The sequence below is a fragment of the Alkalimarinus coralli genome, assembly GCF_023650515.1.
Classification (GTDB): domain Bacteria; phylum Pseudomonadota; class Gammaproteobacteria; order Pseudomonadales; family Oleiphilaceae; genus Alkalimarinus; species Alkalimarinus coralli.
Genome location: NZ_CP096016.1, coordinates 2,466,032 through 2,581,374, shown reverse-complemented (window position 1 = coordinate 2,581,374; position 115,343 = coordinate 2,466,032). Strand labels below are relative to the sequence as shown.

General features: G+C 45.6%; 96 protein-coding genes (2 of these 96 running past the window's edge). 56 read left to right on the top strand and 40 right to left on the bottom strand.

Annotated features, from left to right (window positions below; all coding sequences use genetic code 11):
* The 8 genes from cysM to MY523_RS11390 all read left to right on the top strand — a co-directional run.
* On the top strand, positions 1-104 hold the 3' portion of the coding sequence (cysM, locus tag MY523_RS11425) for a cysteine synthase CysM (protein WP_250654831.1). The gene continues 787 nt to the left of window position 1, outside the view; the window shows 104 of its 891 coding nt (coding positions 788-891); the start codon falls outside the window, past its left edge; it ends in the stop codon at positions 102-104.
* A gap of 384 nt (positions 105-488) precedes the next feature.
* Positions 489-1,826 carry a 23S rRNA (uracil(1939)-C(5))-methyltransferase RlmD gene (rlmD, locus tag MY523_RS11420; RefSeq protein ID WP_250654830.1) on the top strand — a complete coding sequence of 446 codons (1,338 nt, stop codon included), beginning with the start codon at positions 489-491 and terminating at the stop codon, positions 1,824-1,826.
* A gap of 68 nt (positions 1,827-1,894) precedes the next feature.
* Positions 1,895-4,132 (top strand): GTP diphosphokinase, encoded by a 2,238-nt coding sequence (gene relA, locus MY523_RS11415; protein WP_250654829.1) that lies wholly within the window; start codon positions 1,895-1,897, stop codon positions 4,130-4,132.
* A gap of 11 nt (positions 4,133-4,143) precedes the next feature.
* Positions 4,144-5,046 (top strand): nucleoside triphosphate pyrophosphohydrolase, encoded by a 903-nt coding sequence (gene mazG / locus MY523_RS11410; RefSeq protein ID WP_250654828.1) that lies wholly within the window; start codon positions 4,144-4,146, stop codon positions 5,044-5,046.
* 584 nt (positions 5,047-5,630) lie between these two features.
* Entirely contained in the window at positions 5,631-7,355 is a 1,725-nt protein-coding gene (locus MY523_RS11405; RefSeq protein ID WP_250654827.1) for a thiamine pyrophosphate-binding protein, read from the top strand.
* On the top strand, positions 7,355-8,188 hold the full coding sequence (locus MY523_RS11400) for a citrate synthase family protein (RefSeq protein WP_250654826.1): 834 nt from the start codon (positions 7,355-7,357) through the stop codon (positions 8,186-8,188). Before MY523_RS11405 ends, MY523_RS11400 begins: the two co-directional genes overlap by 1 nt.
* Positions 8,185-8,976 (top strand): citrate synthase family protein, encoded by a 792-nt coding sequence (locus MY523_RS11395; RefSeq protein ID WP_250654825.1) that lies wholly within the window; start codon positions 8,185-8,187, stop codon positions 8,974-8,976. Before MY523_RS11400 ends, MY523_RS11395 begins: the two co-directional genes overlap by 4 nt.
* A gap of 18 nt (positions 8,977-8,994) precedes the next feature.
* Positions 8,995-9,753 (top strand): glucose 1-dehydrogenase, encoded by a 759-nt coding sequence (locus MY523_RS11390; RefSeq protein WP_250654824.1) that lies wholly within the window; start codon positions 8,995-8,997, stop codon positions 9,751-9,753.
* Positions 9,754-9,805: 52 nt separating this feature from the next.
* On the opposite strand, the gene MY523_RS21810 is transcribed toward MY523_RS11390, so the two are convergent.
* The 6 genes from MY523_RS21810 to MY523_RS11350 all read right to left on the bottom strand — a co-directional run bounded on the left by MY523_RS21810 (position 9,806) and on the right by MY523_RS11350 (position 17,054).
* Positions 9,806-12,013, bottom strand: coding sequence for a TonB-dependent receptor plug domain-containing protein (locus MY523_RS21810; protein ID WP_256470527.1), 2,208 nt, complete (start codon positions 12,011-12,013; stop codon positions 9,806-9,808).
* A 385-nt stretch (positions 12,014-12,398) separates the two neighbouring features.
* Positions 12,399-12,671, bottom strand: a complete 273-nt coding sequence (locus MY523_RS11370) for a type II toxin-antitoxin system Phd/YefM family antitoxin (RefSeq protein ID WP_250654823.1) — start codon at positions 12,669-12,671, stop codon at positions 12,399-12,401.
* 107 nt (positions 12,672-12,778) lie between these two features.
* Positions 12,779-14,512, bottom strand: a complete 1,734-nt coding sequence (locus tag MY523_RS11365) for a GGDEF domain-containing response regulator (RefSeq protein WP_250654822.1) — start codon at positions 14,510-14,512, stop codon at positions 12,779-12,781.
* On the bottom strand, positions 14,487-14,921 hold the full coding sequence (locus MY523_RS11360; protein ID WP_250654821.1) for a response regulator: 435 nt from the start codon (positions 14,919-14,921) through the stop codon (positions 14,487-14,489). The genes MY523_RS11365 and MY523_RS11360 overlap by 26 nt, the downstream gene beginning before the upstream one ends.
* Positions 14,922-14,982: 61 nt before the next feature.
* Entirely contained in the window at positions 14,983-16,518 is a 1,536-nt protein-coding gene (locus tag MY523_RS11355; protein WP_250654820.1) for an ATP-binding protein, read from the bottom strand.
* 11 nt (positions 16,519-16,529) lie between these two features.
* Entirely contained in the window at positions 16,530-17,054 is a 525-nt protein-coding gene (locus MY523_RS11350) for a YfiR family protein (RefSeq protein WP_250654819.1), read from the bottom strand.
* A gap of 331 nt (positions 17,055-17,385) precedes the next feature.
* Between MY523_RS11350 and MY523_RS11345 the strand changes: the two genes are divergently transcribed.
* A complete protein-coding gene (locus MY523_RS11345; protein ID WP_250654818.1) occupies positions 17,386-19,893 on the top strand; it encodes a DUF748 domain-containing protein in 2,508 nt (835 codons plus the stop codon).
* Between the two features lie 192 nt (positions 19,894-20,085).
* Here MY523_RS11345 and MY523_RS11340 read toward each other — a convergent pair whose 3' ends face one another.
* Entirely contained in the window at positions 20,086-23,631 is a 3,546-nt protein-coding gene (locus MY523_RS11340) for a hybrid sensor histidine kinase/response regulator (protein WP_250654817.1), read from the bottom strand.
* Between the two features lie 281 nt (positions 23,632-23,912).
* On the opposite strand from MY523_RS11340, the gene MY523_RS11335 reads away from it, so the two are divergent.
* The 3 genes from MY523_RS11335 to MY523_RS11325 all read left to right on the top strand — a co-directional run bounded on the left by MY523_RS11335 (position 23,913) and on the right by MY523_RS11325 (position 26,786).
* Positions 23,913-24,176, top strand: coding sequence for a DUF4212 domain-containing protein (locus tag MY523_RS11335; RefSeq protein ID WP_250654816.1), 264 nt, complete (start codon positions 23,913-23,915; stop codon positions 24,174-24,176).
* Between the two features lie 14 nt (positions 24,177-24,190).
* Complete coding sequence (locus tag MY523_RS11330) at positions 24,191-25,966, top strand: sodium:solute symporter family protein (protein ID WP_250654815.1); 1,776 nt, start codon at positions 24,191-24,193, stop codon at positions 25,964-25,966.
* Between the two features lie 214 nt (positions 25,967-26,180).
* A complete protein-coding gene (locus MY523_RS11325; RefSeq protein WP_250654814.1) occupies positions 26,181-26,786 on the top strand; it encodes a hypothetical protein in 606 nt (201 codons plus the stop codon).
* Between the two features lie 229 nt (positions 26,787-27,015).
* Here MY523_RS11325 and MY523_RS11320 read toward each other — a convergent pair whose 3' ends face one another.
* Positions 27,016-27,183 (bottom strand): type II toxin-antitoxin system prevent-host-death family antitoxin, encoded by a 168-nt coding sequence (locus tag MY523_RS11320; RefSeq protein ID WP_440201515.1) that lies wholly within the window; start codon positions 27,181-27,183, stop codon positions 27,016-27,018.
* Positions 27,184-27,435: 252 nt separating this feature from the next.
* On the opposite strand from MY523_RS11320, the gene MY523_RS11315 reads away from it, so the two are divergent.
* Positions 27,436-29,007 carry a BCCT family transporter gene (locus MY523_RS11315; protein ID WP_250654813.1) on the top strand — a complete coding sequence of 524 codons (1,572 nt, stop codon included), beginning with the start codon at positions 27,436-27,438 and terminating at the stop codon, positions 29,005-29,007.
* A 66-nt stretch (positions 29,008-29,073) separates the two neighbouring features.
* Here MY523_RS11315 and MY523_RS11310 read toward each other — a convergent pair whose 3' ends face one another.
* Positions 29,074-29,817, bottom strand: coding sequence for a 3'-5' exonuclease (locus tag MY523_RS11310; RefSeq protein WP_250654812.1), 744 nt, complete (start codon positions 29,815-29,817; stop codon positions 29,074-29,076).
* Positions 29,814-31,715: a DUF294 nucleotidyltransferase-like domain-containing protein gene (locus MY523_RS11305; protein ID WP_250658810.1), complete on the bottom strand. Its 1,902-nt coding sequence runs from the start codon at positions 31,713-31,715 to the stop codon at positions 29,814-29,816. The genes MY523_RS11310 and MY523_RS11305 overlap by 4 nt, the downstream gene beginning before the upstream one ends.
* Before the next feature lie 395 nt (positions 31,716-32,110).
* Between MY523_RS11305 and MY523_RS11300 the strand changes: the two genes are divergently transcribed.
* Together MY523_RS11300 and chrA are read left to right on the top strand one after the other, a co-directional pair.
* Positions 32,111-32,776, top strand: a complete 666-nt coding sequence (locus tag MY523_RS11300; RefSeq protein WP_250654811.1) for a trimeric intracellular cation channel family protein — start codon at positions 32,111-32,113, stop codon at positions 32,774-32,776.
* 69 nt (positions 32,777-32,845) lie between these two features.
* A complete protein-coding gene (gene chrA, locus MY523_RS11295; protein WP_250654810.1) occupies positions 32,846-34,045 on the top strand; it encodes a chromate efflux transporter in 1,200 nt (399 codons plus the stop codon).
* A 15-nt stretch (positions 34,046-34,060) separates the two neighbouring features.
* On the opposite strand, the gene MY523_RS11290 is transcribed toward chrA, so the two are convergent.
* The 4 genes from MY523_RS11290 to MY523_RS11275 form a co-directional block, all read right to left on the bottom strand.
* Positions 34,061-35,098 carry a GGDEF domain-containing protein gene (locus tag MY523_RS11290; protein ID WP_250654809.1) on the bottom strand — a complete coding sequence of 346 codons (1,038 nt, stop codon included), beginning with the start codon at positions 35,096-35,098 and terminating at the stop codon, positions 34,061-34,063.
* Positions 35,099-35,199: 101 nt separating this feature from the next.
* Positions 35,200-35,685 carry an asparaginase domain-containing protein gene (locus tag MY523_RS11285; protein ID WP_250654808.1) on the bottom strand — a complete coding sequence of 162 codons (486 nt, stop codon included), beginning with the start codon at positions 35,683-35,685 and terminating at the stop codon, positions 35,200-35,202.
* 56 nt (positions 35,686-35,741) lie between these two features.
* Entirely contained in the window at positions 35,742-36,518 is a 777-nt protein-coding gene (locus MY523_RS11280) for a 3'-5' exonuclease (RefSeq protein WP_250654807.1), read from the bottom strand.
* Entirely contained in the window at positions 36,508-38,562 is a 2,055-nt protein-coding gene (locus MY523_RS11275; RefSeq protein ID WP_250654806.1) for a DUF294 nucleotidyltransferase-like domain-containing protein, read from the bottom strand. Before MY523_RS11275 ends, MY523_RS11280 begins: the two co-directional genes overlap by 11 nt.
* A 356-nt stretch (positions 38,563-38,918) precedes the next feature.
* Here MY523_RS11275 and smrA point away from each other — a divergent pair, with 356 nt between their 5' ends.
* Positions 38,919-39,500, top strand: coding sequence for a DNA endonuclease SmrA (gene smrA / locus MY523_RS11270; protein WP_250654805.1), 582 nt, complete (start codon positions 38,919-38,921; stop codon positions 39,498-39,500).
* Positions 39,501-39,537: 37 nt separating this feature from the next.
* Here smrA and MY523_RS11265 read toward each other — a convergent pair whose 3' ends face one another.
* On the bottom strand, positions 39,538-40,308 hold the full coding sequence (locus MY523_RS11265; protein WP_250654804.1) for a PEP-CTERM/exosortase system-associated acyltransferase: 771 nt from the start codon (positions 40,306-40,308) through the stop codon (positions 39,538-39,540).
* A gap of 452 nt (positions 40,309-40,760) precedes the next feature.
* On the opposite strand from MY523_RS11265, the gene MY523_RS11260 reads away from it, so the two are divergent.
* The 14 genes from MY523_RS11260 to MY523_RS11195 all read left to right on the top strand — a co-directional run bounded on the left by MY523_RS11260 (position 40,761) and on the right by MY523_RS11195 (position 62,792).
* Positions 40,761-41,312 (top strand): 1,2-dihydroxy-3-keto-5-methylthiopentene dioxygenase, encoded by a 552-nt coding sequence (locus MY523_RS11260; protein ID WP_250654803.1) that lies wholly within the window; start codon positions 40,761-40,763, stop codon positions 41,310-41,312.
* A 280-nt stretch (positions 41,313-41,592) separates the two neighbouring features.
* Positions 41,593-43,029: a type VI secretion system-associated FHA domain protein TagH gene (tagH, locus tag MY523_RS11255; protein ID WP_250654802.1), complete on the top strand. Its 1,437-nt coding sequence runs from the start codon at positions 41,593-41,595 to the stop codon at positions 43,027-43,029.
* Positions 43,030-43,084: 55 nt separating this feature from the next.
* Positions 43,085-43,537: a type VI secretion system lipoprotein TssJ gene (tssJ, locus tag MY523_RS11250; RefSeq protein WP_250654801.1), complete on the top strand. Its 453-nt coding sequence runs from the start codon at positions 43,085-43,087 to the stop codon at positions 43,535-43,537.
* Positions 43,538-43,650: 113 nt separating this feature from the next.
* The gene (tssK, locus tag MY523_RS11245; RefSeq protein WP_250654800.1) at positions 43,651-44,976 is read left to right on the top strand and encodes a type VI secretion system baseplate subunit TssK; all 1,326 of its coding nucleotides are present in this window, start codon (positions 43,651-43,653) and stop codon (positions 44,974-44,976) included.
* Positions 44,977-45,079: 103 nt separating this feature from the next.
* Complete coding sequence (gene icmH / locus MY523_RS11240) at positions 45,080-46,225, top strand: type IVB secretion system protein IcmH/DotU (RefSeq protein ID WP_250654799.1); 1,146 nt, start codon at positions 45,080-45,082, stop codon at positions 46,223-46,225.
* Positions 46,226-46,319: 94 nt separating this feature from the next.
* Positions 46,320-49,709: a type VI secretion system membrane subunit TssM gene (gene tssM / locus MY523_RS11235; protein WP_250654798.1), complete on the top strand. Its 3,390-nt coding sequence runs from the start codon at positions 46,320-46,322 to the stop codon at positions 49,707-49,709.
* Between the two features lie 37 nt (positions 49,710-49,746).
* Positions 49,747-50,517 (top strand): PP2C family protein-serine/threonine phosphatase, encoded by a 771-nt coding sequence (locus tag MY523_RS11230; RefSeq protein ID WP_250654797.1) that lies wholly within the window; start codon positions 49,747-49,749, stop codon positions 50,515-50,517.
* Positions 50,518-50,597: 80 nt separating this feature from the next.
* Positions 50,598-52,589, top strand: coding sequence for a serine/threonine-protein kinase (locus MY523_RS11225; protein ID WP_250654796.1), 1,992 nt, complete (start codon positions 50,598-50,600; stop codon positions 52,587-52,589).
* 199 nt (positions 52,590-52,788) lie between these two features.
* Complete coding sequence (locus MY523_RS11220) at positions 52,789-53,304, top strand: Hcp family type VI secretion system effector (protein WP_250654795.1); 516 nt, start codon at positions 52,789-52,791, stop codon at positions 53,302-53,304.
* Positions 53,305-53,449: 145 nt separating this feature from the next.
* Positions 53,450-55,048 carry a toxin VasX gene (locus MY523_RS11215; RefSeq protein WP_250654794.1) on the top strand — a complete coding sequence of 533 codons (1,599 nt, stop codon included), beginning with the start codon at positions 53,450-53,452 and terminating at the stop codon, positions 55,046-55,048.
* Between the two features lie 11 nt (positions 55,049-55,059).
* Positions 55,060-56,034, top strand: a complete 975-nt coding sequence (locus MY523_RS11210; RefSeq protein ID WP_250654793.1) for a hypothetical protein — start codon at positions 55,060-55,062, stop codon at positions 56,032-56,034.
* A gap of 13 nt (positions 56,035-56,047) precedes the next feature.
* The gene (locus MY523_RS11205) at positions 56,048-57,070 is read left to right on the top strand and encodes a TolB-like translocation protein (protein ID WP_250654792.1); all 1,023 of its coding nucleotides are present in this window, start codon (positions 56,048-56,050) and stop codon (positions 57,068-57,070) included.
* Positions 57,071-57,084: 14 nt separating this feature from the next.
* Positions 57,085-58,110, top strand: a complete 1,026-nt coding sequence (locus tag MY523_RS11200) for a hypothetical protein (RefSeq protein ID WP_250654791.1) — start codon at positions 57,085-57,087, stop codon at positions 58,108-58,110.
* 14 nt (positions 58,111-58,124) lie between these two features.
* Complete coding sequence (locus MY523_RS11195; protein ID WP_250654790.1) at positions 58,125-62,792, top strand: OmpA family protein; 4,668 nt, start codon at positions 58,125-58,127, stop codon at positions 62,790-62,792.
* Between the two features lie 74 nt (positions 62,793-62,866).
* Here MY523_RS11195 and MY523_RS11190 read toward each other — a convergent pair whose 3' ends face one another.
* Positions 62,867-63,592, bottom strand: a complete 726-nt coding sequence (locus MY523_RS11190; RefSeq protein WP_250654789.1) for a hypothetical protein — start codon at positions 63,590-63,592, stop codon at positions 62,867-62,869.
* A 237-nt stretch (positions 63,593-63,829) separates the two neighbouring features.
* Here MY523_RS11190 and MY523_RS11185 point away from each other — a divergent pair, with 237 nt between their 5' ends.
* A complete protein-coding gene (locus tag MY523_RS11185; protein WP_250654788.1) occupies positions 63,830-64,711 on the top strand; it encodes a hypothetical protein in 882 nt (293 codons plus the stop codon).
* Between the two features lie 31 nt (positions 64,712-64,742).
* Here MY523_RS11185 and istB read toward each other — a convergent pair whose 3' ends face one another.
* Together istB and istA are read right to left on the bottom strand one after the other, a co-directional pair.
* Entirely contained in the window at positions 64,743-65,528 is a 786-nt protein-coding gene (istB, locus tag MY523_RS11180; protein ID WP_250654787.1) for an IS21-like element helper ATPase IstB, read from the bottom strand.
* Complete coding sequence (gene istA, locus MY523_RS11175) at positions 65,525-66,547, bottom strand: IS21 family transposase (RefSeq protein WP_250654786.1); 1,023 nt, start codon at positions 66,545-66,547, stop codon at positions 65,525-65,527. The genes istB and istA overlap by 4 nt, the downstream gene beginning before the upstream one ends.
* A gap of 178 nt (positions 66,548-66,725) precedes the next feature.
* Here istA and MY523_RS11170 point away from each other — a divergent pair, with 178 nt between their 5' ends.
* From MY523_RS11170 to MY523_RS11155, 4 genes are all read left to right on the top strand, one after another.
* Positions 66,726-67,295: an OmpA family protein gene (locus MY523_RS11170; RefSeq protein ID WP_250654785.1), complete on the top strand. Its 570-nt coding sequence runs from the start codon at positions 66,726-66,728 to the stop codon at positions 67,293-67,295.
* Positions 67,296-67,411: 116 nt separating this feature from the next.
* Positions 67,412-67,783 (top strand): hypothetical protein, encoded by a 372-nt coding sequence (locus MY523_RS11165; RefSeq protein WP_250654784.1) that lies wholly within the window; start codon positions 67,412-67,414, stop codon positions 67,781-67,783.
* 31 nt (positions 67,784-67,814) lie between these two features.
* A complete protein-coding gene (locus tag MY523_RS11160; protein ID WP_250654783.1) occupies positions 67,815-68,186 on the top strand; it encodes a hypothetical protein in 372 nt (123 codons plus the stop codon).
* A 214-nt stretch (positions 68,187-68,400) separates the two neighbouring features.
* Positions 68,401-70,143 (top strand): carboxypeptidase-like regulatory domain-containing protein, encoded by a 1,743-nt coding sequence (locus MY523_RS11155; protein WP_250654782.1) that lies wholly within the window; start codon positions 68,401-68,403, stop codon positions 70,141-70,143.
* Positions 70,144-70,254: 111 nt separating this feature from the next.
* Here the strand turns inward: MY523_RS11155 and MY523_RS11150 are convergent, their stop codons facing one another.
* The 6 genes from MY523_RS11150 to arsC form a co-directional block, all read right to left on the bottom strand.
* The gene (locus MY523_RS11150; RefSeq protein ID WP_250654781.1) at positions 70,255-71,043 is read right to left on the bottom strand and encodes an outer membrane lipoprotein-sorting protein; all 789 of its coding nucleotides are present in this window, start codon (positions 71,041-71,043) and stop codon (positions 70,255-70,257) included.
* Positions 71,044-71,067: 24 nt separating this feature from the next.
* The gene (locus MY523_RS11145; protein WP_250654780.1) at positions 71,068-73,491 is read right to left on the bottom strand and encodes an efflux RND transporter permease subunit; all 2,424 of its coding nucleotides are present in this window, start codon (positions 73,489-73,491) and stop codon (positions 71,068-71,070) included.
* A 170-nt stretch (positions 73,492-73,661) separates the two neighbouring features.
* Positions 73,662-75,431: a type IV pilus assembly ATPase TfpB gene (gene tfpB / locus MY523_RS11140; protein WP_250654779.1), complete on the bottom strand. Its 1,770-nt coding sequence runs from the start codon at positions 75,429-75,431 to the stop codon at positions 73,662-73,664.
* Between the two features lie 143 nt (positions 75,432-75,574).
* Positions 75,575-75,940, bottom strand: a complete 366-nt coding sequence (locus tag MY523_RS11135; protein WP_250654778.1) for a DUF2069 domain-containing protein — start codon at positions 75,938-75,940, stop codon at positions 75,575-75,577.
* A 29-nt stretch (positions 75,941-75,969) separates the two neighbouring features.
* Positions 75,970-76,575 (bottom strand): NAD(P)H:quinone oxidoreductase, encoded by a 606-nt coding sequence (wrbA, locus tag MY523_RS11130; RefSeq protein ID WP_250654777.1) that lies wholly within the window; start codon positions 76,573-76,575, stop codon positions 75,970-75,972.
* A gap of 108 nt (positions 76,576-76,683) precedes the next feature.
* On the bottom strand, positions 76,684-77,037 hold the full coding sequence (arsC, locus tag MY523_RS11125; protein WP_250654776.1) for an arsenate reductase (glutaredoxin): 354 nt from the start codon (positions 77,035-77,037) through the stop codon (positions 76,684-76,686).
* Positions 77,038-77,135: 98 nt separating this feature from the next.
* On the opposite strand from arsC, the gene MY523_RS11120 reads away from it, so the two are divergent.
* Positions 77,136-77,591, top strand: a complete 456-nt coding sequence (locus MY523_RS11120; protein WP_250654775.1) for a TlpA family protein disulfide reductase — start codon at positions 77,136-77,138, stop codon at positions 77,589-77,591.
* On the opposite strand, the gene MY523_RS11115 is transcribed toward MY523_RS11120, so the two are convergent.
* The 7 genes from MY523_RS11115 to MY523_RS11085 all read right to left on the bottom strand — a co-directional run bounded on the left by MY523_RS11115 (position 77,537) and on the right by MY523_RS11085 (position 83,200).
* Positions 77,537-78,313: an NRDE family protein gene (locus MY523_RS11115; RefSeq protein ID WP_250654774.1), complete on the bottom strand. Its 777-nt coding sequence runs from the start codon at positions 78,311-78,313 to the stop codon at positions 77,537-77,539. The genes MY523_RS11120 and MY523_RS11115 overlap by 55 nt on opposite strands.
* Entirely contained in the window at positions 78,301-78,924 is a 624-nt protein-coding gene (locus tag MY523_RS11110) for a DinB family protein (RefSeq protein WP_250654773.1), read from the bottom strand. Before MY523_RS11110 ends, MY523_RS11115 begins: the two co-directional genes overlap by 13 nt.
* Positions 78,925-78,928: 4 nt before the next feature.
* Positions 78,929-80,221: a hypothetical protein gene (locus MY523_RS11105; protein WP_250654772.1), complete on the bottom strand. Its 1,293-nt coding sequence runs from the start codon at positions 80,219-80,221 to the stop codon at positions 78,929-78,931.
* On the bottom strand, positions 80,221-81,129 hold the full coding sequence (locus tag MY523_RS11100; protein ID WP_250654771.1) for a cyanophycin synthetase: 909 nt from the start codon (positions 81,127-81,129) through the stop codon (positions 80,221-80,223). The genes MY523_RS11105 and MY523_RS11100 overlap by 1 nt, the downstream gene beginning before the upstream one ends.
* Entirely contained in the window at positions 81,116-81,922 is an 807-nt protein-coding gene (locus tag MY523_RS11095; RefSeq protein WP_250654770.1) for a D-alanine--D-alanine ligase family protein, read from the bottom strand. Before MY523_RS11095 ends, MY523_RS11100 begins: the two co-directional genes overlap by 14 nt.
* Positions 81,923-82,086: 164 nt before the next feature.
* On the bottom strand, positions 82,087-82,614 hold the full coding sequence (locus MY523_RS11090; RefSeq protein ID WP_250654769.1) for a hypothetical protein: 528 nt from the start codon (positions 82,612-82,614) through the stop codon (positions 82,087-82,089).
* Positions 82,615-82,735: 121 nt separating this feature from the next.
* On the bottom strand, positions 82,736-83,200 hold the full coding sequence (locus MY523_RS11085) for a YHS domain-containing (seleno)protein (protein ID WP_250654768.1): 465 nt from the start codon (positions 83,198-83,200) through the stop codon (positions 82,736-82,738).
* A 562-nt stretch (positions 83,201-83,762) separates the two neighbouring features.
* On the opposite strand from MY523_RS11085, the gene MY523_RS11080 reads away from it, so the two are divergent.
* The 20 genes from MY523_RS11080 (at position 83,763) to modC (ending at position 106,483) form a co-directional block, all read left to right on the top strand.
* The gene (locus MY523_RS11080) at positions 83,763-84,728 is read left to right on the top strand and encodes a sensor domain-containing diguanylate cyclase (protein ID WP_250654767.1); all 966 of its coding nucleotides are present in this window, start codon (positions 83,763-83,765) and stop codon (positions 84,726-84,728) included.
* Between the two features lie 48 nt (positions 84,729-84,776).
* On the top strand, positions 84,777-88,253 hold the full coding sequence (dnaE, locus tag MY523_RS11075) for a DNA polymerase III subunit alpha (protein WP_250654766.1): 3,477 nt from the start codon (positions 84,777-84,779) through the stop codon (positions 88,251-88,253).
* A 184-nt stretch (positions 88,254-88,437) separates the two neighbouring features.
* Positions 88,438-89,391: an acetyl-CoA carboxylase carboxyl transferase subunit alpha gene (accA, locus tag MY523_RS11070; RefSeq protein ID WP_250654765.1), complete on the top strand. Its 954-nt coding sequence runs from the start codon at positions 88,438-88,440 to the stop codon at positions 89,389-89,391.
* A complete protein-coding gene (tilS, locus tag MY523_RS11065; protein WP_250654764.1) occupies positions 89,375-90,907 on the top strand; it encodes a tRNA lysidine(34) synthetase TilS in 1,533 nt (510 codons plus the stop codon). The genes accA and tilS overlap by 17 nt, the downstream gene beginning before the upstream one ends.
* A gap of 197 nt (positions 90,908-91,104) precedes the next feature.
* Positions 91,105-92,730 (top strand): CTP synthase, encoded by a 1,626-nt coding sequence (gene pyrG, locus MY523_RS11060; protein ID WP_250654763.1) that lies wholly within the window; start codon positions 91,105-91,107, stop codon positions 92,728-92,730.
* Positions 92,731-92,751: 21 nt separating this feature from the next.
* Positions 92,752-93,600 (top strand): 3-deoxy-8-phosphooctulonate synthase, encoded by an 849-nt coding sequence (kdsA, locus tag MY523_RS11055; RefSeq protein ID WP_250654762.1) that lies wholly within the window; start codon positions 92,752-92,754, stop codon positions 93,598-93,600.
* A gap of 221 nt (positions 93,601-93,821) precedes the next feature.
* Entirely contained in the window at positions 93,822-95,123 is a 1,302-nt protein-coding gene (eno, locus tag MY523_RS11050; protein WP_250654761.1) for a phosphopyruvate hydratase, read from the top strand.
* Between the two features lie 288 nt (positions 95,124-95,411).
* Positions 95,412-95,687: a cell division protein FtsB gene (ftsB, locus tag MY523_RS11045; RefSeq protein WP_250654760.1), complete on the top strand. Its 276-nt coding sequence runs from the start codon at positions 95,412-95,414 to the stop codon at positions 95,685-95,687.
* A gap of 116 nt (positions 95,688-95,803) precedes the next feature.
* Positions 95,804-96,535 carry a 2-C-methyl-D-erythritol 4-phosphate cytidylyltransferase gene (gene ispD, locus MY523_RS11040; RefSeq protein ID WP_250654759.1) on the top strand — a complete coding sequence of 244 codons (732 nt, stop codon included), beginning with the start codon at positions 95,804-95,806 and terminating at the stop codon, positions 96,533-96,535.
* 10 nt (positions 96,536-96,545) lie between these two features.
* The gene (gene ispF / locus MY523_RS11035) at positions 96,546-97,028 is read left to right on the top strand and encodes a 2-C-methyl-D-erythritol 2,4-cyclodiphosphate synthase (RefSeq protein ID WP_250654758.1); all 483 of its coding nucleotides are present in this window, start codon (positions 96,546-96,548) and stop codon (positions 97,026-97,028) included.
* Between the two features lie 50 nt (positions 97,029-97,078).
* Positions 97,079-98,038 (top strand): tRNA pseudouridine(13) synthase TruD, encoded by a 960-nt coding sequence (truD, locus tag MY523_RS11030; RefSeq protein ID WP_250654757.1) that lies wholly within the window; start codon positions 97,079-97,081, stop codon positions 98,036-98,038.
* Between the two features lie 129 nt (positions 98,039-98,167).
* Positions 98,168-98,917, top strand: coding sequence for a 5'/3'-nucleotidase SurE (surE, locus tag MY523_RS11025; protein ID WP_250654756.1), 750 nt, complete (start codon positions 98,168-98,170; stop codon positions 98,915-98,917).
* A 29-nt stretch (positions 98,918-98,946) separates the two neighbouring features.
* Positions 98,947-99,576 (top strand): protein-L-isoaspartate(D-aspartate) O-methyltransferase, encoded by a 630-nt coding sequence (locus tag MY523_RS11020; RefSeq protein WP_250658809.1) that lies wholly within the window; start codon positions 98,947-98,949, stop codon positions 99,574-99,576.
* A 56-nt stretch (positions 99,577-99,632) separates the two neighbouring features.
* Positions 99,633-100,556: a polyprenyl-phosphate transporter gene (locus MY523_RS11015; protein ID WP_305883233.1), complete on the top strand. Its 924-nt coding sequence runs from the start codon at positions 99,633-99,635 to the stop codon at positions 100,554-100,556.
* 191 nt (positions 100,557-100,747) lie between these two features.
* Positions 100,748-101,575, top strand: a complete 828-nt coding sequence (locus MY523_RS11010; RefSeq protein WP_250654755.1) for a peptidoglycan DD-metalloendopeptidase family protein — start codon at positions 100,748-100,750, stop codon at positions 101,573-101,575.
* A 167-nt stretch (positions 101,576-101,742) separates the two neighbouring features.
* Complete coding sequence (gene rpoS / locus MY523_RS11005) at positions 101,743-102,726, top strand: RNA polymerase sigma factor RpoS (protein ID WP_250654754.1); 984 nt, start codon at positions 101,743-101,745, stop codon at positions 102,724-102,726.
* Between the two features lie 513 nt (positions 102,727-103,239).
* Positions 103,240-103,797, top strand: coding sequence for a chalcone isomerase family protein (locus MY523_RS11000; RefSeq protein ID WP_250654753.1), 558 nt, complete (start codon positions 103,240-103,242; stop codon positions 103,795-103,797).
* A 102-nt stretch (positions 103,798-103,899) separates the two neighbouring features.
* On the top strand, positions 103,900-104,730 hold the full coding sequence (gene modA / locus MY523_RS10995) for a molybdate ABC transporter substrate-binding protein (RefSeq protein ID WP_250654752.1): 831 nt from the start codon (positions 103,900-103,902) through the stop codon (positions 104,728-104,730).
* Positions 104,727-105,410, top strand: coding sequence for a molybdate ABC transporter permease subunit (modB, locus tag MY523_RS10990; RefSeq protein ID WP_250654751.1), 684 nt, complete (start codon positions 104,727-104,729; stop codon positions 105,408-105,410). The genes modA and modB overlap by 4 nt, the downstream gene beginning before the upstream one ends.
* Positions 105,407-106,483, top strand: coding sequence for a molybdenum ABC transporter ATP-binding protein (gene modC / locus MY523_RS10985; RefSeq protein ID WP_250654750.1), 1,077 nt, complete (start codon positions 105,407-105,409; stop codon positions 106,481-106,483). The genes modB and modC overlap by 4 nt, the downstream gene beginning before the upstream one ends.
* Positions 106,484-106,617: 134 nt before the next feature.
* Here modC and MY523_RS10980 read toward each other — a convergent pair whose 3' ends face one another.
* From MY523_RS10980 to metG, 9 genes are all read right to left on the bottom strand, one after another.
* Positions 106,618-107,187, bottom strand: coding sequence for a phosphoribosyltransferase (locus tag MY523_RS10980; RefSeq protein ID WP_250654749.1), 570 nt, complete (start codon positions 107,185-107,187; stop codon positions 106,618-106,620).
* Positions 107,188-107,272: 85 nt separating this feature from the next.
* Positions 107,273-107,908, bottom strand: coding sequence for an endonuclease III (nth, locus tag MY523_RS10975; protein WP_250654748.1), 636 nt, complete (start codon positions 107,906-107,908; stop codon positions 107,273-107,275).
* On the bottom strand, positions 107,908-108,621 hold the full coding sequence (locus tag MY523_RS10970; protein ID WP_250654747.1) for an electron transport complex subunit E: 714 nt from the start codon (positions 108,619-108,621) through the stop codon (positions 107,908-107,910). Before MY523_RS10970 ends, nth begins: the two co-directional genes overlap by 1 nt.
* Entirely contained in the window at positions 108,611-109,276 is a 666-nt protein-coding gene (gene rsxG / locus MY523_RS10965) for an electron transport complex subunit RsxG (protein WP_250654746.1), read from the bottom strand. The genes MY523_RS10970 and rsxG overlap by 11 nt, the downstream gene beginning before the upstream one ends.
* Positions 109,276-110,313: an electron transport complex subunit RsxD gene (gene rsxD, locus MY523_RS10960; protein WP_256470526.1), complete on the bottom strand. Its 1,038-nt coding sequence runs from the start codon at positions 110,311-110,313 to the stop codon at positions 109,276-109,278. Before rsxD ends, rsxG begins: the two co-directional genes overlap by 1 nt.
* A gap of 13 nt (positions 110,314-110,326) precedes the next feature.
* Positions 110,327-112,390, bottom strand: a complete 2,064-nt coding sequence (gene rsxC, locus MY523_RS10955) for an electron transport complex subunit RsxC (protein WP_250654744.1) — start codon at positions 112,388-112,390, stop codon at positions 110,327-110,329.
* Complete coding sequence (gene rsxB, locus MY523_RS10950) at positions 112,390-112,986, bottom strand: electron transport complex subunit RsxB (protein WP_250654743.1); 597 nt, start codon at positions 112,984-112,986, stop codon at positions 112,390-112,392. Before rsxB ends, rsxC begins: the two co-directional genes overlap by 1 nt.
* Before the next feature lie 15 nt (positions 112,987-113,001).
* Positions 113,002-113,583 carry an electron transport complex subunit RsxA gene (gene rsxA / locus MY523_RS10945; protein ID WP_250654742.1) on the bottom strand — a complete coding sequence of 194 codons (582 nt, stop codon included), beginning with the start codon at positions 113,581-113,583 and terminating at the stop codon, positions 113,002-113,004.
* Between the two features lie 146 nt (positions 113,584-113,729).
* Positions 113,730-115,343, bottom strand: partial view of a methionine--tRNA ligase gene (gene metG, locus MY523_RS10940; protein WP_250654741.1) — the 3' portion only. It continues 450 nt past the right edge of the window; 1,614 of the gene's 2,064 nt are visible here — the last part of the coding sequence; its start codon lies beyond the right edge, outside the window — the gene reads right to left on this strand; the stop codon is at positions 113,730-113,732.

Here is a 115,343-nt window from a genome sequence, read left to right as displayed (position 1 = left end):
CTGGTGCGCTTCGTTTATCGCAAAGGGTTGAAAATGCAGTAATCGTCGCCATTATCTGTGACCGAGGAGACCGATACCTTTCTACAGGGGTGTTTAATCAATAATGACGTCCCGGTTTACATATAAAGGTTGTTAAAACGCTATGTCATCCTCGCGAATGCGGGGAACCAAGGTTTTGGTTTTTTGGCATAGTGGATTCCCGCCCACCCCAGGGTGCTCTCTCTTGCAGAGCAATTCACCTTGTTCGCGGGAATGACAGGTTTAAAATGGTGAGAGTGAATATCAAGGCTGCTACATCGATATATCATTAAGCCTACATGTCATCCTCGCGAATGCGGGGAACCAGCTTTTGACTAAAGGTACTTGTTACAAATTTGCAGCGGTCATTGTCCTCAAAATCGCGTATTCTGCTTGGTTAAAAAGCAGTATCACACTTACTTTTGTGCTGAATCATTCAAGGCACCGCGTAGCCAAGGCTGTAACGATTAATGGCAAGAAGACCTCAACAAAAAAAGAAAAAAGTACCTTCTGGGTTAGTTGAGTTGACCATTGATTCTCTGACGCACGACGGGCGTGGCGTTGCTCGCCTTAATGGCAAAACCCAATTTGTAGAAGGCGCGTTGGTTGGTGAAACGGTGCGTGCGCGCTACACCAATACGCGCAGTAAATTTGACGAACTAAAAGCAGAAGAGATACTTGTTGCCTCTGATGACCGCGTTAAACCCCCTTGCCCCCATGCGCCGCTTTGTGGCGGATGCAGCTTGCAGTATATTGAACCCGAAGCACAAATAGCGTTTAAACAGTCTGTTTTGGAAGGACAGCTTCGTCATTTTGGCGAAATCACTGCTACGTCATTCCTTGAGCCAATGACAGGCCCTTCAGAAGGATATCGCCGAAAGGCCCGATTGGGTGTCCGCTATGTCGGCCGTCGAGATGAAATGCTGATTGGCTTCCGCGAAAAACGCAGTGGGTCAATTACCGATATTAACCAGTGTATGGTTATGGATGAGCGCATTGGTCGCCATATTAATGCTATCCGCGAATTGGTTCGAGGGTTGGCTGGGCGTCGCGATATTACACATATTGAAGTGGCTGCGGGTGATTCAGATCTCGCCCTGGTTTTCCGTAATATAAACCCTCTCAGTGATGCAGATGTAGAAAAACTGACTCATTTTGGCGAGTCGCACCAACTTCATATCTATCTTCAACCAAAAGGCCCTGAATCGGCGCACAGAATCTATCCGGTAAGTGGAGAGCAACGTTTATCCTACCGTTTAAATGAATTTGACCTGAAGATGAGCTTCCACCCTTTGGACTTTACCCAGGTGAATGCCGATATAAATAGCCAAATGGTGAGTCGAGCCGTTGAATGGTTAGCGGTATCCACTGAAGACAGAGTGCTTGATCTTTTTTGTGGGTTAGGGAACTTTACCCTGCCTTTGGCTCGAAAAGCCCGTGAAGTCATTGGCGTAGAGGGTGATGAGGCGATGGTTGTACGAGGGCGAGAGAATGCCCGCGACAATAACTTCACCAACATAACGTTTTGCGGGGCAGATCTACATTTGGACTTCACCCGTGCTGAATGGGCGAAAGAAGGTTTCGACAAGATATTAATCGATCCGCCTCGTTCGGGGGCCTTTGAAGTGGTTCGATATTTGCCTAAGTTTGGTGCAAAGAGAATTGTATATGTTTCATGTAACCCCGCGACACTGGCGCGGGATGCAGGGGTCTTGGTTGAGCATGGTTACCGAATGGTCAAGGTGGGGGTTATGGATATGTTCCCTCATACCACGCATGTTGAATCAATCGCTCTATTCGAAAAATAACGGTATCGGAATATGTGCCATAACAGAGCAAAATTCCGATTATTTGCGTACTAACGCTTGGACTAGGTATGGTTAAGGTTAGAGAAGATCATCATATTTCGGAAGAAGGTAATGTTGACATCGAACGCTGGATTCAACACTTCTCAGAGCTAGTTAAACTAGATGATATTGAGGTCGTTCGGGAGGCCTGTGAGTTAAGCCTTGAAATTGAGCAGGAAGCTGTAAGGGAAGACCGCCTCTGGGCCAAGGGGCACAATAGTTTTCAAACGGGCCTTGAAATGGCTCAAATTCTGGCGGAGTTAAACCTCGACCAGGAATCAATGGTGGCCGCAATTCTCTATCGCGCAGTCAGAGAAGAACGCCTCTCAAATGCGAGTGTTAAAGAAAAGTTTGGAGAGGATGTTGCCAAGCTAATAGACGGTGTGCAGCAAATGGCCGCCATATCTGCAATCCACACACCCTACAAAGGGTCGGTATTGGGTCAAAATCAGGGGCAGCTTGATAACGTTCGTAAAATGCTGGTGACCATGATTGATGATGTTCGTGTGGTGCTGATTAAGCTGGCAGAGCGAACTTGCGCAATCCGGGCGGTGAAAAATGCCCAGCCAGAGAAAAGACAACGAGTGGCCCGCGAAGTCTTCGATATATACGCACCTCTAGCCCACCGTTTGGGGATAGGTCATATTAAGTGGGAGCTTGAAGACCTCTCATTCAGGTACCTCCACGATACCGCCTATAAAAAAATAGCCAAGCAATTGCGTGAGCGCCGAGTTGACCGGGATGAATTTATTCGTGAGGTGCTCGACACCTTACAGCAAGAAGTTTCAAGATTTGGGATAAAGTCCGAAATTACCGGAAGATCGAAGCACATTTACAGCATTTGGCGAAAGATGCGCAGAAAGAATCTGGACTTTTCACAAATATACGATATTCGGGCGTTCCGCATTTTAGTGCCAAAGGTAAGAGACTGTTACGCGGTGTTAGGCATCGTCCACTCTTTATGGCGCCATATACCGCACGAATTTGATGACTATATTGCCAACCCCAAGGGCAATGGCTACCGTTCGTTGCATACCGCAGTGGTCGGGCCGCATGGTAAAGTCATGGAAGTGCAGATTCGAACCCATGATATGCATGAAGAGGCTGAGCTAGGGGTCTGCGCGCACTGGTTATACAAAGGCACAGACGTTAAGAACAAGTCGAGCGGTTATGAAGACAAAATAAACTGGTTGAGGCAGGTGCTGGAGTGGCAAGAGGAGATCGGCGATGTTTCAGGCCTGGTTGATCAGCTTTCAACTGAGGCCAGTACCGACAGGGTTTACGTGTTTACACCCGAAGGCCATGTGGTAGATCTCAGGCAAGGGGCCACCCCGGTCGACTTTGCATACCGGGTACACACCGAGGTAGGGCATAGCTGTCGTGGCGCCAAGGTTAATGGTCGTATTGTCCCGCTGACTTACCCACTTAAGACGGGTGAGCAGGTGAGTATACTGACTTCAAACAACCCCGCACCGAGCCGTGACTGGCTCAATAGCGGGCTGGGATATATACAGACCTCCCGTGCCAGAGCCAAAGTTGCACACTGGTTTAAAGAGCAAAATCGTGATCAGAATATTATTGATGGTCGTGCCATTCTGGAAGATGAGTTTAAGCGGCTCTCTATTGGTGATATTGAGCTAAACGAGCTGGCAGAGAAGGTGAATTACAAAAGCGCAGCAGACATGTTTGCCGCAGTTGGTGCGGGTGATTTGCGTGCGACTCATGTTGCCAATGTCGCACAAAAGCTTATTGAGCCTCAAGAAGAGCAACTGAGCTTACAACTCAATGTTTATCAGGACGATAAGCCAGCCGACTCGGATATTCAGATCAGAGGGGTTGGTAAGTTAATGACCACCGTTGCCCAATGTTGTCAGCCTGTCCCTGGCGACGCTATAACAGGCTATATCACTGTGGGCCGGGGCGTTTCCATTCATCGGGACGACTGTATCAACCTGCTGCAACTTCAAGATAAAGACCCGAATAGAATTATCGAGGTTTCCTGGGGTAAAAAATCGGAATCCACCTACGCAGTTGATATAGAAATACAAGCTTATGATCGGGAAGGCCTGATACGGGATGTAACCATCATCCTCGCCAACGAGCGTGTTAATGTTATTGGTATGAACACCTATACCGACCGGATGAATAGCACCGCGACGCTGGTGCTAAAAGTAGAGATTAACAGCCTTGATAGCCTGGGGCGGCTGTTATCCAAAATCAAACAACTACCGAACGTTATTGAAGCACGTCGTAAACGAGACAGTTAGGAACAAGGTTCATGAGTAAAGACTACAACATCGAAGACCTTCTTTATCTAATGAACCGCCTGCGGGACCCTGAAAAAGGCTGCCCATGGGATATTAAACAGACATTTGACTCGATACTCCCTCATACCCTTGAAGAGGCGTATGAAGTGGCTGATGCCATTGAGAGAAAAGACTATGATCACCTTAAAGATGAGTTAGGAGACTTACTGTTTCAAGTCATTTTCTATGCTCAAATGGGCAAGGAAGCGTCTCATTTTGATTTTTCAGATATTGTCTCGAATCTGGTGGCCAAACTGGTGCGCCGTCATCCTCACGTATTCCCTGATGGAACCTTACAAAGCGAGTTGGGGGAGGGTGAGAGCATCTCAGAAGCAGAGATAAAACAAAATTGGGAGCGCATTAAAGCCGAAGAGCGGGCACTAAAAGCAAAAAAAGATGCGTTGCTGGCATTGGAGTCGACCCGGCGAGAGTCATCATTTCGCAGTGTTTTAGATGATATACCCACAAATCTACCGTCATTGGCACGGGCAGAAAAACTACAGAAACGTGCTGCTCATTATGCGTTCGACTGGCCTTCAATTGAGCCTGTGTTTGATAAAATACAAGAAGAGCTGGATGAGCTCAAAGAAGCGCTGGCACACCCGGAAAGTGACGCACCAATGCAGCAGAAACACATTATGGAAGAGATGGGGGATGTGCTTTTTTGCTGCGTCAATCTAGCACGTTTCATCAAGGTAAACTCAGACACCGCCCTTAGAGCCACCAATCAGAAGTTTATTAACCGGTTTCAGTTCATCGAAAAAGCACTGCACCAGCAAGGTAAAGTGCTTGGAGAGGTCACGTTAGATGAGCTTGATGAGCTTTGGGATGAAGCCAAAGGCTCTTTTCAAACGCCTCTTAAACGCTCTATTTAGTTCCAGATCAACCCCTGATTCCGCTTCGCTGTACCAAAGCTACAGTGGCGCATAGTAGAGGCTTTCGTAGCCGTGATGAAAGGAGGTACGACTGGAATCAAGGAAGATTGTCCTAGATAAAGAGCAAAAACTATAAATGCGTTATTGATGTAGCGAATCATCCGGATTTAGTAATATTTCTACCCAAAATGCTCTATTTGTGTAGCGCCTTATTTTAGCCCCCACTTTATAGACTCATTTTGAGTTTCCCCAATAAATAGACTTTATAGCAGTTCTTTAACTCCCTTCGTAATCAGAGAACAGCTGTAATCTCAATGTAAAATTGTGTTTCATAACCTACTGATAATAAGTTTTTTAAAACAGATCTTTTGTGTTCAAAAAGATGCCCTCCTGTTGAAATCAGGGCACCTTAAAATTTTCCTCCAAATGTAAAATGTGTAATTTGAGTGTGATGAAGTTGGCATGGCATGTGTGAACTAGTTCTGTTCAAACGGGCGTTTGACATTCGTTTACAACTGACCTGTATCTTTAAATACTCTAAAACTATAAAAAGGCGCCAAATTATTTTTATATAGGTGCGAGCGATGATTGAAAACGGTGATTTAATACTTAATTATCTTGAGCGTTTAGGTGTCGAATACGTCTTTGGGGTTCCTGGAGGAAGTATAGAGCCTCTTTATAACGCCCTGGCAAGGAGCGAACGGAAAGGCGGCCCTAAGGCAATAATCGCAAGACACGAAACGGGCGCGGCGTTTATGGCAGATGGCTATGCCCGTGAGACAGGAAAAATAGGGGTTTGTTGCGCAACTGCAGGCCCTGGGGCAACTAATTTAATTACAGGTGTTGCGTCCGCTTACGCAGATGGAATACCAATGCTTGTTATATCAGCACAAACATCCATAGAAAAGTTTGGTATGGGCTCTCTTCAAGATGCCTCATGTACAGGTATTAATACGCTAGAGATGTTTGAGCACTGCACTCGGTTTAACACTTTAGTCTCGCATTCCGCCCAACTTGAGTCTAAGTTACTTCAGGCTATAAGTTATGCCACTAGTAACCGGCCAGGGCCTGTTCACTTGAGTATACCGCTGGATGTGATGAGAGCTAAGGTAGAAGAGCACCGTATAAATGGCGCTATGCGTGCGTTTATTAACCATGAGGTTGTGCCTAGTCAGCACGCACTGCAACTGGTGCTCAAAGAGTTAGCAACCAAAGAAAAAGTGACAGTTGTTATTGGTGAAGGTGCTGCTGGTGCAATAAATGAAATACTGGCCTTGGTTGAATCTAGAAACTGGCTGTTTGTGACCACGCCAAGAGCAAAAGGGCTGGTCAATAGCTTTCACCCGCAATATCGAGGCGTGTTTGGTTTTGCCGGACATGAAAGTGCACATGAGGCATTACAACCCGAAAATGCAGAGCGGGTGGTGGTAGTTGGAACTGCTCTGGATGAGGTATCGACCAGTGGTTGGGATGAAAGCGCAATTATGTCTGAAAGGCTCATACACTTGTCAGGTAATTCTGAGCACCTGAGCCGCTCATTTATGGCAAAACTGTGTGTGTTAGGTTCTTTAGAGCTAATGCTTAAGCCATTTGCAAACCTGCTTAGAGACCGCCCCAATAAAAAGGAAATCCTTCCATTACAAGATGACATGGGGCTACCCAAGTTTATAAGTATAGAAAAGCGCGATAAGTGCATTAGTACAGATGGCCCAGTTAAGCCGCAGCGGTTTATGAGCCACATGAGTGCCGTATGCCCAGATAACACACGAGTGGCTTTAGATAGTGGTAATAGTTTCTTATGGGGCATTCACTATTGGAACTGTAAACGTCCTTTAGATTTTGACCCTCAGAAGAGTTTATTTCATATTGGTATTGGTTTCGCCTCCATGGGGTGGGCCATTGGCTCGTCGGTGGGCATGGCTGCGGGGGCAAAAGAGAACCCGGTTGTTTGTGTGACAGGTGATGGCAGCATGCTAATGAGTGGGCAGGAAATTACAACGGCACTACAGGAAGATCTTAACCTGTTGTTTGTTGTATTGAATGACTCTGCGCTAGGCATGGTAAGGCATGGCCAAAAGATTGGTGGAGCTGAGAAAATCGGTAATGAATTACCCAATATTAACTTTGCCCAGATGGGGGAAGCGATGGGTATTGAGTCTTATCGTATTGAAAATATGGCTCAACTTGAAGCGCTTGATATACCTGAAATCTTAAGTAGACCAGGCCCTTGCCTGTTAGACGTTATCGTTGACAGGGATGAAATACCGCCGATGGGGGCGCGAATGAAGATTCTTACGGGGGCGGTTTAATGGCTGAAAAAGAACCGGTATTTCATAGTGATATTTGGAACGAAGAGGCTGAACCAAATAACCCTTTTGAGGCCAAATCATGCCATTGTCATGGTTATGATGTTTATGGCGATCTTTTAGGAAAGGCGAGTTGGATAGAGTACCTATTTTTAATGTTTAAAGGTGAGCGTCCTTCAGCTTCTCAGGCTCAGTTACTTGAACACCTTGCGGTTGCTTTTGCCAATCGAGGGCCTCGTGATAATAGTGTTCGGGCCGCCATGAATGGTGGTGTCGGAGGAAGTGTGGCTGCGGGTTCTTTAATGGCAGCTCTGGCGGTCGGAGCAGGGCAATATGGTGGTGCACATGAGGTATATATAGCTGTTAATTTGTGGAAGCAATGTGGGAAGGATATAGATACATGGAAAGAGGGAATTGGCGCTGTACTTGCTGACGAAGAGGTCGACATTTGGTTGCCCATGGAGCACGCGCCAGGTTTTGAGCCTAATGGTTTGACTTGCCCTACACCCGTTCTGAAAACGTTGAACCTATTGTCTCAATATAGTGATGGTGGCGTGCTTAGCTGGCTACAAAAAAATAGGGGGGAGCTAGAAGCATTTACAGGAATTCCATTGGCAATGACTGGGGTTGCTGCAGCGGCATTGTTTGACCTTGGGTTTACTGCTCAGCAGGCAGAAATGCTTTTTCTATTATTTCGGTTGCCGGGGGCTGCTGTGCATGCATTAGAGCAGCAGAAGTTAGGGTGGAAGAAATTTCCATTTTATGGCAATTCGATACATCTAACTGATGATCCTGGGTTTAAAGGGATGCCCAAGATTAAGGGGATCAATATATGACAATTGAAGACTTGGCCCTTAGTGAAAATAAACTTGTCACGAGTATGGGTAAGGCTTATTTATGTGATCGAGTTGTAATGCGTGGTAAAGATTTACATAACGAGCTAGGTCAGCTTGATTGGTTTAGCTTGTATTTCTTTAGTATTACTGGGCGAATGTTAAAAGAGAGTGAGCTTAAACTGCTGAACTTCTTTTGGGTTGGTACGAGCTATCCAGATTCCAGTATTTGGCCAAATCATATTAGTGCGCTAGCAGGGTCATCTAGAAGCACTTCTTCATTATCGTTAATGGCAGGTATGGCTGTATCTGAAGCGTCAATTTATGGTAGACGTCCTGAGAGAAAAGCGCTCGACTTTTTTTATCGGGCCGGTAAAGCTGTTGATAATGGCGTTTCTGTTGAAGATTTTGTGGATGAACAGATAAAACAAAAAAAGACTATTTATGGTTACGGCAGGCCATTGGCAAGAATTGATGAAAGAGTTCCGCATACATTAAAACTGGTTGAAGAACTTGGGCTTGATAAAGGAAAGCATTTAGCCATTGCGCTCAAAGTGTATCATTACCTGAATGATACAAAAGGACTATCAATGAACATCGCTGCAATTGATGCAGCACTAGGAGCAGACTTAGGGCTTTCTCCTGAAGAGTATCAATTGTTCATGAGCCCTTGTTTTATAGCGGGTATGGTGCCTTGCTATCAAGATACTAGGGATAGGGCTGAGGGTAGCTTTTTTCCTGTGAGGTGCGAAAAAATTATTTACAGCGGGCACCCTATTCGAAAGTGGTAATTTTGTGGAGAATGCAAGATGAAAAGGTTTACAGACAAAGTCGTAATTGTAACGGGGGCTAGCTCTGGGATTGGTCGGCAGGCAGCGATTGAGTTTGCGAGAGAAGGTGCAAAAGTTGCTGTCGTTGCGAGGCGTGAAGCTGAGGGCACAGAAACGGTTGAAATAATTGAGCAGAATGGAGGTACTGCTATATTTATAGCTGCTGATGTCTCAAATTCGAGCGAAGTCAAGAATATGGTTAGCTCAGTGGTTGAGCAGTTTGGGCGGCTGGATATTGCATTTAATAACGCGGGCGTCGCTGAGGGAATTGCCAATACTGTTGACCTTAGCGAAGATGAGTTTGATCGGGTAATCACCAGCAATTTAAAGTCAGCATGGCTGTGTATGAAATACCAGATTCCTGCTATGTTACAAACCGGTGGAGGAGCTATAGTAAATATGGCATCTGTTTGGGGGGTGTTGGGTACTTCCATGGGGGTTCCAGCATACGTGGCAAGCAAGCATGGAATTATTGGCCTGAGTAAAGCAACGGCATTGGAGTTTGGTCAACAAGGTATTCGTGTAAACTGCATAAGCCCTGCATGGGTGCCTACAGAAGCAAATTCTCCAGTGCTAGATAATCCAGATATTTACCCACAAATACTTGCTCAGCACCCAATTGGGACTTTGGGTACCACTTCAAATGTAGCTGACGCTGTAAAATGGATGTGCTCAGAAGAGGCATCTTGGTATACGGCACAAAACTTGATCTTGGATGGTGGCTACAGCGCACAGTAAAGAAGTTGGATGCGAAGGAAGAGAGATACTGTCCTTCGCATCTCCAAATAGCCTAGAAGTTGTAAGCTATCTCTCCATATAGACTTATACCCGCCATGGGGTAATCGCTAGGTATTCCACCAACGGCACTAGGCTCTACTACGCTTTCATCAAAAATATTCTTCACCATGAGCGTAGCATCTAATTTATCAACCACGTTTTGTTTGCGCAGTGTGACGTCTACAGTAATGTAATCATCTACTGGAGTATTTCGTGTGTCGCTTGCCGCGCGCTTTTGCTCTCCAACCCAGTTTATCTGTAACGATGATTGCCACTGAGGCATGAATGACCACTCAGTTCGACCATAAACTTGGTTATTTGGGGCTTCTCCCACAAGCTTATCGGTGTTGTCATCTGTTGCTCTTTGGTATGCGTAGTTAGCAATGATTCTTAGTTCAGAGGTAGGGTCATACTGGAGTTCAAATTCACCGCCTTTTCCGGTTCGCTCACCAATATTCTGTGCGATATTGCCTCCTGTACTTGGGACAAAATCTATATAGTCATCAATTGAATAGTAGAATAAATTCACACTGTATAGCCACTCGCGGTTAACTTGCTGTGATAGTGCAAGTTCATAGGTGTCGATTGTTTCTGGTTCTAGGTCTGAATTGCCCAATGCAACTGGATTCGCAGTCGCAAATAGTTCAGCAATACTTGGTGCGCGGAAAGCTCTGCCATAGAGTAGTTTAGTGGTAATACTATCTGTAGTCGCCCAGATTAGTGCTGCACGAGGATTTACCGTATCGCCAAAATCGGAATAATCATCATAGCGGACACCGGTCACCAACTGCCAATTATCGGCGACCTGCCATTCATCTTGAATAAACAGGTAGTAACTGGTGCGATCTTTTTCAGGGAGAAAGACCTCACTTGTATCGCTAACATCGGTTAATCCACTGGCTTTAGGTTGAAGCAGAGGGCCGGCTGGGGTGAAAGCAACGTCAAAGTTCTTGCTTTCTTTCGTTTCGTAAAGATCTCCCCAAAAGAAACCGGTTCCAATGCGAAGGTGATGATTGTCTATACCCCGATAAACACTGCTAAGGTCGAAGCGAGCTTGTTCTTCTTTGTACTCTGGTTCACCAATGATGCCATTATTGAATGTTGCAAGTGTACTGCCCGGAGGAGAGGCCGATAAATCTGGCCAAGCAGTACCCGCTGGAAAAAGCACCGAACCCTTTTCTACCTCTTGTGTGTTGTAGAAATAGCTGGCCCTTGATTCAACATCAAAGCCGGGAGCAACGTCTTTAAACAAGTAAGAGATATCTGTATTAATACGATTACTTGCAAATTGGCCTACGGGGTCAAGAGATTCAGAAACGCCTGGACCGGTTTCGACATTGAAACGGCCTTGGTAGCCTACCCGAAAGCGCAAGTCATCCTTCTTAATATCCAGCCGCATATCGGTGCTCTTTACGCCAGTATTTACACCACCAGGAGCAAGAGAAGCATTTGTCCCAAATGCGCTATCTAAGTTGGATTGAATATCTTGGTCAACTTGTTCGTGTTGGCCGTCTGTTGTTTGGTACTCCAAGACAAAGCCAATGTCCAAATTGCGATCTGTGGTAAAACCTGTCTGCACCCAACCCGCTTGGGTGTTGAAACTACCTGCTCGTAGGCCTGCCTGAGTGCCGTTAATATTATTTCGGTCTTTGGTGACAATATTGATGACACCTGCAAAAGCGTCTGCACCATATAGAGCAGACCCAGGCCCTCGAATCACTTCGATTCTTGAAATGGTTTTAATCTGCATACCTCCCCACACATTACCCCGGTTACCAAATGCAGCTGATGTGACTGGTATGCCGTTAACGAGCATCAATGCCTGTGGATTTAGTAGGGAGGTAATGCCGCGAAAGGTGTATTTAGGGGTGTATGTTTGGTTTGAACGGTTTACATGTAGGCCGGGTACTGTTTCGAGTACCTGATCAATATCCGTTGCCCCCATGGCAATAATATCGTCTTCGGTAATAACGGTCGCCACTGCTGCTGCTTTATCAAGGGGGGTTTCTGTACCTGTTGCCAGGCTGGTAACTCGCACCTGTCCAAGTTCGTCTAACGGTATATCCCACAAACTATCACTTCCACCAAACGGGTCGTCATTGGCGGTAGCGACTCCGCTGGCCAGCGCTATAGAACAAGCCAAAAGCCTGGGAAGGGGTGAAAAAGAAACAAAAGGGGAGGGCGTTCGACCAACGGAAGGAGTTACAGGCTTTTTAATCATTGCTACACCGCTATACACACTAAGTCGTTATCAAAAGCATTGTGGCGCTGTTATGGCTATTGTTTCACAATACTTTTTTATTATTGTTTTATATTCCATTACTACTGAGTATATCGGTTTTTTTATATTTGGCTATGCTTGTAGTGTGCTAATTTAATGATTTTGCGGGTTTTTTTATAACGTTTAGAAATATGACTTCGGAGTGATTAAATTATTAGTGCTATATGTATGGGGCGGTGTTGGTTGTATCTTCATGACAATGTGCTAGGTCTGTGTAGCATTGTATGTCAAGTTTGAGGCTAAATCGAGAGCTTTTGTCTCCCCAATAAATTCTGACATGTAACGCGTGAGTATTATGAGGGTTTCAAAGCCCGTGCTGGTAATCTCAACGTTGGTCATTCGTTTCTATATTTCCGGCTTTAAAACGCTCTCTAAGAGACGATTTTGCTTTTTCAGTGCTCATTGTTTTTCCGCTTTTGATGTCCCTTTCGGAAAAATTCATTAACTTTAGCAAAGCAATGCCTTCGTCGCGGAGTTGTGCCTGTTTTTCGGACTCGATTCGGTATACAGGTTTTCCGCTTTGCGTAATTACCATGGGTTCATCAAGCTCAAGGTTTGCTGCGTTTTGTTTCAAGTAACTAATAGTTTCTACTCTCATAAGACAAGGCCATCCACTTTGCTGTGTAGTTTTATTATAGACTATGAGCAGTCTGCTTTGGAATGCATTTAAAGGGGAGGGAGGCGCTCAAAAAGCGCCCTTAACGATTACCGGCCTCTTTTGAGAGGGCCGGGTTTGGCTATGCCAAAACCTTGTCCAAAATCGACGCCCATGGCTTTTAGTGCATCTTCTGTTTCCTGATTCTCAACAAACTCTGCAATAGTCTGAAGGCCTGCCGCGTGGCTGATGCGGTTGCACGCCTCAACAATGCCTTTGTCGATAGGGTCATTTAACAGGTTTTTGACAAAGCTGCCGTCAATTTTCAAGTAGTCAACCGGTATGGTTTTAAGGTACGAGAATGAACTCATACCTACACCGAAGTCATCCAGTGCAAACTTAAAGCCTTCATCCCGGATTTCGGCGATGAACTCCACGGCGTCGGTGAGGTTGTCAATCGCTGCGGTTTCGGTGATCTCAAGGCAGATACGATTAGGCTTTATATCGTACTCTTTCAGCATTTTCCGTATATCATTGAAAAATGCATTATCACTTAGCGATGTGCCCGATAAGTTGATAAAAAATGTGCCTTCATCTTTTTTGCCTAAGCCGGACTCTGACAGGTACTTAAACACATTTTCGACCACCCAGCGGTCAATTAGGGGCATCAGGTTATAGCGTTCGGCAGCCGGTATAAACGCACCAGGGGGGACCAAACCGCCTTCTTCATAAAGCCTTACAAGAAACTCCCCATGCTCGCCTACACAGCTTGGCTGCAGGCCTTTCATGGGCTGAAAGTAAAGCATAAAACGATCTTCTTCGAGCGCCTGCTTTATTTTGCTGGCCCACTGCATTTCGTTTCGACGCTGGTTGTATTCTGCATCGTCTTCGCTGTACCACTGGATGCCGTCGCGACCTTTGTCTTTGGCGGCATAACAGGCCATATCAGCACAGCTCATCAGTTCATGTACTGAGGTGGTGCCTTGGTTCATGGCGACCATGCCGATACTGATACTGATGGCAAATGGCTTGTCTTGCCAGGAAAAACGCAAATCTTTGATATCTTGTCGTATACGCTCTGCCAATGCGATTGCGCGTTCTTTTGAGGTGCTTTCCAGCAGTATTCCGAATTCGTCTCCGCCTAGTCGGGCGAGGGTGTCGGTTTCTCGTATGTGGTGCTGAAGTGTGCGGGTGACCTGCTTGAGGAGTTCATCCCCCGCAACATGCCCGCAGGTGTCATTAACAATCTTGAACTGATCAAGATCCAAATACATCAGCACGTTGGGTTGGTTAAAGAGCTTGCTGTCATCGACGGCTAAACGAAGTCTTCGCTCAAATTCTTTGCGGTTGAGAAGGCTGGTGAGGGTGTCGTGAAAGGATAAGTAATGCAGGTTTCGTTCGGCTTCTTTGCGAGCCTGCCTGCCTTCCGTTGCCTGTAACTCTCGCTGGATCACGGGAATCAGCCGGGCAAGATTGTCCTTCATGACGTAGTCCTGCGCACCGGTCTGCATTGCCTGTACGCCTACGCGTTCTTCAATGGTGCCTGAGACCACGATAACGGGCATATCGGGGTCAATCTCTTTCACAATTTTGATAGTGTCTTGTGAGGTCAGCCCTGGCATGTTGTGATCAGAGATAACCACGTCCCAGTGATGTTCAGTCAGTGCATTTCGCAGGGCTTCTTCGCCCTCGACCTGATGGTACTCGGGTCTGAGTCCGCCTTTTCGAAGTGCCCGCATAATTAGCAAAGCATCATCTTCTGAGTCATCTATGATTAATATATGAAGCACTTTTTTCACTACGGCTGCTTGCTCTTGTTCATTGGGGCGTTTTGTTGATTCCAAGCCAATACCTGCCTAGAACTTTTACCTGATCTATAAATTGGTCAAAATCAACGGGCTTATTGATGTAACTATTGGCACCTAATCTGTAGCCATCCACCATATCACGCTCTTCATCGGAGGAGGTGAGTAATACAATGGGAATAAGCGATGTGCGTTGATCACGTCTGATATTTTTCAGGACTTCAAGTCCGTTGAGCTTTGGTAGCTTGATATCTAGAAAAATAACCTGTGGCGTTTCGTTTGGATCCCGGTTTTTAAATTTTCCTGTTCCGAAGACATAGTCCAGTGCTTCTTCACCATCGCGGGCCACCACGACGGTATTTTGCGTTTGAGTTTTTTTCAACGCGCGCAGTGCAAGCATTTCATCGTCTGGGTTGTCTTCGACCAGCAGTATCGTCCCGGAACTCATTTTTTACTCTCCATAAATACCCAACTTGAAGTTTAGTTTAAAGATGGGGTTCTGCCAGAATTTAATTTTCTTGCGTTGGTGTATCAGGGTTATGGCCGCTTCTATATGAGATTTCTTCACCTGGCGGTGGGCGGTCATCATAAAGGGTAAAGTAGAATGTTGCGCCTTTCCCTACCGTTGACTTAGCCCATATGTCGCCATGATGCCGGTGCATAATTCGGTACACCGTTGCGAGGCCAATGCCTGTTCCATCAAACTGCTCGGGTGAGTGTAAGCGCTGGAACGCGGTAAACAGGTTCTTGGCATATTTTTCATCAAAACCGGCTCCGTTGTCTTTTATAAAATAGATGGTGTGGCCATTCTCAACATAGTAGCCAATTTCTATTTTTGGGAATTTCTCATATTTTGTGTATTTCCATGCGTTGCCAATCAGGTTGTCGAGCGCCACTTCCATCAGTTGGGGGTCTGCCATGATATACATTTCGGGTTGAATCTGGACATCAATAACGCGGTTTGGCTCGTCTTCTCTGAGCTGATGAACAATGTGCATGATCATATCACTCAGATCAAAGTGGGTGTCTTTGATCTGCTTTCGTGTGACTCGGGATAACTGTAGCAAGCTGCTGATCAACACGCCCATTTTCTGACTGGCAGCTCTCACTCGCCCTAAGTAGTCGTGGGCCGTTTTGTCGAGCTCTGGCCCGTAGTCTTCCAATAGCGCTTTGCTAAAGCCGTCAATTGCGCGGAGCGGGGCTCTTAAGTCGTGTGAAACAGAGTAACTGAATGCTTCAAGTTCCTTATTGGCCATCGCCAGTTCTTTGGTGCGTTCATTAACCTTAATCTCAAGGCCTTCTGCGTCTTCTGTAATAATGTGATTTTGTTCTTGTATGGTCGAGAGCATGGTATTAAAGGTGTCTACCAGGTCTCCTATTTCGTCATGGCTCTCTTTAGTCGCTCTTAGCGAGTAGTCTTTCTTTTTGGTGACTTGGCTTGCGGTGTCTTTCAGTAGCAGCAATGGTGTGGTGATATAGTTTTGCAGGAAAGAAGAGATAATAAATACGGTGAATATTATCAGCAGTGAAAATATTCCGGTGGCGATGACATACGTCGACAAGTGTTTGTTAAGGCTCCCGAGAGACACTCTAATGTACAGCAGCCCCATGGGGTCACCATCGACCACGATAGGTTGGGATACCTGATAATACCGCTCATCAAAGTGATTGAGATTTCGGCTTGGGTGGTCTGGGCACCCGCTCAAAGAGGTGCTTTTGCTATCTTTGTATTCGGGGTTTTTGTTGAAATGGGCGAGGATATCGTCGACTTCACTATAAAGGCAGGTGGCTTCTACATCGCCGTGTATTTTCAGGCTATCTACGTTTTCTTGAAGTGTGGCGGTATCGCTGAAAAGTATCGCTGCATGACTTCGGTTAGCGATGATTTTTGATGTGGTCGAAAACTCTTTGATCATATTATTGCGCAGGGACACATATTCATATGCAATGAACACTGCACTCAGAAGCACCACCGCTAATAGCGTTGATGTCATGATGACCATGGTTAGCTTTTTCTTGATGGGCAGATATTTGACCCCAAACATCACCACACCCCTTATTGTATGACTTGGTTAGCCAGTTCCAGTAATTTGGAACTGATTTGAATGTTAGACGCACGGGCTTTTTTGAGATTGATGTCGAACTTCACGACATTTCCCAACTTGATAAAGCCAATAATGCCACCTTTGTCGGTAAAGCTTTCTATGTCACTGACGGTTAAGATCGGGTGGTTATTAATTCTTTTCAGCAATTCGGCTGCAAACTTTTCTTCCGACGGGCTGATAAAGACGACGGTGCAGTCAGGCCTGTCTTTTTTGTCTGGATAGATGATATGAAGTGCCCGGTTACGGGCTTTAAGTGTATTTAGCCTTTCGGTTTGTGCGCCAAAGGGGTTATCGCCATATACGCAGATATTAATGTCACTGGTGGTGGGCTCTTGTGGCCAAGTGATAAATTTAATGAAGTTATAAAGGTAGACCGCTTTGATTTCGTTTTCGGAACGAGCCTGTGCCATGCCGCTGACAAATAAGAGCAGGAGAATAATAGTCGATAGGAGGCGTGTAGCCGGGCGGCGTGTCATTAATCCGTTGATGATCTTGTTCTTGTTTGTTTTTATCATTGAAAGTAGGTAAATTCTAGGCTCCAATGCGAGTGCTGTAAAGCATTATTTCTATTATGGTTATTGGCTGATACAAGGCCGCAGCGGCATCGCCGGGCCTGCGTTATTACTTTCAGCGCGCTTCGCCTTACCTTCAGTCAATAAGGCTATGGAATGACGTAGCTCATATATGACACATATTTATTGCTAAAATAAAATTCAGTATCTCTATCTGATCATTAAACTGGGCGATATAATTCGGCTCATAATCCAACAATAACTGCCTGAAAATTGTTCTGGGAATGGAATCTTAATGTTTCGCATATTAAAAAAGATCATCACTTATGTGCTGCTGGCTTACGTGGCGTTGTATAGTATCGTTTGGTTGTTCTCGCCCACGGTAATACGCTATTTTCTGTCAGATTATTTGAGCCAGCATCAGCTTGTTTTGTCAGATGTGTCATCGATCCGTTATAACCCGTTTATATCTCATTTGGAAATAACGGATGTATCGATATCAAAAAGTAACGAGCTAGAAACGGTGGTTTTCTCTCTGGATGTGCTTGAGCTCGAGTTGCATTTTTATGAGCTTCTGTTTGACCAAGTGTATGTGTCTGCGTTTGTTATTGATGGTTTATATGTAAAGGTTAAAAAATCAGCTGCAGGCTCTGATGAAGGTATTGAGGTGGCAGGTATTTCGTTACCGCAAAACCAGGCAGAGCAGGAGCCCAATTCAGCTCCAGCCCCAGATGATTCATCAGGGGCAGGTGAGGCATCATTCCCCTATCAACTTGATGCACCCGAAGTCACCCTCAAAAATTCAGTGATTGAGCTTGCTGTGGATGAGTCTACCCACCGTGTGAAATTGAACTCGTTTGTTATTTCTGATCTGGCGGCCACGTTGGCTAAACAGAGTTTATTGTTAGCTGTTGACAGTGAAGTTAACCAGTCATCACTGACGTTAGATGTTAAGGCCGACTTAAATCAGGACGATGGTAAAATTCGGGTTGACTTAGATTTAACCAAAATAGACTTGGCACATTTTAAACACTTCCTACCTGAGTCCATTACTGCATTTGAAGGTGTTGTCAGTTATAGCGGCCAGCACGAGATTAGTATTGAGCCTTCGGCGATAGCGGTTGATTGGCCGAAACTGTCTCTAAAGGCTGAAAATGTGTTGTTCACCCAAGATGAAAGAACGGTCAAGTTGGCGAAACATCGCCTAGATAGTGATGCGTTAAAGGTTAGCGTTAATTTGGGTAATGACGGTACTGGAGATGACAATTCTGGGGATGGGCTATCTGGAAAGAGCGATACGGGAGACCAGAGCGCTACGGTGGTTGCCGAAGGCTCAGCCCAGATTTCGCTGGATGACTTTAAAACGTTTTATAAATCTGAAGAAAATATGTTGTCTGCTTTCAAGAACCTGGCATTGAATGATGTCGAATTCCTAATCAAGGAAGAGAACAGCAATGTTGACGTAGGCCAAATTCAGCTGACAGATGCCTTTTTATCTGACAACGTAAAGGATGATGTACCGGCTTTGGCTCAGTTTAAAGCCTTAACCATTAATAAGGTGAAGCTCACAGAGCAGGGTATTGCGATTGACGACATTAGTCTTGCAGGGTTGGCGCTTGATGCAGAGTTAAATAAAGACAAGGTGTTGCTAAATTTGGTTGAGCTGGGTATACCAGTTGAAGATACGCAGCCAGTAACTGAAGGCACAGCTGTTGAAACTGAAACAGTTGCATCTGAAGAACCTCAAGAAGCAGCACAACATAAAGCGAGCGAGTTTGCTATTTCGCTGGGTGAATTTAGGCTTGCCGACAATGCTGATATTCACTTTACGGATAACAGCGTTAACCCGGTTTATGAACGCCACATCGCCGTCACCTCGCTGAACGCTGGCCCCTTTGACAACCAGTCACCGGACAATGAGATCCCTTATAAGGCGGTGGGTAAAAGTGACAAGTATGCCCATTTTGAATTTTCAGGCATAGTAAAACCCTTTGCGGAAGTGCCTGTTTATAGCCTAAAGGGCTTCTTTAAAGAGATCAGCTTGCCTGGTATTTCTAGTTACATTAAAGATGCTCTGCAGTATGAGATACAGAGCGGCCAGCTCGATTTGGGGCTCGACGTCACTCTGACGGGCACGGTTATTGATGGTGATGCTGATGTGCTACTGCGGGGTATTGAGCTGACGGCGGCCGATGACCATGAGGCAGGGACTATGCAAGACCATACCTCTGTGCCTTTTAATGTCGCCTTGGGGATGCTTAAAGATAGCGATGGCAATGTAGAGTTGTCGTTACCTCTTTCCGGTGATACCAGTAACCCATCGTTCGGTTTTTCAGGATTTATGACGCTGCTTGTTCAACAGGCAACAATAGCGGCAGCTCAGGACTACCTGATTACTACGTTTGTGCCATACGCCAGTGTTGTGAAGGTTGCCATAGTGGCCGGTGAATTTGCGCTCAAGGTGCGTGTAAATGATCTGGTTTATCCGCCAGGAAAAGTGGAGCTGCAGCCTGAGCATGAGGTGTTTCTGAAAGAGTTCGCGGCCTTAATGAAAGATAAAGAAGATGTGCAGGTCAGGCTTTGTGCTGTTGCAACAGCGGAAGATATTGGCAAACCCGCAGGAACTGTGATTACCGAAGCGGCCGATATTCAGCAATTAAAAGTAATTTCGAACCAGCGAGCGCATAACTTTAAAGACTATATGGTGGAAAAAGAGGGCGTTGGCTCATCTCGTCTGCTGAACTGTACGCCTCAAATTAACTCATCGATAGAGGCTAAACCCAGCCTGACGTTTGAGACATAGTTAGTTTTATAGGGGCATCCTGATACTTCGTAGTAGATCGGGCGCGGGGCACCCTCATACTTCGTTGTAGGTCGGGCGCGGGGCGCTCGCTCGCTTTGTTGTAGGCGCGTTGTACGAGGGTGCCCCACGCCCGATTCTATACAGCTGAGCTAAATCCCCCGATTCCGCTTTGCTGCATCAAGACTGCCGTGTTTATGAGTTATTCTTCCCCTGGCTTTTAATTAATTTGGTCATCATCGCCCTCAGTGCGGCGGGTTTTACGGGTTTATGGAGTATCTGGTAGCCTCTGGCGTGCACCTCTGTGGTGAGTTCCTGTCCTGTTTGAGCAGTGACAAGTACGCCAGGGATTGTTTTATCTCCGGTATCTGGAGCAAAAAATATTTGTAGTTGATCCATGGTGTCGAGGCCATTCTCGTCATTGTCTAGCTGGTAGTCGGCCAAAATGATTTCCGGCTGCTTATTTGCGCATTGTGCCTGAGCATCGTTCAGGCTGTTTGCTGCAATAACATTGCATTTCCAGCCCCTTAAAAGTGTTGCCATACCCTCTAAAATTGTCGGGTCATTATCAATACAGAGCACATCCAGGTCTTCTAAACCACCGACTTTACGTGTTGGCTCTGGCGGTCGCTCCTCCACCTCTGGGGCTGGTTGGCTTTTACCTAGTGGTACGGTAATAGAAAATACACTGCCTTTGCCCGGTTTGGAGGTGACTTTAATCGGGTGGCCTAAGATATGGCTGACTCTATCGACGATAGCCAGCCCAAGCCCTAGCCCTTTTTTCTCCTGGCCGTGCTGGGGGAGGCGCTTAAACTCTTCAAAGATCAGTTTTGTGTCTTCTTCAGATATACCGGGGCCGGTGTCCCATACCTCAATGCGCAGGAACCCTTTTAAACGGCGGCAACCTAACAGTATTTTTCCGCTCGGTGTGTAGCGAATAGCGTTGGACAAAAAGTTCTGTATAACCCGACGCAAGAGTTGTGAGTCTGAGTGAACGACCTGATAACAGGGAACGGTGCGGAGGGTCAGGTTTTGGTTTTCTGCAATAACCGTGAATTCCGCATTGAGCTGCTTGAGAATATCCTGAATGCAGAAATCAACGACATGTGTTTCCAGTACACCTGCGTCCAGCTTTGATATATCGAGTAACGTGCTTAGTATCTCCTCCGCAGCCGTGAGTGAGTGGTCGATATTCTCTATCAGGTCTCTCTCTTTATCATCCGGCCGGTGCTGTTGGTGCAGGGCCGATGTAAAGAGTTTCGCCGCATTAAGAGGTTGCAATAAGTCGTGACTGGCAGAGGCGAGAAAGCGGGTTTTACTTTGGTTGGCTTGCTCCGCGACTGATTTTGCCTGTAGTAACTGGTCATTCAGCACCGAAAGCTCTTGTGTCCTTTCTTTAACGCGTTGCTCCAGATAGGTGTTGGTTTCTTTCAGTGCCTGAGTCGTTTTGCGCAAATCCGTGATGTCGGCAAATGTGGTGACAAAGCCACCTCCCGGGGTGGGGTTACCCTGAATAAGCAATGTCGATCCGTCGGGGCGCTCCCGCTCATATTCGTGTGGGGTGCCATCCTGCATATACTTAAGCCGCTCTTCGATCAATGCCTCTATTTTGGCTGGGGAGAGGTTGGCAGCAATCAGGTTGTACCTTACCAAGTCAGCGATGGGACGACCGACTTGCACAAATCCCGACGGGTAGTTAAACAAGGCTAAATAGCGTTGATTCCAGGCAACGATTCGCTGCTGTTCATCGACGACACTCACGCCCAAGGCAATATTCTCAATGGCTGATTGCAGCAGGTCTCGGTTGAACTGCATCACCTGAGAGGCCTCATCAACAATACTGACGACATCTTCGAGATGCATATCCCGACCTTTAATGGTCGAGTCCAGTACGACTTTTGCGGTTGATGAGCCAATCGCACTGGCCAACTGCTTTTCAATAAACTTAAGTAGCTTGGGGCTGGCGTGGCGACCCGGTGACAGTTTTTCTCCTACACGGGTTTCGTAAATCATAAAGATTGCATCAGCTTTTTCCGGCCCCATGAAACGTTCAGACAGTGCTTTTAAATCATCAATGGTGGCGCTGTTTTTCCGCTGTTCAGCGAAATCCTGGTGCGATATATCGACTTCGTGGAAAAATGCAGCGGCTTGGATTTTTTCTCTAACGCGTTGCCGGGTCATTAGTGAGACTGCAATATAGAGGAACAGGTTAGTACCCAGGCTCCATACAATGCCGTGGGTGATCAGCTGCATGTCGCTGCCAAACAGCGAAGTAGGAGTTAGCCATTGGCTGTAGAAGAGCCCTTTTTCCAATATCTCGGTTGAAATCCAGCCATTACCTGCCAGGGTAGGAATTAGCAGCGTATAAACCCAAATCAGGAAGCCGCTTACCAGCCCACTCACGGCCCCGTAGAAGTTACCCCTGCGCCACATTACGCCGCCTATGAGCGCCGGTGCAAACTGGGCCACGGCTACAAATGACAGCAGACCAAAGGAGGTCAGACTGTAGTCCAGCGCGGTAAGCCTGTAGAACCCATAGGCAAGCAGTAACAATATAACAATGGTGACGCGACGAATATTCAGGAACAGGCTGCTCAGGTCTCGCTGCTGGTTAAGCTTTATCTGGAAAAGTTTAAAGATAAACGGAATTACAATCTCGTTGCAGACCATGGTGCTAAGGGTGACGGACGATACGATGACCATGGCCGTTGCCGCAGAGCCGCCGCCTAAAAAGGCTAAAACGGTTAACCACTTTTGGTCGGCCATAATCGGCAGATTCAGCACCAGCGTGTCGGCGTCGATGGTGCCTTCATCAAACGTGAGCCATCCAGCGCCAGCTATGGGAAGCACGAATATACTGGCAATAATCAGGTACAACGGCATCATTACCCGGGCGACCTGAAAGTCATAACGATGATAATTTTCTACCACTGTGACATGAAACTGCCGTGGCAAACAGATAATGGCACACATTGAAATAATGGTTTGAGCGATGAACTCACTACTGCTAAAACCACCAAGGCTGAACTTCTCAAGACCTGAAGATTGGTTTATACGGGTAAATATATCGTCAATACCATTGAACATGCTATAGCAGACAAATAGCCCTACAAAGACAAAGGCGACCATCTTAATTACCGACTCAAATGCGACAGCTTGCATCATGCCTTGGTGATGCTCGGTAGCATCTAAATGCCGGGTGCCAAATACAATGGTGAAGAGTGCCATTAACAGCGCAATCCACCAGGCCGTATCGTTGAATAGCGTGAGGCTGCCGGTGTCTTGGGCAACATCGCCGGTGGTTAAAATGCTAAACCCCATAGAGACGGCTTTTAGCTGCAATGCGATATAAGGAATGATACCGATGACAGCGATGGTGCTCACCAGCACCGCAATAAGCTGAGACTTACCATAGCGGGCGGCTATAAAGTCAGCGATGGAGGTGGTGTTTTGTTTTTTACTGATGCGAATAATGCGATCAATAACCGGGCCGAAAAAGAAAAATGTCAGCAGTGGTCCAAGGTAAATTGGCAGGTATCCAAGGCCTTCAGTCGATGCCCGCCCGACTGCGCCATAAAATGTCCAAGAGGTGAAATACACCGCCATAGACAGGCTGTAAATTTGCGGCCTGATAAAGCGGTTATTGTATAAGTACGAATGACGGTCACCATAATAGGCGATACCAAATAGCGCACTGATGTAGATAAACGAACAGGCGATGAGTATCCAGCCGTCAACCATCTTTCGCCTCTTGATTATGGAGTGTGAATATTACGTGCAAAAGGTTTCTAAAAACACGTTTATTGAGTATAGATCGTTATATTGCCCTTGTTGTACAGCATAACTCTCGTCGTGGATTATTCAATAGTCGCCGTTTATAAATCGTTGCCATTCTTGTAAGGTATTGAAATGTAAAGATAATAATTCGATAGGCTAAAGTCTTATTTCAACCCCACTGTTTGAAGCCTATCTTTGATATACCGCTACAAAAATAATAAGTGGATTAATCGTGGAGGAGTCATATGTCTAATAAAAAGCAAGCTGCCCAGGCTTACTGGAAAGAGAATCTCAAACTACTGCTGACATTGTTAGTCGTCTGGTTTGCGGTTTCATACGGGTGCGGAATTCTATTTGTAGATGCGTTGGATGCAATCAAAATCGGTGGTTTTCCATTAGGTTTCTGGTTTGCTCAACAGGGGTCTATCTATACCTTCGTTATCTTAATTTTTGTCTATACGGCTCGAATGAATACTCTCGATCGTAAATATGACGTGCATGAAGAATAGGAGGTAGACAGACAATGGATACCCAAACACTCATATATATATTTGTCGGCCTTACCTTTGCGCTCTACATTGGTATTGCTATCTGGTCGCGAGCCGGTTCAACCAGTGAATACTATGTCGCAGGCGGTGGCGTTCACCCGATAGCGAATGGCATGGCAACGGGCGCTGACTGGATGTCTGCGGCATCGTTTATCTCGATGGCGGGGATTATCTCTTTTATTGGACGTGATGGCGCTGTTTACCTGATGGGGTGGACCGGCGGTTATGTTCTGCTGGCGATGTGCCTTGCGCCTTATTTAAGAAAATTTGGTAAGTTTACCGTTCCAGAGTTTATTGGTGAGCGTTACTACTCTCAAGCGGCACGTGTCGTGGCCGTTGTTTGTGTTATTTTTATCTCGTTTACTTACGTTGCAGGCCAAATGCGAGGGGTGGGCATTGTATTCTCTCGCTATCTTGAAGTTGATATCAACGCAGGCGTTTTGATCGGTATGGCCATTGTATTTTTCTATGCGGTATTGGGTGGGATGAAAGGTATCACCTACACCCAGGTGGCGCAGTATTGTGTCATGATCTTCGCGTATATGATCCCTGCTATCTATATCTCCATGTTGATTACAGGTAACCCGATTCCACAGTTAGGCTTTGGTGGTACGCTCAGTGGCAGTGATACCTATTTGCTCGACAAGCTCAACGGGCTCTCACAGGAACTCGGTTTTTCTCAGTATACCGGGGGGAGTAAATCGACCGTTGACATGTTCTTTATCACCATGGCCTTGATGGTCGGTACGGCGGGGCTTCCTCATGTTATTGTGCGCTTTTTTACAGTGCCAAAAGTGAGTGATGCACGTAAGTCTGCTGGCTATGCTTTGCTCTTTATCGCGATTCTTTATACGACTGCCCCCGCTGTGGCTTCATTTGCCCGTGTTAACTTGCTGGAAACAGTGAGCGAAGCTGAGTACCAAGAGCTGCCAGACTGGTTTGAGAGTTGGGAGAACGCAGGTCTGCTTGCTTGGAAAGACAAGAATGCAGACGGCAAAATTCAGTATCAGGCGGGTAAGCCATTTGAAGGCAAGCCAGCGTTTGACAGTGAGGCAAGAGGTGCCAGTGAAGAACGTCTGGTGACCAATCAGGCAACAGATAATGGCAATGAGCTTTATGTTGATCGCGACATCATGGTTCTGGCGAACCCTGAAATTGCACAATTACCCGGCTGGGTGGTTGCGCTCATGGCTGCGGGTGGTTTGGCTGCGGCATTATCAACGGCTGCCGGGTTGCTATTGGTTATCTCAACATCCATTTCACATGATTTGTTGAAGAGTAACATTATGCCCAATATCGATGAGAAGAAGGAGCTACTGGCTGCTCGCCTTGCCGCTGCGGCTGCAATCTGTGTAGCGGGCTATTTTGGTATTAATCCACCGGGTTTTGTTGCCCAGGTTGTGGCCTTCGCATTTGGGTTGGCTGCCTCTTCATTCTTCCCGGCGATTCTCATGGGTATCTTCTATAAGAAGATGAACAAAGAGGGCGCAATAGCCGGCATGGTTTCTGGTCTGGTATTCACGTTCGCGTATATCATTTACTTTAAGTTCGTAAACCCCGCAGCTAATACGGCAGACAATTGGTTCTTTGGTATCTCGCCAGAAGGCATTGGCACATTGGGTATGCTACTGAACTTTGTTGTGGCTATTGCGGTATCAAAAGTAACGGCGCCACCACCAGAGCATATTCAGCATCTGGTAGAAGATATTCGTGTTCCTCGTGGTGCAGGAGCCCCAGTGGCAGACCACTAAGATTAAGGCCTCTTGTTGAGTTAATGTAACTCAAAACAAGACACCACTAGGCGCTTTAGGACACTAAAGCGCCTTTTTTGTGCATTCCAATACCTGCACTATGGTCAATTGACAGCCAAACAACGAAGTCAATACCGGTGTCATGTCTCTGTCATATTCAGGCGATAGCCTTTGAGAACTTAAAATGTTCTAAACTACTCAAAGGCTAATACTTATGAAATTTGCTTCACCTTCTACTCGCTTAATTCTTGCCGCGTCTCTATTCTCAGCGTTAATCGGCTGTGCATCGAATGAATCTATGCCATCAAATGCGGAGTCACAATCGAATGCCGTGGCTGAACCAAAAACGGTCGTGGCCGTTGATGCAAACAATGATGAGTTATATGAAGTTCATCATGATGGTCGAATCTACATTTTTGACGATTATACGCTCTACCAAAACTTTAATAAGCTAGGCCATACACCTTATATTTTGGCGCGTATCGGCGCAGGGCCAAAGGGTGAAACCATTAAATTTGGTTTGACCAGCAAAGATAAAAAGAAGCAGTCGGGTATCGCGAGCGTTGACTTGTACGATGGAAAGCTAGCACCGGCAGAAAATTTCTACGGCGAAATGCGTTCTGAAGGACGTATCTACGTCTTTAGCACACTCCAAGATATGAATGATGTTAGAAAAATCGGCGAAGCATCATACCGGTTTACTGATATTGGCGCAGGTCCAAAAGGCGAAACGGTTGTTTACGTTTTGAATAAAAGCAACAAGAAGAAAAAGCCTGTGGCACTGATGGAAGCCTTCAAAAAGCGTAATTCGCAAGGGTAGTTTGATTGCCAGATTGGTAGACTCTACATGTCTGGCAATGGGTATTCCGGCTCTTGCAGATCGTTAGTTAACTCAATTAATCGAACCGCCGTGGTATGTGATGGTACGTGATATGTATACGCGATGGTGTGGAGGGAGAGGCATCGTGAGGTGTCTCCGTATCCCGAGTAATTTACCAATCAGATTCAGCACCGTAGCTGTTTATATTTTTTCTTTTGCATGCTCTAAGTTACAGGCGCTTCAAGAATGTTTCGCCATCAACTACGCTACCTTCTGCTAAGTCTTCTTTTGCAGACTCAAAGCAATGTTTAATGTAATCAGCTTTCATCGCTTCAAGTTCTTCGTAGTCTTTAATGGACATCACAACGACAGCATCTTTACTTCTTTGTCGCCACACACTTTGCCGATGTTTTTGTACGAGGGTGCCCTGCGCCCGATTCTATTGTGTCCCTTTTTTGTTTATAGCTGTAAGTTTTTTGATCAATTCGGACTTAAGATAATTTAGATAAACGCGTTAAGAAATTTATCTGCTACGTGCTGTTTTTAGCCGCTAGAGCATCAATTATCACGTTAGACAAATACACAGTTGTATTATTCTCCATCAAGTACTAAGGTGACAATGTGTTTAGATGTCTAAAGGTTGTGTTTCGTGGAAAAACAAAACGATAAGTATAGTATTGAGAATACTGACTACTCAGTTGGTCAGGATAATATTCAGAAGTGGGGGTTTGATGTTCACAATCCGGTATTCGGAATCAGCGCAGGGTTGATTCTGACTTTTCTAGTGGCAACACTGGTTGTGGATTCGGCGACGGCTAAAGCAGCACTGGATGGACTCAAGTGGGACATAATTGCGACCTTTGATGCATTGTTTATGTGGTCAGGCAATATTTTTGTTATTTTTTGCCTTGCCTTGATTGTATTGCCTTTTGGCAAAATTCGTATTGGCGGTAAAGATGCCAAACCAGAGCATTCGACTATTTCGTGGTTGGCGATGCTGTTTGCCGCCGGTATGGGAATAGGGTTAATGTTTTGGAGTGTGGCAGAACCTGTTGCCTATTTGACGGGCTGGTATAAAACCCCGCTAGGCGTTGAAGCCAATACCCCGGAAGCAGCACGTATGGCCATGGGGGCGACGATGTATCACTGGGGTTTACACCCTTGGGCGATATACTGTGTTGTTGCATTGTCACTGTCATTTTTCGCGTATAACAAAGGGTTGCCTCTGTCGATCCGGTCTGCCTTTTACCCTATTTTAGGTGATCGTACCTGGGGCTGGCCTGGCCACATTATTGATATTCTTGCGGTGCTGGCTACCTTGTTTGGTCTGGCCACGTCTTTGGGGTTAGGGGCGCAGCAAGCTGCAGCAGGTATTAATCATATCTTTGGGGTAGACGGTGGCACAGGATTGCAGATTGCGGTCATCGTCGGGGTTACCGCGCTTGCGGTCTTATCCGTTGTTCGTGGGCTTGAAGGCGGCGTCAAGCTGCTCAGTAATATTAATATGATCATTGCTTTCGTTTTGTTGGTTGTGGTAGCTATGATTGGGTTTGCCGTGGCTGTTGGTAATCTTCCGACGACTATCGGTTCGTATATCGAAAATATTATTCCTTTGAGTAATCCTCATGGCCGAGAAGATGAGGCCTGGTTTCAAGGCTGGACTGTATTCTATTGGGCTTGGTGGATCTCTTGGTCTCCTTTCGTCGGTATGTTTATCGCTCGTATTTCATCGGGGCGAACGGTTAGAGAGTTTATTATCGCTGTCCTATTGGTGCCTACCTTGATTACGGCTGTTTGGATGTCTATCTATGGTGGTATCGCTATTGATCAGGTGGTTAATGGTATTGGTGCTCTCGGCACTGATGGTTTAACAAAAGTTCCGCTGGCTATGTTCCAGATGTTTGATCAAATGCCGATGAGCACGGTGTTATCTGTCATCGCCATTATTCTGGTGTTGGTGTTTTTTATCACGTCGTCAGATTCTGGTTCGTTGGTTATCGACAGTATTACCGCTGGTGGGAAAATTGATGCACCTGTTCCACAGCGTGTTTTCTGGGCTACGCTGGAAGGCGCAATTGCAGCTGCACTGTTATGGATCGGTGGAACTGAGGCCATTCAGGCGTTGCAGGCGGGGGCGATATCGACCGGATTGCCCTTTACGATAGTGTTACTGTTAATGTGCGTTAGTCTGCTAATGGGCTTCCGAACTGAAAGGCAGTAATGCGCAAAGAGTACCTTCGTTAACAAAAACGCCCGGCATGTCGCTGGGCTTTTTTATGCCCGGCTGCTAATACCATAGCTCTTTTACTGGAGTATCTGGGGTAAAAAAATGGGCAACCTGAGCTTGGAATAACTCGGCGGTGGCGAGAGCGTCTGTTAATGCATGGTGAGCCTGATATTGTGGCAAGCCATAACGAGTGCGGCAATCTCCCAGCCGCAGTGAGCCAAGAGGTTTGCCGAGCACTCGGTCTATTAGACGTTGGTTTTTAACCAGAATGCGTTGTTCCAGGTCCATCGTGTCGATAACAGGAAATGCAATAGACTCTCCGAGGCGCCTTAATAGTGCTCGGGCTAAAAACTCCCTCTCAATAAATCGGTAGTGAACGACCACTAGCTTACTCGCCAATAACTTAAGTATCTCTTCCAAAATAAGCTCAAGATCAGGTGCGGTATTGATATCTGAATGGGTTATTCCATGGATAACAACCGACGACTCCTGCAGTTTGTTTGCCGGTTTGACCAGCCAATGCCGGGACTCGCGACAGAATATTCTTTGCAGAGAAAAAGGGACAACGCCAATGCTGACGATCTCGTCTTCTTCAACGCTCAGGCCTGTTGTCTCAAAATCCATAGCAACCATGGGGGTATTGGCTATGATGGTCTCGGGTGTTGCGACCCCTGCCTGATAAAAGCGCTGTAGTCGTTCATCCTTGCTGATAACGGCCTGGTGATCATAGTAATCGGGCCAGCTAGAATTGATATTGTCTAAGTGCGCGCTGCTAACAGGCTGTTCAAAATTGGATGCTTTCATTTCAATGGCGACTTAGCGTGGTAGCGAAACTTCAAGAAGCTTTGTGCGGTATTGATTACCTGAAACGCCTCTTTCAGATTCCGTCGTTCAAACGAGGTGAGTTCGTCAGGTTGAACATTATTGCTGACGGGCTGCTCCTGTTCAATTTGGTTTGCCTGATTTTTAATCCTGATCATGGATAGGTATTCCAGTGCATCGCGTAAGTCACTGACTTTGCCTTCAGGTAAAATATTAGAGGCTTCTATATCGTCAAGGCGGGCAAAAGAGTTGATTGAGCGGGACCCGACCGCCAACGCGTGCACACGGATTACATCGGTCAGTGGTGCCGTCCCTCGTCGTTTTAGGTTAATTGTTTTTTTGTGCTGTCCATCTTGCTCCAGCACAAAACTTTTGAAAAAACCAAGTGGTGGGGTGCGGTTGAGTGCATTTCTTGCCAGACTGATAAGAAAACGCGGGTGTTTTTTGGTTCTATCAGTGATAAGCCGAAGTAGCTCCTTTGTCCACTTTGTTTCGCCCCAAACTGCGTCCAAGTCGAAAAAGATACTGCTATTTAGCAAAGCTTGTGGGTTCGCTTCTTCAATCCAGCGACCAAATTGCTCTTTCCATGCGTTGAGGGGGAGTCGCCATTGAGCGTTGCTGGCCATAATGCCACCATCACAATACGTATAACCACAAGCCGCTAATCCGTCACAAACGAAATTTGCGAGCGCCTCAAAATAGTCACCGTGCAACTTGGGGTCGTAGCTATCGTGAAGAATTAGTGCATTATCCTGATCGGTATAGATGAGCTGTTCGTCGCGAGCCATTGAGCCCAGTGCCATAAAGCAGTATGGAATAGGCGGGGGGCCGAGTTTTTCTTCTGCTAGCTCAAGTAACCTTTGTTTGAAGCTGCGGCCAATGACTGCCATTGCACTGCCAATCATCTGTGAGTTTGCATCTTCTTTCACCATGCGTACAAATACTCCCGGCAGCTGCTGGGAAAGGTGTACCAGTGCTTCTACATCGGGTTGAATAAAGATGCTACGGACGAACAGTATGCTGCTCTGGGACTCATGGCGCACAATATCGGATAGTACCAATACGCCAACTATCGTGTTGTGTTTCAGTATGGGAAGGTGATGAACATTGTGACGCAGCATGGTTAACATTGCTTCAAAGACATAGGCTTCATCATCAAGGGTAATCAAATCTGTAGACATGATTTCGGCCACAGGGGTTTGCAAGTCTAACCCCGTGGCTAGTACTCTAATGCGCAAATCTCTATCGGTGATGATGCCTGCGAGTCCATCTGTTTCGCCTTGTGAGCCGTCCTCTGGATCGGTTTTATTCTGTGCTTCAACAACCAGTAGTGAAGAGACGTGCTCTTCAGTCATTATTTTTGCGGCTTGAAGAATACTGGTTTCTCCTGAGACGGTTATGACGTCTCGAACCAGTAGAGATTTAACTTTGACGGTTGTCAGATCGTTGTTGTCACTTTGCTCCGAGACCGCACGGCGTAATGAGGCGTTGTCCTCTGACTCGAAAAAGTCAGAGAAGGTTTCATAGCGATCACAGTAGTCAAAAAACAGATCCGCTGGAATACAATACACCAGCGTGTCTTCAATGGCTTTTACCGGAAACCGCACTCGCCGGTTCATCAGTAGCCCCATTTGGCCAAAAATACCCCCCATATCCAGGCGGTTGTATAGCTCGCCGTTTCGGCGATAGGTCTCTACAGCGCCACTGCGGACAATATAGAGGTCGTGAATGGCTTCGGCATAATGAAGTATGTCGCTACCCGCTCGGTAATAGGCAACCTCTATCTGTTTCGATAATGCATTGATAGCGGCTTCTTCCAAGCTATCAAAGGGGGCATAGTTTGCGATAAAACCTGCGATTTCCAGCTGCTCTGCTTGCATTGTCATTGTGGGCTCGGCGTTATAGAGGTTGTGTTTGAGTGTGAGGGTGTGCGCACAGTATTGCTTGCATTGGTAGTTATGCTAAACAGTCACTATTTTTGCTGCGCCATTTTAATCTTCAGCACACTAAATGGTATATGCTCCAGGCATGAATAGCCAACTACAGTGCTATAGCTTTTGGTTGAATGGTGCCAGCTTAATTGCTGTGGCATCATTACTGCTCATCGATTGGAGACGCTTTCCCTGTTTCATTAAATTATAGCGTTACAAATAGAATTTAAGGCAAAGCAATGGATGTTTGATACAAATGTCCGGTAATCAGTCGAGGTGTTTAAGGAGAGGGCGTTTAAGGTGAGGGTGTTTAATGTGGGATTGTTCAATGTGGATTTGAAAATATGATGTCTGAATTAGCTACCTCATCTGCCAGCATGGCGTCGAGCATCACGGCTTTTCTGGATTTTTTTGGTATCGCTGTGTTTGCTATCTCAGGAGCCCTGACGGCAGGCCATAAAAAGCTCGACATTTTTGGTGTTATGGTGGTTGCGCTTATTACCTGCCTGGGAGGAGGAACGTTGAGAGACCTGATCCTTGATGCGCACCCTGTTGTATGGATTGAAAATACCAACTACCTTTTTGTTGGTATATTGGCAGCGTTTGCTACGTTTGTGGTGGTTCGCTTATATAAAATGCCCATGCGTATGTTAGAAGTCTGTGACGCAATCGGGTTGGCCTTTTTTACCATTGCCGGAATGCAAAAGGCTCAGGCGTTGGGATATAGCCCCGAAATAGCGCTATTGATGGGGCTTATGACAGGAGTCGCAGGAGGAATCCTAAGAGATATTGTCTGCAATGAAATTCCTCTAATTTTTCACAAAGAGATCTATGCCACTGCAGCTATTGCAGGGGGCATACAATTTTTAGTTTTTCAAACTATCGGCTTTGATGCTGAAGTGTCAATGGTTGTTGGCATGGTTACGATACTGGCACTTCGATTAACGGGCATCTTTATGGGCCTGTCAATGCCTGCATTTTTGTTCAGTGATGACCGGCAGGACGATTGACATCTGTTTGTAATATGGCAGAGTTACCCTTATCCCTATTTTTTAAATCACCGTAGTCAGATATGCTATATGCCCATTGAAACCACGTCTAAGGGGCGTGTTGGGGACGTGTTACGTACCTTCACCAAGCTGGGGTTTACATCATTTGGTGGCCCGGTTGCACACATTGCCTACTTTCATAAAGAGCTTGTGGAACGTAAGCGCTGGGTCAGCGAGGATCAGTTCAGCCAGCTATTGGCTATTTGCCAGTTTCTTCCAGGGCCTGCCAGCAGTCAATTAGGGTTTGCGTTAGGTTTATTGCGCGCTGGCTGGTTAGGTGCGATTGCCGCTTTTGTAGCGTTCACACTGCCTTCTTCACTGTTATTGCTGGCGTTTGCATCTGCACTCAGTCTGCTGTCTGGCCCTGTCGGGCAAGCAGCTATTCATGGATTAAAGCTGGTGGCATTTGCTGTCGTGGCGGATGCTGTATTGGGTATGTCGAAAAAGTTATGCCCGGATACACTTCGACGGGGTATTGCTTTATTTTCGGCTTCGGCACTACTGCTTGTTAGTTCCGCCTGGTCTCAAATTTTTGTGGTATTGGGCGGTGCCGCTATAGGTGTTTTGTTTTGCCGAGAATCCGCAGGAAGCACGAGTTATAAAATTAAAGTAGGTTATAGCCGAAGAGTGGGGGTGATTATCTTTTCGATCTTCTTATGCCTGCTTTTTCTACTGTCATTCGCACCCACAGAAGCAGGTATTTTTTCTTTAGCTGGCGCGTTTTATCAAGCGGGTGCGCTTGTATTTGGGGGAGGACACGTGGTTTTGCCCCTGCTCGAAGATGCGGTGGTCAATACAGGGTGGATAACAAAAGAAAACTTCCTCGCTGGATACGGCGCAGCACAGGCAATTCCAGGCCCTATGTTTGCGTTTTCTTCTTACCTGGGCGCTATTGTGCCGACCGGTTATAACAGTGGTTTAGGTGCTACGATTGCCTTACTGTTTATGTTTTTACCGGGGTTCTTGTTAGTGGCGGCAGTCTTGCCTATATGGCAGCGAATCTCAGATAACCCTGCTGCATTGAATGCTATTGCGGGGGTTAACGCGGCTGTAGTGGGGCTGCTAGGGGCGGCGTTGTATGACCCTATATTTATTTCAGGTGTAATGTCGAGCTTCGATTTGGCGGTTTGTATTATTGCTTTTGGAATGTTAGCGGTGTGGTGTTTATCACCGTTGTACGTTGTCATCTGGTGTGTTGCGGCATCAACTATGCCGTTGCTAATTCTTTAAAGACGTTGGTTCGTGTTAAAAAAGTTCTATTGAGCTATCGCTATTGGTAGAGCTAAGCGCTCCATTTTCAATGAGCGTTTCATATCTGAATACCCTGTTTCGCCCATTCTCTTTGGCGTAGTAGAGAGCCTTATCCGCTTGTTCGATGACATGAGGAGGGAAGTCTTCAACCCCGAGTTTTGAGTAACCAATACTGATCGTTATTTTGCCCACCCGGGGGAACTGAAACTCCTCAATTTCTTTGCGAAAACGCTCCATTACCATCGCTGCGTCTTGAGCAGATATGGGCTCAAGCACAATAACAAACTCCTCACCACCAAAGCGGAAAGGTAAATCTGAGTGCCTAAAATTTTCTTTAATTTTCCGAGATAACATCAGCAGTACTTCGTCACCATAGACATGACCATAGGTATCATTAACCTGTTTAAAGTGGTCAATATCAATCAAGGCCAACCATGCGCTCTTATCATGCGAAATTGGCTTTCGTCTTTTGAGTGACTGTTTTTCTTTTGATCTTCGTATTTGTTCATTTCTTTGTACATCGAGTAAACGCCCGATACGTTTATTAAATGATTTTCGATTGAGCAAGTCGGTTAGCTCGTCCCTTTCACTTTCATTGATAACTCTGAGGTGGTTGGCGTAGATTTGTATCATTCCCTCGATAATCTCTCGGTGAGAGTTGAGGTCGATGGCGCTGGTCAAACTAATACAGCCTTCGACTTTATTATTCACTTTGATGGGTAAAATAAAGTGCCATTGTTTATCGCTAAGAGGGGCGAGAACGGGAAAATTAGCCGTTACACAGCCGAGTATTGCGACCGAGATATCAGAGTCTTTGAGAAAGCCGCAGGTATGAATATTGTTATTGGGAGAAAAAACGATCTGGAGCGTATTTGCGATAGTTTTACGCTCTTTGTCGAAATAAAAGTGAATGAGCTCTATCTTTTCTGTCGGCACTAAATCGGCCACTATTTCCACGAGGCAATTGTCGAGCGCTTCCAGATCATTGTGGCTGGTAAGCTTGATTACGGAATTTAATACTTGGTGGTGCAAGGATAATCCTCTGTAAATTCGCATATCGGGGAGAGCAGTAACTTGAATTATAGCCGCGAATGGTAGAAGAGTTGAGTAATACTTGAAGGCAGTGAGTGAAATTAGCTGATTTGTTCAAAACGATGGGCTGAACGGTTTTTAATAACATTGCCTGGTGCAAATATCTCGCCGTTCATCGCCAGGTAGACGCCTTGCTGCAAGGTTCTTAGCGCACCCAATGCAAAACCAATATTAAAAACAGCATCGGTGTCTTTGAATCGTGCTGGTTTCATTGCTCCGGTCAGGACAATGGTTTTATCGGATATGCCTTCCAACGCCTGCGCTGTTTGCGCCATGGTATCGGTTCCATGGGTGACGAGCACAAGCTTTTGTTCTAGCGTATTGATAATATCGCGCACTTTACTCCGATCTTCGTCTGTCATGTCCAGGCTATCTTTTTTCATGACGGGAATGACCTGATAATCGAAGTTAACGTTAAAGGTATGCAGTAACTCATGAATAGGGCTTTCGGTAATCTGATACTCGCTTAACGCATCAAAATAATCTTTGTCGATAGTACCACCCACCGTCAAAATTGCGATAGCCATGATGATTGCCTCTGATATATAACATCGTTAAAGCATAGTTGATAATTCAATAACCGTTAACGCTTCATCACACGCAACCGTTTATAACCTTTAATCTTTTCAGCTAGCTGGGCGAGCGTATCGATGGCTTGTTTTTCAGCCTCTCTAAGCAGTATCAGCATTATTTCGGCTGTTGCCAATGCATCCGCAGAGGCGTTGTGGCGGTTACTGACATTGAGACCGAAGTGCTCAACCCAGTCATCTAACCCTGCTTGCTGCATTGATCGGCCGAGGTTTATTGAAGGGAACAAGGCCGCAGCAATGTCGGCAACATCAAAAAAAACATGCTTGAGCGGTAGCCCCAGGTCACGTTTTAGTGCCCGTGAAAGCATGCCTTGATCAAAGGGGGAGTGGTAAGCGAGAAAAACGGATTGGCCAGAAAACTGCAAAAACTCTGCTAGTACTTTGTCGGCAGGCTCTCCATTTGCCACCTGTTCAGGTGATATACCATGAACAAGCACCGTGTCATCGACGGTATTGAGCTCTCTGAACAGGGTTCGCTCAAACAATTGTGCTAACTGTATTTCGTTGTTTTCAATCACAACGGCGCCAATGGCAATGATCTGATCTTTGTGAATGTTAAGACCTGTTGTTTCAAGATCCATTACCACAAAACGAGTCTCCCTAAGGGGCGTAAAGTCTATCGGCTGTTTGGGAGGGATGTTCTCTGGCTTTAGCTTTGGGTGCGGCCCTCTTTTTAGGCGGGGCAACCATTTTAGGCGGGGCAACCATTTAAAACTCAGGAACCGCCCGCCAGAGCGTTTTTTGTCATCATAATTTGTCTCATAGGGCATAAGTCACTTCCAACTTATGTTGCAAGCGTTTTGCCTGCCTAAATGACTCTCTCAGTATACGCTGGTCGAGTTGATTGAGCTGAGAGGGGGATATTCTATTGGTCAGTGCTTTACCTGTGCGCGATAACTCCTGGTGGTTTCGCATTCTTAGGAGTTGTATCAGACCGTAGGACTCAATCCAGGCATTGGCATCTTTACTGTCCATCGTGCCACACTTAACCAGAGCGTGAATTCGGTCAATGGTATTTGACTCGACAATGCCCTGCCCAAGAGAAAGAATACGGGCTGCATCCACAAAGGGGGTTAGCCCTTGAGTTTTTAAATCAATCGTATTTTTTTCGCCGCCCTTTGCGTATATAAAACCTTTAAACATGTTCAGCGGGGGGCGGTGATGAAGCGCGCAGGCGGCCATCATTTTTTGAAATAGGGTATTTTTTTGAATTGCGCTAACAACCCGTTTATACATCTCTTTGGCAGCTTTTTCGTCACCCCAGATGGGGCGCATATCAAGGAATATACTTGAGTTAAGTAGATTTTCTGGCGTGTTGGTGCTGATAAAGCGGTAATACCAGTCTTCCCACTCATTTGCACTACGGCAGAGGTCAGGGTTGCTGGCCATAATGTTGCCTTTACACCATGTGAAACCACACTCATCGAGCCGCGTATTGATCTCTTTTGCAAGAGGCAGGAGAAGACTACGAGCATCTTCATCGGTCATGCCGGGGGGCGCTTGAAAGAGTATTCCGTTATCCTGATCGGTGACCAATGTTTGTTCTTTGCGTCCTTCGCTGCCGAATACCAGCCAGGTAAATGGAATACCGGGGTCTCCAAAGGTTTTTACAGTGAGTTCTATCACTCGTACTACGGTATAGTCGTTCAGCAGTGTAATAATGTGGTTAAGCTGCTGAGATGCCGCGCCGTATGCGATCATGGTATCAATCAGTTTGGTAATGTCTTTGCGAATGCTAAGCAGTGTCACCATGCTAGGAGCACTGGCAATGGCTCTCGCTAAATGAACAAGATCAACACGTTGCAACGAAAACAGGTCTCGCTCCGAAACTACTCCGGTGAGCTTTTTATCTTCATCTATAACGCAGACATGAGCAAAATGGTGCTTTGCCATTAATAATGCTGCTTCAAAGGCGGACGCTGAATAAGGGAGTGACTTCGGGTTATGGGTCATCACACTGGAGATTGGGGCATCAAAATCACAGGGGCCTTCTGCTATCACGCGCCTGACATCTCGCAGGGTGAATATCCCTTTCGGCTGGCGACTGTCATCCGTGATGATAATACTCCCTACGTTCTTGCTGTGCATAACCGCAATGGCTTTCTGTATTGGCAGGTCTGGCGTACATACTATAGGGTTGCGAATGGCCAGTTCAGCTATGGGTTGGTCAAGAGAGTGCTGATTGCCAAGCGTTTCTACGGCTTTCGACTGTATTTTTCTGTTTACCTGATCGAGTAGACTGCTGACCCCGCGCAAACAGAAATCTCTGAAAACTGCACTTTGAGTGAAGATATTAACAAAGTGGTTGCGTGATATTTTTAAGCAAAATGTATCACCCGATGCGCGGTGCACGGTTCGGGTTGCCCGTTCTCCAACCAGTGCAGCGATAGGGAAGCATTCACCGGGAGAAATTTCAAATGTTGTATTTGAAGGAGGGGTTGATTCTGCATCTGTCGACTGATTGATGTTACCTGAGGTGTTTTGTGTGGATGATTGGTCAGGGACAGCTCTATTGTCTGGTATGCCGTTACCGGGTATAGCGGATGTGGTGCCATTTACCAGAGACCTGTTTTTAATAGATTTACGCTCACCGCGCACGTTTCCCTGTTTTACGATGTAAAAATGATCAACGATTCCAAGTTCGGGGCTCAGGATGATATCGCCATCTGCGTAGAATGTGAGTACCGCGTGTTCAAGCAATGACGCGGTGTGGGCGGACTCCATCTGACTAAAAGGCGGATATTGGCCCAAAAACGCCATCAAAGCGCGTATGTTTTGTTGTACGGCAGACTTTCCGGTTTCTTCCTGGTTCATATTGCCTCTTGCTCGCCAAGTGCTGTTAGATGGACGTATATGAAGTAGTGGCTTCCAAGCGTTCCGTTGCTTTATTAGTTTAGTTTAGAGTGGGGTACTTTGATCTAATACCTAGGTCTAATAGAGACCCTTACACGACTATTGCGCTCACAAATACGGCGTTAAAAAGGACTCAAAATGGTCATTTATTACATATAAACTGCGCCTTTTCATCATTTTTTGCCTTGTCTTTGCTTCGCTCATAACGTCGTGGAAAGGTATCTGGTAACGGATAACTATTTGGAGAAAATCGAAGAAAATGATAACTTTCTCTCAACAGGCGATTAGATTAAATACTGACACAATTGAAGATAGCGATGGCTGACAAAGACTCTGATCTGTTCTTTGAAGAAATGGGCGACGTAAAGCCTTTGAAGAGCAAAGATAAAGCAAACTTGACGGTGCAGCAAGAGATTACCCCTGGCCATATAGTTAGAAGGGCTTCAGCGGTGACGGAAAAGGTTGTTGATGATAACCACCTGACATCAACTGATCACATTGAAATGCTCTCCTCCAATGATGTGCTTGAATACAAACAGGCGGGCATACAGCACGGTGTGTATAAAAAACTGAGAATGGGGCGATATCCGGTAGAAGCCCGATTAGATTTACACCGAATGACAGTCGAAGAGGCGAGAAAAGAGGTCTTTCGGTTTATCCGTGACTGCATGAAATATGACCTTCGTACCGTGATTATTCTGCATGGGAAAGGAGATCGAAACCCTGACAAAAAAGCCTTGCTAAAGAGTCATCTGGCAAAATGGCTGCCGGATATGGATGATGTCATGGCGTTTCACTCAGCGCAGAAGCATCACGGCGGGACGGGGGCGGTTTATGTGCTGCTAAGAAAAAGTGAGAATGACCGTCAAGCCAATAGAGAGCGCCACGGCTTGCGTTAGCAGTAGCTAAATTGAGTTCTGTTAATAAGCGTTTACGCTATGGATAGGTTCTGAGGCAGTCATTAATAAAATAGTAAAAACCTCGATAGTCTTCTCGAAAGTGTGAAATATCCATTAACAGGCTATCTCGTGTCGCGAAGTAGATCGCCCTCTGCCCATGGTGATCAATCACTTCGCTGGCCTGGGTCAGATATATTCCAAATTGATCCAGTCGCCTGACTAGCTTAGGTTCCATCGCTAAAAAAACGATACTCAGCTGACTTTGAATGAACAGCGATAGCGCGGCCAGATAAAGCCCTACCGTGATAAATGGGAACCTTCTTTGTTGGTCGCTAACTTCTGTTGAGAGGTCGTTAATAACGCCTCTTGGAGTGAGCTGCTCGCCATGCCGTTGTCTAAATGCCTTAGGTACCACCATCCGTGATATTTCACAGTAGCAGCCGTAGGGTAGGGTGTCCGGGTTTATCAGATTACGATAAAACGCCTTGCTATAATTGCGCTCAAATGGGAGTAACATTCCCCGTTTGTGTGAAGGGGGGATGATCAGCCTGATGCTGCCAGCAGCTTGTTGGGTTGCTTGCAGAGAAAGCAAACACTGCAACGAAAACCGATCATACTCATCACGTTCTCGTAGCTTGTGATGGTAGATATCGTAACCAAACTCTTCGCAGTAGGTTTGGTAACGCATTTTATAGATTTCATCGTACTGATCGGGAGTGCATACCTGCTGCAACAAAAAATAGTCGGCAAACAGCTGTGCCAGGGCTGGCGAACTGCTTTGCTGCCTTGAAAGAGGGGCACGGTCCATAGTTGTTTTTCTCCCGCCCTCAATATGCCTAATATTACGGATAAAAGTGGATTACAATCGAAGGTAACTACTTTCAGTCTAGTGCGTGATTAAGCAATATACAAAGTAGATGCGAATCTTTTTCATCTTCCCAAAAAGAGCATTTTTGTTCTTATTAGCGAACCGTCATGAATAACTAAATAGTTTAATCTCATCATCTGTAACTTGACTCTCCATTTAGCTTAATGGTCATGCGATATGCCCGGTACTAGTTTAATCTCATCATCTGTAACTTGACTCTCCATCTAGCTTAATTGTCATGCGATATGCCCGATACAGGGCGATATTCTGAAGCAAAGAGGTGAGTCTTACCTATGCAAGAGATTGTTACACTTCCCTTGTATTGGATGAAGTGTGAGAATGAACTATGTTTAACAGACGATGAGTGAATAAGAAATAAAAAGGTTGTGTTAATGAGCAAATTAACTATTTATGACGGCCAGGATTTATCGACCCCGGCGCTTATAACGGACGATAGCGCTGAAATTGCTGATATTCTCAATGATAAAGGCGTTAGGTTTGAACACTGGCCTGCTCAAAAACTGTTTGCAAATGCAGAGCAGGATGCGATTTTGGCAGCCTATGACAACGATATCTCAAGGTTGAAAAGAGAGTGCGGTTATACGACCGTTGATGTTGTAAAGCTAACACCTGATAACCTCCAAAAAGATCTGTTTCGGAAAAAATTTCTATCAGAACATATTCACATTGAAGATGAAGTCAGGTTTTTCGTGGAAGGCCAAGGGCTATTTTTTCTCAATATCGAGAACAAAATATATGTAGTGCTTTGCCAGAAAAATGATTTGATCAGCATTCCGAATGGCATCACACACTGGTTTGATATGGGACCTGCTCCATCGTTTACCTGCATTCGATTATTTACCAACCCTAAAGGGTGGGTTGCCGAGTTTACCGGAAGTGATCTTGCCAACAGGGTACCAGGGTGGGAGCAATTGATGATTTGAGTTGTTGATTATTAAAGAAAAGTGGCACAAATTTGTCTCGGAATGACGCGGCAATAAAGACTCTTTTATTAGAGATCTTATGAAAATCATGACTCAAAATTTGCGAGAAAGGTCAAAGGCAGAGTAATTGATGTGGTAATCGGTTAAATAGTTTGGTAACCTGCCGCCATTGTTTGACTCGAAAGGAATTCGAGAAAGCGGCTTACGCTTAACGTAAGTTGCTTGTTAAATTGCGAAAGCAGCACACACAATTAACCCACATGGATGTAGGTAGCAAAACATGGAATTGTTATTCCGGGTTGAGTCTGTTCAATCCGAAGAAACCCCGCATAGCGACACCCATAGTCTGGGCAGTTCGAATCAAGCTCCCTCCCAAGGGTATTATTTTTCATTTTCTCCTTTAGGTGGGCTTATTGGCAGGTCTGCAGAATGTGACTGGGTATTGGCCGATCCCGACCGTCGCCTTTCAGGCAAACATGCCGCAATCTCATTCGAAAATCAGCAATTTTTTATTACCGACTTAAGTACTAATGGGCTGTTTGTGAACAGTAGTCGCAGCCCTCTCGGGAAGGGTAATAGTCATCTTATTCAACCTGGTGATCAGCTGACAATGGGGCCATACACTATCTCAGCTAATGTTCGAGAGGCCACAGAGAATATAGCTGAAACAGGTTTGTCAGGGGAAGACCTGGCAAACGCAGATATGTCTGCTGAAACGTTACCCGAAAACGGCGTTGAGAATGCAGGTGTTAATGCGCTTCATGGTGATGAGCAGACTGCTAGAACGCTGGACAGTATTCTCTCGCACGATGATCGCTCAATATCAACCCGTCGTGATCTTGAGCCAGACGAAATATCATTAGTTGAGCATGAGCACCTGATACATGCTAACCAACTCGGTCTTGATGATATTATTGAACTGCCCACTCCGCTTAAGGATAAGACTGAGAACCCGATAAAATCCTCTGGTTGTCGCAACTCGTCCCGAGAACATAGCCAGCCTTCAAGCTCGCTTAACACCACCCGTGAAGCACCGAATACAGCGCCTCCGATTAGCCGTGATAGCGGTACTTCAACGACAGAAGACAAGGAGGCTGATCACCTTGCCGTTATGGCGTTCCTAAGAGGGGCTGGTTTAGATGAAGGTTTACTTTCACGTTCTGATATTAACCAGCTCATGTTTAACTTTGGTGGATTGCTGAAGTGCTACACAGGTGAGCTTATGAAGCTAATGGGTGAGCGAAGTAGCTACAAAAACCAGTGTCGGCTGGATATGACACTAATCGCACCAGAACATAATAACCCTTTGAAATACTGTGTTAATGAAGCCCAGGCATTAAGAGAAATCGTTATATCTCCTCAGCCTGAGAACCTTTCCGGAGGGCGTGCCGTAGAGTCGGCTATGGCAGATATACGGGATCATTACTGGCGAGTAGAAAAAGCATATCAGGGAACACTATCTTCACTCGTTGAGTATCTCGGCGTCTCAAGTAACAACGGGGAAACTCCACCGGCGATAATACACAAGTCGAAATCTGCTTCTGGTCTATCCGCCAGACCTTGGCAGTACCGGAAGCAAATAAAAGCACTCAAGCATAAAACAACGTTGCTGAAAGACCCCGACTACTACTCTGATGAGTTCTTCTCCCCACGCTTTTCTTACTATTACCAAAACCCCGATAGAGCAACCTCTGAAGCTGAAAAGCAGGATGGGTAATGAGTTTAAGGTTATTAATTAACGGAATAGAGAGCTGTTTAAGATGGAGAGCCACGTGTTTAAGTATTTAGTATCGCTGCTGTTGATTAGTGTATTGACTGGGTGTGCGAGTTGGGTTGAGTCTGACATTACCAAGCTGGATATACGCTTTACAGCGTCTGGCGACCTAAACCCTGATATTTCTGGAAGACCCTCTCCGCTGGTGGTTCGTATGTATGAATTGAAGGCCCCTTCTATATTCGAAAATGCTGATTTTTATAGTCTATACGACTATGGCAATGAGACATTGGGGCCGGACTTTGTTGCAATGGAAGAGTTGACGCTTAAGCCTGGCGAACAGTTAGATATGAAGCTCGCGCTTCAAGAAGGGACTAATTATATCGCTATTTTAGGTGCTTACCGCGATATGAATAAAGCGAATTGGCGGCGAGTGTTTCCAGTTTCTGTTAAGAATAAAAACAAAAAGAATATTGTGTTTGCCGGCAGCAGTATCGATGTGCTCGAGTAATGTTTGAAGTGGGTCAAAATGAAGGGGTAAGCTCTTCCAGTTTGTTGGCTGGTTAAGATCTTGCTTGCAGTATCCCCTGAAGGGGCAGGTTAATTGGAATTAGGGATTTCGCCATGGATAAGGTGATATGGAGTGAGGGAATGTTTCTTCGCCCTCAGCATTTTCAGCAATTTGAGCGTTTTATAGAGTATCAGGCTGTTTCTCGCCAACGGTACTTAACGCCATATTTCTGGGGGGTGACCAAGCTGGAACTTGACGCTTCGTTACTCTTGCTTGGCAAAATTGCTGTTGCCTCTGCAGAAGGGGTTTTCCCTGATGGCAGTATGTTTAGCGTGAGTTATGACCCTGAGTTTCCTTTGGCGGTTCAGCTTCATAAAGGGCAAGAAGAGCAAGTCGTATATATTGCCATTCCTCCACAGATTAAAGGCGCTGTTGATAGCGATGATTCAGCGTTAAGTCGTGGCGTGCGATATCGCCAGGAACAAACAGATATCAGGGACAGCCATGGCGTTAATAACGAACGGGTTTATCCCATCTCTACAGGCGTGCTAAATGCGACCCTGGTAACCGAAGACCACCTGGAAGATCAACTGATATCGCTGCCTATTGCCCGAGTTTCCTCGATTAATGATGACGGCTCGCTGGTGCTCGACCCTCTATTCGGTGTACCCACATTAGATATATCAATTAATAGAACCTGCACTACAGGTGTTGCAGATTTGATCTTGCTAATGAAGGACAAAGCAAAACAACTGGCTGCCTCGATTGAAAGTGGTGTCGGTAATGGCGCGGGAACCGTTGTAGACTTGCTGATGCTGAAGTCTTTGAATTGTTGGGTTGCCGAGCTTAGTATTCTGATCAAGCAAAACCCACTTCACCCTTACGAATTATTTAAACACCTATCTGCATTTATTGCCGAAGTCAGTACCTTTACCCGAACCGATAGAATTGCAGAAATTGATTGCAACTATAATCACATAGAATCTGCCCAGCAGTTACTCAAGCTAGTTGAAAGTGCGCGTGTGCTGGTCTCAACCGCATCAAAAAGCAAGGCGACTTCTTTGCCGATACAACGCAGAAAGTTTGGTATCAGTATTGTTGGTCTGCCCACAGAGTCGATGGTTGATGACGACTTTATCCTGGCAATTAAAGCGGACTTATCCTCAGAGCATATTCGTAAGCTCGTCGGCAATAAGCTAAAAGTAGGTAGTATCGATAACATTAAAGACTTGGTGAACTTGCAGCTACCAGGTTGTACTAAAGAGCGGCTACCTGTGACTCCTCGCCAAATTCCTTACCATACTGGAATGACCTATTTCCGGTTGTTACCTGACGAAGATATGAAGGCGAGCATTAAGCGTTCTAGTGGCATTGGGATACACATATCAGGTGATGTACCAGGGTTGGAGTTTGAGCTCTGGGTTGTCTCTTCGGACTAGTCAGGAATCGTGCTTAATAATGTGCTGCTACGGCAGTTTTGGCCTTTAATGCCCCCCAAATCATGTATCAGTATCCAAGGAATGAGACTGAAGAGTGTACAAGATGGAAACTATAGATAGAGCGGTCGGTGACGGCGGTTTAACTCATAATGCAAGAAGCAATCGCATATCTCCAATCGCAGGGCGAGACAGCGGTGCAACGCTGGAGATTTTATCGGAGAAAACGATTGTTGATGTTGATTATGATAGCCGGAATCAACCGCAGGACGCTTTGGCACCTTCCCAGATAATGCCTCTGTCAGACGGTAGCCCTCTGTCTGACGATAGTCCTCTGTTGCCAGATGAAAAAACGATTGTAATAAGCGGGGTGAGAAACAGTGATTTTGGCCACTCTCAACAAGAAGGTGAGACGCTAGTCTCTGGGTTAAGCCACGATGCGTGTGAACCCTTCCAGGCTTCGGCTAAACACATGAGCAGAGGGGAGGCGCAACCAGAAAACTATGCAAGAGCAGAGTCAGGTAGCAACGGGAATCTTCAGCATCATTCGGATATTCAACGCAGGATTGTTAACGAAAACTTGCTGGTGAGTAGTGCGATGCCTTTAATTCATGATGCTATGGGGCTGTGTTCTCTAGATGACTCAGCTGACATGCACGATGTGCGCGCTAGACTCATTTCAGCTATTGGTCGTTTTCAGAATCAGGCAGAACAATGCGTGAGTGACCAACGACATGTAATAGCTGCGCGCTATCTGTTGTGCTCATTTATTGATGAAATTGTTGCGACAACACCTTGGGGGCTTTCCCATCGCTGGGGGGCGGAGAGTCTATTGAGTTATTTCCATAACGAGACTTATGGTGGCGATGGATTTTTCACCCTTCTTGAACGCGCCAAACAGCAGCCACAACAGTACCTGGATTTGTTAGAGCTTATGTACGTATGTCTATCGTTGGGGTTTTCTGGGCGTTACCGTGTTGATCGAGACGGAAAAACCAAACTTGAAGCCATGCGAGAGGAGATGATGACGATTATCTCTAAATATCAGGCACCAGAAAATAGAGGCTTAGTCGTCGGTGAAGTTACCGTTCAAAAGCCTCAAAAGAAAGCTCTGTGGTGGCTGGTATTGGTAACTACCTTGACAGTGTTGGTAGGGAATAGTGTGGGATATCTGATGTTCTCGAATCAGATCGACGTGCGTATGGATAGCGTGTCTGATTACGTGTTGAGCAGCATAAAGTCAAAGAATTAAGCACCACTGTTATCAAGGTATCCCTATTTAATGGTAACAGTATCGCGGAACAACTAGGAACGTATTAGTTGGCGGATCAAATGGAATTGAGCGCATGAACTGGAAAAACAATCGTTTTTTTACTAGAAAACGAGCAGATAAATTAGCCAAAAACGACAATAGCCGCGAGACCTCATCAAAGGTATATCAGTCGCTTTTCAGGCAACAGCTTATCGATGTAAGCAATGCATTGGGTGAACGTAAAGTAGAGCGTCTGGCCAGAAAGCTGTTTTATAAAAAAACGGTATACCTGGTATTAGAATCTCCGCACGCGAGTTTAACAGAGTTAAGCGGCAATTCACTTGCAAACATCTCTTACCGGGGAAAAGGCTCGGTAACCCCTTCTAGCGGCAGTCTTAAAACCGCATACGATCAGGAAAACGGTTATATCTTGCCCTCTTGGCATGTTGATGCATCATCGCTATTGATGAAAATTCATTTTGAAGATGAAGTATTTTCTTCTGGCCACTCGTTTGAAGATCTTATCCCTCCTTTGGTTGCAAAGTTGAAACCTGGTAACGCAGGCCGCTATTTAGGCGGCTTACTCATTTATGTTCATCGGCATGACTTGCTGTCTGAATCCACGCCCGCCTGGTTGAATAAAATGGCGTCGTTTGTTGCGCAAGTTGCGTCAAAGACTCACGAAAATATTCCTGTTTACCTTGTTCTTGAAGGAATGGGGGTTTCTGACCAAGTGGCAAGTAGTAATGACCATGCCAGCTTATTGGCGACGCCTGTGGGGATGTTTCGAGACCATAAAACGGTGTTGTCTGACAATTTTAGTCAGTGGTATTCCCAGGCAAAAGTAGAATTAACTAAAAGATTGTTGAGAAAGACGCTTAAAGATGTTCAGTATGTTCACAATGTTGAGGCCCGTAAACGAGCTTTTTCCGAGTTAAAGGCGATTGAGCAAAGCTTGAACCAGCTCAAACGCGTATCAGAGCATTTGAATCACCAATGGAATTTTTCTGAACAACATACCGTACCCTGGATTCGGGCTGCTTTTGTTGCCCCCCAAGGTGCTGGTGCCATGAGTCGGCTGGCGATGGATTCTAATAGTGGGAAAGGGTTTGGCTCTCATCACTGGTGGCAGCGGTTTAGCCATATTCTGATTAAAGATCGAGGGTGTGGCAGCAGCGAATCGAATACACAGGTGGCGCGTAAAACGGCTCTGGCTTGCTCAGCTGCGGTGATGCTGTTTGGTGCGCTCTGGGGAGGGCTAATGTGGCGAGACTATGCCAAGGCAGAGCAGGCTGTTAGCCAGTTTAGCGAGCAACGACTGCGGGTGACTCCTGATGGCAATACGCTACTTGAAGGCCATTCTCAGGGGCTGTCTTCTACCGTTGATGGGCGCTCAGGGTTTGAGCAGGTGCTGGCAGAGTTGACAGGTGTTGAGCTACACCATAATCAGTTAAATGAGGCATCTGAGAATGTTCATTGGCCATCGCTATTCACCTTTGATGCACTGCATCGGCAGCAGGATATTCTGGTAGATATATCAGAAAACATCGTGAACCAGCAGTTTGGACAAATGCTGAACACGGAGTTGTTAACCGTATTAAAGAGCAGTAATGACTTTGAGACATTGTACCCTGCTTTAAAAAGCTACCTGCTATTTCATCAAGACCGAGAGAAACGCGCAGAATACCTTATGTGGTGGTTTGGTCGTCGTTGGCACGAAGTCTACCAATACTCTCCTGACCGCAGGCAGAAACTTGCCCGACATTTGTCTGCCTTTCTAAATGGTCAGGAGATAGACGCGCAAATTGATCATGAAGCCGTTTCGGTTGCCAGAGCTAAAATGCTAGCAACCCCTTTAGCCAAACGTATGTACTTTGAGATAAAACAATTGGCTAATAGCCAGCAACCCTCAGCCAGTGGGCTAAAAGAAATTATTGGTTACCGTCAGGCAGGTGTGTTTAATAACGCGTCTGAGGCCGTACCGACTTTTTATACCTTGCTGGGATATCAGACGTTGTTTTTACCTAAAGTGAGCCAGGTGGTAGAGAAAGCAAATGCTGATGAGTGGGTGTTGGCAGAGCCATCAGGAGAGAGTGTCGAAAATACCAAGAGTGACATAGATCTGCTGGAGAGCGCGATTTATGACCTTTATATCGCTGACTATATGGCCGAATGGGAGCAATTTCTTAGTCAGTTAGCTATTTCAAAAACAAACTCTTTTGGCCAATTAAGCACTCTGATAAAAAATGCCTCAGGCAATGAGGGGGCTATCCGTCGGGTTCTCAACTATGTCTACGACAATACAGGGTCTTATCAAGCGCTTGCTGCGGTTGACGTTAAAGGCGTTGTTGAGCGTGTTGAAAGTGCAGCTCCAGCAAGTACCTTAGCGCCAACGCACCGGGTCAGGAATGGGTTAAAAGGTGCAGCAGGGTATCTATCATCTAAGAATTCTTTACCAGTTCACCCGATGAGCCGGGTGTCACGGCACTTTGAACGACTTAATTCGGTTATCAACAACAGTGAAAACAAGTCGTCCGCAATAGATGAAGTTGATAAGCAAATGCTTCAGTTGGAAGAGTATCTAGCCGACTTTGATAGCTCAACGAATCAGATGAGCAATCTCTCTTCAGTATTTGATGCGACGGTTAAAAGAGCAAAAGGGTCTAGAAAGGATGCGATTTCTCAACTGAAAAGAACATCAAAACTGCTGCCCGAGCCCTTAAATAAGTGGGTTGGTTCTGTTTCTACCCAAGCCTGGGGGCAGATGGTTGCTCATACGAAACGTTATATTCAGGATGCATATCAGAATGAGGTGTATGTCTTTTATCGCGACAACCTAAACCAAAAATACCCTTTCCATACGCTCTCTAAAAATGACACTGATGTGGACCAGTTTTCAGAATTCTTTAAGCCCGAAGGCTACGAGCAGAGCTTCCTGAACCATTATATTAAACCGTTCATTAGAACGGGTAAGAAACGTTGGAGCGAAAGAACGGTAGACGGGCTGTCTATTGGGCTTAAAAGGGGTTACCTCTCACAGTTACAGCGCGCAGACAAAATTCGCAATGCGCTGTTTAATAAGCGACACGAGCTACATGCAGAGCTGCAACTACAACCCATTTATCTTGATGCAAACATAAGCCGGTTTGAGCTCAACCTAATGGGGGAGCGTTTGAGCTATCGCCACGGCCCCCAGAAAACATCAAAAATATCATGGCCTGCCTCGTTGAACGAAGATGATATATCAATGAGGTTCGAAGACTATAACGGAAATCTGGTAACCGATGACATTTCGGGCGAATGGTCACTTTTTCGTATGATCGAACAGTACGGAAAAGAGGCAGAGCCTAACCAACATCGTTTTCGCATGAGCTTTGAGGTTAATGGACAGCGTGCTGTATATAAAATATCAGGACGCACTCTAACCCCTGATTTGTTGGGCGAACTAAGTAAGTATCGAATTCCGTCTACGCCCCTAAGTTGATCGAATACATGTTAGTGGACTTAAGTTGGTTTAGTTTATGAGCAACGCAAAGAGTGCAAACAGGATGATTTGGAATAGTAGTGACTATAGTCATCCTGGACATAGCAGAAAAATAAACGAAGATGCTGTTTTTAGTGATCCCAGATCCGGCACTTGGTGTGTGGCTGATGGTATGGGAGGTCATGAGCAAGGAGGTCTGGCTAGCTTGCTGCTGGTGGAGACGATCGCTGATGCACCGATATATGGCTCTCTTGAACAAAGGGTAAAAGAGATTCAACAGCGTATATTAAGACTTAATCAGGCCTTATATGCCAAGGGGCGGGATGTCATTTCCGATCATAATGGCAAGAGGCAAATAATTGGCTGTACCTTTGTCATCCTCATTAGTGATGGCTTATACAGCACATGTCTTTGGGCTGGCGACAGTCGGCTATATTTGCTGAGAGAAGATAACTTATACCAAATCACGGATGATCATACTGTTGTCAATGACTTGCTAGCCAGGGGCGTTATTTCAAAGAGCGACTCTGAAAATCACCCTCAGTCGCACATCGTAACGAGGGCATTGGGGGCGGCAGAGCATGTTGAGTTTGAGAAAAAAACATTTGCAGCCCGTGAAGGTGATCGTTATTTGTTGTGCAGTGATGGGCTATACAATGAACTGGACTCAAACGACATATCAGAAGCGTTATCTATTGAGGGAAGTAGTAACAGTTGCAGAGTGCTCATTGAAAAAGTGCTTCAGACTGATGCAACGGATAATTTAACGGGTTGCGTTATTAACGCATCTTATGCACCTGAATACTAACACTACAAGTTATATCTGTTAGCAACTTGTTAGTTCAAGATTAACCAAGCTAAGAGTAAAGGATTAAACGGGGTTGCATCATGCAGGAAGCCAGACAACAGTCAAACGATAACGTATCTGGAATACAATCTGGTTACCCGGCAGCCGCCATTCAAGCCGGTTCCATATTGAGCAATAGATTTTTGCTTGAAGAGCTGTTAGGTGAGGGGGGCATGGGATCTGTCTATAAGGCGCTGGATTTAAGAAGGGAGGAAGTTCAAGACCCAAACCCTTATGTTGCGATTAAGTTATTAAATGAGAAGGTGCGGCAAGTCACTGGGGCGGGCATTGCGCTTCAGCGCGAAGCGGTCATCGCTCAAAGGCTTCAGCATAGCGGCATTGCAGCAGTCTATGATTACAACCGGGATGAATCCCATGCGTATATTGTGATGGAGCTTATTGAAGGGTATACACTGGATCAGATTATTATTTCTGAATACCCGGATGGCTTACCGGTAGCAAAATCATTTAGGCTTATTAGCCTGCTGATAGATGCCATTACATTTGCTCACCGGCAAGGTGTTGTTCACGCAGACATTAAGCCGTCGAATATTAAAGTACTCCCTGGTGGAGGGGTTAAGGTGATGGACTTTGGCTTGGCCAGGGTAATGAGCCTGATGAACATGAACCTCGACTCGGGAGGTTCGGACGTTGACTCCCAATGGCGCCACCGCTCTCTTTGTGATGCCATTACGCCCTCCTATGCAACCAATGCACGACTACAAGGTCGTCAGCCAGTAAGAATAGATGATGCTTATGCATTAGCTTGTGTCATATACCTTGTACTAACCGGGCGGCATCCTTATCAGCGAATGACTGCCGAAAAAGCACTCAAGCAAGGGATTAAACCCTTGCGCCCTGTTCAGTTAAGCAAGAAACAGTGGCGCATCCTGCAGCGAGCATTGGATCCGAACATAGCGGCAGAAAGTGAAATTATGAAAGAGCTTTCTTTAGCTTTTTGTCAGGTGAGCAGAAAGCGAATACGGCACCGGCGTAAAGCTTCCGCAGTTGCGGCCTTTGCTCTTTTATGTGCATCAGTGGTTCCTGCCAGTCAATGGCTTAGCGATGATTTACCCGTCTGGAAAATTCGTTATTCTGATAGTGAAAACCGTGCTCAGCAAATAATGAGTTATATGACTGATGACTCTGCTTCAAGGTTGCAGGCGCTAGAGACAATTCTGCTACCCAAACTAATTCTAGAATGGCGAAGACTGTGGTCAGCACCTCCCAATCTGATGGACGAGCCTTTGGAAGAGCAGAAGCGGACAGCCACAGCACTGTTGCAGAGTCTTGAGGTTGCAGATAATTTGACCCCTTATTTATCCAGCAATCTGGCGTTCGTAAAGGCCAGAAACCAACTGATAAAATTCCAGGCAGATTATAGTGTCAGGGCGCTCATCGGCTACGAATCCCGATTGGTAACTTACTTGACCGCTCTACAACCTAACTCAACGCTGGATTTTATTGCGTTGTATAACAGCGCTATGTTGCTTAAGTTGGTTACTGGAGACCCGAGCATTATTGAGGAAGATACCAGGCTTAGCTCACTGCTTTACCATGAGATGGCTGATGATTGGCGTGCGGGAAGGTATTTTCCATTGGGCGAAAAACTGCAACTTGCGAAGTCACTATTTCCAAATAAAGGTGAGTGGGGTGCCGCAGAAAACATGCTAAGCGCCAGGCTATCCAGCGGAGAAACCCCAAACTTTGGAAATGACAAAGAACCGCTGTTTTCTGATTCGGTTTCAGTCAGTAAGGTTGATATTTCTTTGGTGCACCAACCTATGCTGGCTTATTTACTAAAAAAAATAAAAGCTGCATCCGCCAATCAGTTAGATATAAACCCTGTTTATCGAGACATTTTGACAGATCAGCATGCCAGATACGTTTCACTCGGAGGTAATGAGTATGAATGGGAACGGTTGGTCGCTCAATCTGACCTTGACTACGCTCGCGAACTGTCAAAGTGGAAACGCGATGAAGAGGCGTATCAGGTAGTTGAGGAAATATTATCAGCCCGGTTGAGACTATAAAGTCTATGAAGCAACACTAATATCAATACCTGCTTAATATAAAACCAGCGCATAGTAATTTAATGCCTAATTTACATTGGGGCATGACGGATTGAACAGGCACTTTAAGTGCTTGTTTAATAAATGAAGATAGGGATTTATCTTCGCACTAACGAGCCACGATGTGGCTAAACGATAATTTTTAAAGAAAGGAAGCAGTATGCCAACTCCAGCGTATATGACCATTAAGGGAGAAAAACAGGGTTTTATTACTGAAGGAAACTTCACCGAGCCATCGGTTGGGAATATCTTTCAGGAAGGCCATGAAAATGAGATCTTAGTTGAGGCATTTCAACATGATGTTGTTCTGCCGCGGGATCCTCAAAGCGGCCAACCCACAGGCCAGAGAGTGCATCAGCCGCTTGTCATCACTAAGGTGTTTGATAAGTCATCTCCACTGCTATTTCAGGCATTAACCAGTGGTGAGCGTCTACCTGAATGTGAAATTAAGTGGTACAGAACCTCTTCTACAGGGCTTCAAGAGCACTATTTCACTATTAAGTTAGAAGATGCGATCTTGGTTGATATCAAATCGCACATGCCGAACTGCCAAGACCCTTCGCAGGCACATTTTACGCACCTGGAAGACGTGTCTTTCACCTACCGTAAAATAACCTGGACTCACGAAGTTTCAAATACGTCTTCATTTGATGACTGGCGTTCATTGAAAGTGTGATCTGTTGATTACCAGGGCACGATTATCGTGCCCTTTTTCAATTACGTACGATATAAATGCTTGGCTGTGAGTTAAATTTGGTAAAATACGCTATGGAGAAATGCGGTAAGGTATTACGTGCAATAATCTCGGCAGGAGGCTGGTTGTGAAAACCCGTGTAACGGTTCGAGGGCAGGACTACGATATTTATTCTCCTGGGTATGATTTAACACAGGCCGGTAAGTTTATAAGTTTTGCTGATAATACATACCAAATAGCCCTATTTGCAGAAGCGTTGGTTAACTATAATCCCGCTGAAGCCAACCAATTGTCGCACTGTTTTCATAGGCGCGACCAAATAGCAGATATTCAAAAGCAATTGGAATGCGGTCAACTTATCGTCATACAGCCTGGAGATAACGAAAGTAAACGGCCTGGTGAAGCAGGGTATAGTTGGTTAAAAGCCCCTAGCGATTACCATCAAACCTTGTCTCGAAGCAATCCATCATTTGCCGATAGTCGAATGAGCGCAGCGGCAGCTCTAAAAACTCACCCCCCCGTATTTTCTAAACCACAATACAAAGACTCAACAGAAACTAAAGAGCGACTAAACCATAAACTGGTTATAGAAGTTGCAGGCCGTGACTTATCAAATAAACAGTCTATCGTCTTGAATAAATGTAAAGAAGGTACCTCTCAGCGGCAATACTCAGTCAATGATCATAAATATTCACATCGCAGTCTGGTGACATTTAATAATCTAACGCAATGTAACCGTTCATTTGGTGTGGCCATTGCAATGGCTGGAGAGCCTTCGCCAATGGTGTTGCCACTGAATAAGCATGCGTTACCTTGCAAAGGCACCATCGCAAAAAAAGAGTGGGATAACATACTGATTCCTATAAAACCAATGCGGTATTTCTCAACACAAAGTGATAAAAATAACGCGGGTCTATTAAGGGGTGGCTGGCTGTATGTGTTTTGGCAGGGGCGTTTATGGCGAGAGCTAGAGGTAAAAGAAAATAGTGCATTACGAGATGTGCGGGTGGAATGGTATCGAAGCCAGTACGGATTTGGCTTTCATAAATCAGATGAAGCGCGTGAGGCAGAAGGACATTGGTTAACGAATATATGGGTGCCCTACAAACTGGATAATGATTACCAGCTCAAGCGAAAAGGCGTTCGAGTCGCGTTTAGTGAAACCCAGTGGTCATGGGGAAAGATCAAGGAGATAGAGTCAAATACCGATCAACTTTTAAGCAAAACAGCGTCTGTTGATGCGGTTGAACAGTACTCAAAAACTCAATCGTTTGAATTACTAGACGGTGATATGAGTTCAATTAACACTATATTACACACAGTAAAAAGCACAGACCAAAGCATCGTTGATGAAGAACGAAAACAGAAAATACCTGTCATTTTTCTGAATGCAGCAGCCAATACACTTAACTTTTTATTCGAGCTAGACCCGTTTGATAGTGATGATCGTGATGACTTAATAACTCTCCAAACAGCCGACAAAAGTTGGCGTCAGACTATTCAGGTGCAAGATGCCCGAATGCATAAACCAAACTGGGCAATACTTGAGTACAGTGGCATGCCAAAAGCCAGTTTGCTCAGTATGATTCAAGACCCTAATGATGGGGAACCGGCCTTTTATCTGTTTCAGAACTTAACCTACCAACAGGTTATAGAGTTGACTGAAAGTGCCAACACCCACCCGGAAGATGATTACTTAGACGACGCTCAAGCGAACGACAGATAAGGATACTATAAATGTTAAGACGAGCCAGCCAGCAGGGATTACTTCTAAGCGTATTACTCATGCTGCTCAATTTAAGTGGTTGTTTTGAAGACCGTTCTGAGTCCAGCAGTTCGCAAGCACAAGACGGTTCATCAGAAGAACAACCGTTTGTTATTAAGCCAGAAATATACGGCGACCCTGATATTTTTGATGGGCCTCGCATTCAGTTTGCGATGAAGGCGCCGGGCGAAAATAGGCGGACTATTTGGTCGATTAAAACTGATGGAACAGATTTAAGGCAGGCTGTAAATAATCAACGATTAAGAGGAGAGACAGACGCGGTTTTTAATCATCCTCCAGTACGATCTCCAGATAATCGTTACATTGCCATTTCAATGATGACTAGTGAAGGGTTAGAAAAACAGCTCATAGATTTGAAAAGCAATACCAAAATCACCTTTGCCAAAGGGGGCGGTATTCCATTATTTCAATGGACAAGTGATAGCAAGGAAGTTTTTTTTCACATGGACCAAAACCTATGGCGTTACCATGTTGACCGAAAAACGATGACAAAGGAGGTTAAAATTGGCTATCAAGGCACCTATTACCTACGGGACAAAGATCAGTTTTTTGTGGTGCAGGAGGATGGCTTTGAATGGTTTGATCGACAAGGTGAGTCGATCAGAAAAGTAGTTCTAAATACGAAGTGGGGGTTGAGAAAGTGGCATCAACTGTCACTGAGTGGAAGAAGGTTCCTATATACTCAATCTCGCGATGAGTACTGGTATATAGTTGATACTGAGGCTCCATATAAGATTATCTATAAGCGCAACGACGGAGTTTATGATGCATCTACCTTCTCAAAAACGGGAGAGTTCTTATTCGTTAGAAGTTGGGGTGGAATTGCACGCTTGAATATTGATACTGGCGAAACGATAAAGATATACGATTCAGTGAGAGGGTTGGGTGGAACGGCCTTTTACACCTTAATAAATACGGATTCGTAATAAGGAGTATTACATGGATTGTAATGCAAAATTAGGTCAAGTTTATTTGGTAAACGTTAAGAACAGGCAATTCAAAACGATGGTTGTTAATGCCTCATTAAAGTTTTTTTTACTACTCTTTCTCGTTCTTTTGGCGGGCTGTAATGAAAGCGGTTCTGAATCCAACAGTGCGCAAGTACAAGACGAAGTTTCAGAAGAAAAGCCTTTTGTTATTAAGCCAGAAATATACGGAGACCCTTATATTTTTGATGGACCTCGTATTCAGTTTGCGATGTCTGCACCCGGTGAAAAACGAGACACTATTTGGTCGATTAAAACCGATGGAACAGATTTAAGGCAGGCTGTAAATAATCAACGATTAAGAGGAGAGACAGACGCGGTTTTTAATCATCCTCCAGTACGATCTCCAGATAATCGTTACATTGCCATTTCAATGATGACTAGTGAAGGGTTAGAAAAACAGCTCATAGATTTGAAAAGCAATACCAAAATCACCTTTGCCAAAGGGGGCGGTATTCCATTATTTCAATGGACAAGTGATAGCAAGGAAGTTTTTTTTCACATGGACCAAAACCTATGGCGTTACCATGTTGACCGAAAAACGATGACAAAGGAGGTTAAAATTGGCTATCAAGGCACCTATTACCTACGGGACAAAGATCAGTTTTTTGTGGTGCAGAAAGATGGCTTTGAATGGTTTGATCGACAAGGTGAGTCGATAAAAAAGGTAGTGTTGAATACGAAGTGGGGGCTAAAAGAGTGGCACCAGTTATCAGCAGACGGGGAGTTGTTTGTTTACAACCAAAAGCGAGGTATAAAGTCGTACGTTATAAAGACAGCTTACCCATCAGATATTATTTTGGATACGAAATTCAGGGGGGATTTAGGTTCATTTTCAAAGAATGGTAAACAAATATATTTTCGCCATGGAGGGTTTATTGCGACGTTGGATGTTCCAACGGGTGAGCCGAGTAAGCTATACAGCTCTCCTGATGGGTTTGGGTCTATTTCTGAAATAACGTTATTCAATTATTAATATAGGCTATTTATATGGAATGTAATGCAGAATTAGGTCAAGTCTATTTGGTAAACGTTAAGAACAGGCAATTCAAAACGATGGTTGTTAATGCCTCATTTAAGTTTTTTTTACTACTCTTTCTCGTGCTTTTGGCGGGCTGTAATGAAAGCGGTTCTGAATTCAACAGTTCGCAAGCACAAGACGGTTCATCAGAAGAACAACCGTTTGTTATTAAGCCAGAAATATACGGCGACCCTGATATTTTTGATGGGCCTCGTATTCAGTTTGCGATGTCAGCACCCGGTGAGAATCGAGACACTATTTGGTCAATAAAAACCGATGGAACAGATTTAAGGCAGGCGGTTGATTATGAGTTGTTATATGGCGATGGCAGCGGAGGCTTTATTCACCCACCGGTAAGGTCGCCGGATAACCGATATATAGTGTTGTCCGTTGCACGAGGGGTGGAGTTTATTGAAAAACAGCTAATAGACTTGAAAACCAATACCAAAATTACGTTTGCAGAAGGGGGCGGGATTCCGTTATTTCAATGGAATGCAGACAGTAATGAAATATTTTTTCATATGGATAAAAACCTTTGGCGTTATCATGTTGAGCAGAAGACGATGACAAAGGAAGTTAAAATTGGTTATCAGGGGACGTACTATCTACGCGATAAAGATCAGTTTTTTGTGGTGCAGAAAGATGGTTTTGAACTGTTTGATCGAAAGGGCAAATCGATCAGAAAAGTAGTTCTAAATACGAAATGGGGGCTAAAAGAGTGGCACCAGTTATCAGCAGATGGGGAGTTGTTTGTTTACAACCAAAAGCGAGGTATAAAGTCGTACGTTATAAAGACAGCTTACCCATCAGATATTATTTTGGATACGAAACTAAGGGGGGATTTAGGTTCATTTTCAAAGAATGGTAAACAAATATATTTTCGCCATGGAGGGTTTATTGCGACGTTGGATGTTCCAACGGGTGAGCCGAGTAAGCTATACAGCTCTCCTGATGGGTTTGGGTCTATTTCAGGGGTATCGTTAATTAACTATTAAGATAGGCTATTTACATGGAATGTAATGCAGAGTTAGGCCAAGTTTATTTGGCGTCTAGCTATTTGAGCGATAGTGAAACAAAAAACTGGGTAGATGTTATACCTAATGCATCTATCGCAATTAAAGGGGGATTGTGTACTCGCGATAAAAATGATTTTCAACCAATTAGAACTGATCAGTATGGAAGGTTGGCCTGGTCTAAAGCAGACTTGGGTTCTGGTAAATTAATTAGAGCCCTTTCTTTAGAGCAAGAAATAGTAATTCCACCTGCAGATATACTCTCTTATGTGAATACATTGTACGGCGAGTCTTGGGCTGATGCATTGGCAGAACTCTTAAAAAATTATAAAGGGGGGGTGTTAAAAACAAAAAGGGAGCGTATTTCATTTGATCGTATTAGGCCCCCGGTAAAAAAATACTCAGCTATTGAGGCAAGCCGTAAGCAGGAACAGTTATATTCAGACTGGTATCATAAGTTAGAAGGTGCTGATATATCTGGTTTCGTTATTCCAAAATTCAGGGCTGTTTTTTTTATATTCTCATCAGCAAGTTTTTTAAACGCAACGGTTCAATTTTACCCTTGGGGCGGAGATCCTCTTAATCCAAAGCGGGTAACTGTAAGGAAAGTTGAAGGAACAGACAAGTACATCGCTTCATTTATCGGTGCAGATGACTTACTTAAACGTTCGGCCCTCTACCATATAAGAGTTAACCTTAAAGCAGAGGAGTTAAATAATCATTGGCAAGGTAAGCTAGTGAGTGAAGAAGCAGGCTTTGACGATTATTATTATGAGCTATCAAAACCCTTCCACTTCAACATAACCAACCCATTAGGTGAGTTCGAAATAGTCAACTGTGAGCCCGTAACGGTTGAAGAGTTGATGATCACTCAATTCCCTAAACAGTTTTCACACCTGCTTGAAGCCGCAAAAAAACTCAACTCGCAAGAGCCACACTCAGTTTTGGCCGAAAATGAAAATGAAAAGAAACAGCCGACAGACGGGTTAATCCCTTATGCTCAGCAGTTAGATGCAGCGCGTAACTACACCCACCTGGCAACAGGAGCAATGCTATCTCCTGAGGGCCTCAAAACTGGCACTGCAATTGCCCAAGTTATAGACCGCCTTTCAAGTGAGTATCAAAGTGATGAAATTAAAGCGCTGGCCGAGATGTCTTTCGGCGGTGCCAGCACCTGGTATGCCTGGAAAGAGGTTCGAGAGTCGCTCACAGAAGCAGCTTCACGCGCTAATATTGCCGTACCGCTTTCTCAGCTAATCAAAGAAAACTGGTTTTCATTAAGCGCCTATCAAAACTTGTCTGAGACGATTGATGATTTTGAAAACACGCTGGCCTACCGAATTAATGGTAGTGCCAACCTCATTAAGCTAATCGACAAGTTTGCAACGCCATTTGATATTGCCCATTCAGGCTATGGGCTTTTGAGTAACGGAATGAGTTATCAGCAGCTCAATGAGGATGCTGACATGACGGCTGAAAAACTGGATGACTTGTTTCAGCAGTTCCATGAAAAAATCGGGCGTCATGAATTGAATGATGAGGCGCAAGCACCTCAAACAACAGAGATTAAGTTATTATTTGACCTTAACAAGTCAAACATCAAACACAAATATCATTCAGCGCTAACAGCCTTCACAGAACGTTTAAAAGAAGATGAAACATTGAGTGTGGCTTTGCAGGGCTATACCGATAGCATAGGTACTGATGAGTTTAATTATTACCTCTCTAAAGACCGTGCGAGAGCGGTTCGTGATTATTTGATCGAGCAGGGTGTAGAGGGTAAGCGGCTATTTATAGTGGCTAACGGTGAAGCAGACCCGGTGGCCTCGAATCAGACTGACGAGGGGCGCGCAGAGAATCGTCGTGTTGAGGCGATGATACAGCAAGGGGAAGCGTTAGCGTCTTACTCGTATTGTCGCGAGGCGGTTGGCAATATTGAGCGTTTACGCAACCTGTCTAACGACATGCTAATCCAACAAAGTGAACGTATTGATCAAGGCTTAAACAGCTTAATTGATATGGCATTGGGGGTTGCGACCTGTGTGCCTGCTACATCGCTCGCTGCACTCGTATTGATAGCGGGAAAAGAAAGTGCTTCACTCCTATCCAGCGCCTCAGACGTGCTTGATCAGCAATTGGGCTCTCGCTATCTGAAGCAATTTAAAGATAGTAAGGGGCTGGTTAAAAACCTGGAAGCACACTCCCTGGTTAATCAGCAGTTGATTCGTGATATTCCTTTTACGTCCGCCCCGTCAACGAGTCGTGCGGTGCCACAAGCGCTAACGGCATTAAACCAACCGGATACGCCTGCTCACTATTTACACTTGCAGTATCGAATACGCTCTGAAGCACTGACGGGGTTAATGTTAATTATTACCCGTGCACTGGTTTCGGCGAACTATCCTGACTCAGGTGACAAGCGCCTGGATGAGCTAAAGGGAATTGACTGGGACAATGATGCTGACTCAGCTAAGGGGAGGGAGATTCTATTTAAGTTGAAGCTCAAAAAGTACCGTGTTGAAGAGTACGTTCAGAAGATGATCCTTAATGATCAATGGACATTCCCGTTGAAACCGATTGCACCTATGACGATAGACAGCTATTGGGTATATGAAACAAACCCGTATCGACTCAGGGATGGAGAAGACCCCGATGGAGATTCCTTTTTAGAAAAGGCCGGTAGGCTAATGGATGAGGTATTGTCTGGGGTAGGTGAGGTGCTTGATGATGCAAACATTGTAAATATTGCGCGCCATGGATCAGATGAACTTGTAAGAGATATCAGCCATTTTTACTCACAACTAAATGTTGATTTGCCGGGGCACACTCGGGCAGATTTCCACCGATGCTTCCCTGTTCATCATTTAGCCTCGTCAGATATCAGTCAATTCTGCCAAGTGTTCAAAACGGAATACCCTGAGCTAGGTACTCAATACCTATTGCATACCAATATTCATTATAAAAATAGTAATACCGGCCCGCAGAATGAATGGCGTCCTATTGCTGAGCGCTTTGTTGATGACCCTTACTCAAACTATGTGAGTGAAAAGCCGCTAAGTCCATCCCAGCCACTGCGTATATTGGTGGTATTAAAAGAAGAGTATGCTGAAGCTGTTTACCCCATTCGCTTGCAGTTATGCCGACAAGATACTGTGCCGGATGTTAAAGGGCCTGTTTATACGGATATCACCCGGGAGCTGAAGGCTGAGGAATTGCTGGCTGATGAGCAGCAATTTGTCGGTAAACGGGGTTGTATATTCTATCCATTCTACAAGCTTGGGAAGTCAACCCTATTTGGAGCAAAACCCTTGGGAAGCTTCATCGGACTAAATGTTATGAGTGCTGACCGCTACTATCAGTGGGGTAACCTGGACATGGATATTGCCTTCAATGTATGCGTCGGTAAACAAGATGAGCTAGAGTGCCCCGTTCGGTTTTCGGTGTCTGATGGAGATAAAGGTTGTGAGTGGGAAGAGGGCGCGACAGGGCACTCAAAATACTGGACTCAACAATCTGAAGATGTGGATTATCGCGAGTCATTTCGTATTCAAGTAGATAAAAAACGCCCTCACGAGTCGTTAATGATCGACAAAAACTTTTTACTTGATCGAGCCGCAACGACGCAGTATCCGCCACTTTTTAATCAAGGCGACTATCAAAATGTTGCTGTGTTAGTTCGCATCCCCGATGAAAAGGGGCAAGGTCAGTGGATTCTACCGCATGCCAGTTTCTCGGACGAAATCAAACAGGTTGCCATGAATTTGAGCGCTCCTGTCACCCTTGAGGGAAATAGGGCCATTTCGTTTGAGCATTATGACTGGGCGTCACCGGTTGAATTTATGATCGTGGTAATGGCTTCGAACGTTAAAAAAGATCGATACGAAAGTTTGGGCAATGTATGGAAGCACCTCAATCTTGAGTTTGAGTTGGAAGAGTTCAATTTTGTATTCAAGAATAGCCAAGGTCCAAAACTGACTAAAACAATGCACTACCTGGGAGAGATGAATCAGGTTGTGCGTGGATATTATCGGCCTGATAACCCTGCGCCCATTATTTTTAAAGCAGATGACAGCGCGCATTTTAAAAAGAACCCTGCATATAAACAGTTGTTGACATTGTTTGAAGATCGCTCTGCACCTAAATGGAAAGAAAAAATGGAAGCCCTAGCCGGTTGGTTTGGTGTCAGTGAGCAAGAATCCAATAAACGACATCTGTTTGTGTCTCACTATGTGCCTGATTATGAGTCGCCTACGGGCCATGTTGTGAAAGGGATTAGACCCTTTGGAGATGGGCGTGTCGAGGTTATTGATACAAAACCGCCGCAGTTAAAAGCAGACAGCTCGGACCCATTTCGTTTTCAGTTTGGAGACTTTAAAACGCCAGGTAAAACAGGGTTTAGTTGTGAAAAAGCGTCTCTATATGTCACGCCGAATAACAACATACCTTATGAGTTTCGGTTTAGTGTTCCCGGTCAGTATGACGGCGATGCCCCGTGGATGAAAGAACCTGATAACCCTAAAGACTCTATACTGAAACAAGCAGGTATTAAAGGAGAGGAGGCTAAAGAAAAAGCATATCTGGATAAGCTGAAGGCGATTAAAAAATGGATTGAGAAAGATACAAGATCTATTCGCATTGACCGGAATGAGCTTTATCAACCATAAAACGTCACAGATATTGATAGCAAACTAAAAAAAGAGGGTCATGTTGGGAACCTCTTTTTTTTGTGTTTTAAACACTAAAAACAAGCCAACGTTTCATTCACCGCCCTGGCATATAGCGTTCCGAATTCATTTCGATCTTTATCATTCAAACCAACCACCCATGCCTGTGCCGATTTTCCTGAAAACTGGTAGTAGAGTTGTTGCTCAGGGTACGGGGAGCTAACACTGATTTGGTCAGCGAAATCCCATAATCCGGGATGTGCATACTCGCTGTCTTGCACCTGATCCAGGATATTCCGTTGCGTTTTTCGGTCATGGTAGACCAGTGCTGTTTGAGTTGAATTCTCTATCAGCGAAAAGCGGTGTGACCCGCAGGTGTTGGGGAATTGATAGTGGCAGAACTGTAGCGGTTCAGAGCCTGATGAGGTTGTCGTTAGTGGTTGCGCTACACAGTGTATTCGAATAGTTTGAATAATCTTTCGAATGGTTAGGTCGTGCCCATATCGACGCGATAACTGGGTATGGCCGTTCGATGATGCGTTATAACCGTCTGCGTCATATTGAAGTTGCTCGGCCGAACTATAGTTTGCTTGTTTGGGGTTAGATATTTTTCCATTCTGAGGGGCTGTTTGCCCTACTGCACGGTATTCTGAGTCGTCAAATTTTACATTGCTGGAGCAGGCCGTTAGCCCAGAAATTAGCAGTGTAATATATATGGCACCTTTTGCTCGACTGTTGCGTGTGCACAATGAGAACGAGTTAGAGAAGGGGGTTAACGTAAGTAAGAAGTGGCGTAACATGTTGCGAGTCCTTCGCTTATAGACATCTTTCTCTTAATCCATTAAGAGGCTTGGGCGGCTATTCTAACAAATAATTAATCAACACAAAATCATAATATTGTTACGAAGTAGAGCCGTCCACGCCGCTGATTTTAAAGTCCATTGCGAATATCTTTCCAGCTGGTAGTATACGTCGACCCTCAGTGGTTTAAACATGGATGAATTAACTTGGCGTTATGGATGCTCACAAGGAACCCTATGGATTTAATTACCAAATCAGTCTTTATTTTAATGCTGCTTTCCAGCATTGCTCATGCAAATATCCCCGATCACTCTCTACTAAGCAAGTATGAAAATGCCAGCGTGAGAGCCTCAAGCTTTGTTGATTACTCAACGATCTCCATTCCCATTAGTAAAATTCGCCATGAAGACTCTTCTCAAAATAAGATGCTTTCTTTGACGGGTGATATCACTAGACATACTTATTCCATTGAGCAAACGTCTTCGTTAAAAGTGTTCAAGAACTATCATGATGCGTTAAGCCAATCGGGGTTCTCCTTTGAATTCCAGTGTGAGCTAACTGATTGTGGTTCAGTACAACAGCTAAATGAGCTTGCGAGCCTGGTTTCGCTGGAAGCGACACTATATGACTATGATAAAAATCCATATTATATGGTGGCTAAAAAAACCGGTAAAAACGGGGCCATATATATTGCAATAATGGTTGTTTCAAATCTTACTAACACTTGGGTGTTTCAGAATGTGATTGAAGAAAAGGCGTTGGAGTTGGGATTGGTGAAGGTTAATGCTAAGTATCTGACTCAACCGCCTAAGTCGACAGCTGTTAATTCAATAAGTGACACTGAAAGGGAAAAAGATCACAAACTAATAAGCCGTTATCCTAATGCGGTTATACGTAATACCTCAAAAGTGGACTATTCAACATTAAGCCTACCTATTAGTCCACTTTCTGGCACCTCTCCATATCAATATAAAAAGATATTAATAACCGGAGATGTGACTAAACACAGTTATTCAATCGAAAACACGTCCTCTTTTAAAGTATTCAAAAACTACCAAAATGCTATTGTCAACGGCAATCTAATTTTGACCCACTTTGCCTGTAAAACGGCAATTTAAAATTGACCCACCCTTAGCGTTTTCTTTTCGTTTATTTTCTCACTTGCTGGTCAGTAACTGGCACTATGCCTGCCGCTTTCTTGCCTTTTAGTCGATAGCTGTTTCCCGATATCTGAGCGATGTGCGCATGATGCAGTAGCCTATCAAGCAAGGCTGCAGTTAAAGTCTGATCATCAGCGAAGGCCGTTGACCACTGTGAGAACGGTAGATTGCTCGTCACAATGACACTTCCTTGTTCATAGCGTTTGGCAATCACATTAAAGAACAAGTTGGCCTCTTCTCGGCCAAATGGCAAATAGCCGATTTCGTCAATGATGAGAAGTTTAGGTGCCAGTATGCTGCGTTTGAGATATGCCTCTAATCGATCTTGCTTTTTGGCTGTCGCTAACTGCAACATGAGATCGGCAGCAGTAATGAAGCGGATTTTTATGCCGTTCATAACGGCCTTGTATGCCAGGCTAATTGCTAAGTGGCTTTTGCCAACTCCACTTGGTCCTAGTAGAACGATATTCTCGGCACGTTCGATAAAGGCTAAGCTGGTTAATTCCTGTAGCTGCTTACGGGGAGCGCCGGTAGCAAACTTGAAGTCATAGTCTTCAAAGCGCTTAATGCTCGGGAGTCCGGCGAACTTCAGTAAGGTTTCTCGGGTCCGTTGCATTCTAGCGTCCAACTCAACTTGTAACAGTCGCTCAAGGAAGTCTGCCAGTGATGATTCATCCCCAGAAGCTTTATCTGCGATGGCCGACCACTCCAGGGCGACAGCATTCAGTTTAAGGGTTTCACAAGCCTGCTGTATTCTGTCCATCTGTAGGTTCATAAAGCCACTCCCAACAACTGGTCATAGGTGCTGAGTGGATGCTGAAGGCTTTCGACTGGGATGGCCTGCACATTATCATGCGGTTTGATTTCACTCGCAGACTCGGGAAGTGACGGCAGTGGCATTAGACTAAGTCGCTCTGTATCAAGTAATACTTGAGGCTTTTCTCCCGTAGTACCATGAATGCGCTGATGCGCAATGTCAGCCAGCCATGGACCCACTTGCGCATTAGCAATATCGATATCCAGTGTTAGTCCTGCTTGTTTCAATGACGCCGCAAGTGGCGTGATAAAACTGTTTTTCAGGTAGCCGTTAAAACGCTCCACTTTACCTTTGGTTTTGGCTCGATACGGACGACAGGCACGAAGTCTAAATCCATAGTCTCGCGCCATAACCAACAGACTGGCATTCCACCGATGTTGGCCCTCCCCGAAGGCATCCCGTTCGATCATGATGCATTTGGCATTATCGAACAGCATTTCCTGTGGTACACCACCGAAGTAATGCAGTGCACCTTCGATCCCTGCTAACCAGTCTTCTTGTCGCTCGTATTCGCTGAACCGTACATAACTGGCACGACTATAACCGAGTGTTGCCACGAAGGCCTTAAGCTTGGTTCGCCCTCGACATATCGTGGTGAAGTCCACCTGCATCTGTTGACCAGATGCGGTTTCAAAGCGGACAACCGGGTCGTCGACTTTGGGCTTAAATTGTCGAATATAGTTTTTCAGAATACCTTCTTTGCCCTGATAACCCATGGCCTGGATTTCTCTGCACAGAACCGTCGCCGGAATCCAGTTCGGTTTTGCCGCGTCGATACGTTCTTTTAAATACGGCTTGAAGGCATCCAATTTCGAGGGGCTAGGTTCGCGCTGGTTATACGTAGGTGTTCGAGCAACATCGCGTAAATACTTTCGTACCGTATTTCGGGATACATTGAGTTCTTTAGCGATTTTGCGAATGCTCATGCCTTGTCGGTGTAAAACGTGTATTTCCACTAATTTCTCCTGAGTCAACATTTCATCGACACCGCCTTTTCGCTAACAAAAAGCGGTAATTGTGCCTCAGGTGGGTCAATTTTAAATTGTCGTTAGTGGGTCAGTTTTACATTGTCGGTGACATATTCACCAAGCAGGCTTCAACAAGATTTATCAGTGTCAATTATCAGACTGTGGTACGGGTGATCATCTTACTGCAATGGCTGAAGAGATATCCCTTGAATACTCGATTTATGACTACCAGTATGACCCTTATTATTTGGTTTATAAAAAAGCAGCTGAAGACGGGGATGTTTATTTAGCCGTGTTGATTATTTCAAATCGGCAGAATACTTGGGTGTTACAAAGTATTGTAGAGGAAGAAGCTCTTGAGGCAGACCTTGTAGAAGTAAGCCCTGATTTTCTAAGCCAGCAGTTAGAACAACGAGGGAAAGCACTGTTATATGGTGTGTACTTTGATACGGATAAATCAATTGTAAAGCAAGAGTCAAAGCCTTCAATGGATGCGGTGGCAGAGCTGCTAAAAACACGCAAACAGTTGTCACTCTATGTGGTCGGGCATACGGATGATTCAGGGCTGTTAAACCATAACACTGAGTTATCAGAGCAACGCGCTCAAGCGGTTGTTAAGCAATTGGTCGAGAAATACAACATAGAATCTTCAAGGCTTATCGCCGTAGGTGTAGGGCCTTACGCGCCAGAATCGACAAACACTTCCGATAAAGGAAAGAAACTCAACCGTCGAGTGGAGTTGGTTCAACGGTTGTGATTAACCTTCTATGAAAGAGGGCATGCTTCAATATTGGTTTGTTCTCGGTCTTAGTTAAACAAAATGCGTGCCCATGGGATCTGGGTTTTAAATAAATGCGTTATAAGGATTATTAAATGAATACTTTTCGGAAACACCTCAACACTAATCGCTGCTTATCGTTTGTTAGCCTCATGTCATTAAGTTTGTTTGCGTTAACCGGCGTGGCTGATCAAGGGGTCGTGCTTCATAAAGAAATGGAGGCTGCATGTTTGGAAACAACTATGACAAGACAGATGTATAACATGATACCTGATGCAGCTGATATTTACTCAAAGGGAGCGTGCCCATCAGTTAGTTCTAGAGGGAAAAAAATTTTTGGGGGATGCAAGCATTTATCAGGCGAAGGTGTTGATTGGTATTACGATATGCCTGCATTTTATTCTGACCCAAATTTTAAGGCCGAAATTAAAAAAAATTGCGCGGACTGGGTGTCTGTTGGTAGCTAATAGAACACAAAAAAAACAAGGGATTATATAAATGAAACGATACACACTTAAAATATTTCAATTGGTCGCTTTAGCAATAATAAGCCTTTCAGCCAATGCATCGACAGGCAGTGTAGAGGGTGCTGTAGAAAAGGAAATGAGCGAAATAAGACAGTCAGCTGAATTTAAACAAGCTGTGGCTTGTTATGGGTTGTCTGATGCGGCGATTGAAAGTTATTTAGACGGTATGGAGGAAAGCTTGCGTTACTGCCTGGTTAATCATCCAATAAAAAACACAGGTGAAGGTATGGGGGGCGACTTGGCGTATAACCAGTGTTTATACCCGAAATGGAGAAAAGCCGTTGAGTCAGCAGGTATTACTGAAGCTATGGAGAAAAGGTGCGGTAATGACGATGATGAATAATCAACGTATATGTTAAGCCTTGGCAGGCACCATTTTTTTTCATCTTAGAGAAAATGCAAGGCTTGGTTCTATCGGTCAGTGTCCAGAAATCCTGATTCCGCTTCATCAAGGATACAAAAACTCTGTCACAGTAAGCACCTCGTAGCCGTGATGAAAGGAGGTACGACTGAAGTCAAAGGAATGGCTGATCTCATTATTATTAAAAGGATTTAAAATGTACAAAAAATACAGTGCAATATTCATTACCAGTCTGGTTTTAAGCGCTTGTGGCGGAGGAGGTAGCTCAGATACGTCACCAACCGCTGCCAGTGCGTTAGACACAACAGTGCTTGAGGCTAATGCTGAAGAAACTACTACTGAGAGCTATGTATCAGGTTGGGCAACTAACTACGATACCGGTGTTGGCCTCCAGAATATTCAGGTGTCGGCAGGTGAGCATTCGACTATTACAGATAATGATGGCCGCTACTCTTTGTCCGGTACTCCGCCAGCAGGCAGATTGCTGATCAACTTTGAAGGGGCTGGCTATGCAGGGCATGCTGACGTTATCTATCTCGATAAGGAGTCGGTTAATAATATTTTAAATGTGAGCATGTTACCCGTTGATCTGTCTGTCCGGTTTGACTCGAGTTTGCAACAGACTCTCAACGACGACAACTCTCCGGCCAGTGTAATTTTGCCTGCGGGAGGGCTGGTAAAAGCTGATGGAAGTACCCCTGACGGTGAAGTTACACTTAATCTTACGGTAATAGACGCCGCACAAGATATTAATTTAATGCCAGGTGAAATGGTTGACGTGAATGCTGGGGCAGCGACTACGCCTGGATTAATAGAAAGTTTTGGTGCTATTACGGCCACCTTTGAAGACAGTTCCGGTAACGCCTTAAATTTAAAAGAAGGCACTGTTTCTACTATCCGTATTCCGTTATCTGACAAGTCAGGTAATCCGCCATCAACCATTCCTTTGTATTACTACAATAAAACGACTGGATATTGGGTTGCGGAGGGTTCTGCTGTTTTGGTGAAGGACGGCAAAGAAATGTATTATGAAGGCGAGGTAAGCCACTTCTCTACATGGAATGCTGATGATTTGTATGAGCAAATACTAATAACTGGATGTGTAGAAGATGTTAAAGGCAACCGATTGCCAAATATAAATGTTATTGCCAATGGAGTTGACTATTCCGGTTCTGCCAACACGGTTACGGATACACAGGGTAACTTCTCTGTAGCGGCAAAAGCCAATGCATCGGTGACTGTATTTGGGTTTCAATTAGGGGTACAAACTAGCAATCTCTATACAACGACCGGTAAAACGGATGAGCAGTTAGGTCAGTGTTTGGTGAGTTCGGGTGGTGGTATTACCGTTAAGATGAGTTGGGTAACTCCTGCTGACCGTTACTCAGGGCTTTACTCTTCTATTGTGGATCAGTCTGACTCTCTTTATGCCGAATTGAATGCTCCTATATATGAAGATGAGAGTTCATATTGGGATGGACTCGTGACTCCTAATGGTCAAGGAGGTAGTGGAGATTTACTTAGTTTTCCCTTTATGGAAATGTACACTAATGATGGAGTTAGCTCTGGGGAGGTGCTTTTAATTATTGTTCAGTTTCCTCAACCAGGAACGTACCGCTATGTTGTAAGAAATGAATTAAGTGATTACTTTCCTGATGTTCCTGGTGAAATTATTGGAGGATTTTACCCTAGTGTAAGGAAGGTGTCAGATTCTCGTGTAGAGTTGAATATTAATGGAAAGATTACCATGTTTTATCCTCCTAAAGGAGAGGTGGGTAGTAATGTAAACTGGAATACATACCCTTTGGCGACTGCTCCTAATATCGCTTGGGAAGTATTTGAGTTTGTCGTGGCTAATGACGGTAGCTTTAAGGTGGTTCCTCTTAATAATTGGCTTCCGCAAACAGAGTGGAATGGCCAAGCACCTCCAGCGCCATAGCTTTAATGTGAACAATATACGTTTTTAATCAAAAACGCTTTATCTGTGGATATGTAATAGCGTATCCACAGATATCAATTTCAGACGATAAGGGCCTTGGATTCTTTCGCTCTACCGTGCCCGTTTCAAACTGTTTTTTGTGAAATCGCTATCAGATAGGCCGGTTTGAAACTGATAGTTCTCCCAAGTCAAGGTTGTGCTTTTCTTAGTCTGATGATTCACCATCAAACTCTCGGATGGACGCCAGTATTTAGCAAGGTACTGGTTATACTTTGATACCGTCAGGGTTTTGAGTAAAGACTCTTTACGATCATAGTAATCTACCTTTTGCACTCGGTATTCGGCTTGGTCTATCCATGCAATCTGGCGGGTGTAGCCTGAGTTTTCATCTTTAGGGAAACGTTCTACGACAAAGCAGGTTAACTCTCCGCACGGCTCGTCTTTCAGGTATTTGTAGTCGTACTTTTCTATTTCCTGCGAGCTCATATCTTCGAACGCAAATTCACTACCCATAAATGGGCCTGACTTGTTTCGGGATGCAATTCGCTTTACACGCTTTAGTGCTGGCAGGTAGAGCCATTGGTCATCCGGTTCTACCTTGTGGGTGAAGGTGAGCAGGGCTGTTCCTCGCACGTCTTTTGGTTCATCAAAGATAGTAAGGCTTTTGTCTCCATCATCCTGAACTTCTAAAGACTTAACTCTCAGCGTTCGGACACTCTCGTCGCCACGTTTGTTGCGAAGCACCATGGTCATATCCGCAGTAGAGTCTTTCCAGCCCAGGTTTCGGTTGTCTGCTTCTACAGCGATTGCATATCCTTTCTCTTCCGGGGTTTCAGCAAAGGTGGTTACAGGTGCAATAAGAGCAGCACCCATAAGTAATGATGATATGGTTTTGTTCATTTTTAGCTGTTCTCCTTAAACACGCTATTTAGCCAGCGGGGCAGTGGCTGGATCTTCGATTATCGGTGTGGTTGACGCTTGTGAGTTTTGTTGCGCCTTGTTATCAGTCTGTCTCTTTTGGCCAATCTTTTGACCTAAGTGTCCCTTACTATTCAAAAACAATAGTAACGGGGGTAGAAAGAAAAAATCAATGAGTAGCGCGACAACGATGGTCACTGCTGTGAGTAATCCCATTTGTGAGTTAAGGCCAAAATCAGATAGCGCAAGTACCGAGAAGTTGGCAAACAAAATAATGGTCGTTACAAATAAAGCAACGCCTACGGTGCTGAAAGCATACCTGATAGCATCTTCGGTGCTCAACCCCGATTCACGCTTGGCGCGCAGAAACTTACTTAGAAAGTGTACTGAGTAATCCACTACGATGCCGAGAGTCATGCCTGCTACGACCGAAAGCCCCAAGCCGACGCGGCCGACAAACATTCCCCATAAACCGAATGCTACGAACGCGGGTAGAAGGTTAGGCAGCAGACTGATTAACCCGTATCTGAAAGATCGAAGGCTTACTGCAAGCATTGCAGAAATGAGTAGCAGTGCCAAAAAGGTTCCTTCCAGCATGGTGCGGACATTGCGATAACCAATATGAGCAAACATGACGTCACTGCTTGAGCCTTCTCCTATAGTCACGCCTTCTGCGTTTTCGCTAAGCCAGCTGTTGGCCCGTGACTGTAAATCTAGCAGTTGATTGGTTGACAGGTTTTTAACCGTTACCGTGAGTCGCGTAGCCGATTTGTCGACATTGATCTGATTGTTCAAGTCGAGGCCAAAGGGCAATGACATTTCGTACAGCAGCAAATATTGAGCGGCCAGCTCACGGTTGTCTGGCAGTGAATACCACTCAGGGTCATCGCCATGCATATTCTTATTGAGTCGTTTGATGACATCGGTAAAGGTATTAACATGGATTACTTCCGGCTGCTGTCTGAACCATTTTGTTATCTTGTCTAGCTGGGTCAGATAGGCTGGTTCACTGATACCGCCTACTTCGCCCGACTCAATGGCGTATGAGATGTTGTTTAAGCCCGTAAGGTTCGTTCTGGTAAAATCACTGGCCTGCCGTTGGGGCATGCTTTCATGAAAGTACTCTGACCAGACATCATTAAGTTCGTTAGCAGGCAGGAAAGCCCCGCAGCTTAGAATCGCCACAATGCTGGCTGTCAGCACTTTCCGATAGTGCTTAATTAACCCATCTGCTAAACGGCCTGTCCAGCCGACATTCTCTTCATGAGCCTTTTTGACTTTTACAGGGAGCATCATCATTAACGCTGGAAGAAGCGTAATAGAAAACAGCCAAGCGCCAAATACCCCGATTGCGACAATGTTTCCGAGGTCTCTAAATGGCGGTGCATCACTGAAATTCAACGAAAGAAAGCCCACCAGCGTCGTGATACTGGTCAGAAACACCGGTTGATGGTTAATCCGCAAACTTTCTCGAATCGCTGTTTTTTTGTCTTCGCCCAGGCGCATATGATGGAAAAATGTCACCAATATATGAATGCTGTCTGCGATAGCCAATGTCAGTATCATGGTTGGCGCATTTGCTGCCGGTGGTGACATATGTATGCCTGACCCTATGGCGATACCCTGGGCAAAAAGGATTGAGGTAATGATCACGGCTAATGTCGCTATGGTGCCACTTACCATTGTAATGAGGCTTCCACTGGCAGCGAACATATACGCTGAGATACAAAGCATTGCGATTAGAAATGCCAGGGGAACAATATGCGACAGGTCAAACAAACTTGCTTCTTTAAACGCATAGTTGTTGATTACGCGGCCTGTAAGATAGATATCGACATCGTCATATTTTTCCAGAAATTGTTGCCTTAAATTGCGAGCAGCATCAATGACAACGGGAAGCTCTTTCGTGTTGTTAATGCCAGGAATTTCTACCGTCACATTAACTGCAGTCACGCGGCTGTCTTCTGCGATGAGCCTTTTGACCAGAGAGGGCTCGTTAAGCGCAACCTGTTGTGCAGCGTTCAGCTCCTCCGATGTTTTTGCCGGTGCATTGCTTACCAAATCTTCGACGATCAGGTCGTCATCTTCTGCCTCGGTATGCTGATAGTTGGTGATAGAGTCTACGCGTTGAGAGTAGGGCAACTTCCAGGCTTGTTCTGTCAGATCTTCTACTAATGATAATGTCTTCGCTGAAAATGCATTGCCATCTTTGGGGGCAACCACAAACATCACACTATCGTTTTTGGTGTAGTTACCCTGTAGCGCTTCAAATGCCTGTAGCTGTGGATTATCTTCGCTGAAAAATATCCGGTAGTCTGAGTCGAACTTAATGTTGGGGAGGTTCGTAGCCGTAAGACCTACAACAGCTAGTACGATGAGTGTGGTAATGAAAAAGTGGTTGATGACCCAATTATTGAATTTATCTATCATCTGGCTATCCAAATCACGATTGCGTGTATACAGTGTAAAAGGGTAATTGACCGAAGGTCAGAAGATTAGACTAAACTGAGAATAGGGCTGTTTGCAAACGAATTATATGTTGGTATAGGTGAGCTGAATTCACCTGAAAGGCTGTGAGGCGAGAGCAAGCACTAGAATCTCTAGCGCATACTTTGGGGCGTCACTCTTAGCACTTCTTCGATTGTCGTGAGGCCTGCCCCCACTTTATTGGCGCCGCTGAGCCTTAGACTATGCATGCCCTCTTTAATCGCTTGCTTTCTCAGCGACTCCAGATCGCAGTTGTCGCTGATAATAGGCTTTATGGTGTTGCTGATCGGCATAATTTCATAAACCCCGGCTCGACCTTTGTATCCGGTATCTCTGCATTCGAGGCAACCAACAGGGCGACAGGTATTTTGAGGCACCGGGGCGCGCCAAGGGGCGGTTATGCTCTTCCAGGCCTCTTCATCAATAGGGTGCTGTTCTTTGCACTTGGGGCATAAGGTTCGAACCAGCCGTTGTGCCATTACGCCGAGCACCGTTGCTTTAATGATATAAGAGGGAACACCTAATTCTATGAGTCGGGTGATTGTGCTTGGGGCATCGTTGGTATGCAGTGTGGAAAGCACCAAATGACCCGTGAGCGCGGCTTGTGTGGCCATTTCTGCCGTTTCAAGGTCTCGGATTTCACCAATCATGATGATGTCCGGGTCTTGTCTCATCAGAGCTTTAATGCCACTCGAAAACGAGAGGTCGATATTGGGTTGAACCTGCATCTGGTTAAACAACGGCTCTACCATCTCAATGGGGTCTTCTATGGTGCAGACATTCACTTCTGTGGTTGCCAGTTGTCTCAGTGTTGAGTAAAGGGTGGTTGTTTTTCCTGAACCTGTCGGTCCCGTTACCAGAATAATACCGTTCGGCTGTGTCGCCATATGTTCCCAGCGGCGGCTATCTTCAGCTGAGAACCCCAAGTCAGGGAACGAACGAAGCAGTACATCAGGGTCGAATATCCGCATAACCATTTTCTCGCCAAAGGCCGTTGGCAAGGTTGAAAGGCGAAGCTCGATCTCTTTATCGTTTTCGCCTTTGGTTTTGATACGCCCATCCTGTGGTTTACGCTTTTCCGCAACGTTAAGTCGCCCTAGAATTTTCAGCCGGCTAATGACGGCTACACCCACCTGAGCGGGGAGTTCGTATACATTATGCAATACGCCATCAATACGAAATCGAACCTGGGAAATCTCGCGACGAGGCTCAATGTGAATGTCACTGGCCCGTTGTTCAAATGCATACTGAAGAAGCCAGTCGACAATATTGACGATGTGCTGGTCGTTGGCATCGGGGTTTGCATCGCTGCCAAGCTGAAGCATTTGTTCAAAGTTTTGAATACTGCTTTGAGATTGACCTGTGGCTTTATTGACGGAGTTGGCGAGCTGGTAGAATTCAATGGTAAAACGTTTTAAGTCAGATGGGTTGGCGACCACATGTTTGATGCTTTTGCGCAGTACATGCTGCAGGTTCTCTACCCAGTCATCAACAAATGGCTGTGCGCTTGCCACGACTACTTGAGTGGGGGAAATGCTCACCGCTAGAATGCCATGTCGTTGTGCAAAGGCAAATGACATGGCATTGGCAATACCGCTTGCATCGACCTTAAGCGGGTCAATATGGAATAGAGGTTGTTCGGCCCAGTCGGCGAGCCATTGGCTCAGCGCATCCAGTGTAAGGATTTCATCAGTCAAACGATTTTTAAGGTTAGCTTCTGCGACTATTTCCAGTGGATGGAGAGACAGTTGTTGTCTTGACTTCGATTGATTGACGAGTTGATCTGAGTCTTCCTGGTTAATGATTCCATCAGCCACTAGCTGATTAACAACGTCGGATAGAGCCAATGTTTTTTTTATTTTTTGCGAAACAACATTATTCATTTTAATGATACAGTCCGTCTAAGTTAACCAGAAAAATAGCCGCTAGTACTACTGGTGGTGCTTGATTGCATATTAAGTATAACGGTTGTTTAGCTTTATGCCTGAGGCCCGCAGGGATTATCGTTATCTGATGTGCACAGAGATTACAGTTGAACTCCGGTGCGCTTTTGCCAGTAGACATTCATCATCGACGCAAGAAATAAAACCACAGTCGTCGCTGTTGTGATGGCTTCCAATATAGCGCCTTCTGTCAGGAACGCATCTACAACAGATCGCGTAAAATAGAATAGTACGACGAAGCATAACCAAATATGGGCTCTAAGATTGCCTTTTAGTAGCCCAGGTAAAAAAATGATCAGTGGAACCACTTTAATCGCCAGCATAAAACCTCTGGATGCTTCTGGCGGGAGTGTAGAAAAAATAGTCGATATGACCATTAGAACCAGCAGCAACAGATAAGATAGTAGTGCGATGGCTTGGGAATATTTAACTTTTTGGTTCAGTGTCATGTTGCTTTATCTCTATTGGTTTTTCGTCGTTAGCGGCTAAGTCTGGATGCTAATTCGGCAACCCGTCTGCCTTGCGTCAGGCATAAGGTTTGCTCTGTGTTTGATAACGTGCTTCTTTTTTTGTCGCTTGCCCAATGGCTGGCACCATAGGGTGTTCCGCCATCGGTGGTGGTATTAAGCTCCGGTGCTGAATAGGGTATACCTGAAATAACCATGCCATGGTGGAGTAACGGTAACATCATCGTCAGCAGTGTAGACTCTTGCCCCCCATGAAGGCTGCCGGTCGAAGTAAATACTCCGGCGGGTTTATCTTTTAACGCGCCACTCAGCCATATATCTGATGTGCCATCAAGAAAGTATTTTAATGGTGCAGCCATATTGCCGAACCGGGTCGGGCTACCTAACACCAGACCAGCGCAATTTTTCAGCTCGTCGTTAGTGCAGTAAAGAGCGCCCTCTGAGGGAATTTCTTCATCAACCGCCTCACAGGTTGCCGATATGGCGGGAACGGTTCGAATCATTGACCGAATACCTTTTACTTGCTCGACGCCCCGTGCAATATGCATCGCCATCTCTTTTGTTGCGCCATGTCGGCTATAGTAAAGCACCAGTACATAACGGTTTTCGGTACTCATAACAAGGTCTCTGTTTGAAAAGCCATTAGATGGAGTGTTTAGATCTAATGGCTTTAGGTTTCAGCCCGGGTGAATTTATGCAGATGCATGAGTTCACGATTGACGCGCTTATAAAATCTCAAGCACGTCTTCAGGAGGGCGGCCCAAAGCCGCTTTGTTATTTGCAATCACAATGGGGCGCTCAATCAATTTGGGGAACTTGACCATGGCATCAATAAGCTGGTCGTCAGACAAAGAGGTATCAGCCAAACCGTTTTCTTTGTATAGCGCCTCTTTCGTGCGCATTAGCTGTCTGGGCTGCATAGATAGCTTGGCTAAAATGTCTTTTAACTGCTCTGCTGATGGCGGCGTCTCCAGGTACAGAACAATCTCGGGGTTAACCCCCTTTTCTTCTAATAGCGCCAGGGTTTGACGTGACTTTGAGCATCGAGGGTTATGATAGATCGTTGCGTTAGTTGTCATGGTTATTCCTACTTTGCTGAATCGAATGCCGCTATTCTATAAGATTTCTGTTAGCGTATCATTATTGGCACATTATCTTATTGTTTTGCGAGGGTGTAATGGTTGGTTCTGTTCGTATGGTGATGCTAATTATTAGTGTGATGATATCTGGCTGCGGGCAGGTAGAGTTCACGCTGTCCAATGGTGAGCAGAAGCCGTTGAATGAGTTCAAAAATAACTGGCTCGTCATAAATTATTGGGCGTCATGGTGTAAGCCCTGCATTGAAGAGATTCCCCAGTTAAACCTCCTGAATAAAAAAGCAGATATTGCGGTTCTGGGCGTTAACTTTGATGGCCTGCTAGGTGAAGAGTTAGCGCGCGAAGCTGAGGCGCTGGGCATTAATTACGGTATGATTATCAATGACCCGTCAAAAAGTATAAAGATAGAACGGCCTGCTGTCTTACCTGCGACAGTACTTATTGATCGATCAGGTAAGACAAGAGAGGTTCTTTTTGGGCCTCAAACGGTTGATTCTATTTCTGAAAAACTGAACTCGCTTGATGACGAATCGTAACGCCTTACTGTGATCGAAGAGGTCTCACCCGGCATGTTTTCGCAGGGCGATCCGGGTTGATAATGGAAACTGGCCGTTTGGCCTGAAAGTGTTATATGGCTCAGGCTTACCGTCTTGGCATCGTCTCTATGCATACACACAGAACGGTGGTTTTTCTCCCCGTCATGGCTTCGATGATAATCAACAAGCTCCAACGGTGTGTGGTGTACAACCTGTTCGGTATAGCGGTTATAGCGACAACCTGAAACCACGTTAAAATCTACAGAGGATGATGTTAGTGGGCTATTGGGCTTGCCTTTGCTGAGGCTCTGCCCGTCCCATTGAAAGTAGGTAATGGCTGTAGCAGGGCTTGTTTTCGAGAAGACTGGCTGAAACACTACCAGGGTGAACGGCGCATAATTTGTCAGACGTGTATTATAAATATGCCCACTGACTTCACTGATTGTGGGTAAGCAGGCGAGAGAGCGCAGCAATTGTCCCCGGCTCGTTAGTGAGCCTGATGGTGTTCTGCCCTGATAAAAGTTAAGCAGGCACAGGCCTAGGCCGTATTCATTAACCGATATCCAGCTGCCACCCCCTTGGGGGTCTACGGGCATCAGGGCCGAAACGCCATCATGAGTAATGATTTCAGGAGGTAGCGCCGGTTGCCTGGTTCTCTGTTCGTCACGATTGAAGAACAACTGATAGCTTGACCCTGATGCGGCCCAACTCAATGTGCACATAGTTGATTCCTTGTTGCGCTATCTGTTTGACTGCCTCCGGTGCATTGAGTTTGTTCTCGTGTAAATGTTGCGGTTGTTGGCGCCAGGCCGATGCTAGAATCTACGTCCTTTCCTGATACTTTGGCAATGGCGGCCATAATGGCTAAGTGATGGGTTAAATGACTTGAGGCGAAGCAGAGTTCTCGACCTAGAGAGGACTTAAACAGTTCAGTTGTCTGAGACGATAACGATACTTCAGTGCTGATCCATACTTCCTGCGTCATGTTTGTGTGGCTATTTTGTATAAGCCATGCACGAATATCTGCCAACTCAGAAAGGCCGGTCTGTTTTTCAGTTTCGATTAACGCGCCTCGGCGTCTAATATCGTAGTTAATCGTGCTAACCGGGCTGGCCGTGCTTGCAGAACGGATCGTTTTAGCTGAGTTGATGCGGCCGAGCTGCGCGCTGCTCATCAACGCGAGGTAGAGATCTACTATATGTCTCAAATGCTGACCAATGGAACTGTCGAATAATGGTTTGGCAATATACTGATACTCTTTATCTGAGAGTCCCTCGATAAAGCTGATCATCTGGTCAATCGTCTCTAGGCTGCCTGAAATAGAGCTGTTCATATTTTTACCTGCTGTCCTGCAATTGTAGTGATCGATTAATAGCCCTGTTGTTGTGCCCGGCCCAGTCTTCACCTGTAGCGTTATCGTCTACAGAATGCCTGGTGGAGGAGGGAGAGAGGCTTAGCGTGCTAAATAAACGGTGCGCATAAACCCCATAGGCAAGAGCAATAGGGCAGGCCAGCCAGTACATGGCTGTAAGCAATTGTTTGCTATCTGCTGAAATCACAAAGGCAAAAAGCAGCGATGCGATACCAAAGCAGACCGCAATACCAAACTGGGAGTAATAACTCTTTAAAATAATATACTCATGCGATGTGTAACTTTTGGCGATGTCGAAAAAACGCTTGTTGAACGCAAGGCGGAAAAATGTCGTCATGAACGCGATGACCAAAACCATTGCATAGAGCGCAACGCCTGAACCTCCGATGTCAATGTTTCCGCGCAACAACCAAGATAGCGCGTAAAGCAATACGGCGCCCGCAAAAATTCGTTGGGAGTTTGCTTGATCAATTCTATTTTTAATGAAGAAAAACAGCATAGATAGCAGAGCGGTCAGTGACACAACGATAATGCCCAGCGTTAGATAACTACTACCTGATATTAGATAGAGCGAAAGAATCCAGAAATAGCTTTCCAGAAATAGAAACGGTCCATCAAGCAAAAATATAAATTTAGAGTTATTTGAGTCATTAAACGATTTAACGTTATTAATGGTAAGAGGGCGCGTCTGTTTTTCTGAGGTGGCAGAGCGCAAGTTCCAGTGATTTATAGATATAAGGTTTAACAGAGCCAGTGATGCTATGGCCGCAGAACTCAGCACTATTGCACTCATGCCCTGATTTTCCAGCAAGTATGCCCCTGCAATAATGCCCAGTTTAAGCAGTACAACGACAATTATCTGCATATTGCCAAAGGTTTTTCCGGTATTTTCCTGAGAGGTGGCCTCACTAAACATGACCCGGTGTGTAGACCAATAAAAACAGCTATAGGCACCATTTAGCCAAGCCAAACAAGCAAATGTTAATAGCCCTTCTGCCACAGTAAGGACAATGACCATGAGCATCTCTAGCAGAAATGAGAGCAGGATAATCGAGCGCCACATGCCGCTATATCTCAATCGATCCCAGCACCATAATGTGGCGATAAAACTGACAGCGGTTAGTGCAATAAAGCCAGAGATGATTGACAGTGATGCGCCGCTCTCCCACAGCAGTATGGGCAGAAAAAAGGGGAGCAGCCCAATGAGTAGCGAGTGGTAACCGGAAAATAAATAAAACTGTCGGCTAGTAAATATCATTAGAATATTTCTGTCTGTGTAATGTTAAGTTGGTCTAGCTCTTCAAAATAGCCGGACAAATCTTCTTTCTTTCCATATCGTGGAAAGTCGTGCATTTTCAGATACGGGCGAGAATTGACTTCCAAGAAAATGCACTTTTGATCTCGGTAATCAAACTCGATGCCTTTTTCAAAAATAACGTCTATGCCAAGAATATTGGCATCAAACAGTTCCAGAACATCTTTGAACAGTGTTTGATTTACTGTGGGGATGGTCTGTTTTTCGATTGTGCGAACAACCCCGCCTGGGGCGAGAGATATACGGTAGAACAGGTTGACCACTTCACCTTTGGCTGGCACGGTATCGAGCGTGTAGTTTTTCTTTTTGAGAAAATGTTGCGTTACTGAACCCTTCTGTAGCGGGTGTATGCATGGGTAGAGCCCCATTTGCTCTCGCACACTGTTCTCAGCATCTATTAAGGTGCTGATAGAATCGTGCCCATTGCCTTCAACAAAGGGGGCATACCGCTGCAGTACCGACATGATTTTGCCTTGAGCGACAACCACCCGATAGTTTCTTCCTTCCAGGTACTGCTCAACTACGGTTGTTGGCCACCATAGTTTGGCGAAAAAGATCGCCTTCCATAGCTCCTTAAAGCTATTGATAGGGAAGTGGCTGCCTCTGGAAAAACCGCTGACATTGGGTTTAATCACTAACGGGAAACCATGCTCACGGGCAAACCTGATCGCGGCAAAAGGGTTAAGAAATATTTCGCCCTTGGCGTGCGGAACATTGCCTGTAGCAAACACGGCACGCGCTTGTTGTTTGGATCGGCAGCTTTTTCTGACCTCCAAGCTGTTGTAGCTGCTGCAGCCATTCATAAATTTTCGGCTGATCCACTGGTATATTATTTTTTTAAGCGCGTTCATCGTAAGGTCTCACTTTAGTGGTCAGTTTAAGCGACCGAGATAGTCTGAGTTTTTTAAAAAATACCGCTTTATGCGGTTGTGTCTGGGGGATGCTCTTAGTTGCTTTGGCTAAATGCCACATGCTTCTGATGCAGAAGGCCCATTTTTCCTTAGTGCCAACATTGCTTGCCAGTAATGTTAATGGCATGGGCAAAAACAGGTTTATTTCAATGATTTGAAATTTTCCATTGATTAGCGATTTAATTGAGTTGGCTCTTAGGCCAAAGCGCGAGATACGAAAATGGCCAACCTTCTGTAGCTTCTGGCTAAGCGCCTGCAAGTCCCGCGGATCTACCTTACTGGTAATATCTTGGTAACGGGTCGATGGGTTGTAAATCCCGTTGATTGGGTAGTGCTGTTGTTGGTTATTAACTGTTTCAGTAATTGATATAACCGCAGGTACTGTCGATTTGTTACCCTCTATTGCTGATGACGAGGAGGGGATAATAAACACTTCAAACTCCCTCTCTCCGTTTGCCGCACTTTGTATTAGATAATTTAATGAATCATCTTTTCGTGCTTTTCGTATTGCATCCAGGTCTGCTGCGGAGTCTGCACGCTGAATGCCGTGAGAGTTTTGCCCCCATTCGGGTTTTACAAAAACGGGGTAGTGTGATGGATATTTGTTGCCGATATCCAGAAACTGTTGCAGTCGCCAGGCATCAGGAATTAACCGATCCATATCCAGCTTTGAAAAAATGCCTCTTTGCTCATTAAAATATGAGGCATTCAGCTGAAAGTATCTGCTCGGCATGACTCTCTGCACGAGGCAAAAAACTATATACGTTGTTATAAGCAATAAGCGAATCATCATGCTACAGACACCGAAACAATCGTTGAGTTCCAACCCAATGGCTTTGTTTAAAATTTAATAATTTGCTTTAAAATGCGCTGCTCTGGTATGCGTTTACCTGTTAATTACTCAAGCTGAACGCTGCTTTGAGAGACGCTCGATGCTGTCCAGCGGGAGTAGCTTATGAATGACAGTGTTGCACCTAAAAATATGATGGAAACGGCGGCATAAAACAGAGAGCCGTTGTCACTTTTACCTTTGTGAAGCACTTCGATACCGAGTGGCGTTGCCAGATGAAAAAATACTGCGCCACACATAACACCTGCTGCCATCAGCCCGCCCAAACCATGCAAAGTATGCTGTGATGGAAGCTTAATATGTGTACTGTTTTTTTGAATCAGCCAGATTAATGCAGGGGCCAGCAGTATTAATGAGATAATCAGTTCTACCGTTCCAACGGTATAGGCACCGTATTGAATAAAGCCATTCCCTATACTGTGGCCTAAGGTCTCTTTCATCCATAAGCCAATTGTGCCAAAGATATGTTGCGTGTCCGGGTGCCCGCTGAACTTATAAGGCAGGGAGAGCAGGAATACCTTTGCAATCCATAGCACGATTAACCAGCTAATAATATTGGATATCTGTTTTCTCATTTTCTGGCTCTTTAGTTTAGTATCAATCGTTCGGCGCGGTCTGCGCCTGTTAAGTCAAAATGGCTGCTGCTAACTGGCTCGATAGCGTTTACTCGGGCTAATGGGCTAATGGGCTAATGGGTTATTGGATTAGTTGCGGCCAATATAAATCGGCTTTCTTAATGAGGTTTTCCCGGTCAGCTGTCCACTTGGCCTTAATGTTGGCATCGTAATTCAGATATAACTTGCCATCGTGAATCGCCCACTGTTTGGGGTCTCCTTTGGCTGTTTTGTTATAGGCAACTGCCCATGCACAGTACCCTCCGTATTGAGGGGCGTATTTTTCAGGGTTTGACTTAAAGGCATCAAGGTTTTCCTGGCTGCTGAAATGCCACTCGGCCCCCTTGTATTCAGTAGAGAGCTCAGGATTACCCTTAACTGGAGAGTGCTCGGTAAAGTATGCGACCACGTCATAGCCAGATACTGCAACGTCACTAAAAAAGGATGTATAAATGGGGGGGGCGGCAAGGGCTGACTGTGTCAGCGTTAAGGCGCAAACCAATAGCAGCGCTGATATTACGTTGTGCTGAGACTTTTGCTGTATCATCTTTTGTCCTCCAAAAACGGCGTATATGTCCACCTGCAACGATTGCACTGCTATGCCAAGTGATGCATAGATAATTGTGCGGCTGTCAGCCTGAACACCTATGATTAAAAGTATAGGAACGATTTATCACGAAACTATCCCAATAAGAAAACGGTTGTCTAACAGGCCATTAACGTGAACGCTTATAGTGGAGGAGGGGAGGTGTTTTGCTGTACAGCTTGAAGAATAGTTATATGGAGACCTTTTCACGACTACTGCGCTTACAAATACAGCGTTAAAAAATGACTCAAAATGCTCATTTATTACTCATAAACTGCGCTTTTTCGTCATTTTTTGCCTTGTCTTTGCTTCGCTCATAACATCGTGCAAAGGTCTCATATGAATTAAATAATTAGCTAGATAATGCGATTATTCGTACTGTGTTGTTTTCTGCGGCATGGTAATATCACCTTTTTGTGACCAACTATGGTTAAGCAATAATAATAACTAAGACCTCTCAGGGTTCAGTGACGCGGCCTTGTTATGTTCTCTGAGTGTATTTTTTAAGGAATGAATGCCGAATATGTTCTCTGAACCTGAATTAAATGGGCTATGCAGCCAATTGGTTGATAGCTGGCAAGATGGCGTGATGCTTGTGGATAGGAAATTCACCATTCGCTACAGTAATCATACATTTCAAAATATGACTAAAAGTCAATTATCAAACGCAAACTCCGGTTTGTTAGGTGTTGACTTGAGTTCCGCATTTACTGCATCTTTTGCGGACAAACTATCCAGCTTGGTTGATGCAACATTTAAAGGGGATGATCCTCATTGGTTAAGTGACCATTTGATTATCACTGACGCTCAGGAGGTTGAGCGGCACTTCAGTCTACAGGCACGGCCTTTAAGCTATGGCGGTGAAGGTGAAGGTGAAGGTGAAGGTGAAGGTGAAGGTGAAGGTGAAGGTGAAGGAGAGCCTGAAAAGTGTGTAGCGATCTGCCTTAAGAACATATCTGCCCTAATTCGACATGAAATTCGTGGCAATGAACTCGAACTGGAGCTAGAACAAAATAGCTTGCGAGATGAGGTGACAGGCCTTAGCAGTCGCGCTTACTGGGAGTCCTGGCTGAGCAGCGAGTTTAATCGTAGCAAGCGTTATCAGCAGGATCTGTCAATAGTCCTGATTGATCTGGCCACTCACCATGAAAGCCTTCCAGAGCTCCCTGTTGAAGCATTTGTTAACGTATTGGCGGATGTCGCTCAGGTGGTTCAAGGCGTGTTACGCAACTCTGATCAGGCCGCACGTTATAGTGAAAAGCGCATTGTGGCGTTATTACCCCATACCAATGGTGTAGGCTCTGAAATATTGGCTGCTCGCATTAAAGCTAAAATTGAACGGTATCTTGATGAGCGGGAGCTGCAAGAGTGGGTTGAGTTCAGAATTGGGGTTGCCGTTTATCATGGGGTTGCCCAAAATGATGAAGACTTTGAAATTGATCGATATGATGATCTGTTACAGTTTGCCGAAGATGACCTGTTAAGCTAACGGTCGCTGAATATTGGCGTTTAATTTATTAGTTAAATAGAAGTATTTATGTCTGTCCCTTTTGTACACCTAAGAATTCACTCCGAGTTCTCCCTTGTAGATGGTGCCGTTAGGCTTAAACCGCTAATTAAAAAAGTGGCCGAATACAATATGCCCGCAGTGGCCTTGACTGATCAGTCAAACATGTGTGCGTTGGTAAAGTTCTACAATGGAACCATGGGGGCGGGGATTAAACCCATCATTGGTGTTGACTTATGGCTGAGTAATCCTGAAGAAGATGAAAATCCGAGCCGAATAACGCTCTATGCTCGAAATGATGTGGGTTATAGGAATATTACAGAGCTTGTGTCCAGAGGTTTTACAGAAGGCCAGCGGCATGAAAAGGCGATTATCGAGAAAGCGTGGATAGAAGAAGCATCCGAAGGCGTTATTGCTCTCTCTGGAGCCAAAATTGGCGAGATTGGGCGTGCGCTGCTATCAGGCAAAAAAGAGCTGGCCAAAGAGCGCCTTCGTTACTGGATGGAGGTATTTCCTGAAGGCTTTTATTTAGAGCTTCAACGAACCGGGCGTGTAAATGATGAAGAGTGTGTTCATCTAAGCGTTGAGCTGGCGGCCGAAATGAACTGCCCCGTTGTGGCTACCAATGATGTTCACTTTCTCGCCACTGAGGATTTTGAAGCCCATGAAACAAGGGTCTGTATTCATGACAGTTGCACCATAGATGACCCTCGAAGAAATAAACTCTATAGCGCGGAACAGTACCTGAAAAGCCCTGAGCAGATGGCGGAACTGTTTTCGGATATCCCGGAAGCGCTTGAAAATACGTTGGAAATTGCCAAGCGGTGCAATGTAGAAGTTCAGCTGGGTGAGTACTTTCTGCCTAACTATCCCATTCCCGAGGGAATGACGATGGATGAGTTCTTTCGAAAAATCTCAGAAGAGGGTTTGGAAGAAAGGCTCGAAACAATACTGGATAAAAATGATGAAAACTATCAGGAGAAGCGACAGCCCTATCTAGATCGCCTGAAATTTGAGTTAGACATTATCATCCAGATGGGGTTTCCCGGTTATTTTTTGATCGTAATGGACTTTATACAGTGGTCAAAAAATAACGATATTCCTGTTGGCCCCGGGCGAGGTTCAGGTGCCGGTTCGTTAGTGGCCTATGTGCTTAAGATTACAGACCTTGACCCGCTGCAATATGACCTTCTCTTTGAGCGATTCCTAAACCCTGAGCGGGTTTCGATGCCTGACTTTGATATCGACTTCTGCATGGATGGTCGAGATAGAGTTATTAGCTATGTGGCTGATAACTATGGCCGAAATGCTGTATCACAAATCATTACCTTTGGTACGATGGCCGCAAAGGCGGTTGTGCGCGATGTGGCGCGAGTACAGGGGAAGTCTTATGGCTTGGCAGATCGGCTGTCAAAAATGATCCCTTTCGAAATCGGCATGACATTGGCCAAGGCTGTCGATGTTGAGCCCCAGCTCAGAGAGTTTCTCGATCAGGACGAAGACGCCCAGGAAATCTGGGAGATGGCGCTAAAGCTTGAAGGTCTAACCCGAAATACCGGTAAGCATGCTGGAGGGGTGGTTATAGCGCCAACCAAACTAACCGACTTTTCGCCATTGCATTGTGATGACCAGGGCGATGGTCTGGTGACCCAGTTCGACAAAAATGACGTTGAATCAGCAGGACTGGTAAAGTTTGACTTTCTTGGTTTAAGAACCCTTACCATTGTTGATTGGGCGCTGAAAATGATCAATGCGCGAAAGATGGCGCATGACCCTGTCAATATTGACCGAATCCCTCTGGATGATCCACCTTCATTTGCGCTGCTTAAAAGAGCAGAGACCACCGCGGTATTCCAGCTTGAATCTCGTGGTATGAAAGATCTGGTGAGCCGGTTGCAGCCCGATGATCTGGAAGACATGATCGCACTGGTGGCATTGTTCCGACCGGGGCCGCTCGAATCGGGCATGGTGGATGACTTTATCGCACGTAAGCACGGTAAAGCGGATGTTGCTTATCCTCACGTAGATTTCCAGCATGAGTGCTTAAAACCCATTCTTGAACCGACCTACGGTGTTATTGTCTATCAAGAGCAGGTTATGCAGATTGCTCAGGCCTTGGCGGGTTATACACTTGGCGGCGCAGATATGCTGCGGCGAGCAATGGGTAAGAAAAAGCCTGAAGAGATGGCTAAGCAGCGTGAGATCTTCGCAGAAGGGGCGAAGGGGCAGGGCATTGACCCGGTACTTGCGATGAAGATATTTGATCTGGTGGAAAAGTTTGCGGGGTACGGGTTTAACAAATCTCACTCTGCTGCTTATGCACTTGTTTCCTACCAGACACTCTGGTTAAAGACGCACTACCCGGCTGAGTTTATGGCAGCGGTACTGACAGCGGATATGCAAAACACCGATAAAGTGGTGATATTGGTTGAAGAGTGTCGTCGCATGGAGCTTGAGCTGGTTCTTCCTGATGTTAATGTCAGTGAATACACTTTCACCGTTGATGAAAATGATCGTGTCGTATACGGCTTGGGGGCTATAAAAGGGCTTGGTGAAGGGCCTATCGAAAGCATTATCGAAGCGCGTAAAGCGGGTGGGCCATTTACCAGTATATTTGATTTATGTGATCGCGTTGACATGAAAAAGGTCAATAAGCGGGCATTGGAAGCGTTGATCAAGTCAGGCGCTATGGATCACATCGGGCCTAGCCGGGGCCGGCTCATGGCCAGCATCGAAGAGGCCGGTCGACGAGCAGACCAAAACAGTCGCAACCAGAGTGTGGGCATGGATGATATGTTTGGCGAGGTTATCTCCGACGAAGCAGAAGATGTGTATGCCGAGAGTGCCAATATTCGAGAGTGGAGCGAGAAAGAGCGTCTGAAACTTGAAAAAGATACTCTGGGGCTCTACCTCACCGGCCATCCTTTTGATGAATATGAACGAGAAGTCAGGCAGTTTGCGAAAACCCCGATAGCCGATATACAGCCCGGGAAAGGTAATATCAATATTGCCGGGCTAATCGTTGCTGTACGAACGATGAAAAACAAAAAAGGCAATACAATGGCCTTCGTGACCATTGATGACCGGACAGCCAGGACAGAGATCGCATTTTTCTCAGATAACTATGAACAGTATAGAGAGTTGTTAATAAGCGATACGATTCTCGTTGTTGAGGGTGAAGTCAGTATCGACGACTACTCTGGCTCTACAAAAATGAGAGTGAACTCGGCATATGATATTTTGAGCGCCCGCATGCGGCATGCCAGGTCACTCTATTTGAAGGTAGATGAAGCTGTTTTTGTGAATGGTTTTGTCAATGAGCTTGAGCAAACATTGACGCCCTATAAAGGCGAAGGTTGCAAAGTGGCTATCGATTATCATCGAAGCGATGCGCGATCAATGATCGAACTAGGAAACGAATGGCAGGTTAAGCCTACAGATGAACTGATTCAAGGCTTAAGATATGTATTAGGTGCGCCTAATGTCAAAATGCGTTACCGAGACTAAGTAAGTTGCGAGTTTCCCTGCCCGCTAGCCTTGTGGTTTAATAGTTGCATTGCAGAAACTACTGACCATCGGCTGGCAGCGTTATTGATAATGTTATTGATAACGAAGTCGGGAAATATACTTTTAGTGTTGCTCCCCTTTATGGTGTTGGCGACCCCATTAATTGCGATACGAAAACGGCGATATGAACGCTTATTATTTGGACTTTGAACAACCTATCGCTGAGCTGGAAGAAAAAATCGAAGAGCTCAGAATGGTAGGGAATGATAGTGATTTAAATATCACGGAAGAGATTAATCGCCTTAAAAGTAAGAGTGTAACGCTGACAGAGAATATTTTTTCAGACCTTTCTGCCTGGGATGTCGCGCGGCTGGCCCGTCACCCTAAACGCCCTTATACACTGGATTATATCTCCCGAATTTTTACTGACTTTGACGAACTTCATGGTGATAGAGCATACGCCGATGACCCCTCCATTGTAGGCGGAATAGCCAGGCTTGAAGGGAGTCCGGTTATGGTTATTGGGCATCAGAAAGGGCGCGAAATAAAAGATAAGGTCAGGCGAAATTTTGGGATGCCGAGACCTGAAGGGTATCGCAAGGCATGCAGGCTAATGGAGATGGCAGAGCGGTTTAGCATGCCTATTCTTACATTTATTGATACGCCAGGCGCGTACCCTGGTATTGGCGCTGAAGAGCGTGGGCAGAGTGAAGCCATTGCGCACAATTTGGCTGTGATGTCGCGCCTTAAAACGCCTATTATTTCTACCGTAATAGGTGAAGGCGGATCTGGCGGTGCGCTGGCTATCGGAGTTTGCGATCAGCTATATATGCTGGAATATTCAACGTATGCGGTTATTTCCCCGGAAGGGTGTGCGTCTATCCTCTGGAAGAGCGCTGACTATGCATCAGAAGCGGCTGAGGCTATGGGAATCACTGCATCAAAACTACAACAGCAGGGTTTTGTTGACCGGTTGATTGATGAGCCGCTGGGTGCCGCACACCGAAATTTGGACGATATGGCAGAAAACCTTAAGGCTGCATTGCTTGAAGGGCTAAGCGAGTTGAAAAAACTGTCGACCGATGAGTTGCTTGAAACACGATACCAGCGCCTCACATCTTATGACCGTTTCTCCTGATTCTGATTCTATTGCTAACGCCAGCTCTAACACCGAGGGTTATCAGTTGAATGACGCTTGGTTTGTCTCACTTCCTGACGTTCTAAAACAAGCACTCAATAGCATTCCTGATTCAGAGCACTATTTTGTCGCATTGAGTGGGGGGCTGGACTCTTCTTTATTGGCGGTGCTTGCGCATCGTTATCTACTTCAATTTCGTCATGCATCCTTAACGGCAATACATGTTCATCATGGCATTAGCCAGCACGCTGACTCCTGGCAGAAGCATTGTGAAGATATTTGTAAGTGTCTGGGTATCGAGCTAATTGCGCAACAGGTGTCACTGAAAAGCCCCAAAAAAGGTGTTGAAGAGGCCGCCAGGTCAGCTCGATATGGTGTGTTTGAATCTGTGTTACCAAAAGGCGGGGTTCTCCTGCAGGGGCACCACCAGAACGACCAGGCGGAAACAGTGTTGTTGAGGTTAATGCGAGGGGCCGGTGTGACAGGCATGGCAGGGATACCTCGAACCCGCTCTTTGAATGCTGCCAGTATCCACCGCCCTTTTTTAGATGTTTCTAAAGAGCTGTTGCTTAAGGTTGCTGAGGGGCTTGGTCTGAGCTGGGTAGAGGATGACAGTAATGTCAGTCGAGAGTACGATCGCAACTTTGTCCGGCACGATGTTATTCCCGTGCTGGAGTCTCGATGGAGAGGGGCAGTGAGCCGACTGGCAATGTCGGCAAACCATTGCAGAGAGAGTTCTGAGTTGGAAGACGCGCTCGCGCAGATTGATATCGCAGACATGACGTATGAACGTTTTGGTTCTGCACTGTCGATAACTAAGTTAGCCCGGTTGTCGATGAGCCGGCAACACAATGTTGTCCGCTATTGGTTAAGGCAACTCGGTATGGGATTCCCTGGCGAAAAACGATTTCTGCGGATTTGGGCAGAGTTGCTTCCTGCGCGTGATGATGCAAACCCAATGATCGAGTGGTCACAGGGAGTTATCAGGCGTTACAGTGGTTTACTCTATGCACTGCCGCAGACAGCCATTGAGTCGCAAGCTCGGTTCTTGTTATCGGAGTGGGAGGTCGGCTTTATACAAGCTGAGGACGTCGAACAAAGAGGCGCTGGTGCTGAACATAATACCATCAAGCGTCCCACTACTGTTGTGTTTGATGAAAACCTGGGAGGGCAGCGTTACTCTCTACGCATCGTTGAGTGTGGGCCTGAGGTTGATTATCTCTCAACGCATGATACACCGCTTGCAGATGGCTGTTTAATGGCACGGTTGCCAAGTGAGAGTGAGCGGGTTGTGGTTAAATTCCGGCAGGGTGGCGAGTTATTTAGACCTGCCGGTAAAGCTCATCATCGACCACTGAAAAAGCATTTTCATGATCATAATGTGCCGCCATGGTTGAGAGATTCTGTCCCGTTGCTATATTACAATGATAGCTTGGTAGCGGTTGGTCAATTATTGGTTGCTGAAGGTTTTCAACCCCAGGGAGAGAGCGAGAGTCTGGAAATAAAGTGGTGTTAGAAACAGAGCAATAATCAATTGTAAAATATTACTGTCAACCGTCGTCAGATAGACGATTTTCGTTGAGTCGAATTTGAGCTTCTGGTATCCTGACACCCCATCTTGAGATGACAATCTCCCCTCACTAATTAATGTTTCATAAACAGACTGTTTTATAAAACAGACGCTTTTATAAACGATAGACTTACGGGATCTGCATGACGCGCTATATATTCGTCACCGGTGGTGTTGTATCTTCTTTGGGTAAAGGTATTGCTTCAGCTTCTTTGGCTGCAATATTGGAATCCAGAGGATTAAAAGTAACCATATTAAAACTTGATCCATATATTAATGTTGATCCGGGTACCATGAGCCCTTTTCAACATGGAGAAGTATTTGTTACGGATGACGGCGCTGAAACGGATCTGGATTTAGGACACTACGAACGCTACATTCGTAGAACGATGACCAAACGCAACAACTTTACCAGTGGCCGTGTATACGAAGATGTCATTCGTAAAGAAAGACGCGGCGACTACCTCGGGGGAACTGTTCAGGTTATCCCTCATATTACCGATGAAATTAAGCGTAGAGTGGTTGAAGGCGCCGGTGATGTCGATGTGGCATTGGTTGAAATCGGTGGAACGGTTGGTGATATTGAATCACAACCTTTCCTCGAGGCGATTCGTCAATTAAGAGTTGAAGTTGGCAGTTCGCGCAGTTTGTTTATGCACCTGACGCTGGTTCCTTATATCGCCACTGCGGGTGAGACCAAAACCAAGCCGACCCAACACTCAGTTAAAGAGATGCGCTCTATTGGTTTACAGCCGGATATACTGGTGTGTCGTTCTGACCATGAAATTGACGCTTCTTCTCGTCGTAAAATAGCGCTTTTCACCAATGTTGAAGAACGTGCGGTTATTGGTTTGGAAGATGCTGACAGCATTTACAAGATTCCTTCCATGCTCCATCAGGCTGGCCTGGACGATATTATTGTTGACCGTTTTAATCTGGATGCGAAACCTGCTGACCTTTCAGAGTGGGATGCAGTGGTTGAAGCAGAAGCCAGCCCGACAAAAGAAGTCACCATTGCAATGGTTGGAAAGTACATGGAGTTGCTGGATGCATATAAGTCGCTGATTGAAGCGCTTAAGCATGCGGGCATCCATAACCGCACCAAGATAAAAACACTGTATATCGACTCTGAAGATATAGAGCGAGACGGAACCGGTGTTCTGGATAGTGTTGACGCCATTCTTGTTCCCGGTGGGTTTGGTGAGCGAGGCGTTGAAGGTAAAATTAAGACAGTACAGTATGCCCGTGAGAATAAAGTACCTTATCTGGGTATTTGCCTGGGGATGCAGGTCGCTGTTATCGAGTTTGCGCGTAATGTGGCTGGCATGGATGGAGCACACAGTACCGAGTTTACACAGACCTCTCCATACCCTGTTGTCGGTCTGATTACCGAGTGGAAAGATGCCAGCGGTACAGTAGAAACCCGTGATGAAGACTCTGATCTGGGTGGCACGATGCGTCTAGGCGGTCAGGAGTGCCGACTGGAACAAGGAACCAAAGCGTTTGACAGCTATGGTAAACCCGTCATTGTTGAACGTCATCGTCACCGTTTTGAAGTTAACAACAACTTGTTGCCCAAGCTAAGTGAAGCCGGTCTGGTTGTTTCCGGCCGCTCTATGGATGGTGCTCTGGTTGAAATCGTAGAAGCGCCTGACCACCCTTGGTTTGTGGCCTGCCAATTCCATCCTGAGTTTACTTCAAACCCTCGCGATGGCCACGGGTTGTTTGAAGGGTTCGTTCGGGCAGCCTTCGACAACAAAAAACTTTGATAAGCAATAGGGACGTTAGATATGTCTAAGGTAATCAGTGTTCAGGATATTTCGGTTGCTAATGATCGCCCGTTTGTTTTGTTCGGTGGAATGAATGTATTGGAGTCTCGTGACCTGGCGATGCAGATTGCAGAGCAATATGTGGAAGTGACTCGGAAGCTTGGCATTCCCTACGTTTTCAAGGCGTCATTCGATAAGGCAAATCGCTCTTCTATTCACTCATATCGCGGGCCAGGAATGGAAGAGGGCCTCAAGATATTTGAAGAGGTTAAAGCGACCTTCAATGTTCCGGTTATTACTGATGTACATGAGGTTTACCAAGCTGAACCCGTCGCGGAAGTATGTGATGTTATTCAACTACCGGCTTTTCTTGCGCGCCAAACGGATCTGGTTACGGCCATGGCTAAAACAGGCGCGGTCATAAATATTAAAAAACCGCAATTCTTGAGCCCATCACAGATGGGGAATATTGTTGAGAAGTTCAAAGAAGCGGGTAACGACAAGCTGATCTTGTGTGAGCGTGGTAGCAGCTTTGGTTATGATAATCTCGTCGTGGATATGCTTGGCTTCAGAACCATGAAACAGTGCACCGGCGGGTTGCCACTTATTTTTGATGTGACTCATGCACTCCAGTGTCGAGACCCATCGGGTGCCGCGTCTGGTGGCCGTCGTGGGCAGGTGGCTGAGTTAGCTCGCGCGGGTATGGCGTCAGGCTTGGCCGGGCTTTTCCTCGAAGCACACCCAGACCCTGATAATGCTAAATGTGATGGCCCAAGCGCACTCCGGTTAGATAAACTGGAGCCGTTTCTCAAGCAGGTCAAAGCAATTGACGACTTGGTTAAAGGCTTTGAACCACTAGATACTGAGTAGGTTAGAGTCGAAGGATTTTAATAGGCGAATACTACGCACGTCATCCTCGCGAACGCGGGGATCCATTGTTTTTGGGTTTTGAGTGATTGAATTCCCATTCACACCAGGGGCTCCTCTTGCAGAGCAGTTAACCTTGTTTGCGGGAATGACAAAGATCGCTGGGAATGACAGAAAGAAGATTTTTTAAATAGTAATTGTGTCGTAATTGGAGATACAGAGTAATGGCAAAAATCGTTGATATCAAAGGACGTGAAGTTCTGGATTCCCGTGGTAACCCGACTGTAGAAGCTGATGTGTTTCTTGAAGGCGGAATAGTGGCGACTGCATGCGCACCTTCTGGCGCATCAACCGGTTCCCGTGAAGCACTGGAATTAAGAGACGGCGATAAGTCTCGTTACCTTGGCAAAGGCGTGCTAAAAGCGGTTGAAGGCATCAATACGACTATCCGTGATGCTCTGCTAGGAATGGATGCTGTTGACCAGCGTGCGCTCGACAATAAAATGTTAGAACTGGACGGAACAGACAACAAAGCAACCCTTGGTGCGAACGCTATTCTTGCTGTTTCTTTGGCTGCGGCAAAAGCGGCTGCACAGGCCAAGGGTGTAGAGCTTTATGCTCATATCGCCGATATCAATGGCACATCTGGACAGTACTCTATGCCAGTTCCGATGATGAATATCCTCAATGGCGGTGAGCACGCCGATAATAATGTTGATATTCAAGAGTTTATGGTACAGCCAGTGGCTGCTCCAACGTTTGCAGAAGCATTGCGTGCCGGGGCAGAAATTTTTCACTCGCTTAAGAAGGTTCTGAAGAGCAAAGGCCTCAACACAGCGGTAGGTGATGAAGGTGGATTTGCACCTAACCTTGAATCGAACGAAGCTGCACTGGCTGTTATCAAAGATGCCATTGCAGAAACGGGTTATGAATTAGGTCAGGATATTACTTTGGCACTTGATTGTGCAGCCTCCGAGTTCTACGAAAATGGCCAGTATAATCTGTCTGGTGAAGGGAAAGTCTTCGACTCGGAAGGTTTCTCTGACTACCTTGATGACCTCACTAAAAAATACCCGATTGTTTCAATTGAAGATGGCTTGGATGAAAGCGACTGGGATGGCTGGGCATATGCAACTAAAAAGTCTGGTGAGTTTATTCAGCTTGTTGGTGATGATCTGTTCGTTACCAATACCCGTATTCTAAAAGAAGGTATCGACAAAAATATTGCAAACTCCATTCTCATTAAGTTCAACCAGATTGGCAGTTTATCTGAAACTCTTGATGCGATTAAGATGGCGAAAGATGCAGGATATACCGCAGTTATTTCTCACCGCTCGGGGGAAACAGAAGACACTACTATTGCTGACTTGGCTGTAGGAACCTGTGCAGGCCAAATCAAGACCGGCTCGCTTTGCCGATCAGATCGTGTTGCCAAGTACAACCGACTACTGAGAATTGAAGAGCAGCTAGGTAGTAATGCGCCATATAACGGGCTGACTGAAATTAACGGAAAGGTTAGGCAATAAGCAGCGTATTGTTGTATCTACACTTGAAAGGGCAGAGTAATATCTGCCCTTTCTTGGTTTATAATGCTGTTAGATGCTCTGTTTCGGGCGTATGCTTAAGCTAGAAATATAAACTAATAGAGACCTTTGCACGATGTTATGAGCGAAGCAAAGACAAGGCAAAAAATGACGAAAAAGCGCAGTATATATGTAATATATGAGCATTTAGAGTCATTTTTTAACGCTGTATTTGTAAGCGCAGTAGTCGTGCAAAGGTCTCTAATAATAAATATTGTTAACGCATCAACTATGAAATGGCTTTGGCTCTTAATGACTGTGTTCATCGTCGCACTTCAGATCCGCCTTTGGGTTGGAGAGGGGAGCTATGCACAAGTATGGGCATTGCAGAAGCAGATTGATGAGCAAATTGCCAGTAATCAAGTCTTAGCTGATAGGAATGCACTTCTTGATGCCGAAGTGCTGGATCTCAAGTCGGGCAATGAAGCCATTGAAGAGCGTGCAAGAAATCATCTGGGAATGATTCATAAGAGTGAAACCTTTTACCTGTTAATCGACAACAAATGAGTTTGTAAAAACGTATTCGTTAACTCATTAGCTGATGCTTCACACCGCATTGCTAAGCCAAATACACTAATCCCTGCTATGACCAATTTTCCTGACTATGACCGACTTTCCTGACTATGACCGACCTTCTCGATAGCGCTCCCAAACGTAAGTATTGGGTTATTGTTCCTGCTGCGGGCGTTGGTAGCCGTATGATGGCTGATCGGCCTAAGCAATATCTGCCTTTGGCAGGTAAAACCGTTATCGAACATACCTTGAACAAGCTCCTTACCTGTAAGCAATTCGATACACTGCTGGTTGGGTTGTCTCCTGAAGATTGTTATTGGGACGCATTGCCAGTCAGCCGCAACGATCGCATTATTCGTTATGATGGTGGACGGGAAAGAGTCGATACTGTCTTAAATGGGCTTTACGCTATTTTGGGCAAAGCGGAGCCTGATGACTGGGTACTGGTTCATGATGTTGCTCGCCCATGTGTCACCATTGAAGATATTGATCGGTTAATTAGGCAGCTCAATGATAGCGAGACCGGGGGTATTTTGGGGGTTCCCGTCGCCGATACGGTGAAGAGGGTAGAGCGAGGTTGCATTGTTGATACCGTTGATCGCTCATGCTTATGGCGTGCCTATACGCCGCAAATGTTCCGTTATCAAACGTTACTGAACGCGCTTGAAAAAGGGTTAAAAGAAGGTCTTCAGATTACCGATGAAGCATCTGCTATAGAGGCCTTGGGGGTGGCACCCGAAATGGTATTGGGAAGTGCTGAAAATATTAAAATTACCCAGCCTGGAGACCTTGAACTGGCCGAGATCTACCTGTCTCGTGAAAATAAAACAGACAACAAGTAATGGTTAATCTATGAGTTTACCTGTAATTAGAGTCGGGCAAGGATACGATGTTCATGCCTTTGAAGATGGCGATTATATCATCCTTGGAGGGGAAACTATCCCTTATTCTCAGGGGCTTAAGGCGCACTCAGATGGAGATGTATTGCTTCACGCACTTTGTGATGCGTTATTAGGGGCCGTTGCGCTTGGAGATATCGGCCATCACTTCCCGGACACGGATGAACAGTGGTCTGGCGCAGACAGCCGGGTGTTGTTACGAGCGGTGCGAGAGCTCGTGCAGCCTTATCAAATTTCTAACGTCGATTGTACGATTGTAGCTCAAGCGCCCAAAATGGCACCATATATTAAGGCGATGAGAGAAAATATCGCTGACGACTTACTGCTCGAGATGGATGCGGTAAGTGTTAAGGCTACAACCACAGAGCACCTGGGATTTACAGGTCGAAAAGAAGGCATTGCATGTTTCGCGACATGTTTGATTGTCAAACCATGAATCTGAGCTAGATACGTCTCAATATAGAATCACCACTCAAGGTATATAATGTGAAGTTTGATCTTTCGTTCCCCAGGGCTAATAGCGATGTCTCTTGCCAGGGTATTATTAGAACTCGCGATGAGGATTTTTTCGTCGAAGAGATGATGAACCTCAGCCTTACGGGAGAAGGGGAGCACGTTTGGATATTTGCCGAAAAACGTGGTGAAAATAGCGACTTTATTGCCCGTAAAATCGCCAAGTTTGCTGGTGTTCGAGAGATGGATGTTGGCTTAAGCGGGCTAAAAGACCGACATGCGGTGACCCGGCAATGGTTTAGTGTTTATTTAGGCAATCTTTCTGAACCTGACTGGCGACTATTGAATGATGAGAACCTTCAGATTATATCTCATCAGAGGCACAGCCATAAACTGCGCAGAGGGCAGCATTATGCCAACCGCTTTTCTTTGCGCATTCGCCAATTACAGGGAGACTTGGCAAGGCTTGAGCAGTCGCTACAGGTGGTTAGCCAGCGGGGCTTTCCAAACTACTTTGGTGAACAACGGTTTGGCAGAGGGGGAGGGAATGTAGAAAAAGCTGCCTCTATGTTTGAGCGGCGAATTAAAGCAACAAAAAGTAAACGGGGCTTATACTTGTCTGCTGCTCGTTCATTTTTATTCAATAAAGTACTGGCAGAACGGGTCAAGAATAATAGTTGGCTGGAGGCGCCTTTGAATGGGCCTCTATATGGAGAGTTGCCCCGAGAGTACGTTGGCCAAGGAGAGTGTGACTACATCGGTTGTAGCAAGTTAGAGCAGGCGGTGTTCGCAGAGTATCCCGAGCTTACTAAAGGTTTGTATGCAAACCGCTTGAAAATGGAAGAACGCCCCCTTTCAATTGTTCCTGAAAACATGGCGTGGCGATTGTTAGAAAATGTTCTTGAACTTGATTTTTTGTTACCAGCAGGTTCATTTGCTACATCATTGCTATCCGAAGTAGTAAACTACAGCGTTTTTGAGCGAACATACTAACGTTGGTAAAACTAAATAACTCTGATAAAACGAACGTTGGAGTGAAGTGCTGGCTTTGAGTGCGCATGAAAATAGCATAAAAAATAGGGCTCATGAACTATTGAGCCCACTGTTTATAAAAGAAGAATAATGAACTTATTAATTTCAAATGATGATGGCGTAAATGCCCCTGGTATTATTGCTCTTGCGAGGGAGCTAAGCCAGGTTGCAACGGTCAGGGTCTCTGCACCCGACCGGGATCATAGTGGCGCGAGTAACTCGTTGACTCTGGATCGACCATTGCGCCCCACCTTTCTAGAAAACGGATTTGCCTGTATTGATGGAACGCCCACTGATTGCGTTCATCTTGGTGTCACAAGTTTGTTTGATCTTGAATTCGAACGGGTTGTATCAGGCATTAACAGCCATGCAAACCTTGGTGATGATGTTATTTATTCAGGCACAGTTGCGGCAGCAACAGAAGGACGCTTTCTGGCTGAGCCTGCAATAGCGGTGTCGTTGGTTAATGCGGGAAACCACCATTACGATTCTGCGGCCAAAGTTATTTCTACGCTGCTAACCGAGCTTGACCATTTGTCAGTGGGCCCGAGAACCATTTTAAATATTAATGTACCGGATAGACCTTATGAAGATATTAAAGGGTTCCAGGTTACTCGTTTAGGGCACAGAGCAAGGGGCGGTGAACCAGAGATGATGGTTGACCCAAGAGGCAAGGATCGATACTGGATCGCAGCGGCCGGGGAGGGCGATGACGCTGGAGAAGGAACGGATTTTCATGCGGTCGCAAACGGTTATGTCTCGATAACACCAATACATATAGATATGACAAGATATGATGCAATCAGTGATGTGAATCGCTGGCTTGAGGGGATGAAGTGAATCAGTCACTAAATTTACAGGGGATCGGCATGACCTCTATGCGCACGAGAATGCGCTTAGTTCAACGACTTAGGGATGAAGGCATTGATGATGAAGATGTTCTGGATGTGATGGCCAATACGCCACGGCATATTTTCGTTGATGAGGCGCTTGCCCATAGAGCATACGAAGATACCGCATTGCCGATAGGTCACAACCAGACCTTATCACAACCTTATATTGTCGCCAGAATGACACAGGTTTTGTTGCAGTCAAAACCTTCAAGGGTGTTGGAGTTGGGTACTGGGTCAGGTTTTCAGACGGCGGTATTGGCTCAGTTGGTAAATGAAGTGTTTAGTGTAGAAAGAATCAGGCCGCTTCAAGAGAAAGCAAAAGCGCGGTTTAGGCAACTGGGGCTACGAAACGTGCATACCCGTCATGCTGATGGAGGGATGGGTTGGCCAAGCTCAGCGCCATTCGACGGAATTATTGTGACGGCGGCGCCAAGTGAGATACCTAAAGACTTGCTGGGCCAGCTTGCAGATGGTGGCAGATTGGTGATTCCTGTGGGCGGAGATACACAGGAGCTTACTGTCGTCACCCGCAAAGGGAATAGCTTCGATTATAAAGTGATTGAACCGGTCTATTTTGTTCCACTTCTGGGTGGTGTTATTCGTTAGTTTTCATACTTTTAAGCGTGTTGTGTTTGTTAATATGTTGATGTTAGGGATGAGTTTTGAATCAATCTAAAGTGCTTCTATTTTTTAAAGGTGCGGCAATGGGAGCTGCGGATATTGTTCCTGGGGTGTCAGGAGGAACAATTGCCTTTATCACCGGTATCTACGAACAGCTAATCAACTCTATTCAGTCAGTTTCCTGGAAAACAGTTTCGATATTAAAAGAGCAGGGGGTTGTGGCTGCCTGGAACTCTATTAATGGTTGGTTTTTACTCACGCTATTTTCAGGAATATTGTTTAGTGTTTTTACGCTGGCAAAACTCATAAGCTATTTACTGGTGGCCTACCCTGAAATGTTATGGTCATTCTTCTTTGGGCTGGTTGTCGCCTCAGTTTGGCATGTGAGTCAGCAAATCAAAGAGTGGCGCTGGATTAATGCGCTGCCTATTCTGCTGGGTATTCTGGTTGCCTGGGGGTTAAGTAGCGCGGCACCCGCACAAATTGAAGCCACAACCCTGAATATATTTCTCTCTGGCTGTTTAGCCATCTGTGCAATGATTTTGCCGGGTATATCGGGCAGTTTTATATTATTGCTACTGGGAATGTATAGCGTGATTTTGGGCGCGGTTAAGTCACTGGATATTGCCGTGTTGGCGGTCTTTGCCAGTGGTTGTGTCGTTGGGTTGCTAACAATTGCCAACATGCTGGCATGGGCCTTTAGGCGTTTTCATGACTACACCTTATTAGTATTGACGGGCTTTATGATTGGCGCATTGGATAAAGTATGGCCTTGGAAAGAGACTATCAGCTTCAGGTTGAACAGTCATGGTGAGCAAGTGCCACTTATTCAAAACAATGTTATGCCTGGTAGCTACGAAGTACTGACTGGGCAATCTTCTGAGCTGGGCTGGGCGTTGGCCTCTGCTGCATGTGGTATTTTGATTGTTCTGCTATTGGAACAGATGGGGCGTAGTCGACACTAAAAGTGTGAACTGGTTGTTACTTTAAGGTGTTTCCTTTGGTAACAACTAAATGATTTGGTAACTAAATCGGTACTCTGGTTGAATTGAAATAGTTTGCTAGAATAATAGGTTAGCGCAGGTTCTTAATATTGAGTAACTTCTTATATATCGTTTTGGAATAATTAAGGTTGTTTATAGAGTTTTAAATTATTGTGTATTTACTTGAAACGACTAAAATTTACTCACCTTTAGCGGCTGGTTTTCAGCGATTAGCCGCTTTGTCGTTTCGGTATTTGTCTTATTTCTTCATTGCCATTTCTTTATCTGCTTGTAATTCAAGTGGAATTTATCAAGATAAAAACTTTAATCCTCCTGTTTATTTTGGCTCCCATAAGGTTACCAAAGGCGACACAATGTATTCGATTGCATGGCGCTACGGCAGAGATTATAAGGAATTAGCCGATGCTAACAAAATTCCACCACCTTATGTGATTGCCATTGGGCAGCGTATTAGGCTTGATCTAAAAGGCTCTGTTCCGAAGGCTAAGAAAAAAAGTAGAGTGGCTACTCATAAAAAAACCACACCCCGCAAAAAGCCTACAAAAAGTAAGCCTACTGTTACAGCAAAAAAGAATACTCGTGTTAGCACAAAATCAAAGACCGTCAAGGGCGTAAATTGGCACTGGCCTCATCTTGGCCAAATTATTGCAAGATACTCTTCTACCGGGAATAACAATAAAGGTATCGATATTGCCGGTAATTTGGGTGACTCAGTATTTTCAGCTGCCAGAGGTGAAGTGGTATATGCAGGAAGTGGGTTACTTGGGTATGGAAAGTTGATAATTATAAATCATAACCAGCATTACCTGAGTGCTTACGCGCATAACGATCAAATCCTCGTAAAAGAAGGTCAAAAGATAAAACAAGGCCAGAAAATAGCTGAAATGGGGAATACTGGTACTAACCGGACAAAGCTTCATTTCGAAATAAGAAGAGATGGAAAACCGGTTAACCCATTGAACTATTTACCGAAACGGTAAAAGTTCGCAAAGAAAGTTAACAAAAAATAAAATAATGTTTGGTGGGAATCTTGTAGTCTACGATCAAGACCAAACGGGGTAGTCCAATAACAACTAGATTGTTGCGGCACCATAACCCTAGAGGTTGTGAAGTGTACAAAAACAATACCGAAAGCAGGGCCCGTGTTATGTCAGCTGAAAGAGAAGAATACATCGAAGATATAGCGTTTGAGAATGATGCTAAAGCATCACATGCTTCCAAGCGTGATGAAGACAGTGTTGTAACGCCTATTGACCGAAAGAGAGCGGGAAAATACACCGCTGAATCTAAAAATTACCGTCAATTAGACGCTACTCAAATCTACTTAAATGAAATCGGATTTTCACCACTCTTAACACCGGAAGAAGAAGTTTACTACGCTCGACTTGCCCAGAAAGGGGATGAGGCTGGTCGTAAGCGAATGATTGAATCCAATCTTCGCCTTGTTGTTAAGATCGCACGCCGGTACGTTAACCGCGGGCTTACACTTCTTGACTTAATCGAAGAAGGTAATCTCGGATTGATTCGTGCCGTTGAAAAATTTGACCCTGAAAGAGGGTTCCGCTTTTCGACCTACGCGACTTGGTGGATAAGACAGACTATTGAACGTGCGATTATGAACCAGACCCGCACGATTCGCCTCCCCATTCATGTTGTTAAAGAACTGAACCTCTATTTGAGGGCAGCAAGAGAGCTCACTCAAAAACTGGATCATGAGCCTACCGCAGAAGAAATTGCAGACTTGCTCGACAAGCCAGTTGAAGACGTTAAGCGCATGTTGGGCCTTAACGAGAGAATTACATCTGTCGATACCCCTGTTGGAGGTAATGGCGATAAATGCTTGCTCGACACTGTTGCTGACGAAGCAGCATCAGACCCTGCCGAGCTACTTCAGGATAGCAATTTAAGAGGCAGTATTGATACCTGGTTAGATCAGCTATCTGGCAAGCAGCAAGAAGTATTGGCTCGCCGTTTTGGGCTTCGAGGCTACCAGATGAGCACGCTGGAAGAGGTTGGCAGAGAGATCGGTTTGACCCGCGAGCGTGTTAGACAGATTCAGGTGGAAGCACTAAAACGGCTTAGAGATATTCTTGAGAAACAAGGGTTAACTGGCGAAACACTATTTAAATAGTGTTTGAAGCGGGCATATTCCTGCAAAAATAACTCAATAGTAGAACCACGTTTTTGTCAGTTATAAATGACTGACAAAAACGTGGTTTTTTTGTATACGCAATATCTGCGTGCGACATATATATGCTATCCGAACCAAGCAGCAGGGCTATCCTAAAAACGAGGCGATAAGTGCAGCATGACTATGGGGTGTGCCACCCGCACCAGTGCCAGCAAGTAGATTATATGCAGGGGCTTTCCACGCCTCTATTGGTTTGCAGTTCGCCATTTTAACCGCTTAAAGGAATTAATCAGAGCTTCCTTAGATTTTAACATTGCATTTCTGCTAATTAGGATTTGTATGAGAACTATTGAACAGTATAATCGATTGGTTGCTGATAACATGGGCACGTGATAGTGGGTTCAGTACTGGACGATTATCATGAGTCCGGCTGGTGGCGTACCAAGCAGAAGAGTTGGGCGGTGCCTGGTTTTCAGGACTACTAAAAATAAACAATTAGGGATGAAAGGTAAAATGAAACAATTAATCACAGCATTGGTATTAGTTCTAGGGCTTACTCAAGTTGCTTTTGCTAAAGAAGTAGCGGGCGTAAAGATTCCGGATTCAATTAAAGCAGGTAGCACTGACCTTGCACTTAATGGGGCGGGTTTGCGTGAAAAGTGGATGTTTGATGTGTATGTAGGCGGCCTGTACCTGGGCCAGAAAACCTCTGATGCAAACCAGGTTATTAATGCAGATGAGCCTATGGCGATTAAACTTCACATGTTGCGTGATGTATCGGGCGAGAAGATGGCAAATGCTACTCGCGAAGGGTTCGAGAACGCAACTAACGGAAACACGGGTACCATCAAAGGTGAAATCGACAGCTTCTTGGCCGTATTTGGTGATGAGGCGACTGAAAACAACGTATACGATATGGTATATGTTCCTGGAAAAGGTGTTGAAGTTTATGTAAATGGTAAGTTGGCCAACACTATTGAAGGTGCTGAGTTTAAAAAAGCGCTATTTGGTATTTGGTTGTCTGATAAGCCTGCGCAGGAAAGCCTGAGAGACGATATGCTAGGCAGCTAATCGCATAGTATTTGTGTTCAAAAAAGGTCGCATATTATGCGGCCTTTTTTATTGGTTTTGATTACACTATCGACCATGACTTGGTTGTTCAGAAGAGTGAGCATGAGAATCCCTCAAGTGTTTCAGTTGGCTTCATCAGCAAAAACAACAGCAGTAAAAGCCCCCAAAGCAAAGACCGCAGGAGTAAGCATTGCGATAGCGCTAATTTCTTTGATGCTTTGCGGTGATGTGTATGCTGACGAAATTAAAATAGCCGTAGCCAGTAATTTCAATAACCCCATAAAATATCTGGCTAAACGTTTCGAGAGCCAGAGTGGCCATAAAACGGTATTAATAGTTGGCTCAACGGGTAAGCATTATGCGCAGATAAAACATGGCGCTCCTTATGACGTGTTTTTAGCCGCAGATGCCGCGAGAGCGAAGCGACTGGAAGATGAGGGGGTGGCTATGCGCAGCAGCCGTTTTACTTACGCAATTGGAAAAGTGGTATTGTGGAGCCCTCAAGCAGAGTTGATTGATGATGAATTAACGGTGCTGAATGAGGGACGTTTCAAACATCTAGCAATAGCCAACCCCAAGTTGGCACCCTATGGGAAAGCGGCACAAGAGGTCTTACAGAAACGAGGCTTATGGAAATCATTACGGCATAAAATGGTAAAAGGGGAGAGTATCGGACAGACCTATCAGTTTGTAAAAAGTGGTAATGCCGAATTGGGTTTTGTCGCCTACTCGCAAGTTAAACATCATATTGGCAATAATGAAGGGTCTAGCCACAAAGGCTCTCTTTGGATTGTCCCTCAGGCGCTATATACGCCGATTGAACAGCAGGCAGTGTTATTGAAAGATAGTGCTGCTGCGCGTGAATTCCTGTTTTATTTAAAAAGTGATGAATCGCGCCGAGTGATCGAATCGTTTGGGTACGGCTCATTATGATCTTGAGTGATTCAGATATTGCCGCGCTTTTTTTAACGCTCAAACTAGCCGGGCTTACGACGTTAATTCTTATTTTAATTGGAACTCCTATAGCGTGGTGGCTTTCAAGGTCCAAGTGGCGCTATAAGTTTGTTATTGAGGGTATTATTGCGCTTCCGCTGGTGCTGCCGCCTACCGTATTGGGTTTTTACCTTCTTATATTATTGGGGCCACAAGGCCCAATAGGCGGTGTGATGGAGTGGTTTGGTGTCTCCTCACTTGCATTTACATTCACCGGATTGGTCATTGGCTCTGTTTTCTACTCAATGCCTTTTGTTGTCCAGCCTCTTCAGTCTGCATTTTCAGCGATTGGCCAACGGCCGATGGAGGTTGCAGCGACGCTTGGGGCATCACCGTTAGATCGTTTCTTTACCGTCGCAGTGCCATTAGCAAGACCAGGCTTTTTAACTGCCGTGGTGCTGGGATTTGCCCATACTATTGGTGAATTCGGCGTGGTATTGATGATTGGCGGGAATATTCCTGGTGAGACCCAGGTTCTGTCTATTGCTATTTATGATCATGTAGAAGCGCTGGAGTACGGGCAGGCACACTGGCTCTCAGGAGGGCTTTTAATACTCTCATTTGTTATGTTGATGGCCGTGTATGCGCTTAATGGACGCATCAGCTGGGGGCGCTCATGAGCATTGAAGCCAAATTTAGCTTGACCAGGAAAGACTTTACGTTTGATGTTGATTTAAGCATTCCGGGCAGAGGGATCACCGCTGTATTCGGCCCTTCAGGTTGCGGCAAGACAACGCTACTCAGGTTAATGGCTGGCCTGGAGCAATGCGAACGTGGGCACTTAAAGGTTAGAGAGGCGATATGGCAGGATGCTACCTCGTCTGTCCCTGCCCATAAACGAGCTGTTGGCTACGTATTTCAGGAGGCCAGCCTTTTTCCTCATTTAAGTGTTAAAGACAATCTTATGTACGGGGTGAAAAGGGTTCCGGCTGTTGCGCGCAAAGTCTCGCTTGAGCGAGCGACAGAGCTGCTAGGGATTGAACACTTGCTTAAGCGAAAATCTCATCAGTTATCAGGTGGAGAAAAGCAGCGTGTGGCCATTGCCCGTGCGCTGGCTGTCAGTCCACAACTTTTGTTAATGGATGAGCCTCTGTCAGCGCTAGATCAAACGCTAAAGCGCGACATTATGCCTTACCTGGAATCGCTCCATACAGAACTGGATATTCCTATTATTTACGTTAGCCACTCGCCGGATGAAGTAGCACGTTTGGCAGACCACTTGGTGCTGCTTGAAGCTGGGCGTGTAAGGGCTGATGGCCCCATTCGAGAGATACTGACCCGATTGGATTTGCCGCTAGCGTATGGCGAGGACGCGGCCGCAGTCATTGAGGCTAAAGTGACCGGCCACGACGACACATACAGTGTTAGCTATCTTGAGTTTTGTGGCGGAACTTTTACGGTGGCAAGAAATTCATTGCCAGTCGGTTGCTTAGTCAGGCTCAGGGTGGTTGCCCGAGATGTTAGCCTGACATTGCAGCGTCAATCGGGAACCAGCATTCTGAATATATTATCTGCCACTGTCGAAGACGTTATTGTAGATCAGCAACCTGAAGTGATTGTCAGGTTAGATGCGGGTGGCGTACCTCTGCTTTCCCGTATTACGCGCAAGTCGGCCGCATTGCTTGATTTGCAGCCAGGCCAGAGTGTATATGCTCAAATAAAGAGTATCGCGCTGCTGAGTGATTCTAAATAGTTGGGGAAGCTCTGATTAATTCCCTTAAGCGGTTAAAACGACTAACTGTAAACTAATAGATGCGTGTAAAGCCCCTGCTAATAATCTACTTACTGGCACTGGTGCGCATGGCGCACCCTATAGCAGCAAAGTACCTATCGGCCTTTTATCTCATCAATTTTATCGGCAATATTGGTTAACTCTGGGCGATGCTTACGAATTTCATCCGTTGTTAAGCCATCAATTTCATGAGGGAATACTAACCAATCACTGCTTTCGTGCACGTAATAATCAGGCACTCTGTCAGTTTGGTTGTTGGTCGGCTTGTAATAGGGAGTCGCAATACGAATTTCCGGGGTATTTTTTTTGCACGCCTTTTTTATATCAAGAATAGTTTGATGAATACTTAAACCACTATCATGTACATCGTCCACAATGAGCAGACTGTCTTCACTCTCAAGGCGTTTGATTAGATAGGTTAGGCCGTGAACTTTTACATGTTTACTTCGCTCGCCAATCCCTGTGTAGGACGACGTACGTATCGCAATATGATCTGACTCTACACCAAATACATGCAGCAGTTCTTGTACCGCAATTCCAACTGGAGCACCACCCCGCCAAACACCAACGATATAGTCTGGGCGAAAACCACTTTCATAAATGTCTATCGCCAGCTGAAATGAGTCTTCTAGAAGCTGTTGAGCGCTGATGTATACCTTTTCCATCTTACTGCCTTTAGTGTAAAAAAAGTGTTAAAGCTTTGTCGTGATGTTCTGCGTTATGTCTCGTCACGGCCAAACAAGGAGAGAGTTAATACTCGGTTTTGCTTTTGTATTCGCATAAATCTTCGATAATACAGGCTCCGCATTTGGGTTTTCTGGCGGTACATACATATCGGCCATGAAGAATAAGCCAGTGGTGTGCATCTAACAGATACTCTTTTGGCACGAGCCTTACCAGCCTTTTTTCTACTTCAACCACGTTTTTACCTGTCGCAATTTTTGTCCGGTTAGAGACCCTGAATATATGGGTATCAACGGCCATGACAGGCATTCCAAAAGCGGTGTTGAGCACCACATTCGCTGTTTTTCTACCAACTCCCGGGAGGGCTTCAAGCGCTTCCCGATCCTTTGGTATTTCGGAGTTATGTTCGGTGATTAGAATTTCACAGGTCTTAATAATGTTTGCAGCTTTACTGTTGTAAAGGCCGATCGTCTTTATATATTCTTTTAACCCTTCAAGCCCCAGTGCATATATGCTCTCCGGGGTATTCGCAACAGGGTAGAGTTTGTCGGTTGCTTTATTTACTCCCTTGTCAGTCGCCTGTGCAGATAAAATAACGGCAATCAACAACTCAAAGGGCGTACTGTAATTTAGCTCTGTCTCCGGGTTTGGGTTATCCGCTTGTAGGCGTCTAAAAATTTCGGTGCGAATATCCTTGTTCATTATGAGATAGTACCTGTTGTTCGCACTCGCTTGCTGCCCGCTACAACGTCTGCTGTGTCTTTCTTCTCTCGTGCTTTCAGGTTCTCATCGATGATATTTTTAAGTGCGATGAGAATTCCCATACCGACGAATGCGCCTGGAGGCAAGATGGCAAACAGGAAGTCAGGGTAGTTGGAAAACACATCTATTTGCCAGTCGCTAGCTGCTTCTCCGAAGAGTAAGTCCATACCGCTGAAAAGCGTTCCCTGACCGATGAGTTCTCTAAGTGTCCCCAATATTATTAACACAAGTGTAAAGCCAACGCCCATCATCAAGCCGTCGAGCGCTGAGGGCAGTATTGCGTTCTTTGAGGCAAACGCATCTGCTCTGCCCAAAATGGCGCAATTGGTGACAATAAGAGGGATAAATATCCCCAGAATTTCATAGAGTTCGTAAGTGTAAGCCTGCATGAGCAGTTCGGCGCAGGTCACCAGAGAAGCAATAATCATGACGAACGCAGGCAGGCGAACCGTCTCAGGTACGAAATTTCGAATTAGAGAAACTGAAATGTTTGATCCGAGCAGAACCAGTGTTGTCGCAAGACCAAGACCTATGGCGTTAACGGTTGTACCCGTGACGGCAAGAAGAGGGCATAGTCCTAGCAGCTGAACCAGTGCAGGGTTGTTCTTCCACAATCCGTTAAGTGTAATCTCTTTGTAGCTACTAGTGGCCATTCGCGTCACCTTCTGCCGATGCCTGCGGAGCTGATTTTGTCTGCAATAGTCTGTCTTTATTTTTGTGGTAGTACATTAGCGCATTATTGACGCCTGATACGACTGCCCTGGGAGTGATGGTCGCGCCAGTTAGCTGATCAAAGTTACCCCCATCTTTTTTAACTTTCCACTGCTTAGGCAACGGTTGAGTTAAGGAGGTGCCTTCAAACTGAGTGATCCAGTCAGACTTTTTGATCTCTATTTTATCACCTAGTCCAGGCGTTTCTTTGTGATTAATAACCCGTACGCCTTTAATATTACCGCTAATATCAACACCCACTATCATTGATATTGGGCCTGAATAACCATTCTCTGCTATGACAGGCAAAATAACGGCCACGGGTGCCTGGTTTTTTCGAGCAATGTAAGCGCTTTTCTCTCTCGGCAGGTTTAGTAGTCCGCCTGGGTTCAGCTCAAATGTGTCTTCCAGCAGCTCGTTGTCATGCTCTTCGACAGGCACGATTTCCAACAGTGCTTTGGATTGGGCTTTTTTGATCTGTTGTTCGATGGTCTCTTTTGTCAGCGTTTGAGTCGCTGCGATAAGGCCAGAGGTGATAACTGCAAATATGGCAAGGCCAATGGCAGACCTGACAATTGACTGTTTTATTGAATCCATTATTGTGGCTCCTTCCCGCCGCGCTTGGCTTTAGCATAACCGTACGTTCGTGGCTGGGTGTATAGATCAATAAACGGGGCAGCAAAGTTCATCAGCAATACTGAAAATGCGATTGCATCAGGGTAGCTGCCATAGGTTCTAATAACGTACGTCAGAATCCCAATTCCTGCGCCATAAACTAGCTTTCCTTGAGGGCTTACGGCTGAGGTTACAGGGTCTGTTGCGATGAAAAATGCTCCCAACATTGTCGCACCGGCAAAGATATGTAGCAGGGGAGGCGTGGTTTGATCGGCATCCCACCCGAAGATCAGTGACATGGCAGTCAATGCGGCCAGCATACTGATAGGGGCATGCCAGGTAAATACGCCCTTTTTCATCAGGAATAACCCACCAGCCAGGAATGCGATATTAGCCCACTCCCACCCGTGGGCAATGAAGTTGCCAAATACCGGGTTTTTAACAACATCTTCTGCGATGGAATGCCCAATCTCGTGCTTGTACACATCGAGTGGTGTTGCCATGGTGAACGCATCAACGCTCTGAGTAGCAAACCCAAATATGGTCGCTAGTGTGTCCAGAAAACCAAGCGGATTATCAAGCAGGCTGACGGGGGCTGCCCAGCTTGTTGTCATGGCGACAGGAAAGGATATTAGCACCAGCGCAAAGCCAACCATTGCCGGGTTGAATGGGTTGTACCCCATGCCCCCGTATAGGTGTTTCGCGACGATAATTGCAAAGGTTACGGCAACAAAGGAAACCCACCAAGGTGCCAGAGGGGGAAGGGTTAACCCAAGCAATACACCTGTTACCAGCGCACTGTAATCACCTAAATAAAACGCCAGTGGACGCTTTCTGATTAGTAATACGACTGACTCAGACAGCAAAGCGATAAGCGAGCACCAGATAACATTGATGAGGTTGCCCCAGCCAAAGAACCATGTAAGGGCAAAGAGCCCTGGTAGTGTTGCTATCACGACTGCACGCATCAAGTTTGCCGTTTTTCTGGGCCCGTGTGCGTGGGGGGAAGTTATTGTCATTAAGCCCATTTAGTTAACCATTGCTCTCTGTTGATTCGGTTGTTTTCTCAGACGCTGTTTTTTCTGAGCTTATTGCTTCGTTGAGTGCTGTTTCAGCATGACTGACGCGAGTTTTGTTTTTTACAATTGCACGCTCCAACTTCTCTACCCGGTCAGGGTGGTTAAGTTTCGCATCCTCCAGCGTGTCCAGCATTAGTTGCAACTTGTTTTTGGCCTTATCTACATTGCTTTTCAGTTCTTCAATAGATGGGCCTGCGGGTTGCTCGGGGGCTCCACCTTCACTCAAGGCTGCAATTTGCGCTTTGATTTTGTCTACATTGTTTTGGCTGCTTTCTACTGCTGTCGCAAGCTTCTCCGCGCGTTCCGGGTTGTTTTGCTGAGCATCTTTCCAGGCCGCTTCCATTTTGCTGAACTTGTCTTCAGCACTAATGAGTTTCTTTTGCAGGCTCTCAAGTGTTACGTCGGGAGCGGAAACTGTCGCTGCTGTCTGGCCTTTTTTCTTAGCTTCTACGCGTTGAACTGCGGCTTGAATTGCTGCTGCTTTATCATTTGGCGCTTGAGCTGTCGTCGACGGTTGTCCTGCTGATGGGGCAGCGGTTGAATCCTGGGCTGCCTGCGCCTCTTTCTTGGCTGCCTGAGCTTTTGCAGCGGCCTCTGCACGTGCTTTGCGTTTGGCCTCTTTTTCAGCTTTTTCTCGTTCGATTCGTTCTTGTCTGAATTCGAATCGCTCGCGAGCCTGGTTTGACTTTTCCTGGTCAGCTTTGATCTGTCTCAGCTCGCCCTTTGCGTACCGATAGTATTGCACGAGAGGAATCGTGCTTGGGCAGACATAAGAGCAGGCACCGCACTCGATACAGTCAAATAAATTGTGGTGCTCGGCTTTTTCAAACTCCTGACCCTTGGCAAACCAGTACAGCTGTTGCGGCAGGAGCTCTGCCGGGCACACCTCAGAACACATGCCGCATCGGATGCAGGCTTGAGCGGGTTGAGGTGGCGTCAGTTCTTTGTTTGTAGCGGCTAGCAAGCAGTTTGTCGTTTTTACTAATGGCAACTGAGTGTCGTTAAGCGTAAAGCCCATCATGGGGCCGCCCATGACTAAGCGACTGCCTTTCTGGTTAAGGTAGCCGGCTTTTTCCAGCAGCCAGTCGATGGGGGTGCCAATTAAGGCCTGAAAGTTGCCTTTGCTGGCGATGCAGTCCCCTGTCAGGGTGGTCACACGGGAAATAAGTGGTTCGCCATGGCGAATGGCTCTATAAACTGCAGCGGCCGTCGCGACATTCTGGCACATGACACCAATATCCGCGGGTATTTTCCCGTGCGGAACTTCTTTGTCTGTGAGGATTTTTATGATCTGTTTTTCACCGCCAGACGGGTATTTTGTGGGAATGCTGACCACTTCAACCTGGGTCTCTTTAGCTGCCTCGCGAAGCGCTGCTATGGCCTCAGGTTTGTTATCTTCAACACCAATCAGGCACTCACCGGGCTGGAGTATGTAAGCCATTATCTCAAGGCCGAGAATAATCTCTTCTGCCCGCTCTCTCATTAACCGGTCATCTGATGTGATGTAGGGCTCACACTCTGCGCCGTTTAGTATTAGCGTATTAACTTTATCATGGCGTGGAGGGTGCAGTTTGATCGCTGTTGGGAAGCCTGCACCGCCCAGTCCTGCTATGCCTGCATTGCGGATTCTCACCAGTAGTTCATCGGGTGACAGCGTAGAGTAGTCTTCGCAGCAGGTGCGTTCGCACCACTGATCCAGCCCGTCGGGTTCTATAAAAATGCAGAGGTCTGCCATACCTGACGGGTGAGGAACCGCGTGATCTTGAATAGCGGTGATGGTGCCGGACGTTGGGGCGTGGAGTGCCACACTTATCGGACCCACGGCATCTGCCAGCAACTGGCCTTTTAGAACCCGGTCGCCAACCCGCACTATGGGGTCGGCACGGTGGCCAATATGTTGCTGAAGTGGCAATATCAGCTGTGGAGGAATGCCCGCATCAGAGATAGCACGTTGGTTGGATTGCTCTTTATTCTCTTTTGGATGAATGCCGCCGTGAAAGTCCCAAATTTGCTTCATTACACTGATACCTCTGGGGCTTTATCGGTCGCGATGATGTTACTGTCCTGTTGGGGTAGGGTACTTGGGATTTCCCATGACCAGGATTTGATATCCTCTGGCACTGCCACCATGTCGATACAGTCGACAGGGCAGGGCTCGACACACAGGTCGCAGCCCGTACACTCATCTGCGATAACTGTGTGCATCTGTTTTGCGGCACCTAAAATCGCATCCACCGGGCAAGCCTGTATGCACTTTGTGCAACCGATGCACTCATCCTCACGTATGACCGCGACTTGTTTGCCTTTCTCTTCCCCGTGTTCAGCATCAAGCGGTGTTGCTTCTACATCTAACAGGTCTGCCAGTGACTGAATGGTCGCCTCACCACCGGGTGGGCACTTGTTAATGTCCTCTCCGTTGGCGATTGCTTCTGCGTATGGGCGGCAGCCAGGAAAGCCACACTGTCCACACTGGGTTTGAGGGAGAAGGTTGTCAATCTCATCAACGATAGGGTTGCCTTCGACTTTGAATTTAATTGCCGCAAAGCCAAGGATAGCGCCAAATATGACGGCTAACGCGAGGAGGGTGAGAATGGCGCTTAAAATAATACTCATTGATTAAGCCGATTCCTAAATGTTAACTAAGCCGGTGAAGCCTAAAAAAGCCAAAGACATTAAGCCTGCGGTAATCATACCTATTGCAGAGCCTTTAAACGGTGCTGGAACATCTGCCACGGCAATGCGTTCCCGCATTGCTGAAAACAAAACTAACACTAAAGAGAAACCCACGGCGGCACCAAACCCATACATAATTGATTCAACAAAGCCATTTTGCTTTTTGATATTGAGCAATGCGACACCGAGTACCGCGCAGTTGGTGGTGATTAGCGGAAGAAATATTCCCAGAACACGGTACAAAAGAGGGCTGGTTTTTCGAACGACAATCTCTGTGAATTGAACAACAACGGCAATTACCAGAATAAAGGTAATGGTTTGCAGGTATTCAAGACCCAGTGGAGACAACAGGTATTCAAATGCCAGATAGCTACAGACTGATGAGAGTGTTAATACGAAGGTGGTTGCCAGCGACATTCCCATAGCGGTTTCAAGCTTATTGGAAACACCCATAAATGGGCATAAGCCAAGAAACTGCACTAGCACAAAGTTGTTGACCAGTATTGTGCTGACAAGAATAAGGATGTATTCGGTCATCGTGTACTCCGATCAGCCAGCCAATGGGATGGCCGGCCATTAAATAGGGTCGCTATTATCTGAAAGCTTGTTATTCCATTCAAGATTTAAAGAAGGGTAAATCTAGTTGAATTTGGAATAAGGTTATTTAATCCTAATCAAATCAATTACATGATCCGCATGCCGGGTTTTGCTCCCTCATGAGGCTCAAGGAGCCATATCTCTTTCCCGCCAGGCCCGGCAGCTAGTACCATGCCTTCTGATAAACCAAACTTCATTTTACGCGGTTTCAGGTTGGCGACCATTACGGTTAGCTTTCCTATCAAATCTTCTGGCTGATAGGCTGACTTTATACCTGAAAATACGGTCTTTGTTTCGCCTCCCAGGTCAAGAGTAAGGCGCAGCAGCTTCTTTGCGCCTTCAACGTGTTCTGCATTTGCAATCAGGGCTACGCGTAAATCAACTTTGGCAAAATCGTCAAACTCGATTTCATCTGCAAATGGTTCAATAGCAGGGCTCTCTGAACTTTCTGAAGCTTGCGGTGTTGCTGTATTTCCACTCACTTTGGCTTCGGCAATGGCATCCTCTTTTGAAGCTTCGATCATAGCTTCAATTTTCTTCATCTCAATGCGCGTCATCATGGGCTTGAACTTGTTGATCCTGTGCGCAACTAGCAGTTGGCTACGCTCGTGCCAGCTCAGTTTGATGTTCAGGAAGTCTTCTGACTTTTGAGTCATGGCAGGCAGTACAGGCGCTAAATAGGTGACTAACAGTTTGAACATGTTGATGGCATTAGAGCAGATATTCTGTAGCGCCTGTTCCTGGCCTTCTTGTTTAGCCAGCGTCCAGGGCGCTTTGTCGTGAATATACTGGTTTGCCAGTTCGGCCAGTTCCATTATCAATCTAATTGCTTTACCAAACTCTCGTGATTCGTACAGCTCGGCTATTTCGTCGCCAGCATCCACAAACTTTGCTAACAGTTCAGGTTCATCACACTCTGTAGACAGCAAGCCTTCAAACCGTTTAGTAATAAAACCGGCACAACGGCTGGCGATATTGACCACTTTACCGACTAGGTCTGAGTTAACGCGCAGTGCAAAGTCTTCAAGATTGAGATCCAGGTCATCAACATGGCTGGTTAGTTTGGCTGCAAAATAGTAGCGCAAGTATTCAGGGTCAAGTTGTTCCAGGTAGGTGCTGGCTTTAATGAATGTCCCTCTCGACTTAGACATCTTCTTGCCATTGACGGTGACAAAACCGTGCGCGTTGACTGCCGTGGGCGTTCTAAAATCAGCGCATGAAAGCATCGCAGGCCAGAACAGGGCGTGAAAATTAATGATGTCTTTACCAATGAAGTGATATAGCTCAGCGGTGGAATCTTTGCCCCAGTAGTCATCAAAATTCAGGTCGTCACGGCGATCACAAAGGTTCTTAAAGCTGGCCATATAGCCGATGGGGGCATCCAACCAAACATAAAAATACTTGCCGGGCTGGTTTGGAATCTCAAAACCAAAATAAGGCGCGTCACGGCTGATGTCCCACTCTTGCAGACCGGTATCCAGCCACTCCGAAAGTTTGTTGGCAATTTGTGGTTGTAACGTACCGCTGCGAGTCCACTCTTTTAAAAATTCGGTAAACTCCGGCAGCTTAAAGAAAAAGTGTTCAGAATCTTTCTCTATTGGCGTTGCACCCGAAATGGCTGAGCGAGGGTTAATAAGCTCCATTGGCGTGTATGTTGCGCTGCATACTTCACAGTTGTCGCCATACTGGTCTTCGGCTTT

Coding starts and splice junctions, on each gene's coding strand:
- MY523_RS11220 (WP_250654795.1), top strand. CDS start 52,789: ATGCCAACTCCAGCGTATATGACCATTAAGGGAGAAAAACAGGGTTTT.
- MY523_RS10980 (WP_250654749.1), bottom strand. CDS start 107,187: ATGGAAAAGGTATACATCAGCGCTCAACAGCTTCTAGAAGACTCATTT.
- icmH (WP_250654799.1), top strand. CDS start 45,080: ATGGAAACTATAGATAGAGCGGTCGGTGACGGCGGTTTAACTCATAAT.
- MY523_RS11115 (WP_250654774.1), bottom strand. CDS start 78,313: ATGTGCACATTGAGTTGGGCCGCATCAGGGTCAAGCTATCAGTTGTTC.
- rsxB (WP_250654743.1), bottom strand. CDS start 112,986: ATGAGTATTATTTTAAGCGCCATTCTCACCCTCCTCGCGTTAGCCGTC.
- pyrG (WP_250654763.1), top strand. CDS start 91,105: ATGACGCGCTATATATTCGTCACCGGTGGTGTTGTATCTTCTTTGGGT.
- smrA (WP_250654805.1), top strand. CDS start 38,919: ATGGCTGACAAAGACTCTGATCTGTTCTTTGAAGAAATGGGCGACGTA.
- nth (WP_250654748.1), bottom strand. CDS start 107,908: ATGAACAAGGATATTCGCACCGAAATTTTTAGACGCCTACAAGCGGAT.
- MY523_RS11135 (WP_250654778.1), bottom strand. CDS start 75,940: ATGACACTGAACCAAAAAGTTAAATATTCCCAAGCCATCGCACTACTA.
- MY523_RS11285 (WP_250654808.1), bottom strand. CDS start 35,685: ATGGCTATCGCAATTTTGACGGTGGGTGGTACTATCGACAAAGATTAT.
- tilS (WP_250654764.1), top strand. CDS start 89,375: ATGACCGTTTCTCCTGATTCTGATTCTATTGCTAACGCCAGCTCTAAC.
- rsxG (WP_250654746.1), bottom strand. CDS start 109,276: ATGGATTCAATAAAACAGTCAATTGTCAGGTCTGCCATTGGCCTTGCC.
- arsC (WP_250654776.1), bottom strand. CDS start 77,037: ATGACAACTAACGCAACGATCTATCATAACCCTCGATGCTCAAAGTCA.
- modA (WP_250654752.1), top strand. CDS start 103,900: ATGAGAATCCCTCAAGTGTTTCAGTTGGCTTCATCAGCAAAAACAACA.
- MY523_RS11330 (WP_250654815.1), top strand. CDS start 24,191: ATGGATACCCAAACACTCATATATATATTTGTCGGCCTTACCTTTGCG.
- MY523_RS11195 (WP_250654790.1), top strand. CDS start 58,125: ATGGAATGTAATGCAGAGTTAGGCCAAGTTTATTTGGCGTCTAGCTAT.
- MY523_RS11210 (WP_250654793.1), top strand. CDS start 55,060: ATGTTAAGACGAGCCAGCCAGCAGGGATTACTTCTAAGCGTATTACTC.
- MY523_RS11405 (WP_250654827.1), top strand. CDS start 5,631: ATGATTGAAAACGGTGATTTAATACTTAATTATCTTGAGCGTTTAGGT.
- MY523_RS11325 (WP_250654814.1), top strand. CDS start 26,181: ATGAAATTTGCTTCACCTTCTACTCGCTTAATTCTTGCCGCGTCTCTA.
- MY523_RS11340 (WP_250654817.1), bottom strand. CDS start 23,631: ATGGTTGACGGCTGGATACTCATCGCCTGTTCGTTTATCTACATCAGT.
- rsxA (WP_250654742.1), bottom strand. CDS start 113,583: ATGACCGAATACATCCTTATTCTTGTCAGCACAATACTGGTCAACAAC.
- MY523_RS11335 (WP_250654816.1), top strand. CDS start 23,913: ATGTCTAATAAAAAGCAAGCTGCCCAGGCTTACTGGAAAGAGAATCTC.
- MY523_RS11170 (WP_250654785.1), top strand. CDS start 66,726: ATGGCTGAAGAGATATCCCTTGAATACTCGATTTATGACTACCAGTAT.
- istB (WP_250654787.1), bottom strand. CDS start 65,528: ATGAACCTACAGATGGACAGAATACAGCAGGCTTGTGAAACCCTTAAA.
- MY523_RS11145 (WP_250654780.1), bottom strand. CDS start 73,491: ATGATAGATAAATTCAATAATTGGGTCATCAACCACTTTTTCATTACC.
- MY523_RS11275 (WP_250654806.1), bottom strand. CDS start 38,562: ATGAACCAGGAAGAAACCGGAAAGTCTGCCGTACAACAAAACATACGC.
- kdsA (WP_250654762.1), top strand. CDS start 92,752: ATGTCTAAGGTAATCAGTGTTCAGGATATTTCGGTTGCTAATGATCGC.
- MY523_RS11265 (WP_250654804.1), bottom strand. CDS start 40,308: ATGGACCGTGCCCCTCTTTCAAGGCAGCAAAGCAGTTCGCCAGCCCTG.
- MY523_RS11230 (WP_250654797.1), top strand. CDS start 49,747: ATGAGCAACGCAAAGAGTGCAAACAGGATGATTTGGAATAGTAGTGAC.
- MY523_RS11095 (WP_250654770.1), bottom strand. CDS start 81,922: ATGCCGAGCAGATACTTTCAGCTGAATGCCTCATATTTTAATGAGCAA.
- MY523_RS11185 (WP_250654788.1), top strand. CDS start 63,830: ATGGATTTAATTACCAAATCAGTCTTTATTTTAATGCTGCTTTCCAGC.
- MY523_RS11225 (WP_250654796.1), top strand. CDS start 50,598: ATGCAGGAAGCCAGACAACAGTCAAACGATAACGTATCTGGAATACAA.
- MY523_RS10970 (WP_250654747.1), bottom strand. CDS start 108,621: ATGGCCACTAGTAGCTACAAAGAGATTACACTTAACGGATTGTGGAAG.
- MY523_RS11360 (WP_250654821.1), bottom strand. CDS start 14,921: ATGAGTTCCGGGACGATACTGCTGGTCGAAGACAACCCAGACGATGAA.
- modB (WP_250654751.1), top strand. CDS start 104,727: ATGATCTTGAGTGATTCAGATATTGCCGCGCTTTTTTTAACGCTCAAA.
- modC (WP_250654750.1), top strand. CDS start 105,407: ATGAGCATTGAAGCCAAATTTAGCTTGACCAGGAAAGACTTTACGTTT.
- MY523_RS11260 (WP_250654803.1), top strand. CDS start 40,761: ATGAGCAAATTAACTATTTATGACGGCCAGGATTTATCGACCCCGGCG.
- MY523_RS11190 (WP_250654789.1), bottom strand. CDS start 63,592: ATGTTACGCCACTTCTTACTTACGTTAACCCCCTTCTCTAACTCGTTC.
- ispD (WP_250654759.1), top strand. CDS start 95,804: ATGACCGACCTTCTCGATAGCGCTCCCAAACGTAAGTATTGGGTTATT.
- MY523_RS11080 (WP_250654767.1), top strand. CDS start 83,763: ATGTTCTCTGAACCTGAATTAAATGGGCTATGCAGCCAATTGGTTGAT.
- rlmD (WP_250654830.1), top strand. CDS start 489: ATGGCAAGAAGACCTCAACAAAAAAAGAAAAAAGTACCTTCTGGGTTA.
- MY523_RS11280 (WP_250654807.1), bottom strand. CDS start 36,518: ATGCCCTATGAGACAAATTATGATGACAAAAAACGCTCTGGCGGGCGG.
- rpoS (WP_250654754.1), top strand. CDS start 101,743: ATGTCAGCTGAAAGAGAAGAATACATCGAAGATATAGCGTTTGAGAAT.
- MY523_RS11205 (WP_250654792.1), top strand. CDS start 56,048: ATGGATTGTAATGCAAAATTAGGTCAAGTTTATTTGGTAAACGTTAAG.
- MY523_RS11085 (WP_250654768.1), bottom strand. CDS start 83,200: ATGATACAGCAAAAGTCTCAGCACAACGTAATATCAGCGCTGCTATTG.
- MY523_RS11150 (WP_250654781.1), bottom strand. CDS start 71,043: ATGAACAAAACCATATCATCATTACTTATGGGTGCTGCTCTTATTGCA.
- MY523_RS11305 (WP_250658810.1), bottom strand. CDS start 31,715: ATGCAAGCAGAGCAGCTGGAAATCGCAGGTTTTATCGCAAACTATGCC.
- eno (WP_250654761.1), top strand. CDS start 93,822: ATGGCAAAAATCGTTGATATCAAAGGACGTGAAGTTCTGGATTCCCGT.
- MY523_RS11120 (WP_250654775.1), top strand. CDS start 77,136: ATGGTTGGTTCTGTTCGTATGGTGATGCTAATTATTAGTGTGATGATA.
- mazG (WP_250654828.1), top strand. CDS start 4,144: ATGAGTAAAGACTACAACATCGAAGACCTTCTTTATCTAATGAACCGC.
- MY523_RS11300 (WP_250654811.1), top strand. CDS start 32,111: ATGATGTCTGAATTAGCTACCTCATCTGCCAGCATGGCGTCGAGCATC.
- ispF (WP_250654758.1), top strand. CDS start 96,546: ATGAGTTTACCTGTAATTAGAGTCGGGCAAGGATACGATGTTCATGCC.
- tssK (WP_250654800.1), top strand. CDS start 43,651: ATGGATAAGGTGATATGGAGTGAGGGAATGTTTCTTCGCCCTCAGCAT.
- tagH (WP_250654802.1), top strand. CDS start 41,593: ATGGAATTGTTATTCCGGGTTGAGTCTGTTCAATCCGAAGAAACCCCG.
- MY523_RS11020 (WP_250658809.1), top strand. CDS start 98,947: ATGACCTCTATGCGCACGAGAATGCGCTTAGTTCAACGACTTAGGGAT.
- MY523_RS11390 (WP_250654824.1), top strand. CDS start 8,995: ATGAAAAGGTTTACAGACAAAGTCGTAATTGTAACGGGGGCTAGCTCT.
- MY523_RS11350 (WP_250654819.1), bottom strand. CDS start 17,054: ATGACACGCCGCCCGGCTACACGCCTCCTATCGACTATTATTCTCCTG.
- MY523_RS11100 (WP_250654771.1), bottom strand. CDS start 81,129: ATGAACGCGCTTAAAAAAATAATATACCAGTGGATCAGCCGAAAATTT.
- tfpB (WP_250654779.1), bottom strand. CDS start 75,431: ATGAATAATGTTGTTTCGCAAAAAATAAAAAAAACATTGGCTCTATCC.
- MY523_RS11395 (WP_250654825.1), top strand. CDS start 8,185: ATGACAATTGAAGACTTGGCCCTTAGTGAAAATAAACTTGTCACGAGT.
- MY523_RS11155 (WP_250654782.1), top strand. CDS start 68,401: ATGTACAAAAAATACAGTGCAATATTCATTACCAGTCTGGTTTTAAGC.
- rsxD (WP_256470526.1), bottom strand. CDS start 110,313: ATGACAATAACTTCCCCCCACGCACACGGGCCCAGAAAAACGGCAAAC.
- chrA (WP_250654810.1), top strand. CDS start 32,846: ATGCCCATTGAAACCACGTCTAAGGGGCGTGTTGGGGACGTGTTACGT.
- rsxC (WP_250654744.1), bottom strand. CDS start 112,390: ATGAAGCAAATTTGGGACTTTCACGGCGGCATTCATCCAAAAGAGAAT.
- MY523_RS11345 (WP_250654818.1), top strand. CDS start 17,386: ATGTTTCGCATATTAAAAAAGATCATCACTTATGTGCTGCTGGCTTAC.
- MY523_RS11310 (WP_250654812.1), bottom strand. CDS start 29,817: ATGAAAGCATCCAATTTTGAACAGCCTGTTAGCAGCGCGCACTTAGAC.
- MY523_RS11090 (WP_250654769.1), bottom strand. CDS start 82,614: ATGAGAAAACAGATATCCAATATTATTAGCTGGTTAATCGTGCTATGG.
- MY523_RS11200 (WP_250654791.1), top strand. CDS start 57,085: ATGGAATGTAATGCAGAATTAGGTCAAGTCTATTTGGTAAACGTTAAG.
- accA (WP_250654765.1), top strand. CDS start 88,438: ATGAACGCTTATTATTTGGACTTTGAACAACCTATCGCTGAGCTGGAA.
- MY523_RS11370 (WP_250654823.1), bottom strand. CDS start 12,671: ATGAGAGTAGAAACTATTAGTTACTTGAAACAAAACGCAGCAAACCTT.
- MY523_RS11160 (WP_250654783.1), top strand. CDS start 67,815: ATGAAACGATACACACTTAAAATATTTCAATTGGTCGCTTTAGCAATA.
- dnaE (WP_250654766.1), top strand. CDS start 84,777: ATGTCTGTCCCTTTTGTACACCTAAGAATTCACTCCGAGTTCTCCCTT.
- MY523_RS11400 (WP_250654826.1), top strand. CDS start 7,355: ATGGCTGAAAAAGAACCGGTATTTCATAGTGATATTTGGAACGAAGAG.
- MY523_RS21810 (WP_256470527.1), bottom strand. CDS start 12,013: ATGATTAAAAAGCCTGTAACTCCTTCCGTTGGTCGAACGCCCTCCCCT.
- ftsB (WP_250654760.1), top strand. CDS start 95,412: ATGAAATGGCTTTGGCTCTTAATGACTGTGTTCATCGTCGCACTTCAG.
- MY523_RS11105 (WP_250654772.1), bottom strand. CDS start 80,221: ATGATATTTACTAGCCGACAGTTTTATTTATTTTCCGGTTACCACTCG.
- MY523_RS11110 (WP_250654773.1), bottom strand. CDS start 78,924: ATGAACAGCTCTATTTCAGGCAGCCTAGAGACGATTGACCAGATGATC.
- istA (WP_250654786.1), bottom strand. CDS start 66,547: ATGTTGACTCAGGAGAAATTAGTGGAAATACACGTTTTACACCGACAA.
- surE (WP_250654756.1), top strand. CDS start 98,168: ATGAACTTATTAATTTCAAATGATGATGGCGTAAATGCCCCTGGTATT.
- tssM (WP_250654798.1), top strand. CDS start 46,320: ATGAACTGGAAAAACAATCGTTTTTTTACTAGAAAACGAGCAGATAAA.
- wrbA (WP_250654777.1), bottom strand. CDS start 76,575: ATGAGTACCGAAAACCGTTATGTACTGGTGCTTTACTATAGCCGACAT.
- MY523_RS11165 (WP_250654784.1), top strand. CDS start 67,412: ATGAATACTTTTCGGAAACACCTCAACACTAATCGCTGCTTATCGTTT.
- MY523_RS11355 (WP_250654820.1), bottom strand. CDS start 16,518: ATGTTTGGGGTCAAATATCTGCCCATCAAGAAAAAGCTAACCATGGTC.
- relA (WP_250654829.1), top strand. CDS start 1,895: ATGGTTAAGGTTAGAGAAGATCATCATATTTCGGAAGAAGGTAATGTT.
- MY523_RS11000 (WP_250654753.1), top strand. CDS start 103,240: ATGAAACAATTAATCACAGCATTGGTATTAGTTCTAGGGCTTACTCAA.